Annotated in this window: 79 protein-coding genes and 2 pseudogenes (1 of these 81 only partly in view); 51 read left to right on the forward strand and 30 right to left on the reverse strand. The window is 73.2% G+C overall.

The features are described from left to right. Positions 1 to 192: the start of a PH domain-containing protein gene (locus AB0J86_RS14305; protein ID WP_363857140.1), read on the reverse strand. The gene continues 297 nt to the left of window position 1, outside the view; the window shows 192 of its 489 coding nt (coding positions 1-192); the start codon lies at positions 190 to 192; its stop codon lies beyond the left edge, outside the window. Positions 193 to 269: 77 nt separating this feature from the next. Further along, positions 270 to 500, reverse strand: a complete 231-nt coding sequence (locus tag AB0J86_RS14310) for a hypothetical protein (RefSeq protein ID WP_363856999.1) — start codon at positions 498 to 500, stop codon at positions 270 to 272. Between the two features lie 240 nt (positions 501 to 740). Here AB0J86_RS14310 and AB0J86_RS14315 point away from each other — a divergent pair, with 240 nt between their 5' ends. Genes AB0J86_RS14315 through AB0J86_RS14325 form a run of 3 tightly spaced genes read left to right on the forward strand, consistent with a single transcriptional unit; the run spans position 741 to position 3,813 of the window. After that, entirely contained in the window at positions 741 to 1,877 is a 1,137-nt protein-coding gene (locus AB0J86_RS14315; protein WP_363857001.1) for a MoxR family ATPase, read from the forward strand. After that, positions 1,856 to 2,866 carry a DUF58 domain-containing protein gene (locus AB0J86_RS14320; protein WP_363857142.1) on the forward strand — a complete coding sequence of 337 codons (1,011 nt, stop codon included), beginning with the start codon at positions 1,856 to 1,858 and terminating at the stop codon, positions 2,864 to 2,866. The genes AB0J86_RS14315 and AB0J86_RS14320 overlap by 22 nt, the downstream gene beginning before the upstream one ends. After that, positions 2,863 to 3,813: a VWA domain-containing protein gene (locus AB0J86_RS14325; protein ID WP_363857003.1), complete on the forward strand. Its 951-nt coding sequence runs from the start codon at positions 2,863 to 2,865 to the stop codon at positions 3,811 to 3,813. Before AB0J86_RS14320 ends, AB0J86_RS14325 begins: the two co-directional genes overlap by 4 nt. A 665-nt stretch (positions 3,814 to 4,478) precedes the next feature. On the opposite strand, the gene AB0J86_RS14330 is transcribed toward AB0J86_RS14325, so the two are convergent. Next, on the reverse strand, positions 4,479 to 6,260 hold the full coding sequence (locus AB0J86_RS14330) for a hypothetical protein (protein ID WP_363857005.1): 1,782 nt from the start codon (positions 6,258 to 6,260) through the stop codon (positions 4,479 to 4,481). Positions 6,261 to 6,718: 458 nt separating this feature from the next. Between AB0J86_RS14330 and AB0J86_RS14335 the strand changes: the two genes are divergently transcribed. Beyond that, on the forward strand, positions 6,719 to 7,300 hold the full coding sequence (locus AB0J86_RS14335) for a helix-turn-helix domain-containing protein (RefSeq protein ID WP_363857007.1): 582 nt from the start codon (positions 6,719 to 6,721) through the stop codon (positions 7,298 to 7,300). A gap of 163 nt (positions 7,301 to 7,463) precedes the next feature. Continuing rightward, the gene (locus AB0J86_RS14340) at positions 7,464 to 8,225 is read left to right on the forward strand and encodes a glucose 1-dehydrogenase (protein ID WP_363857008.1); all 762 of its coding nucleotides are present in this window, start codon (positions 7,464 to 7,466) and stop codon (positions 8,223 to 8,225) included. Here the strand turns inward: AB0J86_RS14340 and AB0J86_RS14345 are convergent. The 4 genes from AB0J86_RS14345 to AB0J86_RS14360 all read right to left on the reverse strand — a co-directional run bounded on the left by AB0J86_RS14345 (position 8,153) and on the right by AB0J86_RS14360 (position 12,682). Then, the gene (locus tag AB0J86_RS14345) at positions 8,153 to 9,502 is read right to left on the reverse strand and encodes an acyltransferase family protein (protein ID WP_363857010.1); all 1,350 of its coding nucleotides are present in this window, start codon (positions 9,500 to 9,502) and stop codon (positions 8,153 to 8,155) included. The two genes, AB0J86_RS14340 and AB0J86_RS14345, sit on opposite strands and share 73 nt — an antisense overlap. Then, entirely contained in the window at positions 9,499 to 10,557 is a 1,059-nt protein-coding gene (locus tag AB0J86_RS14350; protein ID WP_363857012.1) for an alpha/beta hydrolase, read from the reverse strand. The genes AB0J86_RS14345 and AB0J86_RS14350 overlap by 4 nt, the downstream gene beginning before the upstream one ends. Before the next feature lie 143 nt (positions 10,558 to 10,700). Beyond that, entirely contained in the window at positions 10,701 to 11,366 is a 666-nt protein-coding gene (locus AB0J86_RS14355) for a response regulator transcription factor (RefSeq protein WP_363857014.1), read from the reverse strand. Further along, positions 11,363 to 12,682: a histidine kinase gene (locus AB0J86_RS14360; RefSeq protein ID WP_363857015.1), complete on the reverse strand. Its 1,320-nt coding sequence runs from the start codon at positions 12,680 to 12,682 to the stop codon at positions 11,363 to 11,365. The genes AB0J86_RS14355 and AB0J86_RS14360 overlap by 4 nt, the downstream gene beginning before the upstream one ends. 223 nt (positions 12,683 to 12,905) lie before the next feature. Between AB0J86_RS14360 and fabG the strand changes: the two genes are divergently transcribed. From fabG to AB0J86_RS14380, 4 genes are all read left to right on the forward strand, one after another. Further along, entirely contained in the window at positions 12,906 to 13,610 is a 705-nt protein-coding gene (gene fabG, locus AB0J86_RS14365; RefSeq protein ID WP_363857017.1) for a 3-oxoacyl-ACP reductase FabG, read from the forward strand. 43 nt (positions 13,611 to 13,653) lie between these two features. Then, positions 13,654 to 14,421 carry an enoyl-ACP reductase FabI gene (gene fabI / locus AB0J86_RS14370; RefSeq protein WP_363857019.1) on the forward strand — a complete coding sequence of 256 codons (768 nt, stop codon included), beginning with the start codon at positions 13,654 to 13,656 and terminating at the stop codon, positions 14,419 to 14,421. Between the two features lie 177 nt (positions 14,422 to 14,598). After that, on the forward strand, positions 14,599 to 15,630 hold the full coding sequence (locus AB0J86_RS14375) for a ferrochelatase (protein WP_363857020.1): 1,032 nt from the start codon (positions 14,599 to 14,601) through the stop codon (positions 15,628 to 15,630). Between the two features lie 121 nt (positions 15,631 to 15,751). Beyond that, positions 15,752 to 16,531 carry an HAD-IIA family hydrolase gene (locus AB0J86_RS14380; protein ID WP_363857022.1) on the forward strand — a complete coding sequence of 260 codons (780 nt, stop codon included), beginning with the start codon at positions 15,752 to 15,754 and terminating at the stop codon, positions 16,529 to 16,531. Between the two features lie 33 nt (positions 16,532 to 16,564). Here AB0J86_RS14380 and AB0J86_RS14385 read toward each other — a convergent pair whose 3' ends face one another. Next, positions 16,565 to 17,356, reverse strand: coding sequence for a hypothetical protein (locus AB0J86_RS14385; RefSeq protein ID WP_363857024.1), 792 nt, complete (start codon positions 17,354 to 17,356; stop codon positions 16,565 to 16,567). Positions 17,357 to 17,450: 94 nt separating this feature from the next. On the opposite strand from AB0J86_RS14385, the gene AB0J86_RS14390 reads away from it, so the two are divergent. Next, positions 17,451 to 18,287 carry a DUF3097 domain-containing protein gene (locus AB0J86_RS14390; RefSeq protein ID WP_363857026.1) on the forward strand — a complete coding sequence of 279 codons (837 nt, stop codon included), beginning with the start codon at positions 17,451 to 17,453 and terminating at the stop codon, positions 18,285 to 18,287. 65 nt (positions 18,288 to 18,352) lie between these two features. On the opposite strand, the gene AB0J86_RS14395 is transcribed toward AB0J86_RS14390, so the two are convergent. After that, complete coding sequence (locus tag AB0J86_RS14395) at positions 18,353 to 19,687, reverse strand: serine hydrolase domain-containing protein (RefSeq protein ID WP_363857028.1); 1,335 nt, start codon at positions 19,685 to 19,687, stop codon at positions 18,353 to 18,355. An 80-nt stretch (positions 19,688 to 19,767) separates the two neighbouring features. Between AB0J86_RS14395 and AB0J86_RS14400 the strand changes: the two are divergent. From AB0J86_RS14400 to AB0J86_RS14415, 4 genes and pseudogenes are all read left to right on the forward strand, one after another. Next, a pseudogene (locus AB0J86_RS14400) lies at positions 19,768 to 20,202 on the forward strand (NfeD family protein); the annotation flags it as partial. A gap of 119 nt (positions 20,203 to 20,321) precedes the next feature. After that, positions 20,322 to 21,440 (forward strand): SPFH domain-containing protein, encoded by a 1,119-nt coding sequence (locus AB0J86_RS14405; RefSeq protein WP_363857030.1) that lies wholly within the window; start codon positions 20,322 to 20,324, stop codon positions 21,438 to 21,440. 127 nt (positions 21,441 to 21,567) lie between these two features. Then, a complete protein-coding gene (locus tag AB0J86_RS14410; RefSeq protein WP_363857032.1) occupies positions 21,568 to 22,371 on the forward strand; it encodes a hypothetical protein in 804 nt (267 codons plus the stop codon). Positions 22,372 to 22,430: 59 nt separating this feature from the next. Beyond that, positions 22,431 to 23,225, forward strand: coding sequence for an SDR family oxidoreductase (locus AB0J86_RS14415; protein ID WP_363857034.1), 795 nt, complete (start codon positions 22,431 to 22,433; stop codon positions 23,223 to 23,225). Between the two features lie 215 nt (positions 23,226 to 23,440). On the opposite strand, the gene AB0J86_RS14420 is transcribed toward AB0J86_RS14415, so the two are convergent. Continuing rightward, a complete protein-coding gene (locus AB0J86_RS14420) occupies positions 23,441 to 24,412 on the reverse strand; it encodes an MBL fold metallo-hydrolase (protein WP_363857036.1) in 972 nt (323 codons plus the stop codon). 185 nt (positions 24,413 to 24,597) lie between these two features. Between AB0J86_RS14420 and AB0J86_RS14425 the strand changes: the two genes are divergently transcribed. The 3 genes from AB0J86_RS14425 to AB0J86_RS14435 all read left to right on the forward strand — a co-directional run bounded on the left by AB0J86_RS14425 (position 24,598) and on the right by AB0J86_RS14435 (position 27,148). Beyond that, on the forward strand, positions 24,598 to 25,848 hold the full coding sequence (locus AB0J86_RS14425) for a winged helix-turn-helix domain-containing protein (protein ID WP_363857038.1): 1,251 nt from the start codon (positions 24,598 to 24,600) through the stop codon (positions 25,846 to 25,848). Beyond that, positions 25,788 to 26,597: an RNA methyltransferase gene (locus tag AB0J86_RS14430; protein ID WP_363857040.1), complete on the forward strand. Its 810-nt coding sequence runs from the start codon at positions 25,788 to 25,790 to the stop codon at positions 26,595 to 26,597. The genes AB0J86_RS14425 and AB0J86_RS14430 overlap by 61 nt, the downstream gene beginning before the upstream one ends. A gap of 194 nt (positions 26,598 to 26,791) precedes the next feature. Further along, positions 26,792 to 27,148 carry a helix-turn-helix domain-containing protein gene (locus AB0J86_RS14435; protein ID WP_363857042.1) on the forward strand — a complete coding sequence of 119 codons (357 nt, stop codon included), beginning with the start codon at positions 26,792 to 26,794 and terminating at the stop codon, positions 27,146 to 27,148. A gap of 10 nt (positions 27,149 to 27,158) precedes the next feature. Here AB0J86_RS14435 and AB0J86_RS14440 read toward each other — a convergent pair whose 3' ends face one another. Then, the gene (locus tag AB0J86_RS14440) at positions 27,159 to 27,605 is read right to left on the reverse strand and encodes a hypothetical protein (protein WP_363857044.1); all 447 of its coding nucleotides are present in this window, start codon (positions 27,603 to 27,605) and stop codon (positions 27,159 to 27,161) included. Between the two features lie 97 nt (positions 27,606 to 27,702). Between AB0J86_RS14440 and AB0J86_RS14445 the strand changes: the two genes are divergently transcribed. Then, positions 27,703 to 29,793 carry a hypothetical protein gene (locus AB0J86_RS14445; protein WP_363857046.1) on the forward strand — a complete coding sequence of 697 codons (2,091 nt, stop codon included), beginning with the start codon at positions 27,703 to 27,705 and terminating at the stop codon, positions 29,791 to 29,793. A 135-nt stretch (positions 29,794 to 29,928) separates the two neighbouring features. Next, positions 29,929 to 31,098 (forward strand): winged helix DNA-binding domain-containing protein, encoded by a 1,170-nt coding sequence (locus AB0J86_RS14450; RefSeq protein ID WP_363857048.1) that lies wholly within the window; start codon positions 29,929 to 29,931, stop codon positions 31,096 to 31,098. Between the two features lie 62 nt (positions 31,099 to 31,160). On the opposite strand, the gene AB0J86_RS14455 is transcribed toward AB0J86_RS14450, so the two are convergent. Then, positions 31,161 to 31,619, reverse strand: a complete 459-nt coding sequence (locus AB0J86_RS14455; protein WP_363857050.1) for a DUF1801 domain-containing protein — start codon at positions 31,617 to 31,619, stop codon at positions 31,161 to 31,163. A gap of 122 nt (positions 31,620 to 31,741) precedes the next feature. Next, positions 31,742 to 32,197, reverse strand: a complete 456-nt coding sequence (locus tag AB0J86_RS14460; protein ID WP_363857052.1) for a carboxymuconolactone decarboxylase family protein — start codon at positions 32,195 to 32,197, stop codon at positions 31,742 to 31,744. Positions 32,198 to 32,366: 169 nt separating this feature from the next. Here AB0J86_RS14460 and AB0J86_RS14465 point away from each other — a divergent pair, with 169 nt between their 5' ends. Continuing rightward, entirely contained in the window at positions 32,367 to 34,613 is a 2,247-nt protein-coding gene (locus AB0J86_RS14465; RefSeq protein WP_363857054.1) for an NB-ARC domain-containing protein, read from the forward strand. A gap of 96 nt (positions 34,614 to 34,709) precedes the next feature. Here the strand turns inward: AB0J86_RS14465 and AB0J86_RS14470 are convergent, their stop codons facing one another. Further along, positions 34,710 to 35,126 (reverse strand): ASCH domain-containing protein, encoded by a 417-nt coding sequence (locus AB0J86_RS14470; protein WP_363857056.1) that lies wholly within the window; start codon positions 35,124 to 35,126, stop codon positions 34,710 to 34,712. Positions 35,127 to 35,211: 85 nt separating this feature from the next. Next, positions 35,212 to 36,099, reverse strand: a complete 888-nt coding sequence (locus AB0J86_RS14475) for a DUF4253 domain-containing protein (RefSeq protein ID WP_363857058.1) — start codon at positions 36,097 to 36,099, stop codon at positions 35,212 to 35,214. Between the two features lie 354 nt (positions 36,100 to 36,453). Between AB0J86_RS14475 and AB0J86_RS14480 the strand changes: the two genes are divergently transcribed. Beyond that, positions 36,454 to 38,307, forward strand: coding sequence for a sialidase family protein (locus AB0J86_RS14480; protein WP_363857144.1), 1,854 nt, complete (start codon positions 36,454 to 36,456; stop codon positions 38,305 to 38,307). Between the two features lie 108 nt (positions 38,308 to 38,415). Continuing rightward, on the forward strand, positions 38,416 to 39,600 hold the full coding sequence (locus AB0J86_RS14485; protein ID WP_363857060.1) for a HEAT repeat domain-containing protein: 1,185 nt from the start codon (positions 38,416 to 38,418) through the stop codon (positions 39,598 to 39,600). A gap of 115 nt (positions 39,601 to 39,715) precedes the next feature. On the opposite strand, the gene AB0J86_RS14490 is transcribed toward AB0J86_RS14485, so the two are convergent. Continuing rightward, entirely contained in the window at positions 39,716 to 40,309 is a 594-nt protein-coding gene (locus AB0J86_RS14490; protein ID WP_363857061.1) for a TetR family transcriptional regulator, read from the reverse strand. A gap of 84 nt (positions 40,310 to 40,393) precedes the next feature. Between AB0J86_RS14490 and AB0J86_RS14495 the strand changes: the two genes are divergently transcribed. The 4 genes from AB0J86_RS14495 (at position 40,394) to rph (ending at position 46,058) form a co-directional block, all read left to right on the forward strand. Beyond that, positions 40,394 to 41,266 carry a class I SAM-dependent methyltransferase gene (locus AB0J86_RS14495; RefSeq protein WP_363857063.1) on the forward strand — a complete coding sequence of 291 codons (873 nt, stop codon included), beginning with the start codon at positions 40,394 to 40,396 and terminating at the stop codon, positions 41,264 to 41,266. After that, entirely contained in the window at positions 41,263 to 42,045 is a 783-nt protein-coding gene (locus AB0J86_RS14500) for a class I SAM-dependent methyltransferase (RefSeq protein ID WP_363857064.1), read from the forward strand. Before AB0J86_RS14495 ends, AB0J86_RS14500 begins: the two co-directional genes overlap by 4 nt. 266 nt (positions 42,046 to 42,311) lie before the next feature. Continuing rightward, positions 42,312 to 43,040 (forward strand): dienelactone hydrolase family protein, encoded by a 729-nt coding sequence (locus AB0J86_RS14505; RefSeq protein WP_363857066.1) that lies wholly within the window; start codon positions 42,312 to 42,314, stop codon positions 43,038 to 43,040. Between the two features lie 417 nt (positions 43,041 to 43,457). Continuing rightward, a complete protein-coding gene (rph, locus tag AB0J86_RS14510) occupies positions 43,458 to 46,058 on the forward strand; it encodes a rifamycin-inactivating phosphotransferase (protein WP_363857068.1) in 2,601 nt (866 codons plus the stop codon). 141 nt (positions 46,059 to 46,199) lie between these two features. Here rph and AB0J86_RS14515 read toward each other — a convergent pair whose 3' ends face one another. Continuing rightward, the gene (locus AB0J86_RS14515) at positions 46,200 to 47,099 is read right to left on the reverse strand and encodes an AraC family transcriptional regulator (RefSeq protein ID WP_363857070.1); all 900 of its coding nucleotides are present in this window, start codon (positions 47,097 to 47,099) and stop codon (positions 46,200 to 46,202) included. Positions 47,100 to 47,189: 90 nt separating this feature from the next. Between AB0J86_RS14515 and AB0J86_RS14520 the strand changes: the two genes are divergently transcribed. The 3 genes from AB0J86_RS14520 (at position 47,190) to AB0J86_RS14530 (ending at position 50,051) form a co-directional block, all read left to right on the forward strand. Beyond that, positions 47,190 to 48,275 carry an aldo/keto reductase gene (locus tag AB0J86_RS14520; protein WP_363857072.1) on the forward strand — a complete coding sequence of 362 codons (1,086 nt, stop codon included), beginning with the start codon at positions 47,190 to 47,192 and terminating at the stop codon, positions 48,273 to 48,275. 29 nt (positions 48,276 to 48,304) lie between these two features. Beyond that, positions 48,305 to 49,141 carry an MBL fold metallo-hydrolase gene (locus tag AB0J86_RS14525; protein ID WP_363857074.1) on the forward strand — a complete coding sequence of 279 codons (837 nt, stop codon included), beginning with the start codon at positions 48,305 to 48,307 and terminating at the stop codon, positions 49,139 to 49,141. 64 nt (positions 49,142 to 49,205) lie between these two features. Continuing rightward, positions 49,206 to 50,051 carry an MOSC N-terminal beta barrel domain-containing protein gene (locus AB0J86_RS14530; protein WP_363857076.1) on the forward strand — a complete coding sequence of 282 codons (846 nt, stop codon included), beginning with the start codon at positions 49,206 to 49,208 and terminating at the stop codon, positions 50,049 to 50,051. A 17-nt stretch (positions 50,052 to 50,068) separates the two neighbouring features. On the opposite strand, the gene AB0J86_RS14535 is transcribed toward AB0J86_RS14530, so the two are convergent. Then, on the reverse strand, positions 50,069 to 51,154 hold the full coding sequence (locus tag AB0J86_RS14535) for a crosslink repair DNA glycosylase YcaQ family protein (protein WP_363857078.1): 1,086 nt from the start codon (positions 51,152 to 51,154) through the stop codon (positions 50,069 to 50,071). Positions 51,155 to 51,381: 227 nt separating this feature from the next. On the opposite strand from AB0J86_RS14535, the gene AB0J86_RS14540 reads away from it, so the two are divergent. The 4 genes from AB0J86_RS14540 (at position 51,382) to AB0J86_RS14555 (ending at position 56,773) form a co-directional block, all read left to right on the forward strand. Further along, on the forward strand, positions 51,382 to 52,908 hold the full coding sequence (locus tag AB0J86_RS14540) for an FAD-binding oxidoreductase (protein WP_363857080.1): 1,527 nt from the start codon (positions 51,382 to 51,384) through the stop codon (positions 52,906 to 52,908). Between the two features lie 516 nt (positions 52,909 to 53,424). Next, a complete protein-coding gene (locus AB0J86_RS14545) occupies positions 53,425 to 54,633 on the forward strand; it encodes an MFS transporter (RefSeq protein WP_363857082.1) in 1,209 nt (402 codons plus the stop codon). Positions 54,634 to 54,891: 258 nt separating this feature from the next. Next, positions 54,892 to 55,785 carry a GNAT family N-acetyltransferase gene (locus AB0J86_RS14550; RefSeq protein WP_363857084.1) on the forward strand — a complete coding sequence of 298 codons (894 nt, stop codon included), beginning with the start codon at positions 54,892 to 54,894 and terminating at the stop codon, positions 55,783 to 55,785. Positions 55,786 to 56,119: 334 nt separating this feature from the next. After that, positions 56,120 to 56,773, forward strand: a complete 654-nt coding sequence (locus AB0J86_RS14555; protein WP_363857085.1) for a Type 1 glutamine amidotransferase-like domain-containing protein — start codon at positions 56,120 to 56,122, stop codon at positions 56,771 to 56,773. 187 nt (positions 56,774 to 56,960) lie between these two features. On the opposite strand, the gene AB0J86_RS14560 is transcribed toward AB0J86_RS14555, so the two are convergent. Both AB0J86_RS14560 and AB0J86_RS14565 read right to left on the reverse strand, forming a co-directional pair. After that, positions 56,961 to 57,269, reverse strand: coding sequence for a hypothetical protein (locus AB0J86_RS14560; RefSeq protein ID WP_363857086.1), 309 nt, complete (start codon positions 57,267 to 57,269; stop codon positions 56,961 to 56,963). Between the two features lie 96 nt (positions 57,270 to 57,365). Next, complete coding sequence (locus AB0J86_RS14565) at positions 57,366 to 57,947, reverse strand: TetR/AcrR family transcriptional regulator (protein ID WP_363857088.1); 582 nt, start codon at positions 57,945 to 57,947, stop codon at positions 57,366 to 57,368. A 150-nt stretch (positions 57,948 to 58,097) separates the two neighbouring features. Here AB0J86_RS14565 and AB0J86_RS14570 point away from each other — a divergent pair, with 150 nt between their 5' ends. From AB0J86_RS14570 to AB0J86_RS14585, 4 genes and pseudogenes are all read left to right on the forward strand, one after another. Beyond that, positions 58,098 to 59,042 carry an alpha/beta hydrolase gene (locus tag AB0J86_RS14570; protein WP_363857090.1) on the forward strand — a complete coding sequence of 315 codons (945 nt, stop codon included), beginning with the start codon at positions 58,098 to 58,100 and terminating at the stop codon, positions 59,040 to 59,042. After that, the gene (locus tag AB0J86_RS14575; RefSeq protein WP_363857092.1) at positions 59,039 to 60,223 is read left to right on the forward strand and encodes an amidohydrolase; all 1,185 of its coding nucleotides are present in this window, start codon (positions 59,039 to 59,041) and stop codon (positions 60,221 to 60,223) included. The genes AB0J86_RS14570 and AB0J86_RS14575 overlap by 4 nt, the downstream gene beginning before the upstream one ends. 100 nt (positions 60,224 to 60,323) lie before the next feature. Continuing rightward, a pseudogene (locus AB0J86_RS14580) lies at positions 60,324 to 60,637 on the forward strand (transposase); the annotation flags it as partial. 27 nt (positions 60,638 to 60,664) lie between these two features. Then, on the forward strand, positions 60,665 to 60,982 hold the full coding sequence (locus tag AB0J86_RS14585; protein WP_363857151.1) for a hypothetical protein: 318 nt from the start codon (positions 60,665 to 60,667) through the stop codon (positions 60,980 to 60,982). Positions 60,983 to 61,190: 208 nt separating this feature from the next. On the opposite strand, the gene AB0J86_RS14590 is transcribed toward AB0J86_RS14585, so the two are convergent. Continuing rightward, positions 61,191 to 61,391, reverse strand: coding sequence for a DUF397 domain-containing protein (locus tag AB0J86_RS14590; protein WP_363857094.1), 201 nt, complete (start codon positions 61,389 to 61,391; stop codon positions 61,191 to 61,193). Next, on the reverse strand, positions 61,382 to 62,179 hold the full coding sequence (locus AB0J86_RS14595) for a helix-turn-helix transcriptional regulator (protein WP_363857096.1): 798 nt from the start codon (positions 62,177 to 62,179) through the stop codon (positions 61,382 to 61,384). Before AB0J86_RS14595 ends, AB0J86_RS14590 begins: the two co-directional genes overlap by 10 nt. 260 nt (positions 62,180 to 62,439) lie before the next feature. Between AB0J86_RS14595 and AB0J86_RS14600 the strand changes: the two genes are divergently transcribed. Beyond that, the gene (locus AB0J86_RS14600; protein WP_363857097.1) at positions 62,440 to 63,681 is read left to right on the forward strand and encodes a helix-turn-helix domain-containing protein; all 1,242 of its coding nucleotides are present in this window, start codon (positions 62,440 to 62,442) and stop codon (positions 63,679 to 63,681) included. Between the two features lie 138 nt (positions 63,682 to 63,819). After that, a complete protein-coding gene (locus AB0J86_RS14605; protein ID WP_363857099.1) occupies positions 63,820 to 64,314 on the forward strand; it encodes a hypothetical protein in 495 nt (164 codons plus the stop codon). On the opposite strand, the gene AB0J86_RS14610 is transcribed toward AB0J86_RS14605, so the two are convergent. Next, entirely contained in the window at positions 64,274 to 64,792 is a 519-nt protein-coding gene (locus AB0J86_RS14610) for a GNAT family N-acetyltransferase (RefSeq protein WP_363857101.1), read from the reverse strand. The two genes, AB0J86_RS14605 and AB0J86_RS14610, sit on opposite strands and share 41 nt — an antisense overlap. 162 nt (positions 64,793 to 64,954) lie before the next feature. On the opposite strand from AB0J86_RS14610, the gene AB0J86_RS14615 reads away from it, so the two are divergent. Both AB0J86_RS14615 and AB0J86_RS14620 read left to right on the forward strand, forming a co-directional pair. Continuing rightward, on the forward strand, positions 64,955 to 66,208 hold the full coding sequence (locus AB0J86_RS14615; RefSeq protein WP_363857103.1) for a low temperature requirement protein A: 1,254 nt from the start codon (positions 64,955 to 64,957) through the stop codon (positions 66,206 to 66,208). A gap of 153 nt (positions 66,209 to 66,361) precedes the next feature. After that, complete coding sequence (locus AB0J86_RS14620; RefSeq protein ID WP_363857105.1) at positions 66,362 to 67,204, forward strand: Clp protease N-terminal domain-containing protein; 843 nt, start codon at positions 66,362 to 66,364, stop codon at positions 67,202 to 67,204. A gap of 233 nt (positions 67,205 to 67,437) precedes the next feature. Here the strand turns inward: AB0J86_RS14620 and AB0J86_RS14625 are convergent, their stop codons facing one another. Beyond that, positions 67,438 to 68,151 carry a hypothetical protein gene (locus AB0J86_RS14625; RefSeq protein WP_363857107.1) on the reverse strand — a complete coding sequence of 238 codons (714 nt, stop codon included), beginning with the start codon at positions 68,149 to 68,151 and terminating at the stop codon, positions 67,438 to 67,440. Positions 68,152 to 68,457: 306 nt separating this feature from the next. On the opposite strand from AB0J86_RS14625, the gene AB0J86_RS14630 reads away from it, so the two are divergent. Beyond that, positions 68,458 to 69,468, forward strand: a complete 1,011-nt coding sequence (locus AB0J86_RS14630; protein ID WP_363857109.1) for an aldo/keto reductase — start codon at positions 68,458 to 68,460, stop codon at positions 69,466 to 69,468. A 30-nt stretch (positions 69,469 to 69,498) separates the two neighbouring features. On the opposite strand, the gene AB0J86_RS14635 is transcribed toward AB0J86_RS14630, so the two are convergent. Then, positions 69,499 to 70,122 (reverse strand): NAD(P)-binding domain-containing protein, encoded by a 624-nt coding sequence (locus tag AB0J86_RS14635; protein ID WP_363857110.1) that lies wholly within the window; start codon positions 70,120 to 70,122, stop codon positions 69,499 to 69,501. Positions 70,123 to 70,182: 60 nt separating this feature from the next. After that, positions 70,183 to 70,917: an SDR family oxidoreductase gene (locus tag AB0J86_RS14640; protein ID WP_363857111.1), complete on the reverse strand. Its 735-nt coding sequence runs from the start codon at positions 70,915 to 70,917 to the stop codon at positions 70,183 to 70,185. Between the two features lie 144 nt (positions 70,918 to 71,061). Between AB0J86_RS14640 and AB0J86_RS14645 the strand changes: the two genes are divergently transcribed. Together AB0J86_RS14645 and AB0J86_RS14650 are read left to right on the forward strand one after the other, a co-directional pair. Continuing rightward, a complete protein-coding gene (locus AB0J86_RS14645; protein WP_363857113.1) occupies positions 71,062 to 71,703 on the forward strand; it encodes a TetR/AcrR family transcriptional regulator in 642 nt (213 codons plus the stop codon). A gap of 147 nt (positions 71,704 to 71,850) precedes the next feature. Beyond that, a complete protein-coding gene (locus tag AB0J86_RS14650; RefSeq protein ID WP_363857115.1) occupies positions 71,851 to 71,985 on the forward strand; it encodes a hypothetical protein in 135 nt (44 codons plus the stop codon). Positions 71,986 to 72,098: 113 nt separating this feature from the next. Here AB0J86_RS14650 and AB0J86_RS14655 read toward each other — a convergent pair whose 3' ends face one another. Continuing rightward, positions 72,099 to 73,019, reverse strand: a complete 921-nt coding sequence (locus tag AB0J86_RS14655; protein WP_363857117.1) for a helix-turn-helix transcriptional regulator — start codon at positions 73,017 to 73,019, stop codon at positions 72,099 to 72,101. A gap of 150 nt (positions 73,020 to 73,169) precedes the next feature. On the opposite strand from AB0J86_RS14655, the gene AB0J86_RS14660 reads away from it, so the two are divergent. Together AB0J86_RS14660 and AB0J86_RS14665 are read left to right on the forward strand one after the other, a co-directional pair. Beyond that, positions 73,170 to 74,123, forward strand: a complete 954-nt coding sequence (locus tag AB0J86_RS14660; RefSeq protein WP_363857119.1) for an aldo/keto reductase — start codon at positions 73,170 to 73,172, stop codon at positions 74,121 to 74,123. 303 nt (positions 74,124 to 74,426) lie between these two features. After that, a complete protein-coding gene (locus AB0J86_RS14665; RefSeq protein WP_363857120.1) occupies positions 74,427 to 74,771 on the forward strand; it encodes a hypothetical protein in 345 nt (114 codons plus the stop codon). A 119-nt stretch (positions 74,772 to 74,890) separates the two neighbouring features. On the opposite strand, the gene AB0J86_RS14670 is transcribed toward AB0J86_RS14665, so the two are convergent. Further along, complete coding sequence (locus tag AB0J86_RS14670) at positions 74,891 to 75,472, reverse strand: GNAT family N-acetyltransferase (RefSeq protein ID WP_363857122.1); 582 nt, start codon at positions 75,470 to 75,472, stop codon at positions 74,891 to 74,893. A gap of 43 nt (positions 75,473 to 75,515) precedes the next feature. On the opposite strand from AB0J86_RS14670, the gene AB0J86_RS14675 reads away from it, so the two are divergent. Continuing rightward, on the forward strand, positions 75,516 to 77,183 hold the full coding sequence (locus AB0J86_RS14675) for a PucR family transcriptional regulator (protein ID WP_363857123.1): 1,668 nt from the start codon (positions 75,516 to 75,518) through the stop codon (positions 77,181 to 77,183). A 93-nt stretch (positions 77,184 to 77,276) separates the two neighbouring features. Beyond that, the gene (locus tag AB0J86_RS14680) at positions 77,277 to 77,639 is read left to right on the forward strand and encodes a response regulator (protein ID WP_363857125.1); all 363 of its coding nucleotides are present in this window, start codon (positions 77,277 to 77,279) and stop codon (positions 77,637 to 77,639) included. 223 nt (positions 77,640 to 77,862) lie between these two features. On the opposite strand, the gene AB0J86_RS14685 is transcribed toward AB0J86_RS14680, so the two are convergent. Beyond that, on the reverse strand, positions 77,863 to 78,504 hold the full coding sequence (locus AB0J86_RS14685; protein ID WP_363857146.1) for a response regulator transcription factor: 642 nt from the start codon (positions 78,502 to 78,504) through the stop codon (positions 77,863 to 77,865). 124 nt (positions 78,505 to 78,628) lie between these two features. Here AB0J86_RS14685 and AB0J86_RS14690 point away from each other — a divergent pair, with 124 nt between their 5' ends. Both AB0J86_RS14690 and AB0J86_RS14695 read left to right on the forward strand, forming a co-directional pair. After that, positions 78,629 to 80,062 (forward strand): histidine kinase, encoded by a 1,434-nt coding sequence (locus tag AB0J86_RS14690; RefSeq protein ID WP_363857126.1) that lies wholly within the window; start codon positions 78,629 to 78,631, stop codon positions 80,060 to 80,062. Positions 80,063 to 80,172: 110 nt separating this feature from the next. Next, positions 80,173 to 81,141, forward strand: a complete 969-nt coding sequence (locus tag AB0J86_RS14695) for a PrsW family glutamic-type intramembrane protease (protein ID WP_363857128.1) — start codon at positions 80,173 to 80,175, stop codon at positions 81,139 to 81,141. A gap of 142 nt (positions 81,142 to 81,283) precedes the next feature. Here AB0J86_RS14695 and AB0J86_RS14700 read toward each other — a convergent pair whose 3' ends face one another. After that, complete coding sequence (locus AB0J86_RS14700) at positions 81,284 to 82,636, reverse strand: hypothetical protein (RefSeq protein WP_363857130.1); 1,353 nt, start codon at positions 82,634 to 82,636, stop codon at positions 81,284 to 81,286. 105 nt (positions 82,637 to 82,741) lie between these two features. Here AB0J86_RS14700 and murD point away from each other — a divergent pair, with 105 nt between their 5' ends. After that, the gene (gene murD, locus AB0J86_RS14705; RefSeq protein WP_363857148.1) at positions 82,742 to 84,124 is read left to right on the forward strand and encodes a UDP-N-acetylmuramoyl-L-alanine--D-glutamate ligase; all 1,383 of its coding nucleotides are present in this window, start codon (positions 82,742 to 82,744) and stop codon (positions 84,122 to 84,124) included. Positions 84,125 to 84,229 lie beyond the last annotated feature (105 nt).

The following is an 84,229-nucleotide window of genomic DNA, read 5'->3' on the forward strand; positions in this document are numbered from 1 at the left end:
CCAGAGCGTCAGCAGCAGCGTCACGGCCAGCCCGAACCCGAACAGCCAGTGACCGCTCACCGCCCAGCCGATGCCCAGACCGGCCAGCACGACCACCACGAGGATGCCGAGCTGGAGCAGCTCCACCCAGATCAGGTCCCGGGAGACCGCCTGCCACCGCACCGTCTCCGGCCACGGCTCCAGGGCGGTGATTCCGCGCTCGCCCGCGGCGCGCGGCGGCTCCGCCGCGCGCTCCTCGGCTCCGCGCTCCGGGGTGGCGCGTTCTTCGCTCACACGTCGAGCGTAGGCGATGGGTCCACCGGCGCGACGTCACGCAGAAACCCGCGCGCGCCCAGGAAGTCGCCGAGGCTCTGGCGGTGTTCGGCGCAGGCGAGCCAGGTCTTGCGGCGCTCCGGGGTGTGTAGCCGAGGATTGTTCCAGCGCAGCGCCCAGATCGCGGCCGACCGGCAGCCACGGGCCGAACAGATCGGCGCGGTCGGCTCGGCGGAAATCTCGGTCACCCGGCGAGTCTACGGCCGGAGGAGAGTTCGAGCGCCGGGCGGCCACGGGGGGAGCCGCCCGGCGACGGCTGCATCGTACACAGAGAAAACCCCTCCATGTCTACCCGTGTGCGCCGTTTCGCTACTCGGGACCCGTCCACGGCAGAATTCCGGTTCCGGCCGCTCGGCCTTTCAGCCAGGCATGCGAGGCTTGGTGCGGCGGTACCTCGTCGACTCATCCGATAACGCTGTGGAGGACCGGTGGCCCAGCCGACCACGCCCGACGCCCCGACCCCGACCGACGCCGCCGGCGGCGCCCCCGCCGCCGACCCCGTCCCGGCGGGGGGTGGCACCACCCCGGCCGAAGACGCCACGTTGCTCGAACGCGCGTTGTTCGAGGTCAAGCGGGTGATCGTGGGCCAGGACCGGATGGTGGAGCGGATGTTCGTCGCCCTGCTCGCCCGGGGCCACTGCCTGCTGGAGGGGGTGCCCGGCGTGGCGAAGACCCTCGCCGTGGAGACCCTCGCCAGGGTCGTCGGCGGTACCTTCGCCCGGGTGCAGTTCACCCCGGACCTGGTGCCGGCGGACATCGTCGGTACCCGGATCTACCGTCCGGCGAGCGAGAAGTTCGACGTCGAACTCGGCCCGGTCTTCGTGAACTTCCTCCTCGCCGACGAGATCAACCGCGCCCCGGCGAAGGTGCAGTCGGCGCTGCTGGAGGTCATGTCCGAGCAGCAGGTGTCGATCGGCGGCCAGACCCACCGGGTACCGAACCCCTTCCTCGTGATGGCGACCCAGAACCCGATCGAGCAGGAGGGCGTCTACCCGCTGCCGGAGGCGCAGCGGGACCGCTTCCTCATGAAGATCGTGGTGGGCTACCCGACCGACGCCGAGGAGCGGGAGATCGTCTACCGGATGGGAGTGACCCCGCCGGAGCCCGTACCGGTCTTCAGCCCCGCCGAGCTGATCGCCCTGCAGCGCAAGGCCGACCAGGTCTTCGTGCACAACGCCCTCGTCGACTACGCGGTACGGCTGGTTCTGGCGACCCGGTCGCCGGCCGAGCACGGCATGCCCGACGTGGCCCAGCTCATCCAGTACGGCGCGAGCCCGCGCGCCTCGCTCGGCATCGTCCGGGCCACCCGGGCGCTGGCGCTGATGCGCGGGCGGGACTACGCGCTGCCGCAGGACGTGCAGGACATCGCGCCGGACATCCTGCGGCACCGGCTGGTGCTCAGCTACGACGCGCTCGCCGACGACGTGCCGGCCGACCACATCGTCGGCCGGGTGATGTCGACGATCCCGCTGCCCACCGTCGCGCCCCGGCAGAACGCGGCGCCGGTCGCGCCGGTCTCGGCGGCCCCGCAGTCCGCGCCCGGCTGGCCCGGGCGGATGCCGTGACCTCGACCGACGCCACGTCGGGCCGCCCCGAGGCGGTGCTCTCCCGGTTGCAGCTCCTGGTCACCCGCAAGCTCGACGGGCTGCTCCAGGGCGACTACGTCGGCCTGCTGCCCGGGCCGGGCAGCGAGGCGGGGGAGTCGCGCGAGTACCGCCCGGGCGACGACGTGCGGCGGATGGACTGGCCGGTCACGGCGCGCACCACGGTGCCGCACGTGCGGCGTACGGTCGCCGACCGGGAGTTGGAGACCTGGCTGGCGGTGGACCTGTCGGCGAGCCTCGACTTCGGCACCGGCCGGTGGCTCAAGCGGGACCTGGTGATCGCCGCCGCGGCGGCCATCGCGCACCTGACGGTACGCGGCGGCAATCGGATCGGCGCCGTGGTCGGCAGCGGCGGCACGGGCGGCACGGGCGTCGCGGGCGGCGCCGCCGTTCCGGGCGGCGCCGCCGGGCGGGGCGGGCCGGTCGCGGGCGGCACCATGCTGCGGCTGCCGGCCCGGCCGGGGCGCAAGGAGGCGCAGGTGCTGTTGCGCAGCATCGCCGGCGTCGAGATCCGCCCCGGGCGCACCGACCTCGGGGCGCTGATCGACATGCTCAACCGGCCGCCCCGCCGCCGGGGCGTGGCCGTCGTGATCTCCGATTTCCTCGCGCCGCCGGAGCAGTGGGGCCGCCCGATCCGCAAGCTGGGCGTGCGGCACGACGTACTGGCGATCGAGGTGGTCGATCCGCGCGAGCTGGAGCTGCCCGACGTGGGGGTGCTCGCGCTGGTCGACCCCGAAACCGGTGAGCTGCACGAGGTGCAGACCGCCGATCCGCGGCTGCGCCGCCGGTACGCCGAGGCCGCCTCGGCGCAGCGGGCGGCCATCGCGTACGAGCTGCGGGCCGCCGGTGCCGCGCACCTGCGCCTGCGTACCGACTCCGACTGGCTGCTGGACATGGTGCGATTCGTCGCCGGGCAGCGGCACGCACGTACCCGGGGGACGACACGATGATCCGTTTTCTGCAACCGTGGTGGCTGCTGGCGCTGCTGCCGGTGCTCGCGATCGCCGGGGCGTACGTCTGGCGGCAGCTGCACCGCCGGTCGTACGCGCTGCGCTTCACCAACGTGGAGCTGCTCCGTACGCTCGCGCCGAAGGGCCTCGGCTGGCGCCGGCACGCGGCGGCGGGCGCCTTCCTGCTCAGCCTGGTGGCGCTGGCGACCGGGCTGGCCCGGCCGGCGATCGACACCAAGCAGCCGCTGGAGCGCGCCACGATCATGCTCGCCATCGACGTCTCGCTCTCGATGCAGGCCGACGACGTCGCGCCGAACCGGCTGGAGGCGGCCCAGGAGGCGGCCAAGCAGTTCGTCGGCGAGCTGCCGCAGACCTACAACCTGGGGTTGGTCTCGTTCGCCAAGTCGGCCAACGTGCTGGTACCGCCGACGAAGGACCGCGCGGCGGTGGTCCAGGCGATCGACGGGCTGGTGCTGGCCGAGGCGACGGCGACGGGGGAGGCGGTCTTCACCTCCCTGGAGGCGATCCGGTCGGTGCCGGCCGACGGCGCCTCGGGCATCCCGCCCGCGCGCATCGTGCTGCTCTCCGACGGCTACCGGACGTCGGGGCGCTCGGTGGAGGAGGCGTCGGCCGCGGCGCAGGCGGCCAACGTGCCGGTCTCGACGATCGCCTTCGGTACCGACGCGGGGCAGGTCGAGATCGGCGGGCAGGTGCAGCGGGTGCCGGTCGACCGGCTGGCCCTGGCCCAGCTCGCCGAGGCGACGCAGGGCTTCTTCTACGAGGCGGCCTCGGTGGCCGAGCTGAAGCAGGTCTACCAGGACATGGGCAGCTCGATCGGGTTCCGCACCGAGTCCCGTGAGATCACCCAGTGGTACGCCGGGATCGCGCTGCTGTTCGCGCTCTGCGCGGGCGCCATGAGTCTGCTGTGGACGTCCCGGCTGCCGTAGCGGCCAGGCTCGTCGGGCCCGGCGGCGGCACGCCGCCGGGCCCGCCCGGCCGTGGCGGGGCGACGGCGGCGGGACGGGACGCGGCGGCGGTACGGGCTGCGGTACGGGGACGAAGCGCGGCGGGCGGCCGGCTCAACGAGATCCGCTGAGCAGGACGAAGAGGACGGCGACCCAGGCGGCGGCGAGGGTGAAACCCAGGGGTGCGACGTAACGGCTCATCGACGGCTCCGTGGCGGCAGGTTCGGTCCGATCCGGCGGTACCACGGCAGGGCCCGGCGGATCTGGGGAAGGGCAGGACGCGCACACGAACTCGTGACCGGGGTGCTCACCGTACGGGCCGCGCCGGGCTGGCCGGCGGGGCGACACGGGCCGCTCTGCCCGGTGTCGGCCGGGGTCGGCGGTCATGCGACGGGAGCGAGACTGGGTCAGCTCACCTGACTGAGTCGCGGCTCAGCGGAACTGACGTTGGGCCCGGCCACGACTAGGAGGATCGCTATCTCGCACAGCGATCACCTCCCCAAGGCCGGCCCGGTCTCAAACGCGTGCCATCGTACACCCCCGCACGGCCACTCGCGCAGTCGCCCATCCGACCCCGGCAGGCGCGGCGGCGGTCGCGTCGCGTCCCGACCGAAGCCCCGCCGGCCCCGCCGCCCGCGAGCGCGGGATCACGCCAGCGCCACGAGGGCGGCGAGGGCGGCGGCGAGGGGGAGGAGCAGCGCGAACGCGCCGAGCAGCAGCGGCGTCCGCGCGGTGTCGAGCGCGTCGGCGAAGCGTACCCGCCGGGCCCGCGCCGCCTCGGCGATGTACAGCAGCGGCACCGCCAGCCCGGCGGCCCCGTAGGCGGCGGCGCCCAGCAGGCAGAGCAGGGCGGAGCCGGTCGCCCCGGTTTTTAGCTCGCCGACGAGCGCCGCGGTCGCGAGGAGCACGGTGATCGCCAGGTACGGCGCGACGAGCCGGACCGGGAGCGGCTCCCGGCCGGTGCGGTACTTCGGGGTCACCGTCACGCGGCCCGTCCGCGGCGCGCGTACCGCCGCCGAGAGCACCCCGGCGGCGACCCACGGCCAGCGCACCAGCGCGTACAGGACAGCCTCCCAGCTCAGCACCGGTGCGTACGCGGGGCGGAGCAGGCCCACGTGGCGCAGGTAGAGCCGCAGCGGCGGCAGCCACAGCGCGACGGCCAGCAGGTGCACCGCGAGTTCTCGGCCGTCGACGTCGACCCAGGGCCGGCCGGTGAGGGCGGCCAGCGCGGGGCCGGCGAGGAGCGCGACGGCGAGCGCGACGAGCAGCGGGTGCTGGCCGAGCAGGACCGCGAAGCGCAGCCGCAGTCCGGTGCCGAAGCGGCCGAGGTGCGCCGGGGCGAGCGTGAGGAGCAGGCCGGTGCGGTCCCGGGCCCGCTGGAACTCCTGTACCGCCATGTCCGTGACGGTGAGCGGCCCGTCGCCGTGCGCCTCCGCCTCGACGGCGTACGCGCCGCGCCAGCCGGCCGAGCTGAGCAGGAAGGTGGTCGCCACCGCCTCGACCCGCTCCGGCCCCGGCCCGCCGATGTCGCGCAGGGCCCGCGTCCGTACGGCGTGGTGCGAGCCGGCGGCCAGCGGCGCGCAGTCCTGGTTGTGTCCGAGCTGGACCGGCCCCTGCCGAGGTGCCTCCCGGTGCAGCCGGCCCCGGGCCACCCAGGAGTTGGTGGTGTTCGCGTCGCAGACGTCCGGGGCGGCCACGTATCCGATGGCGGGGTCGGCGAAGGGACGGACCACCGCGGCGAGGTAGGTCGGGTACGGCACGTGGTCGCAGTCGAGCTGGGCGACGACGTCGTAGTCCCGGTAGCCCCAGTGGTCGTAGAAGTAGGCGAGGTTCCCCTCCTTGCAGCCGGCCCGCCGGGGCCAGCCGTCCCGGTGGTAGTCGGGCACGCCCCGCCGGCTCGACACGCGTACGCCGTTGCGTCCGCACCAGCGGAGGATCTCGGGGGAGGGCGACTCGTCGCAGAGCCAGACGTCGTACGGCTGGGAGATTCGCTGGTCGAGCATGGCCTTCAGGGTGCGGCGCGCCATCGGCCAAGGCTCGGTGGCCGCGCGGGTCACCAGGAAGGCGATCCGCAGGCGGAGCGCTTCGATCGCGGGGTTGACGTGCCGCATCCGCAGCACGGCGCGCAGGTGGTGACCGGGCAGGCCGGTCAGGTACAGCATGAGCACGCTCGCCGTCACCAGACCCGGCCAGCCGGCGCGGTGCTCGGGGCGCCACCACCAGAGCCAGAACGCGGCGAAGGCGACGAGCCAGCCCGCGGCGATACCGACGACCACGGCCCAGTCGCGCGGGCGCAGCGTACGCAGGAAGGTGGACGGGTGGGTGCGGCGGCTGTGCCCGTACCGCCGGAAGAGCGGGCCGCTGGGTCGTACCTCGACCACGTTGCCGTTGGAAAAGGCCAGGTCGCCGCCGGGGGCCGCCGTGGTCACACCGCCCGGCCTCGCCCGCCCGCCGGATCCCTTCGCGGGTCCCTGCGTGGATCCCTGGGCGGGACCCTTCGTGGATCCCTTCGCGGATCCCTTCACGGGGGCCCGGCGCGTGCCGGCCGGGGTGGCCGCGCCGCGGGTCGGACCGGGCCGGGCGGCGACGGGACGCTTCGCCTGGGTCACGACGCCTCACCTCCGGTGCAGTCGGTAGCTCCGCCGGATGGCGGCGGAATTGGTCGGGGCCGGAGGGGTCGGCGCCCGGCCGGGCGCGCGTTGCCGCTCGCCTCGCGGTGGCGGCCGGGTGAGGCGGAACGCGTCCCCGTGCTCGCGGACCGGGCCGGTGCGAAACCGAGCTTAGCGAGCAGAGTCTTACTTGTCGGACAATCAGCATTTTTGGGTTATATCTCCGATACGGTGCCGCTTTTTTGACCGATCATTCTGGATAGGGCTAGGCTTCGGGCGTGGCCAGGACCAAGGAGTTCGATCCCGACGTCGCGTTGCGCGCGGCCCTGGAGCTGTTCTGGGAGCGGGGCTACGAGGCGACCTCGATGGCGGACCTGGTGGAACGCCTCGGCGTCGCCCGGGCCAGCCTCTACGCCACCTTCGGCGGCAAGCGGGACCTCTACCTGCGGGCCCTGGACCGCTACGTGGAGACCGTCGATCCGCAGTTGCTGCGGGAGCTCTCGCGCCCGGGACCGGTGCTGCCGGCGGTCCGGTCGCTGCTGGAGCGGTACGCCCGCGAGGCCGCCGCGCCGCAGGGCCGGCGGGGCTGCTTCCTGGTCAACGCCTCGGTCGAGCTGGCCGCCCACGATCCGCAGGCGGGGCGGCGGGTGGTGGCGAGCTGGGACCACCTGGAAACCGCCCTGACCGGGGCGCTGCTGCGGGCGCAGGCGCAGGGGGAGCTCGACCGGCGGCGGGACGCCCGCGGGCTGGCCCGGCTGCTGCTCGTACTCCTGCAGGGCATCCGCGTGGTCGGCAAGGTGCCCGACGCCACCGGCCGGCTGCCCGACGCCGTCGCCCAGGCCATGGCGCTGCTGGACTGACCCCGCCGACCCGCCGACCCGCCGACCCGCCGACCCGCCGGCCCGCCGACCCGCCGACCGTGGCGGCCGTTCGGCGGGGGTGCCGCCGGGATCGCGGGGAGGTTCCGGGCGAATAGTAGAACGAACGATCTGGAATAGACGGGCAACGGAGAGAGAGGCTCGCATGACCGCACGATTCGCCGGCAAGGTCGCCCTGGTCACGGGCGGCGGTACCGGCATCGGCCGGGCCGTCGCCCGCGCGTTGGCCAGGGAGGGCGCCGCCGTCGCGGTGGCCGGCCGTAGCGGCGCACCGCTCGACGAGACCGTCCGGCTCGTCGAGGCGGCCGGGGGACGGGCGCTCGCGGTACCGACGGACGTCACCCGCCCCGATGACCTGGAACGGCTGGTCGCGCGGACCGTCGACCACCACGGCGGCCTCGACGTGGCCGTCAACGCCGCGGGCATCTTCACCGCCACCGGACCCGTGGGCGACGTGGACGCCCAGGAGTGGGAGCGGCTGGTCGCGGTCAACCTCACCGGACTGCTGTTCTCGATGCGGTACGAGATCGGCTGGATGCGCGCCAACGGCGGCGGGGTCATCGTCAACATCTCCTCGAACCTCGGCGCGCACCGGCGCCGCCCGGGCATCGGGGCGTACGTGGCGACGAAGGCGGCCGTGAGCGCGCTGACCCGGAACGCGGCGCTGGACCACATCGGGGACGGGATCCGCATCAACAGCGTCAGCCCCGGCGCGGTCGACACGCCGATGTCGCTGCGGCCGGGGGAGACGCCCGAGGACCGGGCGGCCCGGTTGGCCACCCAGGTACCCATCGGCCGGGTCGGCGGCCTCGACGAGGTGACCGCCGCGGTGCTCTACCTGGCCTCGCCCGAGGCGGCGTTCGCGGTCGGTACCGACCTGGTGCTCGACGGCGGCGTGGCCGCCTGACTCCGGGCGGGAGCCGTCGCGGGGGTCGTCTGACTCCGGGCGGAAGCCGTCGCGGGGGTGGCCTGGCCCCGGCCGGGAGCCGTCGCGGGGGTGGCCCGGTCCGTCGCGTCGGCCGCGTGAGCCGTTGCGGGGATCGCGTGATCAGCCGGGGGTGTCGCGTGATCCGTCGCGCGGGCCGGTGGCCGGGCGCGGGCGACCAGTACCGCCAGGGTGGCGGCGAGCAGCGGCAGCCAGGCGAGCCGGGCCGGTATCCAGCCGGGACCGTCGGGGAGCGAGTGCAGCCCCGGTAGTCCGGTCCCGCCGGCCCGCCGCACCGCGAGCGCGCCGAGGGCGGTGACCCCGACGAGCACCGGCTGGTGGCAGAGGTAGACGCGGACCGCGTGCCGGTTGAGCGCGGCGACCGGGCGCCACCAGCGGGGACGGTCGAGCAGGCGGGACAGGGCCGGTCGCAGCAGCAGCGCCGCGCCGACCTGCGCCACGGCGAGGCAGACCGCGAAGAGCGACGGCGGGTTGAGGTTCGACCGGCCCGCCCCCGGTACCCCGACCGCGCTGGCCGGATAGCCGCCCAGCAGCACCAGCCCGGCGATCCCGACGGCGCCGACCACCAGCAACGCCCGGCCGGTCCGCCGGAGGGACCCGAGGCGGCCGGCGGCCAGCGCCACGCCCAGCAGGTACGGCACCAGCCAGGCGGCGAGCACGGCCAGCGGCACGTACGCGGTGGGCGGTACGCCGCCGACGGCCGGCTCCCGTACGGCGAGGTCCGCCACGGCGACGCAGCCGGCGGCGCCGAGCAGCAGCGGCACCGTGCCACCGCGCTCGACCACCCGGCGCAGCGGTCCGGTCAGCGCCACCAGCGCCACGAACGGCAGCAGGAACCACAGGGGACTGACCGCCAGCGTGGCGGCGGTACGCAGCGTCGGCGTGGGGACGCCGGCGACGAACGCGACCGGTACCGCCGCGCCGGCCATGGCGAGCAGTACGGCCGCGGAGCGGGCGAGACGGCCGAGTCGCCGGCCCGACCAGGCCCGGTGGCCGACGCCCCGCGCCGTCGCGGACGCCAGCGACCGGGCCGAGGCGTAGCCGCCGGTGAAGAAGAAGAGGCCGAGGGCCTGCAACAGCCAGGTGGCCGGGGCCAGCGCCGGCATCGCGGTCAGCGGGCTGGCCTGGTGCAGCGCGCCGTCCGGGGCCAGCACCAGGCCGGTCACCAGCCAGTGCCCGAGCACCACGGCGCAGATCGCGTACGCCCGCAGGCCGTCGACGGCCCGGTCCCGGCTCACCGGGCCACCGCCGAACCAGCCAGCACCGCCGCGCCGGCCGTGCCAGCGGAGTCCGCCGGGCCAACCGGGTCGGCCGGGCCAACCGGGTCCGCCGGGCCAACCGGGTCGGCCGGGCGAGCCGGGTCAGCCGGGGCGGTCGAGCGGGAAGCGGGGTCGGCCGGCGGGCCGAGCACCACCCACGACAGCGCCCGCAGCGTGCCCGTGCCGGGCGTCAGGTAGGCGTCGTGGCCGGCCACGCCGTCGACGGGCAGCGGTCGCGCGCCGAACGCGGGAGTCGCCGGGCGCACGCCGTGCCCGAGGCCGAGCAGGCGCACCTGCGGTACCCGCCGGATCCAGTCGTCCGGCGCCTGCGCGGCCCAGACCGTGGCGTCGGTGTGCAGTTCGGACGCCCGGTCGACGCCCATGCCCACGCCGCCGAGCGTGACCAGGTCGGTGACCTGTACCGGCAGGCGGTGCGCGGCCAGCCCGACCACCAGCGCCCCGTAGCTGTGCCCGACCAGGGTGATCCGCGCGGCCGGGCGGTGCGCGGCGAGCAGCCGTACCAGCGCCACCAGGGCGTCGGCGCCGTCGCGGGCGCGCGTCTCGCGCGCCGCCGCTGGTCCCAGCCCCTCGGGCGGGTCGTAGCCGAGCCAGGCGAGCACGGCCACCCGGGCACCCGGATCGTCGGCGCGCAGCCGGGCGTAGAGCGCGCGGGCCTGGACGGCCGGTGCCCGCCGGGCCACCCCGCCCAGCCCCCGGTCGAAGTCGGCCAGCCGGGCGTCCACCCCCGGCACCAGCACCGCGATCCGGTCCGCGCCGGCCAGGTCGCCGAGCACCTCGGTGGCCGTACCGTCGCCGGTGGCGTCGAAGGCGAGGAAGGTGCGCCCGGTCGCGGCCCATCCGGCGTACGGGGGGCCGGCCGCCCGCATCGCGGTCGCCACCGCCGGGTACCGCTCGACGAAGCCGCTCGGCACACCGCCGGCGGGTGGGGCGGCCCGGAGCACCGGCGGCGGTGCCAGTACCCCCAGTCCGAGGAGCACCGCCACCACGCCGCGTACGGGCAGTCGCCGGTCCATGCCAGATCTCCCTCCGGTCGTCGCCATGACGATCCGAAGAGTGCGGCGGCGGGCGGCCGGCGATCATCCCGCCAGGGAGCCGTTCCCGACCCCGTACCGGAGAGCTACTCCCCGGCGGGGGAGCTACTCCACGGCAGCCCGGGCTACTCGCCCGCGGCGACCAGACCGGACTCGTACGCGACGACCACCGCCTGGGCCCGGTCCCGCAGTTGGAGCTTGGCGAGGATCCGACCCACGTGGGTCTTGACGGTCTGCTCGGCGACGAACAGCTCGGCGGCGATCTCGCCGTTGGAGCGCCCGCGGGCGATCAGTCGCAGCACCTCGGTCTCGCGCGCGGTCAGCCCGGCCAGCGAGGTGGGGCGGGGCCGGTCGGGGGCGGGTCGCGCCGCGAACTGGGCGATCAGCCGGCGGGTCACGGCCGGCGCGAGCAGCGCGTCGCCGGCGGCGACCACCCGTACCGCTTGCACCAGGTCGGCGGCGGGGGCGTCCTTGAGCAGGAAGCCGCTGGCGCCGGCGCGCAGCGCCTCGTAGACGTAGTCGTCGAGGTCGAAGGTGGTGAGGATCAACACTCGGGGGCGCTGCCCCTCGGGCCGCCCGGCGAGCAGTTGGCGGGTGGCGGCCAGGCCGTCCAGCACGGGCATCCGTACGTCCATCAGCACCACGTCCGGGTCCAGCCGGCGAGTGGCGGCGACCGCCTCCGCGCCGTCGGCGGCGTCGCCGACCACCAGCAGGTCGGGCTGGGCCGCCAGCAGCGCGCCGAAGCCCTGCCGCACCATCGCCTGGTCGTCGGCGATCAGCACCTTGATCATTTGTCTCCGTCCTCCGGGCCTCGTCGGTCCTCGTCCCCCGGGCCTCGTCGGTCCCCGCCGCCCGGGTCGCGATACGGCAGGCACGCCGTGACCACGAAACCCTCCCCGTCGGCTCCGGCGGAGAACGTACCGCCGAGCAGCCGGGCGCGCTCGCGCATCCCGATCAGCCCGTGCCCGGCCCCGGTGGGCTCGCCCGGCATGGCCGCTCCGCCGGCCGGCGGACCGCCGCCATTCTCGACGCGTATCGCCAGCTCCGCCGGGCCGGGGCGCAGCGTCACCCGTACCGGCTGGCCCGGGGCGTGCCGGGCGGCGTTGGCCAGCGCCTCCTGCACGATCCGGTACGCGGCCAGCCCGACCGCCTCGGGCGGCTCGACCATATCGCCGGTCGACGGGGTCGGCTCGTGCTCCAGCGCGACGGTCATGCCGGCCCGGCGGGCCGACTCGACCAGCGCCGGCACGTCCGCCAGGCCCGGTTGCGGCGCCCTCTCGGCGGCGGCGGACTCGCTGCGCAGCACGCCGAGCAGCCGCCGCATGTCGGTCAGCGCGACCCGGGCCGAGCCGGCGATCGCGGTGAACTCGGCCCGCGCCGGCTCCGGCAGCGCGTCGAGCCGGTACGGGGCCGTCTCCGCCTGCACCGCGATCATCGACATGTGGTGGGCCACCACGTCGTGCATCTCCCGGGCGATGCGGGTGCGCTCCTCCAGCACGGCCCGGCGCGCCTGCTCCAGCTCGCTGCGCTCGGCCTGCTCAGCGAGCGCCCGCTGGGTCTGCCGCCGCCGCCGCACCTGGTCGCCGAGGACCAGCAGGACCGTCACGAGCACGGTGATCCCGTACGCGTTGGGGAGGTTGCCGCCGATCAGGTACGGCGGGATCAGGCTGAGCAGCCCCACCCAGGCGGTGATCGGGGTGTCGACCCGCAGGGCGAGCACGAGGAGCAGGAAGAGGTAGCCGACGATCTGCACCGGGTTCCAGGGGAACGCCTCCTGCGCGCTCCGGTCGATGGCGCCGAGGAAGAGCAGCGGGTACGCGATCCGCCAGGCGAGCAGCGGGCGGCGCGGCACCAGCGCGGCCGGCAGGACGCTGCCGAGGCCGAGCAGGAAGGCCGGGCCCTGGGGCAGGTGACGGGTGTCGTGCAGGTACTGCGCCGCGGCGACGGCCAGCCCGAACAGGCCGAGCAGCAGCGCCGGTACCAGGAAGCCGCGCCAGCGCCGCCACCAGGCCGGCGGGGTCACCGCCGCGGGCGGATAGTCGGGACCGACGAGCAATCGCCACAGGTCCCGCAGGGTGAGTCCGACCATTCCGGTGCGCCGTTCCATCCCCGGCACGGTACGTGCCATGCGGGCCGGCGGCGTAACGCCGTGGGATGATTCCCCGGGTCGTACCCCGGTATCACGCCAGGTACCGCGTTAGCGCTTACCTGCCGGTAACGCCTAGTCTCCAACCCGCACCGTCCGCCCAGGTCGGTGCGGGGGGCGGCCGGTGATCCGGCCGGTGGACGGACCGGCATCCGTGCCGGAGGCGGGAACGAAGGAGGAGCCGGTGGCTCGAACTGTGCTGGTGACCGGTGGTAACCGGGGCATCGGTCTGGCTATCGCCCAGGCGTTCGCGAAGCAGGGCGACCGGGTGGCGGTGACCCACCGGGGCAGCGGCGCGCCGCCGGAGCTGTTCGGGGTCGAGTGTGACATCACCGACAGCGCCGCCGTGGACGCGGCGTTCTCGGCGGTCGAGGCCGAGCTTGGGCCGGTCGAGGTGCTGGTCGCCAACGCCGGCATCACCGACGACACGCTGCTGCTGCGCATGTCCGAGGAGCAGTTCACCCGGGTCGTGGACACCAACCTCACCGGTGCCTTCCGCTGCGCGCGCCGGGCCAGCGCCAAGATGCTGCGCGCCCGCTGGGGCCGCATGATCTTCGTCTCCTCGGTGGTCGGCCTCTACGGCGGCCCCGGTCAGGTCAACTACGCCGCCAGCAAGGCCGGCCTGGTCGGCATCGCCCGCTCCATCACCCGCGAGCTGGGCGGCCGCAACATCACCGCGAACGTGGTCGCGCCCGGGTTCATCGACACCGACATGACCGCGGTCCTCACCGACGAGCGCAAGGCCGAGATCCTCAAGGCCATCCCCGCGGGGCGGATGGCCAACCCGGACGAGGTCGCGTCCGTGATCACCTGGCTGGCCGGCGACGCCGCCGGGTACATCTCGGGCGCCGTCATTCCGGTCGACGGCGGCATGGGCATGGGTCACTGAGGTCCGGCGCGCCGGGTCACTGAGAGTTACGGAGGGTTCGTACGTGTCTGGACTGCTGGCCGGAAAGCGGCTGCTCGTCACCGGGATCATCACCGACCAGTCGATCGCGTTCTCGGTGGCGAAGCTCGCCCAGGAGAACGGCGCGCAGGTGGTGCTGACCGGCTTCGGCCGCCTGTCGCTGGTCGAGCGGATCGCCAAGCGGCTGCCGGAGCCGGCGCCCGTCATCGAGCTGGACGTGACCAACAGCGAGCACCTGGCGGGGCTCGCCGACCGGGTCCGCGAGCACGTCGACGGGCTGGACGGGGTGGTGCACTCGATCGGCTTCGCCCCGCAGAGCTGCCTGGGCGGCGGCTTCCTGGACGCGCCCTGGGAGGACGTGGCCACGGCGGTGCACGTCTCGACGTACTCCTACAAGTCGCTCGCGGTCGCGGCGCTGCCGCTGATGGGCCCGGGCGGCTCCGTGGTGGGGCTCACCTTCGACGCGACCAAGGCGTGGCCGGTCTACGACTGGATGGGCGTCGCCAAGGCCGGGCTGGAGTCGGCCTCCCGCTACCTGGCCCTGCACCTCGGCCGCAAGGGCATCCGCAGCAACCTCGTCTCGGCCGGGCCGCTGCGGACGATGGCCGCCAAGTCGATCCCCGGCTTCGAGCAGTTCGAGAACGCCTGGGCCGAGCGGGCGCCGCTGGGCTGGGACCTGACCGACCAGGAGCCGGCCGCCCGGGCCGTACTGGCGCTGCTCTCCGACTGGTTCCCGGCGACGACCGGCGAGGTCGTGCACGTCGACGGCGGCTACCACGCCCTCGGCGCGTAGCCGCCCGGCCGGGCGGACCGACCCGGCGGTGTGCGCAGGACCCTTTCCCGACGGCGCGGCCGGCGGGAAAGGGGCCTTCCGGCGCCGGTGCCGGGTTAGGTCGTGTTCTGCCGATCTTGCCGTCCCGCGTCGGGCCCAGTCGACGACCGGCCGGCGGGGCGCGGAACAATAGGACGCATGGTGTACGACGCTGTTCTGCTGGTCTCGTTCGGCGGTCCGGAGCGGCCCGAGGACGTCCTGCCCTTCCTCGCCAACGTCACCCGCGGCCGGGGGGTACCGCCCGAACGGCTGGCCGAGGTGGCCGAGCACTACCAGCACTTCGGCGGCGTCTCGCCGATCAACCAGCAGTGCCGTGACCTGCTCGCCGCGATCCGCGCCGACTTCGCGGCCCACGGCGTCGACCTGCCCGTCTACTGGGGCAACCGGAACTGGCATCCGATGCTCGCCGACACGGTGGCGCAGATGCGCGACGACGGCATCCGGCACGCCCTCGCCTTCGTCACCAGCGCGTACGGCGGGTACTCGTCCTGCCGGCAGTACCTGGAGGACATCGCCGCGGCCCGCGCCGCCGTCGGACCGGACGCCCCGGTGATCGAGAAGCTGCGCCAGTTCTGGGACCACCCGGGCTTCGTCGAGCCGCACGCCGACGCGGTACGCGCCGCGCTGGCCACCCTGAGCCCGGCCCGGCGGGAGACCACCCGGCTGGTCTTCACGGCGCACTCGATCCCCACCTCGATGGCGGCCACGGCCGGCCCGGAGGGCGGCCGGTACGAGGCGCAGCTGCGGGAGACGGCCCGCCTGGTCGCCGCCGCGGCCGCCCCGGACCTGCGGTACGACCTGGTGTGGCAGAGCCGGTCCGGCCCGCCGCACGTGCCGTGGCTGGAGCCGGACGTCAACGACCATCTCAGGACGCTGCCGGGCGAGGGAATCACCTCCGTGGTGGTCAGCCCGATCGGCTTCGTCTCCGACCACCTGGAGGTGGTCTGGGACCTGGACAACGAGGCCGCCGAGACGGCGAAGCAGCTCGGGCTCGACTTCGTCCGGGCCGGCACCCCGGGCACCGACCCCCGGTTCGTGGCGATGGTCCGTGAGCTGGTCGCCGAGCGGCGGGACCCACCGGGGACCGCGCCGCGCCGGCGGCTCGGTACGCTCCCGGTCTGGGACGCCTGCTCGACCGGCTGCTGCGCGCCGCCGGCCCGGCGCCCCTGAGCCACTACCCGACCCCCGGAAGCGGGCGACCGGGTCCGCCCGGGCGGGCGACCGTTGTCGGCACCCGCTCGGCGGCGCGCCGGTCCCCGACCCCCCCCGAGCAGCGAAGCGAGCAGGTGGTATGAGCGAGCGCAAGCCGGTCGAGAGCTGGCTGACCGACATGGACGGCGTGCTGGTACACGAGGGCCAACCGGTGCCCGGGGCACCGGAGTTCGTCAACCGCCTGCGCGCCTCGGGCAAGCCCTTCCTGGTGCTCACCAACAACTCGATCTACACGCCCCGGGATCTCCAGGCCCGGCTGACCCGGATGGGGTTCGAAGTACCCGAGGAGTCGATCTGGACGGCGGCGCTGGCCACCGCCCAGTTCCTGGCCGACCAGCGGCCGGGCGGCACCGCGTACGTGATCGGTGAGGCGGGGCTGACGACCGCGATGCACGCGGTCGGCTACGTGCTGACCGACTTCTCGCCCGACTACGTGGTGCTCGGCGAGACCCGGACCTACAGCTTCGAGGCGATCACCAAGGCGGTCCGCCTGATCGACGACGGGGCCCGGTTCATCTGTACGAACCCGGACGCGACCGGCCCGTCGATCGAGGGCGCGCTGCCGGCGGCCGGCTCGGTGGCCGCCATGATCTCGAAGGCGACCGGGGTCGAGCCCTACTTCGTCGGCAAGCCCAACCCGATGATGATGCGTTCGGCGCTCAACACGATCAACGCGCACTCCGAGACCACCGCCATGATCGGTGACCGGATGGACACCGACATCCTCTGCGGGCTGGAGGCCGGGCTGGAGACGATCCTGGTGCTCACCGGCATCAGCACCCGTACCGAGGCCGAGCGGTACCCGTACCGGCCGTCGCGGATCGTCGACTCCGTGGCCGACCTGATCGACGAGATCTGAGGCGGCCGGTGGCGCCGGCCGGCGGGGTGGGAGTCAGCCGGCCAGCGGCGCGTTGCAGGCGGCGACCAGGGCCCGTCGGCAGGCGGTGGTGAGCGGGCGCAGCGCGGCGTCGCGCTGCTGCGCCTCGTAGCCGTTGACCGCCCCGCCCGGCGCGGCCTGCCCGGCCAGCGCCAGGACCCGGTCCAGCACGCTGGCGCGGGCGAAGAGCCGGCGGGACCGGGGGTCGAAGCCGGGCGGCAGGTCGGTGGCGCCGTCGGGGCGGCGCAGCGCGGCCAGCGCCCCGGCGAGTTCGGGCCGCCACTGGGCGATGTCGAGCCGGGTCAGCGTGGCGGTCGCCTCGGCGAGGGCGGCGGCGAGTTCGGCCTCGGCCTCGGCGGCGCTCGGCTCGCCCGCCCCGGCGGCGGTGGGGGCGGCGGGCAGCGGGTAGACCCGCCAGAGCACCGTCTCGAAGGTCACGCCCGAACCCGAGGTGTGTGTCCGTACCTCCGGAACCAGGCCCAGGTCGCGGGCGATGACGCCCTCCCCGGCGGTCAGCGCCGCGCCGGTGAACGGCCCGGGCCCGGGCAGGCCGCGCGGGTCGCCGGGGGCGGGCAGCACGAGCCGGATCTCGTCGGGGGAGAGCTTGGAGAGCGCCGCGAGGGCGTTGCCCAGCGGTACGTCGGTCCAGGTCCCGGGGGCGTCGGCGACGAGGTGCTCCTCGTCGCCCGCGACCTCGCCGGCGACCTCGTCGTAGGGGACCAGCCCGGCCCGCCAGGCGCGGACCCAGGCCACGAAGCGGCTCGAGCGGCGCGTGGCGAGCGTCGCCGCGTCCGTTGCGGGGGACATGCAGGCAAGGGTACGTGGTCCCCGCTGTGCTGTCTCGACGCCGCAGCGGCGCGTCTGCCCCACCGCGAGCCCGCCTCGGGCTACGGTCGCGAGCATGGGGAGGAGATACGCCGACGACGTGCTCGCCGGTGACTGGCGCCGGCGCAAGGTGGTGCCCGAGGTGCCGGCCGAGCCGGATCTCGTGGTCGAGGACGCGGACTCGGGCTTCTGTGGCGCGGTGGTCGGCTTCGAGTCCGGCGCCGTGACGCTGGAGGACCGGCACGGGCGGCGGCGCAACTTCCCGATGCTGCCGGCGGCCTTCCTGCTCGACGGCCGGCCGGTGACGCTGCGCCGGCCGGCGCCCGGTGCCGCGGCCCCGGCGCCGCGACGGCGTACCGCGTCGGGCTCGATCGCCGTGGACGGGGTACGCGCCCAGGTGGCGAAGGCGAGCCGGATCTGGGTCGAGGGCGTGCACGACGCCGCCCTGGTCGAGCGGATCTGGGGTGACGACCTGCGCATCGAGGGCGTGGTGGTGGAACCGCTGGACGGCATCGACGCGCTGGCGGCCGAGGTACGCGCCTTCGGGCCGGGGCCGGGGCGGCGGCTCGGCGTGCTGGTGGACCACCTGGTGCCGGGATCGAAGGAGAGCCGGATCGTCTCGGCGGTCACCTCGGCGCACGTGCTGGTCACCGGGCATCCGTACGTGGATGTGTGGCAGGCGGTGAAGCCGGCGGCGGTCGGCATCGACGCGTGGCCGGTGGTGCCGCCGGGGCGCCCGTGGAAGGAGGGCGTCTGCGCCGCGCTCGGGGTGGCCGAGCCGGCCGAGCTGTGGCGGCGCATCCTCTCCCGGGTGAACAGCTACCACGACGTGGAGACCCCGCTGATCAACGCCATCGAGCGGTTGATCGACTTCGTCACCGAACCACCACCCCCGCCCTCCTCGTCGATCTAGGGCAAATCCCCGTTGTTTGATCTCTAATCACCCAGATTTGCCCTAGATCGACGAGTCGGGTCGGGTCAACGGGTGAGGTAGGTTTCCGGGTCGCGGGTGAAGACGAAGGTGGCGATGTCCAGCGCCTCGACCCGGCCCGCCGCGTCCCGGCGTACCGCCAGGATCTCGCCGTCGTTCATGCCGGAGCGGCCCCGCCAGCGGTCCGGACCCTCCGGTACGAAGCGCCACGGCGCCGCCCCGGCCGGCCGGAGTACGGTGATCACCAGCTCCTTCGTCGTGGCGTCCCAGCCGGCCTCGTACTCCCGGGCCATCCACCACCAGCGGCCGGTCAGCTCCGCCACCTCGGCCGGGGGCGTCGCCGCGGTCGGCCGCCACCCCGCCGGGGCCGGGGCCGGCTCCGCGTCGAGCACCGTGGACAGCAGCCGGGTACCGAGCGCGCCGATGCTCCCGGTGCGCAGCCCGTACGCGTTGGCGTAGGCGACCACCCCGGTGCGCGACGCCCGGTGCACGGCGAGCGTGGCGACGTACCCGGGCATCGAACCGCCGTGGCCGACGCAGACCCGCTCGCCGACCCGGAACAGCTCCAGCCCGAGGCCGTGTCCGCTGGTCCAGGAGTCGAGGTCGCTCATCACCACCGGGGCGCACATCTCGGCCAGCGTCGCGGGGGCGAGCAGGGCCGGGTCCGGGTCCGCGAGGAACGCCGCCCAGCGGGCCAGGTCGGCGGCGGTGGACCAGAGCTGCCCGGCCGGCGCCATCGCGCCGGTGTCGGTACGCGGCTCCTCGTGCAGGGTGCCGTGCCAGGGGTGCACCAGGTAGGCCCGGGCGAACGGCTCCTGCGCCTGGTACGTGGTGCGGGTCATGCCGAGCGGTTCGAGCAGGCGGGCCCGGAGCAGCTCCCACCACGGCCGGCCGGCGACCCGCTCCAGCACCGCCCCGAGCAGCCCGTACGCCAGGTTGGAGTAGTGGTACGTGTGGTGCGGCGGGTAGGCGAGCTTCTCCGGGGTCAGCCCGGCCAGCAGCGCGGTCACGTCGCCACCGGTCGAGCGTTCCCACCATTCGCCCTCGGGTTCCCGTTGCAGCCCGCTGGCGTGGCCGAGGAGCTGGCGCAGCGTCACCGAGCCGACGGGCGTACCGGGCAGGTGCCGCTCCAGCGGGTCGTCGAGGGCGAGCCGGCCGGCGTCGCGGAGCTGGAGCACCAGTACCGCGGTCATGGTCTTGGTGATCGAGCCGATCCGGTACTGGGTGTCGGGGTCGGAGACCGGCTCTTCGCCGGCGGCGGCGAACGCGGCCAGCGTGCCGTCCCGGACGACGCCGGCCACCAGGGCGGGCGCCCGGCCGGCGAGCTGCGTTTCGGCGACGAGGTCCTGGATCCTTCGGGCGGTCTCCGCGGAGAGCGACATGCGGTGATCTTACGCAGGATGATGATCTTCGTTGCGGTACGGCGCTCGCGGCGCGTGCGCCAGCGTGCCACGATCGAGGGGTGGAGCCCCTGCTGTGGGTGGTGCTGGGCGTCGTGCTGGCGGTCGCGGAGATCTTCACGACGACGCTGTTCCTCGTCATGTTCGCGGTCGGCGCCTTCGCCGCCGCGGCCACGGCGGCGCTCGGCGCGCCGGTCTGGGCGCAGGCGCTGGTCTTCGCGGGCGTCTCGGCGCTCTCCGTGGTCGTGGTCCGGCCGATCATTCAGCGGCAGCTCGGCGACCAGGCGGGGGAGGCGGCGAGCCCGTTCGGGGCCGACGCTCTCCCGGGTGCCGGCGCGCTCGTGCTGGAACGGGTCGACGCCCACGGCGGCGTCGTCAAGATCGACGGTGAGATCTGGCGGGCCCGGGCGTACGACGCGACCCAGGTCCTCGCCCCCGGCGAGCGGGTACGGGTGATCGAGGTCCGGGGTGTGACCGCGCTCGTCTGGCGGGACGAGTTCGCGCCCCGGCAACGGCTCGACGAACCGCCCCGGCAACGGCTCGACGAACCGCTCAGGCCACCCGACGAACTACCCGGCTCGCCGGACGAGATACCCGAATCGAAGGGGTGAGTCGTATGGAGGTAGCGCTGGCGGTGCTGGTCGGCGCCGTGGCCCTGCTGACGGTGATAACGCTGGCCCGCGCCGTCCGGATCGTGCCGCAGCAGCGGCAGGACGTGGTGGAGCGGCTCGGCAAGTACAAGCGGACCCTCAGGCCGGGGCTCAACCTGCTGGTGCCGTTCATCGACGCGGTGCGCGAGAAGGTCGACATGCGCGAGCAGGTGGTCACCTTCAAGCCGCAGCCCGTGATCACCTCGGACAACCTGGTCGTCCAGATCGACACGGTGCTCTACTTCAAGGTCGTCGACGCGGTCCGGGCCACGTACGAGATCGCCGACTTCCTCAGGGCGATTGAGCAGCTCACGGTCACCACGCTGCGCAACGTGATCGGCTCGCTCGACCTGGAGCGCGCGCTGACCAGCCGCGAGGAGATCAACCGGCACCTGTCGGGCGTACTCGACGAGACCACCGGGCGCTGGGGGATCAAGGTGACCCGGGTCGAGATCAAGGCGATCGAGCCGCCGCCGAGCATCCGCGACTCGATGGAGAAGCAGATGCGCGCCGAGCGGGACCGCCGGGCCGCGATTCTCAACGCCGAGGGGCTCAAGCAGGCGCAGATCCTCACCGCCGAGGGCGAGAAGCAGGCGGCGGTGCTGCGCGCCGACGGCGACCGGCAGGCCCGCATCCTCCAGGCCGAGGGGCAGGCCAAGGCGATCCGTACCGTCTTCGACGCGATCCACCAGGCCAACCCGAGCCAGAAGGTGCTCGCCTACCAGTACCTCCAGGCGTTGCCGCAGATCGCCAACGGCCAGGCGAGCAAGGTCTGGATCGTGCCGGCCGAGCTGACCAAGGCCCTGGAGGGGATGGGCGGCGCGCTGGGCGGCCTGAGCCAGATGGTCGGGGACGCCCCGTCGGCCCAGGCGTCCGCGGACGCGAGCGCGGTGGAGCGGGAGGCCGCCGAGGCGGCGCGGGTCGCCGCCGCGGCGGCCCAGGAGATCAACGACGAGGTACGCGCGGCCGAGGTGCAGACCGCGCCCGGCGGTACGGTGCCGCAGCAGTTGCCCGCCCCCGAGCCGGTACCGCCGGCGAGCCTGCTGGGCGACGCTCGCCGATCTAGGGCAAATCCACGCGATTAGAGATCAACTAACGACGATATGCCCTAGATCGCGGGGGGCTAGCTGTCACGATCGCCTTGGGGAGCGTCGCCGTGCGGGGCCATCCCCCGACGGCATCGCCCTGAGCGGAGCGAGGTGAGTGACGGAGATGACCCAGCACCCCACGGATCCCCCACGGGCGGCCGGTACCGGGCCGGCGACCGAGTACCCGACCCCGGCGGCCCGACCCCGGACCGGCGGCTTCGGCCTGCTCCCGTTCGTCGTGGAGAAGCCGGCGGCGCTGCCGGCCAGCGACGCGAGCTGGGCGTTCTCGCTGCGCCGGTTCGCGCGCGGCGCGGTCTGGCTGCTGCCCACCTACGGTGCCCTGCTCGCCCTGGTGACGCTCTTCGGGCCGGACGTCGGGGTCCGGCCCTTCGCGCCCCGCGCGAACCCGATCCTGCTGTTCGGCTGGATGCTGGCGGTATGGCTCGGGCTGATGGCGCTGCTCGCCCTGGCCGGTCTGCTGATCACCTCGCGCAGCCGAGGGATCGCGGCGGCCGGGCTGCTGGTCACGCTCGGTGGGACCGTGCTCATGCTGCCGTTCGTCGGGCTGCCGCAGTGGGACGCGGTCTACCACGTCGACGCGCGCGTCCTGGCCCTGATCGGCGGCACCGTCTACTCCGCGGGCTGGCTGCTCGCCGGCTGGGCGGTGATCCGCTCCGGGGTGTTCAGCTACGCCGACGGGGGGCTGCTGATGGCCTCCGCGCCGCTGCTGGGCGTGGGCGGGCTGCTGGTCGGGGCCCTGCAGACGTACGGGGGGATGCTGGCGCTCGCGGGCGGCATCGGGGTGGCCTGGCGTACCGGCCGACTGGTCCCGGAGGCGGGGGAGGCCACCGCGCTCCACTCGGCGCCGGGCACGGTCGCCGCGCGGGCCGCCGCCGCGGACGGGGGTGGGAGCATCGCGGCGCCCTGACCTGCGGTCCGCCACCGCGCTTCCCTGCGACGGCAGGGGGATACGGGTAGATTGCCCGGATGAACATTGATCTTTCCGGTAGGACGGCGTTCGTCAGCGGCTCCACCCAGGGCATCGGACGGGTGATCGCGGCCCGGCTCGCGGCGGCGGGCGCCACCACGATGATCAACGGGCGGGGTACCGAGCGGGTCGAGTCCGTCGTCGCCGAGCTGCGGGCCGAGCAGCCCGACGCACGGATCGACGGGATCGCCGCCGACGTCGCCACCCCGGCGGGTGCCGCCACCGTCTTCGAGGCGCTGCCCGAGGTCGACATCCTCGTCAACAACCTCGGGATCTTCGCGCCGCAACCGGCCCTGGAGATCGACGAGGAGACCTGGCAGCGGTACTGGGAGGTCAACGTGCTCTCCGGCATCCGGCTGACCCGGCACTACCTGCCCGGGATGCGGGACCGGGGCTGGGGTCGGGTGCAGTTCATGGCCAGCGACTCGGCCGTGGTCATCCCGGCGGAGATGGTCCACTACGGGGTGACGAAGACCGCGCTGCTCGGCGTCTCGCGCGGCTTCGCCAAGGCGATGGCCGGCACCGGCGTGACGGTCAACGCGGTGATCGCCGGCCCGACCCACACCGAGGGGGTCGAGGAGTTTGTCCGCGCCCTCGTCGGCGACGAGCTGCCCTGGGAGCGGGCGCAGGTCGAGTTCATGCGCCGGCACCGGCCCAACTCGCTGGTCGAGCGCCTGATCGAGCCCGAGGAGATCGCCAACATGGTCGTCTACCTCAGCTCCGAGTACGCCTCGGCCACCACGGGCGGCGCGCTGCGCGTCGACGGCGGCTACGTCGACAACATCGTCCCCTGAGGTGGCGCGCCCACCCGCTGTTCCGGGCCCGCGTGGCCCGGCCACCGTTCGTGGGGCAGCGTGCCGCCGGTCCGGCGCTCACCCCTGTCCATGATCGCGCTCACCGACACGACCTCCGAGCGGGCCGTCCGGTGACATCCCGGGGCGGGGGACCGCCGATGGTACGGGCGAGGGCGCGCCCGAGCACGGGCACGCCCCCGCCCGCGGGTGGTTCGTCAGCAGGCGGTGACGAAGGGCTGCCGCAGGTGGTTCGTGGCGAGCAGGGCACGGTGCTCGGCGGCGTCGGTCAGCACCCGCCGCCGGGTCTGCCGGGCGGCCTCCTGGTCATCCTCGTAGACGTAGCCGACCGCCGGGTTGATTAGCTGCACCGCGTGTACCAGCACGTCGCCGGTGACCAGGATCCGCCGGTGGTCGCCCTCGACCAGCACCGACTGGTGGCCCGGGGTGTGCCCGGGCGTGGGCACCAGGGTGATCCGCTCGCCGGCCCGCCCGGCCAGCCCTCCGTCGCCGACGAGCGCGTACCGGCCGTCGACCGCGTGCAGCTGGCCGGTACGCCGCAGCGGCTCGACCGTCCAGCTCATCGCCGCCTCGTTCCCGCCCGCCTCCACCGCGGCCAGCTCGGTGCGCTGCACCACGTACCGGGCGTGCGGGAAGGTCGGCACCCCGTCCGGGCTCACCGACCAGCCGATGTGGTCGCTGTGGATGTGCGTGAGGACCACCGTGTCGACGTCGGACGGGTCGATCCCGGCCGCGGCCAGCTCTTCCGGGAGCCGGCCGGGGACCGGCGCCCAGCCCGACGCCGGGCTGCCGGCCGGGCCGACGCCGGTGTCGACGAGCACCACCCGGCCGCCGGGGCGGCGGATCGCGTAGCAGCGGAAGTCCAGGTTCCAGGTGCCGTCGGGTCCGAACGCGGCCGGGTCCCGCCAAGCCGCTCGCGCCCAGTCGTCGGCGGACGCCTCGGGGAAGGCCTCCCCCCGGGTGACGAAGAACGGACCGGTGGCGTCGTACAGCGCCAGTACCTCCAGCCGGCCGACCGAGCGGACCAGCTCGGAGGGGCGGCGGGGCCGGGCCGGCGCGCCGGCCGCCGCGGTGCCGGCGCCCGTGGCCGCGCCGGCCGCGACCCCGACGGCCGCCGCGCCTAGCAGAAACGTCCGTCGTCCGATTTGATGGTGTACGTGGTCCCGCATGCTCTCTCCTCCTTGGCGTTTCACGGCCCGGGCGGTGCGCCGTGCGCGGCCCGGACCCGGCCCAGTCGATCAACGGTGGTCCGGAGCCGACGAGGGATTCGAGGGACTTCGAATGTGCCGCCCGCCGGGGCACGGGCCCCGGGAGACCCCGCCGGCGGGTACGCGCGCACGGGGGAGGCCGGGCCGTGATCAGCATCGCCCTGGACGCGAACGGGCTGGTCCGCTCGCGGTTCGCGCTCTCCCGGCTGGCGGAGCTGACCTGCGGGCTCGAGGTGCTGGCCCACCCCGGCCGGGCCCCGTACGCCCGGGGCTGGGTCGAGCGGACGCGGCGCCGGCTGCGCCGGGACGACCTGGGCCTGCTGCTCGCGGTCGTGGAGCGGGCGACCTGGTACGTGCCGGACTTCCTGGTTCCGGTGCCGGCCACGTACGAGCCGACGCTCGCCGACGAGCTGGCGGCGGTCGCGGCCACGCCGCCCGAGGTGGTGCGCGACCAGCTGCGGGCGGCGTTCCGGATCGGCCCGCCGCCACCGGGGCCACTGCCGCACGCCGCGCCCGCCCCGGTCACCGGCGCCCGGGCACCGGCGTCCGGGCCCGCCGACCCGGGCGCGCCGCCCGCCGCCGCCGATCCCCGGCCCGCGCCGCCCGCCGAGGTCGCCGAGGCGCTGGCCGGGGGCGAGGCGGCCCTGGCCGGGGCCCTCGCCGAACAGCTGGGTCGGTGCTGGGAGCGGGCGCTGGCCGACTCGTGGCCGGTGCTGCGGCGGCTGCTCGACGAGGACGTCCGGCACCGGGCCGCGCTCGCCAGCCAGGTGGGGCTCGGCGAGATCGTGAGCGGCATCCACCCGAGGCTGCGCTGGGACGGGCGGCGGCTGACCCTGGGGCTGCCGTACGAGGTGAGTCGGGAGGACGCCACCGGGCTGGTCCTGATCCCGTCGGTCTTCCTGCCCCGGGTCGCGGTCTGGCTCGGCAACCCGTCCGGGGTGCTGGTCGGGTACCCGGCCCGGGGGCGGGGACAGGTGTGGGCCGGCCCGCGCCCGTCGCCGTACGGGGCGAAGATGCTCGGGCCACGCCGGGCCGAGCTGCTCGCCGACCTGGCCCTGCCCCGCTCGACCACGGAGCTGGCCACCCGGCACCGGCTCAGCCCGGCGACCGTCTCGTACCATCTCGGCCGCCTGCACGCGGCGGGACTGCTGCGCCGCCGGCAGGACGGGCACAGCGTGCTGTACGAGCGCACCGAGCGGGCCGAGGTGCTGCTCGTCGCGATCGACCCGGCCCACGCGCCCGTCGCGATCGACCCGGCCCACGCCGCCGGTGCGGCCGGGACCGGCGGGGGACAGCGGTCGCCGGCCGGTCCCGGCCGCGAGGCAGAATCGGCGGCGTGGGCGTCGAAGAGATCACCGAACCGGGCGACGAGCGGATCGCCGACTACCGCGCGCTGACCGACGTCGAGCTGCGTACCCGGTGGGAGCCGCCGCACGGTCTCTTCATCGCCGAGGGGGAGCTGGTGCTGCGGCGGGCGCTGCGGGCGGGCTACCGGCCGCGCTCGTTCCTGGTCGACGCGAAACGGGTCGACCAGATCGAGGACCTGGACACGGGGGAGGCGCCGGTCTACGCCGCCGCGCCGGAGGTGTTGCAGGCCGCCACCGGCTTCCACGTGCACCGGGGCGTGCTCGCCTCGTTCCATCGCAAGGAGCTGCCCGAACCGGCGACGGTGCTGGCGACCGCGCGGCGGGTGGCGATCCTGGAGGACGTGAACAACCACACCAACCTCGGTGCGGTTTTCCGAGGCGCCGCCGCGCTCGGCGTCGACGCGGTGCTGCTGTCGCCGACCTGCGCCGACCCGCTCTACCGGCGCAGCGTACGGGTCAGCATGGGCGAGGTCTTCGCCATCCCGTACGCGAAGTTCGACCGCTGGCCGGGCGGCCTGGAGCAGGTGCGGGCGGCCGGATTCACGGTGCTCGCGATGACGCCCGCCCCGGACGCCGTACCGATGCAGCGGCTGACCCCGGCGCAGCGGGAGCGGGCCGCGCTGCTGCTCGGGGCCGAGGGCCCCGGCCTGACCCCGGCGGCGCAGGCGGCCAGCGACGTACGGGTGGTGCTGCCGATGCGCCGCGGGGTCGACTCGCTGAACGTGGCGGCGGCCGCCGCGGTCGCCTTCTGGGAGCTGGGCCGCGACGACCCGCTGTGAGGCGGGCCCGGTCCGGCGAGCGGGTCTGCCGGCGAGCGGGTCTGCCGGCGAGCGGGTCTGCCGGAGAGCGGACGCCCCTCCCAGACGCGCCGGTAATGCGGCATTACGGGCAGATCGCCGGACGGCGGGCGGCGATTCGGGCACCGAAGCTGCTTCGGTGCGAGGAGTTACCCCGGCGTGGCTACTATTGGCCCGTGACCACGACCCCCTCCAGCTCGGCGGAGGAAGACTTCTGCCTGCGTGGGGACGCCGCGCTGGCCCGGGCCTTCGCGATCCTGGGCAAGCGCTGGTCGGGGGTGGTGCTCGGCAGCCTCAGCGACGGGCCGGCGGGGTTCCGGGAGCTGTCCCGGGCGATCAACGGGGTCAGCGACTCCGTGCTCTCCGACCGGCTCGCCGAGCTGACCGAGCTGGGGCTCGTCACCCGCCAGGTCGAGCCCGGCCCGCCGGTGGCGGTCTACTACGAGCTGACCCCGCGCGGGCGGGCGCTCCTCCCGGCCCTGCACGAGATCTCCCGCTGGGCGCAGGAACACCTGGCGCCGGAGGCGGACTGACCGGACGGCCCTACGACCGGCCGTGGCGCACCGACCGCCACGCGTCGAACGCCCAGGCCGAGTCGTCGCCGTCCGCGCCCCGGAAGAGGGTCTCCAGGTACTCGCCGGCGACGAAGCTGTAGCCGTGCAGCGCGTACCGCGGCTGGCCGCCGGGCGGATGCCGGTACCACCAGGCCGCGCGGAATCCGACCCCGTTGCCGCCGCCCTCGCCGATCCTTCCGGTCGGGTCCGGCGGCAACCGCCCGTCCAGGTCCGCCAGGATCTCCAGCTCACTCGCGCAGCGCCAGGCGTCCCGCACGGCCGTGACCAGCAGACTCCGGCCCGGCGCCGTCCACAGTCGACCGTCCGGCGCGTCGTCGCGCGACGCCGGCCCGCCACGGCTCCCGGACCGCCGTCGCGGCGGGGACCACTCGCCCGGTAGCTCCAGCGACCAGAGGTCGTCCAGTTCGACGCGCATGCCGTGGCTCCCCCGCCCGTTCCCCGATCGTCCTCCGCCGCCGGGGTATTGCACCACGACCCCGTTCTCGTCGGACCGCTCTGGCAGCATGCCCGGCATGACGGACGCACCCGACCCCTTCGCCGGTCTCGACCAGGTCCGCTGGGGCCGCATGCGCCACGCGTACGGACCCGCCACCGAGCTGCCGGGACTGCTGCGCGGCCTGGTCGACCCCGACCCGGCGGTACGCGAGGCGGCCCTGGGCGCGATGTACGGCGGCGTACACCACCAGGGCGACGTCTACACCTGCACGGTCGCGGCGATCCCGTTCCTGCTGCGCATCGCGGCGCGTTCGGAGCTGCCGGGGCGGCCCGAGGTGGTGCGGCTGCTGGCGAGCATCGGCTACGCCGAGGACCCGACCGGCCTGACCGGGCGCTACCGGGAGGCGAACGAGGCGGTCGCCGCGGCGTACCCGCTCTGGGAGCGACTGCTGGCCGACCCGGACCCACGGCTGCGGGAGGCGGTCGTGCGGCTCCTGCCGGCCTGCGTGGACCGCGCCGCGCAGGTGCTCGCCCACCTGCTCGACCGCTTCGCCGCCGAGGACGACCCGGGGGTGCGGGGCGCGACCGTACGGGTCACCGCCGCCCTCGCCGGTCGCGGCGAGAGCACCGCCGAGGTCCGGCGCTGGCTCGCCGAGCTGGTCTCCGGCGATCCGGACCCGCGGCTGCGGCTGGTGGCGCTCGCCGAACTCACCGCGCTGCCGGCCGGCGCCGCTGCCGGTGCCGCGCTGCCCGCTGGCGCCGCTGCCGGCGCCGCTGCCGGTGCCGCGCTGCCGCCCGTCGCCGTCGGCGACGCGCTGGAACTGCTCGGCGTCGTCTACGAGACGGCCACGCCCGGGGTGGGGCAGGTGGGCGTGGCGCCGGCCGAGGACCTGGTCCGTGCCGTCAGCGACTCCTACGGCGACCGGGTCGACGAGCGCACCCGGCTGCTCACGGCCCTGCTGGCCGCCCCGGATCCGGAGCGCCGGCGCGACGCGCTCTACCCGGCCGGCAACCTCGTCGACGGTTGGCGCGGCCGGTACGACGAGCTGATCGCGCTGGTCGGGGCGCGGCTCGGCGACGGCGACCCGGGGCTGCGCCAGCGCGCCGTACAGGTGCTGGAGCACCTGGGGCCGCTCGCGGCGCCCGCCGCCGACGCCCTGGCGGCCGCGCTCGCCGAGGCCGAGCGGGCAACGCGACCCTCCACGACGGACGATCGCCTCTCCTGGGTGCGCGAATGGGGCAGCGGACTGCCGACGGTCGGTCCGGCGCTGCGCGCGCTCGCCGGTACGGGCGACCCGCGGGCGCTGCCGATGCTGGGCTGGGCGCTCGACCGGGACGAGATGCCCCGCGACGTGGGCTACCTGCTGGCCGGCTTCGGTCCGCGCGCGGCGCCGCTCGTGCCGCTGCTGCGTCGCCGGCTGGTGGACCTGCCGCCCGCCGAGGGCGGCGACGACCGCCGCGACAGCCTCGTGACGGCGCTCGCCCGGATCGGCCCGGACGCCGCCGCCGCGCTGCCCGAGCTGCTCGCCCTGCCGACCACCCCGGCCGTGCTGCGGGCGCTCGCCGCGACCGGGGCCGACCTCGACGCGTGCCGGCCGGTGCTGCGTACGGCGCTCGCCTCGGACGACCGGCGGACCGCGCTGGCCGCCGGGGCCGCGCTGTGGCGGCTCGCGGCCGACCGCGACGCGGCCCTCGACGTCGCGAACCGCTACCTGGGCGGCGACGACTTCGCCGTCCGGGAGGCGACCGACCTGCTCGCCGAGGTCGGTCCGGCGGCCCGGGCCCGGGCCGGCCGGCTGCGGCAGCTGACCCGCCGCAGGGATTCGCACGGCTGGCTGCCGCTGGGCGCCGCGCGGGCGCTGTGGCGGGTCACCCGCGACCCGGAGCCGGTGCTGCCGGTGCTGGACCGGGTCTGGCGGCTCAACCCGCACACCCGCCGCGACGTCGCCGCGCTCTGGGCGGAGCTGGGACCGGCCGCCGCCGGCGCCCGCGACGCGCTCACGGCCGAGCTGGCCCGGGCGCGCCGGCACAACGCCCGGGAGGGCGGCTACAGCACCGGGCAGGTACGCGACGACGAGGAACTGCTGCGCCTGTGCCGTACCGCCCTCGCCGCCCTGGACGGGGCGGTGCCGCCGGCCCTGGTCCCCGCCGCCGACACCAGGCGTTAGCGTGACGGGACGGAACCCGCCGGCGCGAGGTCGGGGCGCGGTCGAGGTAGGGGCCGGGAGAACGTCGTACCGGGCGGCGATACTCGCGGGCGCGGAGGCGCGGCACCGGGGCCGGCGTCCGCAGGGAGGACAGCGGTGGAACTGACCCCGGCCGACGTGCTCGGCCTGCGCATGACCAGCCTGTTGCTGCGGCCCGGCGCGACGCCGCACCCGGGGGCCCAGCCGCACCCGGGCGCCCGGCCGGACGCGCGCCCGGACGACGTGACCGGGGTGGTCACCTGGTTCGGCGCCATGCAGTCGCAGGACCTCGCCAGCGGCATGTGGTCGCTCGGCTGCCGCCTGCCCGGACGCACCTGGGACGACGTGCACGCCGCGTTGGAGCGCCGAGAGGCGCTGCGGACCTGGCCGATGCGGAGCACGGTGCATCTCGTGCCACCCCGCGACGCGCGCTGGATGCTCGACCTGATGGGGCCGCGCGTACTGGCCGGCGCCGCCGCCCGGCGGGCCACGCTCGGGCTGGACGAGGCCACCGCCAACCGCGCGGTCGACGTGCTCGCGGCCGCGCTCGCGGGCGGCGGGCGGCTCACCCGCTCGCAGTGCGTGGCCGCGCTCGCCGAGGCCGGGATCGAGCCGGCCGGGCAGCGCGGCTACCACCTGCTCTGGTACGCCAGCCAGCTCGGCGTCACCTGCGTCGCCCCGAACATCGGCAAGGAGCAGACGTTCGTGCTGCTCGACGAGTGGGTGCCGGATCCGCACCGGCCGGAGCGCGACGAGGCGTTGGGGATCATGGCGGTCCGCTACTTCCGCAGCCACGGGCCGACCACCCGCCAGGACTTCGCCGGCTGGACCGGCCTGACCGCGGCCGACGCGAAGCGGGGCATCGAGGTCGCCGGCGACGAGCTGGTGTCGGTACGGGTCGACGGCCGGGAGATGTTCGCCAGCCCGGCGCTGCTCGACGCGTACGACCCGGGCGCGGCCGGCTCGTACGGGGACGAGGTCCTCGTCCTGCCCGGCTTCGACGAGTACCTGCTCGGGTTCAAGGACCGGTCGCTGATGGTCGCCGAGGAGCACAAGCAGGCGATCATCCCGGGCGGCAACGGCGTGTTCCAGTCGACGGTGGTCCGCGACGGCCGGGTCGTCGGGACGTGGAAGCGGACCACGGGCCGCCGGGAGACCACGATCGACGTACGCCCGCTGGTGCCGCTCGGCGCCGGCGACCGGGTACGGGTGGCGGCGGCCTTCGAGCCGTACGGGCACTTCGTCGGCCAGCCCCTGCGGATCAGGTGGTCCGACGCCGCCGGGTAGGCAACCCCGGCGGCGTCGGACGGGATCCCGGGCGTCCCGGGCCTGGGCCGTGTCCTGTCGCCTCAGCCCACCGCCCGCCGCACGAGCGCGCCGATCCGCGCCTCGCTCTCGGCGGTCAGCTCGGTCAGGGCGAAAGTGGTCGGCCACATGGCGCCGTCGTCGAGGTTCGCCTCGTCGCTGAAGCCGAGCGTCGCGTACCGGGTCTTGAACTTCGCGGCGCTCTGGAAGAAGCAGAGCACCTTGCCGTCGCGGGCGTACGCGGGCATGCCGTACCACAGCTTCGGGGTCAGCTCCGGCGCGTTCGCCCTGATCAGGGCGTGCAGTCGTTCGGCGAGCGCGCGGTCGGACGGCGACATCTCGGCGATCTTCGCGAGCACCTCGCTCTCCGTGTCGGCCTTGGCGCTCCGCCGGGCGCGCGTCTTCAGCTCCTTGGCGCGCTCCTTCATCGCGGCGCGCTCCTCGTCGGTGAAACCGTCGTACTTCTCGCCCTCGGCGGTGGTGTTCTTCTTCGTGGTCGGCATGACTATCTTCCTATCGGTATTAGTTCTGGTTTGGGCGGTATCGGCCGGTTTGGCCGGGGTCGAGATGGACGCCGTCGGCGGTTCAGCCGTGATCGACGTCGTCGGTCATGGTCGGGGACGGGTCACCAGGCGCCCGCCTGCTGGCGGGTCGGCGCGTTGAGCCGGTTGTAGGCGTTGGTGAGCGCGATGTTGAGCAGCAGCGCGGCCAGTTCCCGCTGGTCGAAGTGGGTGGCGGCCACGTCCCACACCCGGTCCGGTACCGGGTCCGCCCGGTCGGCGAGCCGGGTCACGGCCTCGGTGAGGGCCAGCGCGGCCCGCTCCTCGCCGCCGAACCAGGGCGTTTCCCGCCACGCCGCGACGGCGTGCAACTGGTCGTCGGTCGCGCCGTGCCGGCGGGCCTGGTGGGCGCCGCCGGCCACGCACGGGCCGCAGCCGTTGATCTGGCTGGCGCGCAGGTGGCTCAGCGCCAGCAGCCTGCCGTCCACCCCGGCGTTCCCCACGGCGCCGTTGAGCGCCATCAGGGCCTCCATCGCCTCGGGGATCAGGGTCGCCGGGTTCGGCATCCGCTCGGTCGCCATCGCTTTCTCCTTCGTCGTGGGTGTCGCTGACGGGAGTCATCCGATCATCGGCGCGCCGGACCCGGCGCGGCCCGTGGGACACCGTGGGACAGGTGGACCGCGACTGACCAGCGCAAACGCGGCGCCGATCCGGTGTCGTGGCGCGGGACGCGACCGGTACGGTGTTGCGGTGTCCAGCCCCCAGGAGCGACTGGTGGCCCAGCTCGCCCAGATCAAGGAGCTGAGCGGGCTCAGCCTGCGCGGCCTCGCCCGCCAGGCGGATCTCAGCAGCTCGTCCCTCTCCCGATACCTGAGCGGTCGGCTCGTACCGCCGTGGGAGGCCGTGGTGGCGCTGTGCCGGGCCGTGTCGCGCGACCCACGGCCGCTGCGTCCGGTCTGGGCCGAGGCGGCCAAGGCCGGCGCGGCGCCCGCCCCGCGCCGCAACGACCTGCCGGCGGACCTGTTCGACTTCACCGGCCGGGAGGCGGAGTCCGCGCTGGTCGAGGAGCTGCTGCGCAGCGCCGGCGCGGTCACGGTCGACGGCATGGCGGGCGTGGGCAAGACCAGCCTGGCCGTGCACGTGGCCCACCGGCTCGCCCCGGCGTATCCCGACGGCGGGCTCTACCTCGATCTGTGCGGCTTCACCCCCGGCCAGGAGCCGCTGGAGCCGTACGCCGCGCTGGGCCGGCTGCTGGGCGCGTTGGACGTCCCGCACCCGCCGGCCGGCACCGCCGAACGCGCGGCGCTCTGGCGGTCGGAGCTGTCCCGGCGACGGGTTCTCGTCGTGCTCGACAACGCGGTCGACGCGGAGCAGGTGCGTCCGCTGCTCCCCGGCGCGGGGAAGTCCGCGGTCGTGGTCACCAGCCGCCTGCGCCTGGTCAGCCTCGACGGGGTGCCGCCGGTGTCCCTGGAGCCGCTGACCGACGACGACGCGGCGCGGCTGTTCGGCCGGGCGGCCGGGCTGCCGACCAGCGAAGAGGAGGCGGTCGGCCAGGTGCTGCGGCAGTGCGGTGGGCTTCCGCTCGCACTGCGGATGGCGGGCGCGCGGCTGCGCCACCGCCCGGGCTGGACGGTGGCGGTGCTGGCCGAGCGGTTGCGGGCCACCCCCGGCCGCTTCGACTCGGTGTTCGGCATGTCGTTGCAACAGCTCGACACGGTCCAGCGGCGGGTGTTCCGGCTGCTCGGCGTGCTACCGGGCGCCGACTTCGACGCGGCGGTGGCGGGCGCCCTCACCGACCTGCCGGCCGATCGGCTCGACGCGGCACTGGAGGAGCTGGTCGACGCGCACCTGGTCGAGGAGTCCTCGCCCGGGCGGTACCGGATGCACGACCTGATCCGGCAGTACGCGGCGGACCTCGCGGCCGACGAGGAACCGCAGGCCGAAGCAGCCCTGCGTCGGGTCCTGGGGCACTATCTGGCGCAGGCCGTCGCCCACGACCGGACCCTGCCCTCGCCCCAGCGCAGGCAACCCGCGCCGGGCGATCCGGCGAAGGCCATGGCCTGGTTCGACCTCGAATACGTCAACCTGGTGGCCGCCTTCGACGCCGCCGCGCGGCTCGGCCTGGACGAGGTCGTGGCCGAGCTGCCGCAGGCCATGCGGGTCTGGTTCTTCCGGCACCGCGGCACCGACGACCAGGCCCGCATGCTGGAGGCCGCCGCTGCGGCCGCGGCACGGCTCGGCCGCCACCGGCAGCGGGCCTCGCTGCTCGCGGAGCTGGGCTACGCCCGGGCCGCCGCCGGGCGCCTCACCGACGCGCTCGCCGCCTACGAGCTGGCCGAGCGGTCGGAACCGGACGACGAGACCGCCGCCGCGCTGGCGCTGCGTACCGGCTTCGTCCGTCGCGATCTCGGCGACCTCGAAGCGGCCCGGGCGTACTTCCGGCGGGCACGCGAGCTGTTCGAGCGGCTCGACAGCCGCGCCGGGCGGTCCCAGGCGTTGGCCTTCGACGGGTGGGTGACCCTCCACCTCGGGCGGCGCGGTGAGGCCGTGGAACTCGCCCGGGCGTCCGTCGCCCTCGCGGAGGGGCCCGCGCAGATCACCGGGCTGGTCACCCTCGGTGTCGCGCTGGCGCCCGACGACCCGGCCGAGTCGCTGCGCGCGTTGCGCGACGCGTTGCGGCTCTCCGAGGAGAACAACCTGCGACACAACCAGGCGTGGAGCCACAACTACCTCGGCGTCGCGCTGCGGATCACGGGTGCGCCGGAGGAGGCGCTCGAACACCACCGGCGGGCCTTCGAGCTGTTGGAACCGCTGGCCGAGGTGCAGATGGAGATCGACTTTCTGCACACCTACGCGGAGACGTGCCGCGTGGCGGGTCGCCCGGACGAGGCGCTGGCGCTGCTCGACCGGACCATCGCGCTGGCCCGTGAGCTGGGCCGGCCGTACGACGAGCAGCGCGCCCGTGCGGCGCGGGAGAACGTGCTCGCCGCCCGCTGAACCGCCGGCCGCGCGGAGTACGCCGGCGCCCGCTGAACCGCCGGCCGCTGAGGCCCGTGAGCCCTTCGGGTGCCGATCCCACCGGCCGCGCGTGGGTCAGAGCGCCGCGACGAGGCGGAACCGCTCCAGCACGACGGGCGTGTCGTCGTCCACGGTGAAGCCCGGGTCGCCCAGCCAGCCCCGGTAGTCGGTCCCGTGCCAGTACTCCTCGTGCCCGGCCCGCCAGGCGGCGACCGAGTCGTGCCCCTCACCCTCGTCGCGGGCGTGGTCGAGGTCGACGTCGCCGAGCCGGCTGACCCGTACCTCGGTCACCTCGATCACCGCGACCCTTCGGCCGGCGGAGTCGACGACGGCCGCGCGAGCCCCCACGACCGGCAGCGGCTCGCCGTCGATCTCGTAGTCCTGGAGCAGGCCGGTGGTGGAGGTCTTCGTCCCGTCGAGGACGGCCGCCACCAGCCGGTCGCGCAGCGGACCGGGGAAGGCGAACTCGAACACAGGGAGATCGTCGATCACCCGGAAAGGCTAGCGAGCCGCTGCCGGCGGCGGGCGCCAGATCCACCACCGGCCACCCGGCCCCGCCGAGGCCAACCCCTGCGGCTCACGGTCGGGAGAACAGGACCCACCGGTTCCGGTGGGGCAGCAGGCGGGCGTGCTGGCGCAGCGCCACGTCGGGGGTGACGAAGGTGCTCTCGGCGACCGCGTGGTGCTCGACGGCGAGTCGCCAGGCGTCGTCCGGGCTGCCGGGCGGGCGGGTGACCCGCAGCCAGCTCGTCACCTCCAGCGCGGCCACCGGCTCCGCGCCGTAGCGTTCGTACCAGCGGCGGGCGGCCGCGACGAGCAGGTCGTGGCCGTACCAGCAGGCGTCGTAGAGGGTGTGGACGTACGCGTAGACCGCCCACGGTCGCGCGACCGGCAGCAGTACGAGCGCCGGGTCGTCCTCCCGCCCGAACCAGTCCTGGACGCCGGCGTCGGGCTCGTGCACGGGCTCGTGGGTGCGTTCCCACTCGAACAGGTGCCGCTCCACGGCGATCGGGGCGGGCTCGTCGCCGCCGACGGCCGCCCGGATCCGAGCGGCGGGTGGGGCGTCGCCGTAGTCGGCGAGGGTGCGCGACCGGTGTCGTTCGACGGTCCGCTCGGCGTCGTCGTTGCCGAGCTGACCGCGGAGCAGGTCGGCCATCCGGGCGTCCACGTCGATCGTCTCGGCCCGGGCCAGTACGGCCGCCGGGCCGCTGTCGGCGCCGTCCGCGCCCTCCTCGAAGTAGAACCGCGAGAAGATTTCCCCGTCGTGTGCCTCGGTGCGCTGGCACAGCACCGGCCAGCGGCCGGTCCGGTGGACCGCGTCCCGCGCGGCGGCCCACCTGTCGAGCATCTCGTCCCGGGAGACGTCGACGACCAGTGCCGTGCCCGCACCGGCGGCGTCCAGGGCGAGGGCCTTCCGGCCGGTCAGCCCGGCGGCGTCGAGGACAGACTGGGTGGATTCATCCACGCGCGGAGCCTACTGCCCATGCGGTTCCCCCGCGCTCCCGTGCCCGAGGGGCATGGTCGTTCCGCCCATGACATGGGACGTCCTGCCCCGTCACGCCGCCGCGATGCGGGCGCCCCGTGGGTGGTCTCGGCGGTGGTTCGCCGTACGCCACACCGCTGGCATGCGCTTCCTCCCGTCGTACGGCGCCCGGCCGGTACGAGGACTTGTGACCGCTCGAACGCCGGACATAGGATGTCCGGCAATTCGAACTCCACCGCCGATCGACCCGATCCGCCCCTGCGGTGACCAGTGGAGGTAGCGCATCCGATGACGAGACAGGCACGCGGCCCAGGGCGCCGCCGACTGTTGTCCACAGTGGTGGTGGCGGCGCTGGCCGCCGCCCTGATCACCAGCGGCGCCGCCCACGCCGCCGAGCCGTACCACGAGGAACGGGCGGTCTACACGGCGAACACGGACGGATACTTCTGCTTCCGCATCCCGGCGATCGTGAAGGCCACCAACGGCGACCTGCTGGCGTTCGCCGAGGGCCGGATCAACAACTGCGACGACCGGGGCGACATCGACCTGGTGCTGAAGCGGTCCCACGACGGCGGCCGTACCTGGGGTCCGTTGCAGGTCGTGTCGCGCGGCAACGGCGAGACGCACGGCAACCCGATGCCCATCGTGGACGAGCGGACCGGCCGGATCGTGTTGTTCACGACCCACAACCCGGGCACCGGAAGCGGTGGCCGGGACCCGTTCCTACAGGTCAGCGACGACGACGGCGCGACCTGGAGCGCGCCGCGGGAGATGGCCGAGCTGATGCGGCCGGAGTGGACCTCCTGGTACGCCACCGGCCCGGTCCACGCCATCCAGCTCAGGCGCGGCCCGCACGCCGGGCGGTTGGTGATGAGCGCGAACCACGAGTCTCCCGGGCCGGACGGGCAGCCCGTGGCCGGCGTCCACCTCGGCTACAGCGACGACGGCGGGGAGACCTGGCACCTCGGCGCCAGCGCGGGTGGCGCCGCCGCCGACATCTTCGTCAACGAGTCGACCCTGGTGGAGCTGACCGACGGGCGGATCTACGTCAACGTGCGGGAGGGCGGCACGGCCGAGGGCACGAGGGCGTACGCGATCTCCAGTGACGGCGGCGAGAGCTACGACGCGCCGTTCCAGATGGTGCCGGAGCTGACCATGCCGGTCGTGCAGGGAGCGCTGCTGCGCCTCACCGCCACCGACGAGGGTGACGCGCGCGACCGCATCCTCTTCTCCGGACCCGCCAACCCCGGCAAGCGCGAGGCCCTGACCATCCGCTCCTCGTACGACGAGGCCCGGACCTGGGAGAGCTGGCAGGAGGGCAAGGTCATCAGCTGGGGCCCGGGCGGCTACTCCGACCTGGTCAAGATCGAGGACGATCCGGTCGCGGGCCCCGTGGCCGGAGTCCTGTACGAGGGTGGCGTGGCCGCCCTCTACGAGGTGATCCAGTTCGTCAGGTTCAACGAGGCGTACCTCGACACGCCGAACGGTTCGCCGCCGAGCCTGCCGCCGCCACCGCCGCCCGGACCGACGACCCCGGACGCCTCGCCACGCTACGACAACACCGCCTACGTGCGCGGCGGCGCGACCCTGGGCGAGGGGCGGTACGGCCGAGGGCTCGCGCTCGACGGCGTCGACGACCACGTCGAGGTGCCCTTCGGCTCGGCCGTCGACCTGGCGGACGACCCGTTCACCGTCATGACCTGGTTCCGCTACCGGGAGACCACCGGCAGCATCGTGCTCTGGTGGTTCTACCAGGTGGGTACCGGCGCCGCGCAGATCTGGCTGCGGGCCGAACCGGCGAGCAACCGCATCCGGGGCGTGGTCGGTACCGGCCAGGGCGACGCGAACATCACCATCGCGGGCGCGTACAACGACGGGCTCTGGCACCACGTCGCCATGCGACGGACGGCGACCCGGGTCACGGTCCTCATCGACGGCGCCACCGTCGCCGACCTGGCCGCTCCGCGCGGCTCGGTGACCACCGGCAAGGAGTTCGGCATCCACAGCGTCTACCTCGGTCGGCGCGTCGACGGGTTGAACAACACGTTCCACGGCGGCCTCGACGAGTTCCGCGTCTACGGCCGCGCCCTCAGCGACCAGGAGCTACGGGAGATCCGGCAGCACAACGCCCCCATCGCCGGGCAACTGCGGCTCCGCCTCCCCTTCGCCACCATCACCCCCCAGCGGTAGGCGCAGGTGCCCCGCCGTCCGGCCGGACGGCGGGGCACGACGTCCGTGGTGGGCCAGCAGACGAATGCCGCCGAGCCGCAACCGGCAGCGGTGTGGCATGGTGGCCTGATGATCGACAGCGTCGGGGCGCTGGCGGCCGTCATCCGGCACGCCGTCGAGTTGGAGGACGACTACGACGACATCGCACCGACCCTCGCGGCGCTGGCGTCCTGCGGGGACACCACCCTGGTGCCCCGCCTGCACGAGGCGCTCGATCGGTTCCTGGACGAGGAGAATTTCTACGGCCGCGACCTGATCGCCGGCATCCTCGCCGGCATCGAGGGTACGGCGGCGCTCCCGGCGTTGCTGCGCGCCTCGGCCCGCGACCTCGGCGACGACCAGGACAGCTTGAGCGGCGAAATCATCGATCTGCTGCGCAGGGACCAGGCGTCCGCCCGGCGTACGGTGCTCCAGTTCGTCGCGAGCGAATCGCCCGAACTGCGCCGGGCCGGATTGTGGGCGCTCGGATTCGTGGCGGAGACGGGGGATGTCGGGCTGCTGGCCGCCGCGGCGACCGACACCGACCCGGAGGTCCGGTCCCTGGCGATCGGCTCGATCCCCGATCCCGTCGAGGACGCGCGGGCATTTCGTGTGCTCGTTCAGGCGTTGCGCGACCCGGACGATCGGGTGCGGGTGTCGGCGATCAGCAGGCTCGGCTCCACCGGCCGCCCCGACGCCGTCGCGCCGCTCGTCGCCCTGGCCGATGACGAGGCGGCCCGGGTACGGTCCATGGTCTCGTACGCACTCGGCCGGCTGGGTGCCGAGGAGGCGACCCCGGCCCTGCTACGGCTACGTCACGATCCTGACCGGGACGTCCGCGAGCGTGCGGTGGAGGCCCTCGGCTCGGTCGGCGGGCCGGCCGCCGTCGACGCGCTGCTGAACCTCGCCGCCGACGAGGATCCGCGGTCGCGGGTCCTGGCCGCCAGGGCGCTCGGGAGGGCGGCTGAATCGGATCCCCGCGTACCGGGCCAGCTCGGGAGGCTGGCGCGGGACGGCGAGGCGGTGGTCCGGGCGGCCACCCTCAGCGGGCTCGTGAGCGCCGGAGGCGAGCCGTCGCGCTGGGCGCCGCTCGTCGCCGGACTGGCGGACGACCCGGATCCGGTGGTGCGGCAACGGGTCGCGGTCACGGCACGCCACCTCGTACCGGCCGCGGCCCCCGAGATCCTCCAGCGGTATGCCGACGACCCCGACCAGAACGTGCGCCGGGTCGCCGCCCTCGAACTGGGCCGGCTCTCCGATTCGGCTGCCCGCTGACCCGGCCCGGGTTGGCGAACCAGGCGGCGCGCCACGCGGGCCTGAGCCGGGCCGGGGGAGCGGGAGCTGACGCGGTGGCGACCGCTGCCCGCCCACGTCTCGCCGCATGCGGGGGTCAGGGCTGTCGCATCGCCCCGGCCATGACGGTGGTCACGACCTTGCGTACGGCCGCGGCCTCCGGCGGGCTCTCCTTCCGCTCGGTGAAGAGCAGGTGCGCGGCCCCGATCAGGGTGCCCGCGAGCGTGTCGAGGTCGGCGTCGGCGTCGATCCGGCCCCGGTCCCGTTCGGCCGCCAGGTACGAGGCGATCATGGCGGCGCCCTCGCCGGCGAGCGGGAACCGGGCGGTGCCGGCCGCACGCAGCCGCCGGCGCAGCTCGTCGCGGGCGATGACGAGGGTCACGATCGACACCATGACCGGATCGAGGAGGTTGATCAAAGCGCCGGTCAGGTTGTCGGCGACGGTGCCGGTCCCGGCCGCGTCGCGTAGGGCGGCGGCCTGTGCCTCGACCTGGGCGATGCAGTCCAGCACCAGCTCGGCGAGGAAGGCGTCGAAGTCGGCGAAGTGCCGGTGCAGGACGCCCTTGGCGACGTCGGCCTCCGTGGTGACCGCCCGGCTGGTCAGCCCGGTGACGCCGTCCCGGGCCAGCACCCGTACGGCCGCGTCGAAGAGCTGTCGGCGCGGGTCTCGCAGTGCGACGCCGGTCGGCAACGCGCACCCCTTCCCTCACTGTCGGCGCCGTCGCGTTACTCGGCGCGATTGCGTTAGTGGGCGCCTGCCCACTAGGGTGGGCGCATGCCCACTATATCGTCCTCGTCCTCGTCCTCGCCGTCGCCGGAACCGCACCTGCACCGGCGCATGGCCGAGTCGTTCGGGATCGACCCCGGGCGGTACGACCGGAACCGGCCCTCGTACCCGGAAGCCATGATCCAGCGGATCGTGGCCGCCAGCCCCGGCGTCGACTTTCTCGACGTCGGCTGCGGCACCGGCATCGAGGCCCGCCAGTTCGTGGCCGCCGGCTGCGCGGTGCTCGGCGTCGAGGCCGACCCGCGCATGGCCGACTTCGCGCGGGAGTCCGGCCTCGACGTCGAGGTGGCGACCTTCGAGGCATGGGAGCCGGCCGGACGTACCTTCGACGCGGTCGTCTCCGGTACCGCCTGGCACTGGGTGGACCCGGTCGCGGGCGCGGCGAAGGCGGCCCGGATCCTGCGTCCGGGCGGCGTGCTGGCACCGTTCGGGCACGTGTACCAGCCTCCGCCCGCCGTGACCGACGCGCTGGCCGCGGCGTACCGTCGGGTGGCCCCCGACTCGCCGATCAACCTCGGCGGGCGGCCGGAGGGCTCGATCCTGGACGGATACCGGGCGCTGTACGCCAGGGCCGCAGACGGCATCCGCGCCGCGGGCGGCTTCGGCGAGCCCGAGCTGTGGCGGTACGACTGGGAGCGCTCGTACACCCGGGACGAGCTGCTGGATCTGGTGGCGACCTCGGGCGGTCTCAGCAGCCTGCCGCCGGAGCCGGTGGCGGAGGTGCTGGCGGCCGTGGGCGCGGCGGCCGACGAGCTGGGCGGCTCCGTCACGCTGCCGTACGCCACCTGGGGTCTCACCGCGACCCGGCTCGATGCCCCGCCGCCGGCCCCGGCAGGCACGGTACGCGAGGCCGGCGCGTGACCGCCGGCCCCGTCGACTACGACGCCGAGCTGACCAGGTACGACCCGGTGCTGCGCCGCGCCTGGGCGGTCCAACCCCACGACCGCGTCCTCGACGTCGGCTGCGGCGCCGGCCGGACGACCCGTACGGCGGCGCGCCTGGCCCGGGCCGGCAGCGCGCTCGGGGTCGACGTGTCGGCGCCCGCCATCGAGCGCGCCCGCGGCCTCGCCCTGGCCGAGGGGCTGGGCAACGTCACCTTCGAGCGCGCCGACGCGCAGGCACACCCGTTCGCCCAGGGTCGGTTCGACCTCGCGATCAGCCGGTTCGGCACGATGTTCTTCGACGACCCGGTCGCCGCCTTCGGCAACATCGGACGCGCGCTGCGTCCGGCCGGACGCCTGGTCATGCTGGTCTGGCAGGCCGCCGAGCGCAACGAGTGGGACGTCGTCATCCGCGAAGCGCTGGCGGAGCCCGGCGGGCCGGCGGTGGTCGCGGGCGACGGGCCGGACGCGTTCTCGCTCGCCGACCCGGCGACCGTGGCGGCGGTCCTGCGGGCCGCGGGGTTCGCCGACATCGTCCTCACCGACGTCGGCCAGCCCGTCTACTACGGCCCGGACCCCACCGCGGCCCTCGACTGGATCGGCCGCTTCGCGGTGACGAAGAACCTCCTGGAGCGTCTCGATCCCGCCGCCGCGGCTCGCGCCCTCGCGCGACTGCGGGACGCGCTCGCCGCGCGTACGACCGACGGGGGCGTCTGGTTCGACTCCCGCGCCTGGATCGTCACCGCGCGCCGCCGATGAGCGCGGGCGGGGGCCTCGGCCGACCCGTTCCGTGCCGTCGTGGACGAGCTGACCGGCCTGCTGCGCGGAGATCGCCAGTGTCGCATCAGGCAACGTTCGCCCTGGTGCGATACGGGTGATGATCTTTGTGCTATCGTCCGCGTCGCCGTGCACCACCGCACATTCGAGGAGGTGAGCCCGATCAACGCTGCGACCAGTCGGGGCTCCCTCCTTTGCATGGCCTAGGGAGCGCTCGCACAAGGCTCTACGAAAGGCTTGAAACGCCGATGCGCTTCAGCTCCCATACGTCGTCGGACGGCGTCACCGAACAGCCCTTCACCCTCGACGAGATCCCCGGCGTGCTGTGGACGCCGGAAGGCGCCCGCGGTACTCGTCCCCTGATTCTGCTGGGCCACGGCGGCGGGCAACACAAGACGGCCCCCGGTATCGTGTCCCGGGCGCGCCGCTACGCCGCCGAGGGTTTCGCGGTCGTCGCGATCGACGCGCCCAACCACGGCGACCGGCCCAAGGGCGACGAGTTCGGCCGGATCGCGGCCGAGATGCGGGCCGGGATGGCCGCCGGTGAGAATCCGGGCTCGCTTGTCGCCGGCATGCACAGCTATCTGGCCCCGCAGGCCGTCGCCGACTGGCAAGCGGTCCTGACCGCGGTCCAGCGCCTCGACCAGGTCGGCGTCGGCCCGGTGGGCTACTGCGGCATGTCGATGGGCTGCGGGCTCGGTATCCCGCTCGTCGCCGCGGAACCCCGGATCCGGGCGGCGGTGCTGGGCCTGCTCGGCGTGCACGGGCTGGCCGAGGACGCCGGGCGTATCACCGCGCCGGTGCAGTTCCTGGTCCAGTGGGACGACCAGTTGGTGCCGCGGGACCAGAGCTTGGCGCTGTTCGACGCCCTGGCTTCGGCTGAGAAGACGCTGCACGCCAACCCCGGTAAACACGGAGATGTGCCGTCGTTCGAGGTGGACAGCTCGCTGCGGTTCTTCGCCCGGCATCTGAGCTGACACGAGATCCCCGTACTCGGCGCGCTGGCCCTGAACTCAGGATAGCGGCAGCCCGCCGGCTCCAGGCTGGCAACCGACCCGGGTTGCCGGCCTGCCCGAGCGCGCCAGCCGCCGAGGTCGTACCCCGGGAGGCCATGCTCATGTGCGCGCATCCGCCGCGGGGCGCTCGTCCCGGAACGGCGCCGACGGTGGAGCGCGAAGCGGCCCGGCCCGGCTTCCGCCCGGCATGCTCCGGACGGTCGAGGATCTCGTCCTGCGCCGGGGACAAAAAGAAAAGGCAAGGAGAAGACACTCCCTGCCACTTCTAACGTATACCGCACCGGGGGGCTTGCGGCAAGACCCGGGTCCTACCGCAGAATCGGCGGCCGGACTCAGCACCGACGAGAAAGTGGGGGGCACGACGTGGGTGTGTTGTCGATGACCGAGCAGTACGTGTTGGATCTCGACGCGGTCGACGGGACGCGGGTCGCGGCCGTTGGCGGCAAGGGCGCGCACCTGGGGGAGCTGTCGCGGATCGACGATATCCGCGTACCGGCCGGCTTCTGCGTGACGACGGACGCCTTCCGGCGGGTCATGGCGGCGGCGCCGTCGATCGACGGTCGACTGGACCGGCTGTCGCGCCTGAACCCGGACGACCGGGAGGCGGTCCGCGCGCTCAGCGCGGAGATCCGCCAGGCCATCGAAGAGATCACCGTCCCGGACGATCTCGCGGCGGCGATCACCGGCGCGCTCGCGCGGCTCGGCGAGGAGGCCGCCTACGCCGTACGCTCCAGCGCGACGGCGGAGGACCTGCCGACGGCCTCCTTCGCCGGCCAGCAGGACACGTACCTGAACGTCGTGGGGGCGGCGGCGGTCCTCCGGCACGTCAGCCGGTGCTGGGCCTCGCTCTTCACCGAGCGGGCCGTCATCTACCGCCAGCGCAACGGCATCGACCACCGTTCGGTCCAGATGGCCGTGGTCGTGCAGCGGATGGTCCTCCCGGACGCGGCCGGCATCCTGTTCACGGCCGACCCCGTCACGGGCAACCGGAAGGTCGCCACCGTGGACGCCAGCTTCGGCCTCGGTGAGGCCCTGGTCTCCGGCCTGGTGAACCCGGACGTCTTCAAGGTGCGCGACGGCGAGGTCGTCGCCGCCACGGTCACCGCCAAGAAGCTGGCCATCCACGCCCTGCCGGCCGGCGGTACCCGGGAGGTGGCGGTCGACCCGCAGCGGCAGGAGCAGCCGGCGCTGACGGAGGCGCAGGTCGTACGGCTCGTACGGCTCGGCCGGCGGATCGAGGAGCACTTCGGCCGCCCGCAGGACGTCGAATGGTGCCTGGTCGACGGCGACTTCCAGATCGTGCAGAGCCGGCCGATCACCACCCTGTTCCCGATCCCGGCGGCCCGCGACGCGGAGAACCACGTCTACCTCTCCGTCGGCCATCAACAGATGATGACCGACCCCATGAAGCCCCTCGGGGTCTCCATGTGGCAGCTGACGGCCATAGCGTCGATGCACGAGGCCGGCGGAAGGCTGTTCGTCGACGTCACCCGGCACCTGGCCGCGCCCGCGACCCGCACCGGCTTCCTGGAGATGGTGGGGAGATCCGAGCCGCTGATGAGGGATGCCCTGGAGACCGTGCTCGACCGCGGCGACTTCGTCCCGTCGCTGCCGGACGGCGGTCCCGGCGGTCCCGCTCTGCTGGGCGGCGGTGGGCCCACCCCGATCGAGACCGATCCGGCCATCGTCACCGAGCTGGTCGAGCGCAGCCAGGCGTCGCTGGCCACCCTGCGGCGGGACATCGCGACGAAGTCCGGGTCGGCGCTGTTCGACTTCCTGCTGGAGGCATTCGACGAGCACAAGCGGGTCCTCAGCGATCCGCTGAGCATGCAGGCGATCATGGCGGGGATGGAGGCCACCTGGTGGCTCAACGACCGGCTGTGGGAGTGGCTGGGGGAGAAGAACGCGGCCGACACGCTCACGCTCTCCGCCCCCGGCAACGTCACCTCGGAGATGGGACTGGCGCTGCTCGACGTCGCTGACGTGATCCGCCCGTACCCGGAGGTGGTGGCGTTCCTGCGGGGCGTCCAGGACGAGGACTTCCTGGACGAGCTGCCGAAGTTCGCGGGCGGGGCCGAGGCGCGCGACGCCATCGAGGCGTACCTCGACCGGTACGGCATGCGCTGCGTCGGCGAGATCGACATCACGAGGCCGCGTTGGCGCGAACGCCCCAGCACGCTCGTGCCCCTGATCCTCGACAACATCAGGCTCTTCGAGCCGGGCGCGGCCAAGCGGCGCTTCGAGCAGGGACGGCAGGAGGCGGAACAGAAGGCGCAGGAGGTGCTGACGCGCCTCCGCGCGCTGCCGGACGGGGAGCAGAAGGCCGACGAGACCAAGCGGATGATCGACCGGGTCCGGACCTTCATCGGGTACCGGGAGTACCCGAAGTACGGCATCATCAGCCGCTACTTCGTCTACAAGCAGGCCCTGCTCGAAGAGGCCGAGCGTCTCGTCCGGGCCGGCGTGCTCCGCGAGCAGGAGGACGTCTTCTACCTCACCTTCCAGGAGTTCCACGACGCCGTGCGCGCGAACCAGGTGGACGACGGGCTGATCCGGCGGCGCCGGGAGGAGTTCCGGTCGTACCAGGCGCTCACGCCGCCCCGGGTGCTGACCTCGGACGGCGAGGCCATCGCCGGGTCGTACCGGCGCGACGACGTGCCGGCCGGCGCCCTGGTCGGCCTGCCGGTCTCGGCCGGGACCGTCGAGGGGCGCGCCCGCGTCATCCTGGACCTGGCCCAGGCCGAGCTCGAACCGGGTGACATCCTCGTCACGACCCACACGGACCCGAGCTGGACGCCCCTCTTCGTCGCCGTCGCGGGCCTGGTGACGGAGGTCGGGGGATTGATGACCCACGGCGCGGTGATCGCCCGGGAGTACGGCCTGCCGGCTGTCGTCAGCGTGCTGGACGCCACCCGGCTGATCCGCGACGGGCAGCGGATCCGCGTGCACGGCAGCGACGGGTACGTCGAGCTCCTGTAGGCGCCGCTTTCGCGCGCGGTCCGCCGCGACCGACCGCGCCCCCGCCCGACACGCCGGCGGGGGCGCGGCGCGGTCTACGCGGGCTCGTCCGGGCGCAGGATCATCTCCTCGATCTCGGCGTTCCGCCCCATACCAGCGTCGTCAGACAGTGGACGAGGACGTGACCTCCGCCTCCGCCGCCGACCGCTCGCTGAGCCGGGCCGCGTCCCGGCCCGGCGGCAGGCCGAACAGCCGCCGGTACTCGCGGCTGAACTGCGACGCGCTCTCGTAACCGACGGCGAATCCGACGGCCGCCACGTCCCCGGGCGCGGTGATCAGTCGGGCCCTCGCCTCCTGGAGCCGGACGAGTTTCTGGAACTGGATCGGCGTCATCGTCGTGACGGCGCGGAAGTGGCGGTGGAACGAGGTCAGGCTCATCCCGGCGACGCGCGCCGCGTCCTCGACGCGGAACAGGTCGGCGTGGTGCTCGCGGATCCACCGGATCGCCCGTTCGATCTGCACGATGTTGCTGTCGCCGAGCCCCACCTGCCGGACCGTGCCGCCCTGCTCGCCGGTCAGCAGCCGCCAGACGACCTCGCGCTCCATGGCTGCCCAGAGCACCCGCTGGTCGTCCGGGCGGTCGAGCAGCCGCACCAGGCGTACCACCGCGTCGAGCAGGTCGTCGTCGGCCGTGCTGACCGCGATGCCGGGCGCCGGCCCACCACGGGCCTGCGGCGGCGCGTCCAGCAGCAACTCGGCGATCAGGGGCGGTCGCAGCGTGAGGCCCAGGACGAGGTACGGCTCGTCGGGCGAGGCCTCGCTGACGTGGGCGATCACCGGCAGCTCCATCGACGCGACGAGGAACTGTCCGGCCCCGTACGCGAACAGGCGCGTTCCCAGCGTGGCCCGCTTCGCACCCTGCAGGACCAGGGCGAAAACCGGCGCGGACTGGGACGGCATGGGCTCGGTGGGGGAGTCGCCGCGGTGCAGGACGAGGCCGCCCGGGGTGGGGCGCCCGGCGTGCCGCAGCACCAGGTCGCGGATCTCCGGCAGCGCGCTCACCTGACCAAGTCTGCCACTTTGGCAGGATCAGGCAACGCGGTGGCGGTATTGATCTACTCGGTCCGAGGCCTGCGGGTGTGGACTCGGGGCATGCCACTCGACAATTTCGTCACGCTGGGCCGCTCCGGCCTGCGCATCAGCCCGTACACGCTCGGCGCGATGACCTTCGGCGAGGATCACGGCTGGGGTGCCCCGGTCGCGGAGTCCGAGGCCATGATCACGGAGTACCTGGAGCGGGGCGGCAACTCCATCGACACGGCCAACATCTACACCAACGGCCACTCCGAGAAGATCATCGGCGATTACCTGGCCGCCCGGCCGGGCCTGCGCGACCGGATCGTGCTGGGCTCGAAGTTCTTCGGCAACCTGTTCCCCGGCGACCCGAACGGCGGCGGCGCGGGACGCAAGGCCGTCGTCGCCCAGGCCGAGGAGTCCCTGCGCCGGCTGGGCACCGACTACCTGGACCTGTACTGGCTGCACAACTGGGACCGGGGGGTGCCGATCGAGGAGACCCTGCGCGCGCTCGACGACCTGATCACCGCCGGCAAGGTCAGGTACGTGGGCCTGTCCGACCTGCCCGCCTGGAAGGCGGCCGAGGCGCAGGTCGTCGCGCACTTCCGCGGCTGGACGCCGGCGATCGGTATGCAGATCGAGTACTCGCTGCTGGAGCGCACGGGCGAGGGCGAACTCATCCCGATGGCGGCCGAGCACGGCCTCGGCGTACTGCCGTGGAGCCCGTTGAAGAGCGGCTGGCTCTCCGGGAAGTTCGTGCGCGGCAGCGGCGGCGGCGACGTCGACACCGCGCGGGGCGGTCTTGTCGGCGGGCCCGGCGAGCGCGACTGGCCGGTGATCGACGTGCTGCACGAGGTAGCGGCCGAGGCCGGGGTGAGCCCGGCCGCGGCGGCGCTGGCCTGGGTCGGCGCCCGACCGGGCGTGTCGTCGGTGCTGATCGGGGCGCGGCGCCTCGACCAGCTGAAGGCGAACCTGGACGCGGTCGACGTGCGGTTGTCGGACGAGCAGACGGCCCGCCTCGACGAGGTGTCGACGCCGGCGCTCAACTTCCCCGCCGAGAACAACCGGATTCTGGCCCCCTCATTGGCGTTCGCGGGCGCGACGGTCGACGGCCGGACGACAATGGTGTCGCCCCGGCTCGGCTCCAGCACGGTCAGGTACTGAGCCCGAACAGGCGGAGCGGGAGGAAGAGCATGGAGTACGCCGTTCATCACGTGCGTCGGCCGGGTCTCACCCGGGACCTGCCGTACGGGCCCGAGGACCTGCTCTGGGTCGCCAACACGGCCACCCTCGTGTACGGCGAGCGCGACGCCGTGCTCGTCGACACATACGCCACGGTCGAGCAGAACAAGGCCCTGGTCGACTGGGTGCGGTCGTTCGGGCGCAGGTTGACGCACGTCTTCGTCACGCACCCGCACGGCGACCACCTCTTCGGGATCGGCCAGGTCGTCGACGCCTTCCCGGGCGTACGCGCGGTGGCGACGAAGGAGACCGTCGCCGGCTCCGTGGCCCAGGTCGGGCCGGAAGCGGTCGGCTCGTTCTGGGAGAAGCTGTTCCCCGGCCAGATCCCGCAGGAGCGGCCGGTTCCCGAGACGCTGGACGACGACGTCATCGAGCTGGAGGGACACCGGCTGGAGGCCATCGGTGCGGGCTTCACCGACACGGCCGGGTCCGCGGTGATGTGGGTGCCCGACCTGCGGCTGCTGGTCGCCGGCGACGTCGCCTACAACGACACCCATCAGTACATGGCCGAAAGCAGCACCGAGACGCGGGCTCACTGGGCGGCCACCGCCGACCGGCTGCGCGAGCTGGACCCGGTCGCCGTGGTCGCCGGGCACAAGAACCCCGACCGGGCCGACGACCCGGCCATCCTCGCCGAAACCGCGGCCTACCTGCGCGATTTCAACGACCTCGACGCCCGCACCACGACGGCGGAGGAGCTGTACGCCGCGATGCTCGACCGGTATCCGCGCCGGGCGAACCCGGGTTCGCTGTGGGGCGGCGCCAAGAAGGCGAAGTCGGTGTCCTGAGTGGACGGCTCGGCCGCCGGAGCGAGGGTACCCGCGTCACGCCCCGTCGTGTCATCCTGACCGGATGCGAGTCGCCTCGATTCACACGTACCCGGTGAAGGGGTGCCACCGGATGGACCGCGACACGGCCCGGGTCGAGCCGTGGGGCCTGGACGGCGACCGACGCTGGCTGATCGTGAACGAGGACGGGGTCGGCCTGACCCAGCGCCAGCACCGGGAACTGGTGACGATGCGGGCGGTGTCCCGGCCGGGCGGGCTGACCCTGGAGGCGCCCGGCCTGGCCCCGCTCGACCTGGCCGAACCGACCGGCGGCGAGGCGATCCAGGTCCGGGTGTTCCGGAGCCGACCGCCCTCCCGGGTACGCGCCGCCGGCCCCGAGGCGGACGACTGGCTCAGGCGGCTGTTGGGGCGCCCCGCCCGGCTGGTCTGGCTCGGCGACCCGGCCGGCAACCTCGTTCCCTGGACGGTGGCGGCGGGCACCGGCGCCGAGGTGAGCTTCGCCGACGGTACCCCGCTGCTGCTGGCCAACACCGCCTCGCTGGACGCCTTCAACCACTGGCTGCTGGAGTCGGGCAGCACCGAGGGGCCGCTGCCGATGGCCCAGTTCCGCCCCAACCTGGTGATCAGCGGTGCCGCGCCCTGGGCCGAGGGCGGGTGGGTCGGCCGGCGGATCAGGATCGGCGGGGCCGTGTTCCACGGCGCCGCCGAGTGCGGCCGCTGCCTGGTCTCGACGATCGACCAGGAGACCGGGGGCCGGGGGCGGGAGCCGCTGCGGACGCTCGCCGTCCGGCGGAACATCGGCCGGAAGCTGCTCTTCGGCCTCCAGCTGACGGTACGGGCCGACCCCGGCGTACCTTCCCCCGACGGTCGTACGGTCAGCGTCGGTGACACCGTGGAGGTGCTGGACTGACCGGTGCGCCGGAGATGTCACGCCGTGCCGGCGACCGCAAGGCCGAGCCAGGTGGCGAGGTCCTCGATCTCGGCCCGTACGGCGGCGCCCATGGCCGGGGTGAAGCGGACGTCCTCGTGGACGGCGTTGACGACCAGGGTGCCGGCCTTCCGGTCGGCGGTCGCGTCGAGCTTGCCGACGAGCTGGTCACCGTGCAGCACGGGGAGGGCGAAGTAGCCCCACCGGCGCTTCTCCTTCGGCTTGTACATCTCCAGGAGGTATTCGAAGCCGAAGAGCTGCTCGGTGCGGACGCGGTCGTGGATCAGCCGGTCGAACGGCGAGAGCAGCGCGGTGCGCCCCTCGAACGGCAGGCCCACGTACGCCGGGTGGACCCGCCAGGTCCCCGGCGTGCCCTCGACGACGGCCTCCTCGCCGGCGTTCCCGACGTACGCCGATTCACCCGGCAGCTGGGTGCCGGCGGACCGGGCGATGCCGAGCGCGGCGAGCCGGCGTTCGTCGCGGAGGCGGACCGCGGCCTCGACGTCGAGGGTCGGCAGGTCGGCGGGGTAGACCCGCTCGGGCAGGTCCCAGTAGCGCTGCCGCCCCTTGCGGCCGGAGATCGCGATCACCCCGAGCCGCGCCAGGGATTCGAGCATCCTCGTGACGTTGCGGTTGTTGGTCCAGCCCGACGAGGGCCAGGGCTCGACGCTCGTGTCGGGGATGTCGCGGGAGAGCAGCGGGCCCTTCTCCGTCAGCAACGCCAGGACGTCGCGACGGAAGGGCTCGTTCTTCTCCAGCCAGGCGCGCGTGACCGGGTGCATCTGGGCCGAGACCTCGGCGATCACGGCCGGCAGGTCCCCGGGGTACCGGATGTAGGCGACGGTCTCGACCAGGCTGCGATCGATCTCGACCGCCTTGACCAGAGCGGCGGGGTCGTAGGTCGAGCCGAGCCGGCTCCACAGGACGAGGTCGGCGCTCGGGGCGACGGCCGCGGTGGGGTCGATCTGTAGCAGCGTGAGGCGCTCGACGACGGCGACCAGGTCGGTGGGGCGCGGGGCGTCCAGCAACTGCGCGTGGATCGCGATTCGGCGGGCCTCGGTCTTGGTCAGGCGGTGGACGACCATGCGCAGACCCTAGACCGCGCCTACGACGTCGCCCCGGCGGCGGCCGAGTTGGTCGCCCGGGTCCGGCTGTTTCCGCCCGCCACGGGTCCGGATCACCCGACCGGGTTCCGGCCCGGGTTTCCCGATATCCGACCTGGCCTCGGATATTACGTTGGGTTCGCGCGCCAGGTGGGAGATCGAATTCCCTTAGTCGAATGCTGGCGTAACCGGATCGAGAGGCTACGACCATGCATGACATTTCTCGTCGCGAACTGCTCAAGGCGACCGCCGTCGGGGCCGGGGCCGTCGCCGTCCCGGGCATCATCGCCGCGGGCGCCCAAGGTGCCCAAGGTGCCCCAGGTGCCCAAGGCGCCGGGGCCACCGACGGCTCCGGAGCGCCACTCGGCGCGGAAAGTCCACCGGCCGAGCTGACCGGCCGCATCGTCCGTCCCGGGGACCCCGACTACCCGACCGCGAGCCTCGGCTGGGACGAACTGTTCACCCACTACCCGCTGGTCATCGTCTTCGCCCAGGAGACCCAGGATGTGGTCAACGCCCTCACGTGGGCGCGGCAGAACAACGTCGCGCTCCGGGTACGCAGCGGCCGGCACAGCCTGGAGGGCTGGTCGAATGTGGACAACGGCATCGTGATCGATGTCAGCGAGTTGAAGTCGACGGACATCGACACCGCCAACCGCATCGCGAGGGTCGGCGCGGGGCTCAACCAGTTGGAGGCGGTTACCGCGCTCGCCGAGCACGACCTGGCCGCGACGACCGGTACGGAGGGAAGTGTCGGCCTGTCCGGCGCAACCCTCGGCGGCGGCTTCGGCTTCCTCACCCGGTACCTCGGCATGGCCTGTGACAGCCTGGTCGGGGCGGAGGTCGTCCTGGCGTCGGGTGCCAACGGCGCCAAGGCCGTCGAGGTGGACCTGAAGCACTACCCCGACCTGCTCTGGGCACTTCGCGGAGCGGGAAACGGCAACTTCGGGATCGTCACGTCGCTCACCTACAAGGTCGCTCCGCTGAACCAGGTCGCCTACCTGCAGGCGACCTGGGACGGCCTCGGCGACCTGTACGGGGTCTTCGATTCGTGGCAGCGGACCGCGCCGTTCGCCGACAACCGCCTCGGCACCCAGCTTGAGGTCCACAAGTCGCAGATCCTGCTCTTCGGGGTGCTCGCCGAGGGGACGGAGGCGGCGATAAGGGAACTGCTGGGGCCGGTCCTGTCGGTCGGTACGCCGGAGGTCACGGTGCAGACCGGTGGCTGGGGCGAGATCTACGCCGGGTTCCAGGTACCGCCGGAGGACGATCCGGCGAACTGGAAGTTCTTCTCGCAGTTCGCCCGGGAGCCCTTCCCGAAGCAGGCGGTGAGCGTGATCCGGGGATTCATGGAGGACGCCCCCACGGAGGAGAGCAACTTCTTCACCCAGGCGTTCGGTACGGGGGCCCAGACGAGGGAACCGCGCGGCGGCTCGGCGTTCCCGCACCGCGACGTGCTCTTCTACTCCGAGCCCGGGGCCGGTTGGGGCACTCGCGGCGAGCCGAACAGCGGCGACGCCCTCACTCCGGTCGCGCAGGCCTGGATCGCCGAGTTCAGCCAGGCGCTGCGCCCGTACGTGGACGGCGCCTACGTCAACGTGCCGAACATCGGGATGCAGGAGTGGGAGACCGCCTACTGGGGCGACAACTTCGACCGGCTACGCAAAATCAAGGCGAAGTACGACCCGCACAACATCTTCCAGTACGAGCAGAGCATCCCGCCCGCGGTCTGCTGAGCCGACACTCGGCGTCCGATGGCCGCGACCCGCTCGATGGCGGGTACGCGCTGGTGGGAGTGGTGGGGCCAGGCTCAGCCGTGGACCTGGAAAGGGTCCGGGCCGCCTGGCCCCAGCCCGCCGGCGCCGCGTCCATTGACGCTCACCCGGCCTGACGGGAATGACCGGGGAGCCCGCCGGGTATCGCACCGAACTCGTGCACAACAGCCTGACCGGCCGGGCGCCACCATAGGCCGTGTCCTGTCACCCGCTCTCCGCGGACACGCAGGGTGACCCTGACGGAAGTAAGTCGCTCTTTTCTTTCCACATCGAATTCGTTGTGATCACCTCATCGATGTTGTCGAGAGAAAAGCACGACTTACTTTCCGGCCCGCTACCGGGGGTGAGGAACCCACCGGCCAGTCCGGCGGGCGTGCCGGCCTCGGACCGGACCAGGTGCGGGCGGGCACCCCGTCAGGAAATGGTCGCGGCTGGAAGCCGCCAGCAATCTCGCGTCAATCATTGTTGGCTTGGTGGATGCCGACCTTGACTTCACCCTCGACCGCCACCGCGCATCGTGCCGCCGGCAGGTCACCGCTTCTCGGCTGGTTGGCCGTGCTCTGGGTGGCGATGGGCATCTTCGCCATCGTCACCGCCGAGATCCTGCCGATCGGCCTGTTGACCTCGATCGGGCACACGTTTGGCGTATCCGACGGCACGGCTGGTCTGACGATGACCATGCCGGGCTTGCTGGCGGCCGTGTCGGCTCCCGTGGTCGCGATCGCCGTCGGCCGGCTCAACCGGAAGGCACTGCTGTGCGGCCTGATGCTGCTGCTGGCCATGGCCAACTTCCTGGCTGCCACCGCGACGTCCTATCCCGTCGTGGTGGCGTCCCGAGCGCTCGTCGGCGTCGTGATCGGCGGCTTCTGGTCGATCGCCGCGGGCCTCGCGGCACGGCTGGTGCGGCCCGAACGGGTCGGTGTGGCAACCAGTTTGATCTTTTCGGCCGTACCGTTGGGATCGGTCTTCGGGGTTCCCGCCGGGACCTTCATCGCCCAGTACGGTGGCTGGCGTACCGCGTTCGCCGTGCTCGGTGTGCTCAGCGTGATCGTGCTGGTGGCGTTGGCCGCGGTACTGCCGCCGCTGCCGGCCGAGCTGCCGGTCAGGCTCGCCGCGTTGGTGGACCTGGCGCGGGGTCGCACCAGCCGCACCGCGATGGTCCTGACCGTCCTCGTCGTCACCGCGCACTTCGGCACCTACACCTACGTGACCCCGTTCCTCCAGCAGGTCGCCGGGATTGATTCGGTCACCCCATTTCTGCTGGTCTACGGCATTGCCGGCGTCGTGGGCAACTTCGTCGCCGGCACGACCGTGCGGCTGCGACTGCGGGCCACCCTGATCGCCAGCGCCGTCGGCCTGGCCTCGGCCACCGCGCTGTTGCCCGTGTTCGGCACCGAGACGATCGGCGCGGTGATCCTGCTCGCCGTGTGGGGCCTCGCCTACGGGGCGGTGCCGATCTGTTCGCAGTCCTGGTTCGCGGCCGCAGGCGCGAGCGAGGCCGCGTCCGTGCTGTTCACAGCGTCGTTTCAGGCCACCATCGCACTTGGCGCGGTCCTCGGCGGCGTGGTGATCGACGCGACGTCTCCGTCGGTACTCATGATCCTCGGCTCGGGGGTCGCCCTGGTCGTCGCGCTCGTCGCGGCGAGGTCGGCGAACCCGCGAGACGAAATCAGTCGCACCGAATGATCGACGAGGGCCACGTCAGGGGGCGTCGCTGAGGCGAGGCTGGTAGCCCAGCGGGGCGGTCCGCCGGGCTACTGATTCTCGGTTGCGTCCGGCGGGCCGGGTTGGCTAGCGTCCGGCCGGCCGGACACCGTCCGGCCGGCCAGCGGAGAGGCGTCCGACGGGCCAGCGGAGCAGGAGGAGGTGTGCGGCAGATGCGCACGAGTGTGGAGCTCTCGGATCTTGGTTCTCATCCCCTCCGACCTCCGATGGAGCCCCACCTTGTCGATTCGCGTCACCCCACTGACTGACCCCGAGCACCGTCCGTCCAGTCGCCGTCTGGCCTGGCTGGCCTCCGACTCCGCCGGGAACCCGGTCGGCTCGGCCTTCCTCCGGCTGTTCACGAGGCCGGGACAGGACCACCTGGCCGAGCTGGAACTCCACGTCCACCCGGCCGAACGCCGTACCGGCACCGGATCACGACTGCTCGACGCGGCCGTGCAGGCGGCCCGCGCGGAAGGGCGCCGGGCCGTCCTCGCCCAGGCCGAGGCCGGGTCGCCCGGCGACGGGTTTCTGGCCGCTCGCGGTTTTCGCAAGGCGCTGACCCTGACGTACGCCCGGCTCGCCCTCGCCGACGCGGACCTTGCCAGGATCGCGGAGCTTGCCGGACGACGGCATCCGGGCTACCGCCTGGCGACCTGGGCCGGCGTCGTCCCCGACGAGCTGGCCGAGACGTTCGCGGCGTCGCGCCGGGCGATGGACGACATGCCGATGGGCGAGGTGGACTACGGCACAGTGACCTGGGACGTCGACCGCGTACGGGCGGCGGCGCGGGCCGTCGCCGAGCGCGGTGATCTGCTGCACACCGTGGTGGCTGTCGACGAGTCCGACGGCTCGATCGTCGGCTTCAGCGAGCTGGTCGTCCCCGGCGACGGAACCGGCGACGGTCGGCACTACGGCACCGGTGTGCTGCCCGAACACCGGGGACACGGCCTCGGCCGGTGGATGAAGGCCGAGGCGATCCGGCAGGCGCGCGAGCGCCATCCGGAGCTCGGTGGGCTGCTCACCGACACCGCTGACGAGAACCGGCACATGCGGGCGGTGAACGACGCGCTCGGCTACACGCCGACGCACCAGACGATCGAGTACCAGCTCGACCTGGGGCCGCGGCCGTAACGACGACGGGCCCCGCCGGGCCGGCCTCGCCCCGCTCGACCGCGACGGCGGGGCCGGCTCACCCCCGCTGACCGGGTACGGGTAGCGACCGCGTTCAGCGGCAAACGCGGACTCAGCGAGATTACCGGAAGGGCCGGCGGCCGTCGTTACCTTCCGTAACCGGCGACGCGGCGTCGAGCTGACCGACCCATCCGCTTCCGCCGATGAGCGTGCGGGGGGCTTGAGGGGTCGCCACGGCGATGAGTTTCGCTATGGTGTCCAGTCTGCACTCCCATGCACCCGATCTTCCAACTCTCGGGGAGAGCGTCATGACCGCTACGCACAGGAGGCAAGCGTGAAACTTCTTCTCACGTCCGCGGGCGTCCAGAACCCGAGCATCCGCGATGCGCTGGTCGACCTGCTGGGCAAGCCTATCGCCGACTCCAGTGCCCTCTGCATCCCTACGGCGGCCCACCCCATGGGCGGGCCAGCCTCGGCCTGGCGCTTCATCACCGGTCAGACGCCGCTACCCATGTGCGACCTGGGCTGGAAGTCGCTGGGCGTCCTCGAGCTGACAGCGCTGCCCAGCATCGGCGAGGAGCGGTGGGTCCCCTGGGTCCGGGAGGCTGACGTCATGCTCGTGGCCGGCGGCGATGCGACGTACCTGTGCCACTGGATGCAGCAGTCCGGGCTGGCGGATCTCCTGCCGTCGCTGCGGGACACTGTCTGGGTGGGGTTGAGTGCTGGGAGCATGGTGCTGACCCCCAGGATCGGTACGGACTTCGTCGAGTGGCAGTCCGCGCCCGACGACCGCACACTGGGGGTCGTCGACTTCTCGATCTTCCCGCACCTAGGTCTCGAGCCGGACAACACCATGGCTGGTGCCGAGAGATGGGCAGCCGAGATCGCCGGTCCGGCGTACGCAATCGACGACCAGACGGCCATCAAGGTGACCGACGGCACCGTCGAGGTCGTTTCCGAGGGGCACTGGAGGCGGTTCCCCTCGTAGCCGCGGCCAACAGTGATCGGCGTGGCGAAGCGCCCGCTCATGCCGCTTGGCGGTCTGTCCCCGCCGGCTCAAGCACCTGGCCGCCCACGCCGGGATCCGGATGCCGAGGATGCACCCACGCATGCTGCGCCACACCTTCTGCCGATGTGCGCGCATGGTGGACTGCAACGTCAAACTGCTCTACTGCTCAGTCGTCTTCGATGTATCCCGTGGTGGGGTCAACGATGGCCAGGAAGTCCCGGATGTTCTCCATGTGCTCGTCGAGCGACAGGTTCGGGGTCGGACTCACGCCGAATCCGTAGCCCGGGTTCGGCCCGCTAAGCCACGTGTAGTCGGTACCGCCGAACTCGTTTGGGCGAAGGGCGAACATTTCTCCATCGACTTCAAGCGTGAGCGACGTGACGTCGGCCGCACCTTCGGTTTCGGAGCGCAGGCCGGGCACGGCCTCCGAGCGAGCCCGCTCGCCATCGCCGTTGTCTGGGTAGATCGCCTTCACGCAGCCATCTTCGTGGATTTGCCTGGCCGGCGTCCGCTTCTGCCACGATCGGCCCGCGACCATCAACGAAACCGGAACTAACAGGAAACTACGGACTCAGGACACCAGTACTCGGTCAACGATGTCCCGGACCGTCGCAACCACGTCGTCGCGGTCGTGTGCCGCAATGCCGGAGATCGTTTCGTGCAGCATGCCGTGAGTGCCGTGGTAGATGATGCGCGCGAGGATCTCGGCGTTGCCGGCACGGAGGACTCCGGCGGTCATGCCGCGTTGAATCGCCTCCGTGATTAGGGCGATGACTTGTTGGTTGGTTTCCGAGCAGAGGGCGAGCGCTTTGGCGTCGGCGGATCCGTAAACGATGCGGTGCAGATCCGCGTGCGCCAGCGCATGGTCGATGAGCCTCTCCATGAGCGAGGCGAGGATGTTGCCCCAGTCACCCTGGGGGGTCCGGTTCCCGATCGTGGCCCCGGCGAGTTCGAGGAAGCCGGTCACGTACCGCTCCCACAGGACGGCCACGACGTGGTCCTTCGATTCGAAGTACAGGTAGAACGTGCCTTTCGCGACGTTCGCGCGGTTGGTGATCTCACTCACTGTGGCGTCGGCGATACCGCGTTCGGCGTAGACCGCCAGCGCCGCATCCAACAGGTCAGCCTGGCGCTCCTCGGCTGGCTTGATCACACGTTTCCTTGTGGCGCTGGGCGCCCCGCTCATGCCGATCCTCGATCCGGAGTTGACTGACCGCCGGTCATTGGACCAGACTGACCGCCGGTCAGTGGACTGACCCGCGGTCATTAGCCTACCGCTCTCCGACCTGGAGGACCACACTCGATGAAACTCCGTACCGGACTCGCCCTGGCAGGCGGAGCCATCGCTCTGCCGCTGCTCCTGCGCCGCCTCCGCAGTGAGTCAACCCCCATGGACACCCAGGCCCGGCAGGAGGCGCCCGGCTCGTTCGTCCGCCTCAGCCACGGCATGACGCACGTCGTGGTCGACGGCCCGGACAATGGGGAACCCATCTTGTTCATCCCCGGAGCATCCCTGTCCCTGTGGGTCTGGGACGGCCTGTTCGAACGGCTAGCCCGCGCCGGCTACCGCACCATCCGCTACGACCGCTACGGCATAGGGTTCAGCGACCGCCCCGACATCGAGTACAACCAGACCCTGTTCGAGGGGCAGATCATCGACCTGCTGGAAGCGCTCGGCGTCGACCGCCCGGTGACCCTCGTCGCGCTCGCATTCGGCGGTCCGATAGCCGCGCAGTTCACCGTGCACCACCCCGAGCTGGTCTCCCGCCTGTGTCTGGTCTCCCCCGACGGCTTCGCCACCCCGCTCAACCTCGGACTGCGCCTGTCGCTCCTGCCTGGTATCGGCGAACCGTTCTTCCAACTCACCGGGGACCGGGCGCTCAAGTCACGGATCCCTGGGTATTCGCGTGACCAGCGCGTAGTCGCCCGGATCCGCGCGCGGTTCCTGCCTGAGCTGCGATACCAAGGCTTCAAACGGAGCCTGATCTCCGCGCTCCGGAACGTACCGGTGCACGGGGCCGAGTATCTCTACCGCTTCGTCAACACCGGCGACGTGCCCGTCCAGGTGATCTGGGGACGGGAGGACCCGGTCACCCCGATGCCGGGGGAGGATGTGGTTCGCTCGGTGTTCTCGCGCGCCGACGTCCGGCTACTCGACGGCGTGGGACACCTCCCGCACTATGAGCGTCCCGACGAGACCGCCTCGATCGTCCTCGACTTCCTGCGCGCGCCAAGGGAGCGGGCATGAACGCCGCGCCGCAGGACGGTAGCGAGGAGCTCAAACAGCGGATCAGCGAGACCGTCGACGACCTGGCGACCACGCTTTTGGACCTCAGCCACCGCATCCACGCCACGCCGGAACTCGCGTTCGAGGAGTTCGACGCCTGTTCGCGGCTGGTGCGGGCCGCCACGGAAGCCGGGCTCACTGTGCGAACGCCGGCCTTCGAACTCCCCACCGCCTTCGCCGCGGACTTCGGCTCGTCGACTGGGCCGAGGGTTGCGCTCGTCTCCGAGTACGACGCGCTGCCCGACATCGGCCATGGATGCGGCCACAACATCATCGCGACCATCGGCCTGGGCGCGGCGTTGGCCCTGCATCGCCTCGGTGACCGTCTGCCCGGATCCGTCAGGTACCTGGGCACGCCGGGCGAGGAGCGGGGATGCGGCAAGGAGCTACTCGCCGGTGCCGGCGCCTTCGATCGGGTCGATGCGGCGATGATGCTTCACCCCGCCAACGTGAACCTCAAGGCGGTGCGCACCCAGTGTCTAGCTGAATTCGAAGTCACCTTCATCGGCCGTGCCGCTCATGCGGCACTGGCGCCGCAGGCGGCCCGAAGCGCCCTTGACGCACTGGTTCTCGCCTATCAAGCCCTGGCCCAGCTACGGCAGCACCTCAAGGGCTCCGAGCGCATCACCGGCGTGCTGACTGAAGGGGGCGCGGCACCGAACGTCGTGCCAGAGAAGGCGACCGCGAAGTACTTCATCCGAGCTGCGACCACGGGCGACCTGAAGGTCCTCAAGGGGCGGGCGGAGGCCTGTCTACGCGGTGCCGCGGACGCGGCCGGGTGTGAGCTGCATGTGACCTGGACGGAACCCGACTACCTCGATATGCGCATCAACGAACCCGTCGCCGACGCATATGAGCGCAACGCCACCATGCTCGGCCGGGTATTCACCCCCTACGACCAATACCCCGTCGCGGGAACGGACATGTCGAACATCAGCCACCGGGTTCCGGTCCTACACGGAACGATCGCGTGCGCCCCGCCGCACGTCATGCTCCACACCCGCGAATTCACCGCAGCCGCCGTTTCGCCCGAGGGCGACAAGGCGGTCATCGACGGCGCGAAAGCGCTTGCGATGACGGCGATCGACTTCCTTACCGACGCCGATCTTCGCCGTCGGGCGGCGCAGGTGTTCGCCCTGTAGCGAACGCCGGGCTCACCAGCACGCGGCTGGTGCCCGCGCCCGGGGGCGGTCGCAGAAGGAGTCTCCGGGTGGGGTGCGGGTCGAACCGGATGATCACGCGTTGGGGCGTTCGCGTGGCGGCTGGACCACGAAGCTGCACCTGGGCTGTGAGCAGGGACGTAAGCCCTTGGCCATGCTGCTGATCGCGGGGCACCGTGGTGACAGCCCGCAGTTCGCCCGGTCCTTGCCGGTATCCGGGTACCGCGCCTGCAGGGTGGTCGGCCTCGTACCCGACCTGACCGGGTCCTGGCGGACAAGGCGTACAGCTGTCGCGCGATCCGCGAGTACCTGCGCCGGCGCGGTATCTCGGCCACGATCCCGATCAAGGCCGATCAGGCCGCCAACCGGCGGAGGAAGGGGTCGAAGGGCGGCCGACCGCCGTCGTCGGCCAGGCTGTTGGGCATGATCACGCCTTCGACAACGACCGACCTGCCCGTGCTGCATGGCATGTACGCGGCCGAAGCGCGCCACACCTGCCGGACGGCCACTGACCGCGTCCGCTCATGCCGCAGTCCGCTCATAGCTGGTGACGGCAGCCGCCCGCCGCCGGCCGGTCGCGGCAAGTCGGTGCTGGTCAGCGCCGTGACGTCGGCGGGAATTTCCGCCATCTCCTATGGCCTTGCGGTGTGGAAGGGCGATCGGCCCGCGAACGACATTGCCGCGGCGGACAACAAGCCGAAGGGCGACAAGCTCCCATCCGCGAAGAAGCTGGTCAACTAGCTGATCGCGGCAGAACGGGCGGTGTGTGAGTACGCCTTCGCGCACGTGAAGACCTGGCATGCCGGTCAGACCGCGACGACCAGCACGAGCACGGCGTCACCCGTCCACGCCACTCCCCGTGACCCGCACGTTCAGGATGAACAGAACTCAGTGGTCGCGAGGATCGGGCGGCCCGCCGGGGCGGGCGGGCCGTCGATGGGGGAGTCGGTCAGGCGGTAGGGCCGAGGGTCTTCGCGAGGTTGACGAAGGACTGCCAGGTGGCGGGGCTGACGGCGAGGGTGGCGCCGTCGCGGTCCTTGGTGTCGCGTACGAGCACGACGCCGGCCAGGTTGTCGGCCACCTCTACGCACGACCCGCCGTTGGAGCCGGAATAGGACGACTTCCGCCATTTCGCGCCGGTCATGTCCATGTCTTCGCCACTTCCTTTATCAGATCAAGTGACTGCCGCTTGGGAAGCGCTTCGCCCCTGATGGTCTCCCATGTGCTTTGAAGGCTAGCAAGCTCTGCCGGCTGATCGATGATTTGCGCTCGAATCTGATGATCGAGGTGCGCTGCCAGGGAGCTGTCGGGCTGCGTGGCGAGGATGAAGCCTCCCTGCAACCCGGGGTAGACGCCTACCTCTGCGGGGACCACGAGTACCTGCACATGCGGAAGCTCGGCGCACTTAGCCAGGTGTTCGAGCTGTTCGGCGAGCACGCCGGGTTGTCCTGCGATGGGGCGACGGAGCACCATCTCGTCGATTACGAAGACGAGTTGCGGTGGGGTGGTAGCCGCCAGCAGCGCCTGGCGACCAAGCCGACTGGCAACCCGTTGGTCGACTTCCTCCGGCGTGAGACGCACGCCGATCAACGTTGCGCGCGCGTATGCCTCGGTCTGCAGCAGCCCTGGCACGAAGGCGGGCTCGTACCAACGCAGCAGCGTGGCCATACGCTCGAACTCGATCCACTCGCGGAGCCACACCGGGGTGGCGTCCAGGTGGGCGAGGCGTTCCAGCATGCGCTTGTAGGTTCCGCCGGTGCCGAACGCGTCGTCAATTGCGATCATGTATGGCTCGGTCGGTGGCCGCCCGCCGGTCTCCACCGAGCTGACATGAGACCCCGAATAGTTGATCGTCTTTCCGAATTCCTCCTGACTCATCCCGCGCGACGCGCGGGCCAGGCGAAGTTCCTCCAGAATGTACTCGGTTGCGATCCCCATCGATTCCCCAATCTCTGCTCGGATTGTTCGGGCGCGCCGTCAGGGCGTGCTCATCCACGGCGCTGACCTGCGCGTACGGATGAAACGTCTATCGACAGTAGTGCCTCGGCCACCACAGTGTCACTAGCGGAACCGCTCGGATGTGGCACGGCACCGAAAGGACGGGCGGAACCGTACGGGTCGCCCTTCGAAAGGGGCGGAGGGCGACCCATCCAGGGCCCAAAGAGTCGGACCGTCGTATTACTGACGGAGGGTTTTGAATGGTCGAGGGAAACCCGTCGAAGGACCTTCCGGTCGGCCGTCGGGTCGCCTATTGGCGCAGCCGCCGGAACCTGACTCAGCAGTCGTTCGCCGACCGGCTCGGCAAGTCGAAGAGCTGGGTCGAGAAGATCGAGCGCGGGGCGCGGGCGCTGGACCGGTTCTCGGTGCTCCAGGAGATCGCCGCCGTGCTCCGCATCGACGTCGGGCAACTGCTCGACGGCGAGGCCGACCCGGCCGCCGCCGGGGGCCGGCACGCCGGTCGGCTCGACCTGGAGGCCCTCCGCGCGGTCCTGGAGCGGTACGCCCCGGCGGCCGGCCCGCCCGACGAGTCGCCGTCGCCGTCGCGGCTGCGCCAGGCGGTCGACCATGCCTGGCTGACGTTCCAGCACGGCGGCTACGACACGCTCACCCGACTGCTGCCGAAGCTGCTCGCCGAGGCGCAGGCGGCCGACGCGTACCACGGATCGTCGGACGACGACGGCCCGGCAGTCGCCCACCTGCTGGCGCAGGTCTACCAGGTGGCGTCGTCGACGCTGCGCAAGCTCGGGGCGTACGACTCGGCGTGGCTGGCCGCGGACCGCGCGATGGCGGTGGCGGCCCGCTGCGGCGATCCGCTGCTGGCCGGGGTGGCGGCGTGCCGCACCGGTAACGCGCTGCTCGCGCTCGGCCGTCCGCGTACGGCGCTGGAACTGCACCTGACCTTCGCGAACCGGCTCGCCCCGGCGGTGGCCGACGCCGACCCGGACCGGCTCTCGGTGCACGGTGCACTGCTGTTGCAGGCCGCGATGGCCGCCGCCCGGCTCGGCGACAACGCGACCGTCGCCGACCTGCTGCGGGAGGCGGAGCGGAGCGCGGCGCTGCTCGGTGCCGACGAGAACCGCTACTGGACGAGCTTCGGGCCGACCAACGTGGAACTGCACCGCGCGGCGGCCGAGGTGGAACTCGGCGAGGGCGGCCGGGCGGTCGAGGTGCACGACGCCATCGACCCGCTGCGGTTCGCCGCCCTGCTGCCGGAGCGCCGGGCTCAGCACCTGCTCGACGTGGCGCGCGGCTACGGTCAGTACGGCGACGCGGAGAACGCGGGCCGGATGCTGCTGGCCGGCGAGCGGCTGGCCCCCGCCGAGATCCGGCACCGGCCGGACGCGCACCAACTCGTCGCCGAGATCGTCCGCCGCAGCCGGGGCAGGCCACCGGCGTCCGTGGCCGACCTGGCCCGCCGGATGCGGATCAACGCCATCTGAGTCGTGTCCACGGCGGGAGGCGCTTCGGCGCGGAGCCGGCGAGCGATTTTCAGACGCCTTTGAACATCCGGTTAATACCATGTTGCGCAGATGCGTATAGTGCGGTGATCGCAGAGCGCGATGATCTGTCCAGAATGGATGCCGTACTTGAAGACCCTCACCAATCGACTGCGTCACAGGCTGAACCGGACCTTCACGCGTGGCGCGGTCCTACTCGCGGCCGCCATGGTGGCCGTGCTCGCCGTGCCGTCCGCGGCCTTCGCCGAAGAGACCTTCTACAAGAGCTGCGAGTACGACAACGTGGCCTGCCAGACCGGCGTGGAGGTCGGACTCCCGCAGGGCCAGTGCATGGGCGCCAACACCGCTTACGCATCCACGCAGATCTGCGTCGACTACTACGGCGACTACGTCTACGTCCGGGACGGCAGGTCCGACGGTTACGCCGCGATCGGCTACGTCGGCTCCGACGAGGGTATCCTCACCCGCTTCTGCCGGAACAACCACGGCTACGGCACCTGGGCCAGGTGCAACTTCGACTGGGTCGAGGCAACCGGGCACGCCGCGTCCGCGGGGTACCTGGAGCAGTACTACGTCATGGAACTCCAACCCCTCTGGTCGTGGTCCGGCAAGTAACGGCCGGGCAGACCCGAGTCTGCTCGGGCCGGCGCCGCCCCGCCGGCCCGCGCACCATGAACACGTCCACCGGATCCTCGTTCTCCAACGTGAAGCCGTGCCGCTCGTACAGCCGCCGGGCCGGGCTGCCCCGCAACACGTTCAGCCGCACCGGGACGCCGTCCCGGTCGCACCGCTCCAGCAGTTCGCGCAGCACGGCGGTACCGATGCCGGCGCCCTGCACGTGTGGCGCCAGGTAGAAGTGCTCCAGCCAGTGGGCGTCCTCGGCCGGCCGCAGCGCCACGCAGCCGGCGAACTCGCCGCCCACCTCGATCACCCAGGTGTGCGCGGGCGCGAACCGCTCCCGCAGGCGCTGCCGCACCCGCTGCTCGTCGTAGCGTCCGAGCCGCTCCAGATCCGCCCGCAGCACCGTGGCCCGCAGCTCGGCCACCGCGTCGACGTCCGCCGCCGAGGCCGGTCGGAGCTCCCAGTGCGTCATGATCGATACCCTATCTGCGGCCAGACACCCGCATCAGGGCGTGGCCCGATGAACCCCGGCCCTGGCCTGGCCGCGGCGGTGCCGGGTTGCGGGTTTTCCGGTAGCCGATCGTGGCGGGCGGAAGAATGAGGCGGTGACCGAGGACGCGGCTGGCCGCCGGTCGTGACCGAGCGCGGGCAGCCGGATCATGAACCGGTCGGCGGGGACGGGGCGGGGACGCTGGGAAGCGCGGGGAGCACCCGCTACGCGAACTTCCTGGAGTTGTTCTTCGACCTGGTGCTGGTCTTCGCTCTGCTGGGCGTCGTCTCGCGGGTACAGCCGGACCTCTCCTCGGCCTCGGTGACCCACCGCTGGACGGCGCTGCTCTACGTCCCGGTGCTGGCCCTGCCGATGCTGTGGCTGTGGACCACCACCGCCCACATCACCAGCCATTTCGATCCGCGCCGGCCGCTCATCCAGGTGATGGTGCTGGTCAGCGCCCTCGGGCTGGTGATGATGGCGTCGACCCTGCCGTACGCGTTCGTCGGGCGGGGGATCGCGTTCGCGTTGACCTACGTGCTCTTGCAGGTCGGCCGCCCCGTACTCCTGATCACGCTGCTGCGTAACGCCCGGTTGCGAGCGCTCTATCTGCGCTCGGCGATCTGGTTCTCCGTGTCGGGCGTACCGTGGCTGGCCGGCGTCACGGTCACGGGACATGCCCGGGTCGCGCTGTGGGGGCTGGCCATCGCGATCGAGCTCGTGGCGGCGCGCTTCAGCTGGCCGGTGCCCGGTCTCGGCCGGCAGTTGGTGAGCGCCTGGGCCCTCGGCAAACCCCACCACCTCGCCGACCGGTACCAGCAGCTCCTGCTGATCGCGCTCGGGGAGACCGTGCTGTCGCTGGGAACGACGTACGCGGCCGTGCCGGTAACCCTCGCCACGACCCTGGCGCTGTTGGTGGGGTTCCTCACCAGCGTGTTGCTGTGGCGTATCTACTTCTACCGATCCGGCCAGGTGCTCCCCGAGGCGGTGAGCACGGCGGGGGACCGGGCCAGTGCCGGCCGGTCGGTTGGCCGGGTCCACCTGCTGATGGTCCTCGGCGCCGTCTTCGTGGCGATCGGGTACGAGCTCGTGCTGAAACACTCGACCGAACCGGTACGCCCGTCCTGGCTCGTCGTGATCCTCGGCGGGCCGGTGGTGTTCCTGGTCGGCCGGATCGGGCTGGAGCGGGTGGTCTTCGACCGGCTCGCCGTACGCCGGCTTGTCGTCATCGCCGCGCTGCTGCTCCTGGGGCCGCCGCTGTCGTTCGGTACGCCGCTGATCGCGTTGGCCGCTGCCGCCGTCGTCCTGCTCGGCATGGCCCTGGCCGACGCGCGACAGGCCCGGGGCCGGCCGCTGGAGGCGCCGGCGCCGTCCCGACTCCCGCCGGGGCGGACCTGACCGCGAGGCGGGGACCGGCACCGGCCGAAACGAGCGGGCGGATGCCCTGGTGTGCTCGGCGGGAAGGGAACGTGGAGCAGGCGCGCCCTGGATGTGTAACCCCAGTGGGGGTATAAAGGGGTTATCGATCCGCGACGCGTAGGAGGTTCCGTGGTGCCTAAGATCAACGTCTATCTCCCGGACGAGCTGGCCGAGGCGGTCCGGGAGGCGGGTGTGCCCGTCTCCGCCGTCTGCCAGCGCGCCCTGGAGCAGGCGGTACGCCGGGTGACCGCGATCCGCGAGACCGTGCTGGGTACCGCCGACGACGAGGACCTGGCCGCCCGGTTGCCCAGCTTCACCGCCCGGGCCCGTACCGCGCTCCGGCTCGGTATCGAGCAGGCACGCGCCGACGGGTCGGCCGCCGTCGGCAGCGGCCACCTCCTCGCCGGCATGCTGGCCGAGGGGAACAACCTCGCCCTGCGCGTGCTGGCCGCACTGGAGATCGAGCCCGAGCGGGTCGGCCGGGACCTCGCCCGGCGGTCCCTGGCCGAGCCCGGCGCCCCGGGCGACGGCGACTCGCAGCATTTCAGCGGGGCGGCGGCCAACGCGCTCGAACTCGCCGTCACCGAGGCCACCGCGTTCGGGCACAACTACGTCGGCTGCGAGCACCTGCTGCTCGGGCTGGTCGCGGAGCCGGACGGCGTCGCCGGTCAGGTCCTGCGCGCGCTCGGGGTCGAGCTGCGGCTGGCCCGGCGCGGCGTGGCGGCGGCGCTGGCCGGGTACGTCCATCTGCGGGCGCAGACGGCGGCGGCCGGCACCGCGGCGGCGGGTGCCCCGGGCGGTGGCGCACCGGCAGTGGGCGTCCCGGGCGTCGGTGGGCCGGGCGCGGGGGCGGCGGGCGTCGGCGGGCCGGCCGTCGCGGCGGCGTTGGCGAACGCCGTACGCCAGGAACTCCAGCCGCTCCTGCGCCGGATCGAACGCCTGGAGGAACGGGCCGGTGTCGCCGACGAGGGCTGAGTCCCGCCCGAGCGCTCGCTCGAACCGGACGCCCCGACCCCCGCGCCCGGTGACCCGCACGGCACCGGCCGCCATGATCGCCACGGCGGTGTTCCTGCTGCTCGTGCTGCCGTTGCTGGCATAGGCCGGAGTTCGGCCGGGCGGGTCGACCGGAACCGGCGCGGGCTGGGGGCGGCGCCGGCCGGGCGGCGGGGACACCGCGACGGGCTCGGGCGCGGAAGGGCGCCTCGCCGTCAGGGCCGCTCGGGTGGCACTCCGCCGGGCCGGGCCGGGCGGGGTGCGTTGCCGTGGTAGACGGCCTGGTCGACGGCGTGGGCCAACCGGTCGGCGTCACGGGTGAAACCGTTGAAGGTGACCCGCGAGCCGTCGTCGAGCCGGATTCGGCAGATCACGTCGCGGCCGAGCGCGTGCAGCAGCCAGCTCTCCCGGTGGAACTGGTTGATCTTGCTGACCTCCGACCAGGTGAACGCCCGCGTCCCGCGCGCGTGGGAATGCAGCAGACCGCGTTCGTGCAGGGCGAACGTCTCCGCGCCGTGGGTGAAGTAGCGCAGCCCCTGCTCGATGCCGGACCAGAGGCAGGTCAGCGCGAAGCCGAGCAACAGTCCGAGCACCACCCCGAACATCCCGACGGGCGCACCCGCGATCAGGGTCGGTACCGCCAACCCGAGGAACAACAGCAGGCAGACCAGCCCGACCGCGGCGCTCCCCGACGCCGTACGACCCCGGCGGGACCGGTCGACCTCGTGACGCTCGACCGGTTCGCCCAGGTCCGCGACCGTGGTGGCGGGGCCGCCGGTGCGCGGGGTACGCGTTGGCCGGGCCGCCTCCCGGGCGGCGAACTCGGCCTGCTCCCGCGCGCGGGCCCGCCGGTACGCCCAGACGCCCGCGCCGACCGGCACCACCACGAGCAGCACGACCGCGAGCGCGATCCCGACCCCGTCGTCCATCTCTTCGTACCCCTCAGGCGCTCTTCCCGGCTCACGCCGCTCCCACTCCGGGATACCTCCGATTCGACTCCGGGGCGGGCGTCGATCTCCACCCGGTGGCCGCAACCGGCCAGTAGGGGCGACCCGCCGGTCCGGCCCGGCTCGGCGTGACGGCGCCGCCGGCCGGGTACGTCGTCGGTGTGGTGTCGGTGTCGGCGGCGCTCGCCCCCATGGCACCGGCACGCGCCCGGCCGACCTCCTCGGAGACTGTCCCCGACGGTCCCAGGAGAACGGGGACCTGTCGCGGGAGATCCGGAGGAGCCAACCTTGACGCCTCGGGCCCTCGGGCTCTGGTTCGCACATCGGCAGAAGGGAGCGGGCAGCGTGGAACGGGTGCGGCTCGGCGGTCTCACGGTCTCCGCGGAGGGGCTCGGCTGCATGGGAATGAGCTCGGTGTACGGCGCGGCCGACTGGGACGAGTCGGTCGCGACCATCCGGAGGGCACTCGACCTCGGCGTCACCCTGATCGACACGGCCGCCGCGTACGGCATCGGGCACAACGAGGTGCTGGTCGGGCGTGCGATCGCGGGCCGACGGGACGAGGTGCAGCTGGCCACCAAGTTCGGCCTGGACTTCACCACCGGGCGTGGCAAGGTCGTCGTCAGGAACGAACCCGACGCCATCAAGACCGCCGCGGATGCGTCGCTGCTGCGGCTGGGTACCGATCACATCGACCTCTTCTACCTGCACCGGGTGGACCCGGCGGTGCCCTTCGAGGACTCGATCGGTGCCCTCGCCGAACTCGTCCAAGAGGGCAAGGTGCGTCACATCGGCCTCTCCGAGGTCACCGGGGACCAGTTGCGCGCCGCACACGCGATCCACCCGATCGCGGCGGTGCAGAGCGAGTACTCCCTCTGGACGCGGGACCCGGAGACGGTGGTGGCCGAGGCGGCCCGCGAACTGGGGGTCGGCCTCGTCGCGTACTCCCCACTGGGGCGGGGCTTCCTCACCGGCACCGTCGACCCCGCCCGACTGGCCCCGGACGACGGGCGCCGCCGCCTGCCCCGCTTCAGCGACGAGGCGGCGGCAGGCAACCAGGCCGTCGCCGACGGGGTCAGGCGGGTCGCGGAGAGCAGGGGCGCCACCGCTGGCCAGGTCGCTATCGCCTGGGTCGCCGCCCAGAGCGGGAGGCTGGGCATCCCGGTAGTGCCGATCCCGGGCACCAAGCGGGTCGCCTGGGTCGAGCAGAATGCCGCCGCCCTGGCGGTGCGACTCACGGCCGAGGAGATCGCGGCGCTGGACGAGTTGGCCGCTCAGGTCGTCGGGGCCCGCTACTAACGCGTTCGCCGACTGCTCGGCCCTCGGGGCTCAGCCGGTGAATTCGTTGACGCCGAGGGCGAAGTCCCAGTGGCCGACCCCGTTGCCGGCAAGGCCCACCGTGACCACGCCCATTCCTTCCAGCCAGTGCGCCATTTTCAGGCCGCCGACGTTCAGCGGGCGCAGCCCGAGGCTCTCGACGAATGCCGCCACGGCCGCCTTGGCCTGCGCACTGTCGCCCGCGATGAAGACGTTGGGCCGGCCCTTCTCCAGCACATTACGGAAGATGGTGTTGAATGCCTTCACCACGCTGGCGCTGGCCGGGGCCACCTTGGCGACTTCCTGCGCGATCGAGGTCTCCTCGCTGTGGGCCAGTCCGTCGAACGTGGCGTTGAAGGGGTTGCTGATGTCGACGATGACCTTGCCCGCGAGGGCGTCTCCGTACTCGGCGACGACCGGAACGACACCGTCGTACAACAGGGCCGTGATGACGATGTCCCCGGCCGGGACGGCGCCCCACCTGCCCGTCGTCGCGCCGCCGCCCAGCGCCTTCGCCCGGTCGTCGGCCTTGGACTGATCGCGTCCCATGACCTCGACGGTGCTGCCGCCCGCCACCGCGAGCGTGCCGATGGTACGGGCCATGTTGCCCGTACCGATGAGGGTGATGCTGCTCATGAGGTGTGCTCTCTTCCTTGGGTTGTCGTGGGCTGTGCCCGGGCATTCCTGCTCTGTGGTTCAGATGGCGGTGGTGCCGCCGTCGGCGACGAGTTCCAGGCCGTTGACGTAGCTGGAGTCGTCGGAGGCGAGGAACAGGGCGACGGTGGCGATTTCTTCGGGGCGGCCCATCTTTCCGCGGGGGATGAGGGACTCGAACTGGCGCTTGGTGGCCTCGTCGAAGAGTTCTTCCTGCTTGGCGGTGGCGACCTGGCCGGGGGTCAGGACGTTGACCCGGATCTTGCGGTCGCGCAGTTCGTTGAGCCAGACGCGGGCCCAGGCCTGCTGGACGGCCTTGCTGCCGGCGTAGAGGCTCCAGCCGGGGAAGGCGCCGAGGGAGGCGTTGGAGCCGGTCATGAGGATGGAGCCGCCGTCGTTGAAGAGCGGAAGGGCCTTCTGGACGGTGAATAGGGTGCCCCGGGCGTTGAGCCCGAACCAGGTGTCGAACTGGGCCTCGGTGATCTCACCGAGCGGGGCGGGCTCGCCGCCGCCGGCGCTGGCCCACAGTACGTCGAGGCTGCCCTTCTCCCGCTTGACGGTGTCGTACAGACGGTCCAGGTCGTCCAGGTTGGCGGCGTCGCCCTGGACCCCGGTGACGTTGCGGCCGATCTGCTTCACGGCCTCGTCCAGGGCGTCCTGGCGGCGGCCGGTGATGAAGACGTGCGCTCCCTCGTCGACGAACAGCTTCGCGCCGGCCAGCGCCATGCCGGTGGTGCCGCCAGTGATGACCGCTACCTTGCCGTCAAGCTTCCCCATGATCGCTCCCTTGGGTCGGTGGTGCCGTGCGCACCTGGGGCGACGACGTTATGTACACCGCCCTGTGTGCTTACGGTACGGGGTGGGCGGCCGGGACGCAAACTATGTACACCGGTCGTTACCCAGCTGGGGTACGATGGACCCATGACGGAGCTGGAGAAGGGCCCCCAGGGGCGCCGCCGTGGCCGGGGTGCCCGCGAGCGCATCCTCAGCGCGTCCCAGCAGCTGTTCCGCGAGCAGGGCATCAACCGCACCGGCATGGACCAGCTCTGCGCGGCGGCCCAGGTGTCCAAGCGCACGGCCTACCAGCACTTCACCGGCAAGGACGAACTCGTCGCCGAGTACCTGCGCCGGTTCGACCCCTCCGTGCTGTCCGGCGTGTTCGACCGCACCGACCTCACGCCCCGCGAACGGCTCCTCGCCGCCTTCGACGTCCCTCCCACCACCCCCCTGTGCCCCTACATCGGCGCCGCCGTCGAACTCCACGACCCCGAGCACCCCGCATCCCGGTACGCGCGCGACTACAAGAAAGCCGTCGCCGCGCGGCTCGCCGACACCGCCCGGGAAGCCGGCGCCGCCGACCCTGAACAGCTCGGCGAGCAGCTCGCGCTGCTCCTCGACGGCGCCGCGGCCCGGACCCGGGTTCTCAACGCCGACGCCTTCCCCACCGCCGCCGCCATCGCCGCCGTCCTCATCGACAACGCCATCCCCGCGCCATCTCCTCGGCGGCCCAGCGGTGACCGCGGAACCACCGGGTCCGCGCCCGTTCCGGTGGGAGGCCAATGACGGCCCGATCACGCCTTGTCGCCCGGAGGACGATGTCGGGCTCGGCGCGGCCGGAGCGGTAGCTCACGCCGTACAGGGGCAAGTAACGATTTCGGTGTCAGCTATGTACCCGTCACGGATCTGGCGCCCGATCAGGTGTGCCTCGCGGTGGCGGCATCGCGCACCTCGCTGGTGATCGACGACTTCCTCGCCGCGGCTCACGAGACGGCCGAGATCACCGCAGAATGCGGGAACGATGAGATGTGGCAGCTGGCAAGCGGTGCCGCCGCACAGCACGGTTGATCAGTTCGACCGACAACAGCAGAGCCAACAGAGGGCGCCACAGCAAATAATTCCTCGTCACGTCGACGTTGTGGCCGTGCGTCTTCGCGGTGAAGTCGGGGTCGGTGCACGGATCAGAGCGGACCGGGCTGAGGGGAGTGGCGGGTGGGCTCCGCCGCCCGAGACGGCGTAGCCGCCCAGCTGGCAAGAAGTTTGAGCCGCTCTTCGGAGGCGGTGCCGGGTTTGGCGGTGTAGATGACCAGGTTGTGCACGGCTCGACCGGACAGGGGTAGGTCGAGGTGCTGGAAGGTCAGCTCCAGCTGGCCGACGTCGGGGTGCTGGAGCCGTTTGACGCCGTCGTGGCGGATCAGGACGTCGTGCGCGGCCCATCGGCTGCGGAACTCGGGGCTGAGGGTGGACAGCTCGCCGATGAGGTCGCGCAGTGCCCGGTCGCGGGGCTCGCGGCCGACCTCGGCGCGCAGCAGGGCGGCGGTGGCGGTGCCGGCGGCGTCCCAGTCGACGAAGAAGTCGTGTGCGCCGGGGTCGAGGAAGATGTAGCGGGCGATGTTGGGGCGGCCGCGCTTGTCGATGGTGGCGCTGTCGAACATCGGTGCGTACAGGGCTCGGGCCAGGGGGTTGCTGGCGATGACGTCGGTGCGGCCGTCGCGTACGAACGCCGAGGACATGGTCATGGAGTCGAGCAGCCATTGGACCCGGGTCGGTACCTCGACCTCCCTGCGACGCGACGGCGTGCGACTCTCCGGCCGCGACGACCGGGCCAGGTCGAACAGGTAGGTGCGTTCGTCGTCGTCCAGTCGCAGGGCGCGGGCGACCGCGTCGAGGACGCCTTCGGACACGCCGCCGATGTGCCCCTTCTCCAGCCGCGTGTACCACTCCGTGCTCACGCCGGCGAGGACGGCGACCTCCTCGCGTCGCAGCCCGGCGACCCGGCGACGGGCGCTGGTCGGCAGCCCGACCTGTGCCGGGGTGATTTTGGCGCGTCGGCTGGCGAGGAAGTCCCGGATCTCGCCGCGGTTTCCGGGCTGCGGGTCCATGTCCTTCACGGTAGCCGCTGGTCACGGCACGAGGGGGGCTGAGGTTACACCCCCGATAGACGCGGCCTTCTCCGGTGGCGGCGAGTGCGGTCCTCTGGCGATCGAACGTTCCAGCAGGACCCCGACGAGGAAGTGGCGGAGGTAGGGGACATGACGAGCAAGACACTGACCGCGCCGGCGGTGGCCCTGGGCACATGGGCCTGGGGAGACAGCGGCGAGCTGGGCGACGGCTATTTCGGCAGTCGGCTGACCGCGTCCGGCCTGCGAGAGATCGTCGAGAAGGCACAAGCGACCGGGTTCACGCTGTGGGACACCGCGGTGGTGTACGGCACGGGTCACTCGGAGACGGTCCTCGGTCAGGCGCTGAAGGGCTACGCCCGCGGCGAGTACCAGCTGTCGACGAAGTTCACCCCGCAGGCCGCGGGCAACGGCGCCGATCCGGTCGCGGACATGCTGGAGCAGAGCCTCGACCGACTGGGTACGGACTATGTCGATCTGTACTGGATCCACAACCCCGCCGACGTGGCACGTTGGACACCGCTGCTGATTCCACTGCTGCGCAGCGGCAGGGTCAAGCACGTCGGCGTCTCGAACCACAACCTGAAGCAGATCGCTCTGGCCGACCAGATCCTCGGCGCGGCCGGCTTCCGCGTGGAGGCGGTCCAGAACCACTACAGTCTCCTGTACCGCAGTTCCGAGCGCGCGGGCATTCTCGACTACTGCCGCGAGCACGACGTGCGGTTCTTCTCCTACATGGTCCTCGAACAGGGCGCGCTGAGCGGCAGGTACAGCCCGGCCCGTCCGTTGCCGGAGGGCAGCAGCCGGGCGGCCGTGTACAACGGCATCCTTCCCCGACTGCGGGCGCTGACGGACAGGATGGCGACGATCGGCGAGGACCGGGGCGCGTCCGCCGCCGACATCGCCACCGCCTGGGCCATCGCCAAGGGAACCACCCCGATCATCGGGGTCACCAAGACGAGTTACCTCGACGGGCTGATCCGGGCCCGCGGCATCGAACTCGCCGACGAGGAGATCGCGGAGCTGGAGGCGCTGGGGGATGCCGCGGACGTCGACACGCGCGGCTTCTGGGAGCACGAGATGTAGCAGTCGTCGGCGGACGGAGGAGAGAGCACCCGGGAAGGGAGGGGAGATGCGGTGGTGAGAAAGGCCATTCGTCCCCGTTGAACGGTTGGCCGCCATGCTGCGTACGGGGTGCGCCGCACCCGCCGCGACCAGCACCGATGCCGTGTGGCGCGGCGTACCTGCCCGCCCGGACCCGGTACGCCCGCCGGCGCCGGCGCCGGCCCGCCGCGACGGTCGTCCCGGGACTACTTGTGAGTTCAACTAGATCACGTGAGGATCAAGACAACTGTCCATTGATGGTTGTGGAGGTCCACCATGCGTAGGTTGACAGCGAGGATCGGTGCGACGCTGGCCGCTCTCACCGTCGCGGCCGTCGGCGCCACCGTCGCGGCGGCGCCGGCCTCGGCCGACGACTGGCCCGAGCCGAACCCCGTCGGCATCTACTTCTACTCCGGCTGGTTCACCGAGCAGGTCGGGCACTACCGGGACGTGACGCGGTGCCTGCCGGTGCCACCGAAGGCCGAGTCGCACGTCGGCTACCCGACGTCCCCGGTCAACGCCTTCCGCTTCTTCGCCACCGACGACTGCACGGGCCAGGCGACCGGCATGGACACGCTCCGCAGTTACCCGGCGGGGCAGTACCGGTCCTTCGTCGGCGTGGTGGCCTGACCCGCCCCGGCCCGCTCGTGTCGATCATGGAGTTGTGGTCGGAGCAAACCGCACCAATAGCGGCAAATCGCTGACCACAACTCCATGATCGACGGGGAGAGGTCGGGGCCGGGGGTGGGTCAGGCGAGGTCGGTCAGGCGGGCGTGCAGGTGCATGTCGTGCCAGCCGTCGGTGTGCAGCAGGGCGCTGCGCTCGACACCCTCCAGCGCGAAGCCGGCCTTCTCGGCCGCCCGGCAGGACGGCTGGTTGAGCGTCGAGTGGCGCAGCGTCAACCGGTGCAGCCCCAGCTCCTCGAACGACCAGCGGGCGAGCGCCTCGGTGGCGCGTACCACCACACCCCGGCCCCGGGCCTCCGGCAGCACCCAGTAGGCGACCTCGGCCACCCCGTCGAAGAGATTGATCTCGCGCAGCCCGACCCGGCCCACCAGCGCGTCGTCGGCGTCCGTGACCGCCCAGGAGGCGGCGCGCTCGGCCGCCCAGTGCACCCGCCACTGGTTGATCCACGCCACGGCCTCGTCCGCCGAGGCCATCGCGTGGGTGTGCCAGCGCTGGATGGCGGGATCGGTGAAGGCGAGCGCCACCGCGGGCGCGTCGGCCGGCCGGAACGGCCGCAGCGTCAGCGCGCCGTCGGCGTACAGGGTTGGCTGTTCCCGCCCGCTGAGGGCGCCGCCCGGCAGGACCGGGGGTACGAGGGATGGCACCGCCCCATCATGCCAACCGGCGGGCGGCGGTAGCGTGGCGGTCGTGTTCCCTACGGTCCGTGAGGTGCTCGCCCTCGACCCGGTGCGGCACGGCGGGCCCCGCCTGGTGGCCGGCGAGAACGGCCTCGACCGGGCCGTACGCTGGGTACACGTCGCCGAGGTGCCCGACATCGCCCCGCAGCTCGGCGGGGGCGAACTCGTGCTCAGCACCGGGATCGGCCTGCCCGCCGACGACGGCGGGTTGCGGGCCTTCATCGGCGACCTCACCGACGTGGGCGTCTCCGGGCTGGTGGTCGAACTTGGCCGGCGCTACCCCACGAGCGTGCCCCGGGTCATGGTCGCCGCCGCCGAGCGGCGGGGGCTTCCGCTGGTCGAGCTGCGCCGGCCGACCCCGTTCGTACGGATCACGGAGGCGGTGCACGGGCTGATCGTCGACGCCCAGCTCGCCGAGCTGCGGGCCACCGAGGAGATCCACCAGCGCTTCACCGAACTCTCCATGGACGGCGCGGAACCGGGCGAGGTGGTGCGCCAGGCCGCCGAGCTGGCCGGCTGCCCCGTCGTACTGGAGAACCTCTCCCGGCAGGTGCTCGCGTACGACGCCGCGGGCGACCGCGCCGACCTGCTGCTCGCCGGCTGGGAGCAGCAGTCCCGCCGGATCCGGCCCGCCGGCCGGACCGCGTACGACCCGGACGCCGGCTGGCTCGTCACCACGGTGGGCGCCCGCGGACAGGACTGGGGCCGGCTGCTGCTGCGCTGGCCCGGCGACGAGTTCTCCTCGGTCGCCGGGGCGCCGCCGACCCGGCTGACGATCCTGCTGGAGCGCGCCGCCTCGACGCTGGCCCTGGGCCGGCTAATCCGCCGCGACGCCGAGGGGCTGGAACGGCAGATCCACCGCACCCTGCTCACCGCCCTGCTCGACCACGCCCGCCCGGTCGGCGAGGTGGCGCTGCGGGCGCGGGCGCTCGGCGTGACGCTGGAGCGCCGGCACCTGGTCGGCGTCGTGGTGCGCCACCGCGCCGACGAGGCCGGCACCGAGGCAGCCCAGGCGCGGCTGCGGGACCTGGCCGAGGCGGTCGGCGACGCGTTGCGGGAGGCCCGGCTCAGCGGGCTGGCCAGCGCGCTCGACGAGCAGGCGGTGGGGGTGCTGCTCGCGCTGCGCGACCCGGGGGCCGAGGACGGGGCGCTGGCCGCCTTCGCCGCCGCGCTGCGACGCGTACGCCTGGACGCGGAGCCGGCCCACGACGCCGCCGGAGCCCCCGGTGAGGTGATCGTGGCCGCCGGGTCGGGGGTGGCGACCCTGGCCGAGGCCCGCCGGTCGCTGCTGGAGGCGCGGCAGATCGCCGAGGCGGCCCGCCGGGGGCGCCGGGGTGACCTGGCCGTCTACCGGCTGCCGCACGTCGGGCTCGCCGGCCTGCTGCACCTGCTGCGCGACGAGCCGCGCCTACAGACCTTCGTCGAGCGGGAACTCGGCCCGCTGCTCGCCTACGACGCCGAGCACCCGCGCGAGCAACTGCTCGGCACCCTGCGCGTCTACCTCGAACAGGGGCGCAACAAGTCGGCGGCGGCCGCGGTGGCGCACCTGTCCCGGCCGGCCTTCTACGACCGGCTCGGCCGGGTGGGCCGCATCCTCGGCGCCGACCTGGACTCGATCGACGTCTGCCTCTCCCTGCACGTCGCCCTGCTCGCCCTCGACGCGGTCCGCAACCCCTGACCGGTGCGGCGGGAACCCCTGACCGGCGCGGCGGGCGGCGAATTGCCGGCTAGCCGGGATGCCGTACGCCGCCGGGCGGGCCATCGTGGTGGCGTGACGTACCGATACCTCATCGTCGACGACAGCGAACGGTTCCTGCGTTCCGCCCGTCGACTGCTGGAGCGCGAGGGCGCGACGGTGGTGGCCGCCGTCTCCACCGGCGACGACGCGATCGCCGCCGCGACGGCCACGCCGGTCGACGTCTCGCTGGTCGACGTGTACCTCGGCGGGGAGAACGGGGCGGACGTGGCCGACGCTCTGTCCCGGCGCGGCCTGGGCGGGAAGATCCTGCTCGTCTCGACCCGCGCGGCCGAGGACGTGGTCGACGTGGTCACCCAGAGCGCGGCCGTGGGATTCCTCCCGAAATCCGACATTTCGGTGGCGGCGATCCGCGCGATCCTGACGCCGGCCCCGTGACCACCGGAAGCAGGCCGTGACCGTGGCGCAGGTGGTCGTGACGGAGTAGGCCGGCTGCACCAGGGCGACCTGGAAATATCGGATGCTCGTCGAACCACCGGTCACGACCGGTCACGCACCGTTACTGGCTCGGCGAGTTCAGGTCATGGTCGGGTTACGGCCGTCCCGGTGGACCCGGTTCCTCCCGTCACAGCCAGGCAGGTGCCGGGGCCGTGATCGGGGGTCAGATCGACTGGAGGTAGCGCACCACGGCGAGGACCCGCCGGTGGTCGGCCTCGGTCTCGGGCAGCTCCAGCTTGTTCAGGATGCTGCGGACGTGCTTCTCGACCGTGCCCTCGGCTAGCCACAACCGCTGGGCGATCCCGGCGTTCGACCGGCCCTCGGCCATCAGCGCGAGCACCTCCCGCTCCCGCGGACTCAGCGGCGCCAGCGGGTCGACCCGGCGCCGGGCGTTGACCAGCTCCCGGACGAGGTCGGGGTCGATGACCGAGCCGCCCGCGGCGACCCGCTGGACGGCCTCGACGAAGCTGTCGACGTCGGTGACCCGGTTCTTGAGCAGGTAGCCCACGCCGCCGTCGGCGCTGAGCAGCTGGAGGGCGTGCTCGACCGCGACGTGCGCCGACAGCACCAGCACCGCCGTACCGGGGTGGCGCGCGCGGATGGTCCCGGCCGCCGTCAGCCCCGCGGTCTGGTCGGGCGGCATGCGGACGTCGAGCACCGCCACGTCGGGTGCCGTCCGCGCGACCAGCTCGACCGCGGTGTCCGCGTCGCCGGCCCGGCCGACGACCCGGATGCCGGCCCGTTCGAGGAGGCCGGCGAGCCCTTCCCGCAGGAGCACGTCGTCGTCGGCAAGCACCGCGCTGATGGTCATCTCGTGCCGCCCCCGCCCCCGCCGCCGCTGTCGTCGCGTTGTCGCCGCTGTCGTGTCTTCGTCGCCGCCGTCGTGGTGTCGTCGCCGCTCAGGCGGCCAATATAATACTGCGACGATCTTGAGCTGGGTCGATGCGGGGCAGGGAGGCGGGCGGGTGCGGGTCGGTCTCGTCGGGAGGGTCCTGCTGGGCGCCGGGGTACCGACCGTGGTCGCGGTCACCGCCTTCGCCACGATGCTCGGCGCGATCGACGGGGCGCGGCGGGCGCAGGAGCGCGTCTCCGCCTCGCACCAGACGGTGGTCGCGGCCGAGGGCCTGTCCCGCGCGGTCGGTGACCTCACCGCGAGTGAGCGGGGTCTGCTCCTCGGTGACCTCGGCGGCGCCGGAGCGTGGTCCGCGGCGGGCCAGCGGGTGCACGAGCGGGCCGAGGCGCTGGCGGCCCTGCGCGTCGACGGCGCCGACGAGCGGCGCCGGACCGCCGGGCTGGCCGCGGCGGCCGAGGCGTACCTCCAGGAGTCGCGGCGCGTCGCCGGCCCGGTCGCGGCCGGCGCGCCCGCCCGTACCGGACTGCCCGCCACCGACCCGGCGCGGGTCACCGAGTTCGCCGCCCACCTCGACGCGTTCCTCGCCGAGGAGCAGGACGTCGTCGCCGCGCAGGAACGGGCCGTGGCGGCCGACGCCCGGTGGGCGGTGGCGGCCGGGGTGGCCGGTCTGCTCGCCTCGCTGGTCTCCGTCGTGCTGGTCGGCATCTACCTGACCCGCGCCGTGGCGCTGCCCGTACGCCGGGCCGGGGCGGTGGCGCGACAGTTCGCCGACGGCGACCTCCGCGCCCGCCTGCCCGTGACCGGCGTCGGCGACATCGGCGACCTGCAGCGGGCGCTCAACCGGATGGCGGCGTCGCTCGCGGCGGCCCGCGACGAGCTGACCGCGTCCCGGGCCCGCATCGTCGCCGCCGACTACCGCGCCCGGCGCGCGATCGAACGGGACCTGCACGACGGCCTGCAACAGCGGCTGGTGGCGCTGGCGCTCGACGTGCGCGGACTCGGCGCCGAGGTCCCCGACGAGCTGCGCGAACAGGTCGACGAGGTCGCGACCGGGCTGGTCGAGGCGACGAACGAGCTGCGCGACTTCGTCCACGGCATCCAGCCCGCGGCCCTGACCCAGAGCGGCCTCGGCGCGGCGCTGCGGGCGCTGGCCCGGCGCGCGGCGCTCCCCGTGGAGGTACGGATCGACCTCGCCGACCGGCTCCCCGCGGACGTCGAGTCGGCCGCCTACTACTTCGTCTCCGAGGCGCTGACGAACGCGACCAAGCACGCCCACGCCTCATACGTGGAGGTGACCGCGCGGATCGAGGCCGGGCTGCTGCGGGTGACCGTCGCCGACGACGGCGTGGGCGGCGCCGACCGCGCCGGCGGTACCGGGCTGGTCGGCCTCGCCGACCGGATCGACGCCACCGGCGGGCGGATGACGCTGGTCAGCGAGGCGGGACAGGGCACGACGCTGACCGCGTCGATACCGATCTCCTGGCAGGCCGGTACGGGCGGTACCGGCTAGCCGGCATACGACGATGGCGGCTGGCGTCGAAGCGCCGACCGGGCCCGGAGCGGGACGCTGTTCCCCGTGACGGTCCGCATCCAGCGGACCCGCGAGACCGGGAGCCCGCAATGGCGACACACGCGATCCTCACGCAGTACCCGACGACCTTCACCCCGGTGGCGGCGGCCCGTCGGCAGCACCACCTGCCGTCCTGGGCGCGGATCCTCCTCGGCGGTGGCGCCCTGTGGCTGGCCACCGTGGTCATCACGTTCTTCACCGGCAACGTCAACCTGGTACCGACGATCATCCTGGTCGGCGCGTTCCTGGTGCCGGTCACGTTCGTGGCCTGGGCGTTCCGCCGCGCCGACGCGCTGCTCACCCCGTCGAAGATCTTCAGCGCCTTCCTCTACGGCGGCGTGCTGGGCGTGCTGGGCGCCTCGGTGCTCGAAGCGGCCTTCGTGCACAACACCTCGATGGTCGGCTTCCTCGGGGTCGGGCTGATCGAGGAGGGCGTCAAGCTGCTCGTCCTCTGGGCGATGGCCCGCCGGCTGGGCCGCTACACGATGCGCGACGGCCTGGTGCTCGGCGCGACCGTCGGCTTCGGCTTCGCGGCGTTCGAGAGCGCCGGGTACGCCTTCCAGGCGCTGTTCAACGCGCAGGGCGGCGGGCTGTCACTGCTGGGCGTGGTCGAGACCGAGCTGCTGCGCGGCATCCTGACCCCGTTCGGGCACGGGCTGTGGACCGCCGTCACCGGTGCCGCGCTCTTCGCCGTCGCCGCCCGCCGTGGCCGTACCACACTCTGGGCGTTGCCGGTCGCCGGCGCGTACGCCCTGGTCGTGGCCCTGCACGCGCTCTGGGACGCCGCCGACCTCGCCGCCGCCTGGCTCACCCTGCACCTGACCGGTACGCCCGAGCAGTGGGCCCGGGCCCGCGAGGGGCTGGCCGTCACCGCCACCCCCGCCCAGCTGCACCTCGACGCGCTGCTCAGCTTCGCCCTGCCCTTCGCCGACGCGCTGGTCGGGGTGGCCATCGTCGCCGCGCTGGCCGTCGCGGTCCGCCACCAGGAGCGTCGCACCTTCACCCCGGTCGGGCGGTGAGCGGGCCGCCGACGGGCCGCGACCGCCCGAACCGCTCGCCCGGACGGGCCCCCGCACCGGCGGGGGTCCGTCCGCGTTCCCCCGCTCCCGCCCGGCCGCGCGGATGCCCACCAGGTACCGGCGGGCGCTCCGGCCCGGGCACTCAGCCGGTCAGTTCGGCGAGCGCCTTCGCGTACGCGGCCGGGACAAAGTGGGTGCCGCCCGGCGTGAAGACGTCCGAGCCGGCCGCCGCCGTCCACGCCTCGGCCGGTACCGCCGCCATCAGCGCGCGCACCACCGCCGCGTCCCGCCACTGCTCCTGCTCGGCCAGGAGCCCGAGCGCCACGACCGACTCCTCGACCTCGCCGACGCACTCGAACGGCTTGTGCGCGTCGATGCCGAGCAGCTCCAGGTAGCCCGGGACCTGGTCGGCGTCGTCGAGCAGGTCGGTGCCGAAGATGCGCACCACCCGCTCGCGGGGCATGAACGGCGCCATGGCGAGGAAGACGAACCGGCACTTCGGGCAGTTACCGCACCAGCGGGCGCTCGCGTCCCGCAGCTTGAACGCGGCGTTGCAGCTGGTCACCACGTCGTCGTACCGGGCGAACTGGCTGAACAGCCGGGCGATGTGCAGCTCCGACAACGGGCGCAGCAGCGAGAAGTACGGCTCCTCCAGCCCGGCGTGCCCGGCGAGCGCGGCCCGGAGCAGCCCCTCCGCCTCGACCCCCTTGGACCACTGGTGATTGATCTCGTGACCGTTCCAGATCAGGTTCGGGTCGGAGGCGGAGCGCTCGTTGGACATCACCACCGGGCCGAGCCCGTGCAGCACGGCGGTCGCCACCGCGATCAGCGAGTTGATCGCGGTGACCGGAATGTGCCCGTTGCGGGCGCCCGCCGCGTTCAGCTCGAACAGCGCCGGGTCGAGCCGGCGCCGGGCCGCCAGCGGGGTCAGCCCGGACGCCTCGTTGACCGAGTCGATGACGTGGTTGGGGTTGACCGAGAAGGGCACCGGGTCGAAACCGGCCCGGCGCAGGGTCTCCAGGCCGACGATCGAGTCCTTGCCGCCGCCGACGGCAGAGAGCGGGCGCCGGTCGGAGTTGTTCACCGGGGTCGGCGCCGGCACCGTGCCGCCCGGTACCTCGGGCACCAGCTCCAGCACGTACGGCAGGTCGTTGCGGTACGCGTACTCGGCCAGGCCCTTGGTGTAGACGGCCGTGACCAGCGCGGCGGCGGCCTCGCCCAGCGGCGCCGGCGCCACCAGCCGGGGCGGCGCGGCGGCCTTGTAGTAGCTCACCCCGGCCACCAGGTGCAGCAGCTCCAGCACCCGGTGCAGGGTGGCCAGTCCGGCCTCGCCCGGCGGGACGGACGGCAGCGGAAACGTGATCACCTCGGTGAAGCGGAGCTCGCCGTCCGGTCCCGTGAGCGCGTAGTCGAACCGCGCCTCGCCGGTGGCGAGATCGAGGGAGTAGGACGGGAAGGTGAAGGCAGCCATCTGCCCGAGCTGTCCGTTAGGCACACGCCATACTAGGCCGTGGCTCGCGGGCCCCGGCCCGCCTCCCACGAGACGCACACCGCCCGCCGGGACCCCACCGGCCGGGTGACCGAGGACGAGGAGATCATTTTGCGCCTGTCTGACCTGCGCGGACGTTCGGTGGCCGTCTGGGGGACCGGGCGGGAGGGCCGCGCGGCCGTGACCGCCATCGCCGCGCACGGGCCGGCCAGCCTGGTCGCGGTCGACGACAGCGCCAACTTCCTCTCGCTGCCCTGGTCGGGCCCGCTCGCGCAGGCCGCCCCGCTGCACACCGGCCCGGAGGCGTTCGGGCGGCTCGCCGCCGCCGACGTGGTGGTGCGCTCCCCGGGGGTGCCGCAGACCCACCCGTGGCTGGTCGAGCTGCGCGGACGCGGAGTGACCGTGACCAGCGGCACGGCCCTCTGGATGGCCGACCACGCCGCCCGCACCGTCGGGGTCACCGGCAGCAAGGGCAAGAGCACCACCTCCAGCCTGATCAGCCACCTGCTCACCGCCGTCGGGCGCCCCAACGTCTTCGGCGGCAACATCGGCGTACCGCTGCTCGACCTGCCCGACGCCGAGCTGTACGTGCTGGAGCTCTCCAGCTACCAGTGCAGCGACCTGACCGACTCGCCCCGGGTGGCCGTGGTGACCGCCCTCTTCCCGGAGCACCTCGACGCGCACGGGGGCGAGCAGGAGTACTACCGGGACAAGCTCAACCTGCTCGGGCACGGTCCGGAGACGGTGGTGCTCAACGGCACCGACGCCCGGCTGCTCGCCCAGGTCGACGAGCGGTTCGGCGACAAGCTCGGCGACCGGCCGGCGGTACGGGCCGGCGGGCCGGAGAACTTCCACGTCGCGCCCGGCCCGGACAGCCGCCCGTACCTGCACGCGGGGAGCGAACCGCTCTTCCCGCGCGCGGCGCTGCCGCTGGTCGGCCGGCACAACGAGAGCAACCTCTGCGTCGCCCTGGCGGTCCTCGACGCGCTCGGCGTCGACACGGTGGCCCGGCGGGAGACCCTGGCCGAGGCGGTCGCCGGGTTCCAGGGGCTGCCGCACCGGCTGGCCGAGATCGCCGACCCGACCGGGTTGACCTTCGTCGACGACACGCTCGCCACCAGCCCGTACTCGACCATGCACGCGATCGACGCGTACGAGGGACGGCCGCTGACCGTGATCGTCGGCGGTACCGACCGGGGGCTGGACTACGGCCCGCTCCGCGAGCACCTGTCCACCCGCGCCATCACGGTCATCGGCATCCCGGACAGCGGCCCCCGGATCGTCGACCAGCTGCGCGACCTGCCTGAGGTCCGTACCGAACTCGCCGAGGACCTGGTCGAGGCGGTGCGGCTGGCCCGCGAGCTGACCCCGGCCGGCGGGGTGGTGCTGCTCTCGCCGGCCGCGCCGAGCTACGGCCGGTTCCGCAACTGGGAGCACCGCTCCGAGGTCTTCGTCGAGGCCATCGAGTCCACCCGGGCGCTGGCCGGCCGCTGACCGCCCCGCGCCCCCGCCCCGCCCCGCCGCCCCCGCCCCGCCGCCCCCTCCTCGTCGATCTAGGGCAAATCCTCGTTAGTCGATTTCTAATCACGTGGATTTGCC

This window comes from Micromonospora sp. NPDC049559 (genome assembly GCF_040676675.1).
Lineage (GTDB): Bacteria > Actinomycetota > Actinomycetes > Mycobacteriales > Micromonosporaceae > JBFAPK01.

What these genes read in the sequence shown, in the direction of transcription:
- AB0J86_RS14595 (WP_363857096.1), bottom strand. Translation starts at nt 62,179, where the DNA reads ATGGGGATCGCAACCGAGTACATTCTGGAGGAACTTCGCCTGGCCCGC.
- AB0J86_RS14545 (WP_363857082.1), top strand. Translation starts at nt 53,425, where the DNA reads ATGCCGACCTTGACTTCACCCTCGACCGCCACCGCGCATCGTGCCGCC.
- AB0J86_RS14440 (WP_363857044.1), bottom strand. Translation starts at nt 27,605, where the DNA reads ATGCGCGTCGAACTGGACGACCTCTGGTCGCTGGAGCTACCGGGCGAG.
- AB0J86_RS14460 (WP_363857052.1), bottom strand. Translation starts at nt 32,197, where the DNA reads ATGGCGACCGAGCGGATGCCGAACCCGGCGACCCTGATCCCCGAGGCG.
- AB0J86_RS14590 (WP_363857094.1), bottom strand. Translation starts at nt 61,391, where the DNA reads ATGGACATGACCGGCGCGAAATGGCGGAAGTCGTCCTATTCCGGCTCC.
- AB0J86_RS14645 (WP_363857113.1), top strand. Translation starts at nt 71,062, where the DNA reads ATGACGGAGCTGGAGAAGGGCCCCCAGGGGCGCCGCCGTGGCCGGGGT.
- AB0J86_RS14445 (WP_363857046.1), top strand. Translation starts at nt 27,703, where the DNA reads ATGACGGACGCACCCGACCCCTTCGCCGGTCTCGACCAGGTCCGCTGG.
- AB0J86_RS14505 (WP_363857066.1), top strand. Translation starts at nt 42,312, where the DNA reads ATGCGCTTCAGCTCCCATACGTCGTCGGACGGCGTCACCGAACAGCCC.
- AB0J86_RS14600 (WP_363857097.1), top strand. Translation starts at nt 62,440, where the DNA reads ATGGTCGAGGGAAACCCGTCGAAGGACCTTCCGGTCGGCCGTCGGGTC.
- AB0J86_RS14405 (WP_363857030.1), top strand. Translation starts at nt 20,322, where the DNA reads ATGGAGGTAGCGCTGGCGGTGCTGGTCGGCGCCGTGGCCCTGCTGACG.
- AB0J86_RS14325 (WP_363857003.1), top strand. Translation starts at nt 2,863, where the DNA reads ATGATCCGTTTTCTGCAACCGTGGTGGCTGCTGGCGCTGCTGCCGGTG.
- AB0J86_RS14340 (WP_363857008.1), top strand. Translation starts at nt 7,464, where the DNA reads ATGACCGCACGATTCGCCGGCAAGGTCGCCCTGGTCACGGGCGGCGGT.
- AB0J86_RS14375 (WP_363857020.1), top strand. Translation starts at nt 14,599, where the DNA reads ATGGTGTACGACGCTGTTCTGCTGGTCTCGTTCGGCGGTCCGGAGCGG.
- AB0J86_RS14495 (WP_363857063.1), top strand. Translation starts at nt 40,394, where the DNA reads ATGCCCACTATATCGTCCTCGTCCTCGTCCTCGCCGTCGCCGGAACCG.
- AB0J86_RS14395 (WP_363857028.1), bottom strand. Translation starts at nt 19,687, where the DNA reads ATGTCGCTCTCCGCGGAGACCGCCCGAAGGATCCAGGACCTCGTCGCC.
- AB0J86_RS14585 (WP_363857151.1), top strand. Translation starts at nt 60,665, where the DNA reads ATGATCACGCCTTCGACAACGACCGACCTGCCCGTGCTGCATGGCATG.
- AB0J86_RS14570 (WP_363857090.1), top strand. Translation starts at nt 58,098, where the DNA reads ATGAAACTCCGTACCGGACTCGCCCTGGCAGGCGGAGCCATCGCTCTG.
- AB0J86_RS14360 (WP_363857015.1), bottom strand. Translation starts at nt 12,682, where the DNA reads ATGGAACGGCGCACCGGAATGGTCGGACTCACCCTGCGGGACCTGTGG.
- AB0J86_RS14625 (WP_363857107.1), bottom strand. Translation starts at nt 68,151, where the DNA reads ATGGACGACGGGGTCGGGATCGCGCTCGCGGTCGTGCTGCTCGTGGTG.
- AB0J86_RS14350 (WP_363857012.1), bottom strand. Translation starts at nt 10,557, where the DNA reads ATGGACCGGCGACTGCCCGTACGCGGCGTGGTGGCGGTGCTCCTCGGA.
- AB0J86_RS14655 (WP_363857117.1), bottom strand. Translation starts at nt 73,019, where the DNA reads ATGGACCCGCAGCCCGGAAACCGCGGCGAGATCCGGGACTTCCTCGCC.
- AB0J86_RS14660 (WP_363857119.1), top strand. Translation starts at nt 73,170, where the DNA reads ATGACGAGCAAGACACTGACCGCGCCGGCGGTGGCCCTGGGCACATGG.
- AB0J86_RS14520 (WP_363857072.1), top strand. Translation starts at nt 47,190, where the DNA reads ATGCCACTCGACAATTTCGTCACGCTGGGCCGCTCCGGCCTGCGCATC.
- AB0J86_RS14535 (WP_363857078.1), bottom strand. Translation starts at nt 51,154, where the DNA reads ATGGTCGTCCACCGCCTGACCAAGACCGAGGCCCGCCGAATCGCGATC.
- AB0J86_RS14635 (WP_363857110.1), bottom strand. Translation starts at nt 70,122, where the DNA reads ATGAGCAGCATCACCCTCATCGGTACGGGCAACATGGCCCGTACCATC.
- AB0J86_RS14455 (WP_363857050.1), bottom strand. Translation starts at nt 31,619, where the DNA reads ATGCCGACCACGAAGAAGAACACCACCGCCGAGGGCGAGAAGTACGAC.
- AB0J86_RS14610 (WP_363857101.1), bottom strand. Translation starts at nt 64,792, where the DNA reads ATGACGCACTGGGAGCTCCGACCGGCCTCGGCGGCGGACGTCGACGCG.
- AB0J86_RS14485 (WP_363857060.1), top strand. Translation starts at nt 38,416, where the DNA reads ATGATCGACAGCGTCGGGGCGCTGGCGGCCGTCATCCGGCACGCCGTC.
- AB0J86_RS14525 (WP_363857074.1), top strand. Translation starts at nt 48,305, where the DNA reads ATGGAGTACGCCGTTCATCACGTGCGTCGGCCGGGTCTCACCCGGGAC.
- AB0J86_RS14410 (WP_363857032.1), top strand. Translation starts at nt 21,568, where the DNA reads ATGACCCAGCACCCCACGGATCCCCCACGGGCGGCCGGTACCGGGCCG.
- AB0J86_RS14575 (WP_363857092.1), top strand. Translation starts at nt 59,039, where the DNA reads ATGAACGCCGCGCCGCAGGACGGTAGCGAGGAGCTCAAACAGCGGATC.
- AB0J86_RS14420 (WP_363857036.1), bottom strand. Translation starts at nt 24,412, where the DNA reads ATGCGGGACCACGTACACCATCAAATCGGACGACGGACGTTTCTGCTA.
- AB0J86_RS14530 (WP_363857076.1), top strand. Translation starts at nt 49,206, where the DNA reads ATGCGAGTCGCCTCGATTCACACGTACCCGGTGAAGGGGTGCCACCGG.
- AB0J86_RS14540 (WP_363857080.1), top strand. Translation starts at nt 51,382, where the DNA reads ATGCATGACATTTCTCGTCGCGAACTGCTCAAGGCGACCGCCGTCGGG.
- rph (WP_363857068.1), top strand. Translation starts at nt 43,458, where the DNA reads ATGACCGAGCAGTACGTGTTGGATCTCGACGCGGTCGACGGGACGCGG.
- AB0J86_RS14415 (WP_363857034.1), top strand. Translation starts at nt 22,431, where the DNA reads ATGAACATTGATCTTTCCGGTAGGACGGCGTTCGTCAGCGGCTCCACC.
- AB0J86_RS14380 (WP_363857022.1), top strand. Translation starts at nt 15,752, where the DNA reads ATGAGCGAGCGCAAGCCGGTCGAGAGCTGGCTGACCGACATGGACGGC.
- AB0J86_RS14605 (WP_363857099.1), top strand. Translation starts at nt 63,820, where the DNA reads ATGCCGTACTTGAAGACCCTCACCAATCGACTGCGTCACAGGCTGAAC.
- AB0J86_RS14695 (WP_363857128.1), top strand. Translation starts at nt 80,173, where the DNA reads ATGGCGACACACGCGATCCTCACGCAGTACCCGACGACCTTCACCCCG.
- AB0J86_RS14640 (WP_363857111.1), bottom strand. Translation starts at nt 70,917, where the DNA reads ATGGGGAAGCTTGACGGCAAGGTAGCGGTCATCACTGGCGGCACCACC.
- AB0J86_RS14385 (WP_363857024.1), bottom strand. Translation starts at nt 17,356, where the DNA reads ATGTCCCCCGCAACGGACGCGGCGACGCTCGCCACGCGCCGCTCGAGC.
- AB0J86_RS14390 (WP_363857026.1), top strand. Translation starts at nt 17,451, where the DNA reads ATGGGGAGGAGATACGCCGACGACGTGCTCGCCGGTGACTGGCGCCGG.
- AB0J86_RS14355 (WP_363857014.1), bottom strand. Translation starts at nt 11,366, where the DNA reads ATGATCAAGGTGCTGATCGCCGACGACCAGGCGATGGTGCGGCAGGGC.